The 115,343-nt window shown below is 66.9% G+C and carries 55 protein-coding genes, 1 other RNA gene and 2 pseudogenes (2 of these 58 cut by a window edge); 48 read left to right on the top strand and 10 right to left on the bottom strand.

Features of this window, described 5'->3' with window-relative positions; all coding sequences use genetic code 11:
• From POL67_RS41555 to POL67_RS41495, 12 genes and pseudogenes are all read left to right on the top strand, one after another.
• A protein-coding gene (locus POL67_RS41555; RefSeq protein ID WP_271926602.1) for a substrate-binding domain-containing protein crosses the window boundary here: on the top strand, positions 1–280 show its 3' end. Its footprint begins 1,127 nt before the window's first position; the window shows 280 of its 1,407 coding nt (coding positions 1,128–1,407); its start codon lies off the left edge, out of view; the stop codon is at positions 278–280.
• A 39-nt stretch (positions 281–319) separates the two neighbouring features.
• Positions 320–988: a YcjF family protein gene (locus tag POL67_RS41550; RefSeq protein ID WP_271926600.1), complete on the top strand. Its 669-nt coding sequence runs from the start codon at positions 320–322 to the stop codon at positions 986–988.
• Between the two features lie 50 nt (positions 989–1,038).
• Positions 1,039–2,094, top strand: a complete 1,056-nt coding sequence (locus POL67_RS41545) for a prohibitin family protein (protein WP_271926599.1) — start codon at positions 1,039–1,041, stop codon at positions 2,092–2,094.
• A 400-nt stretch (positions 2,095–2,494) separates the two neighbouring features.
• A complete protein-coding gene (locus POL67_RS41535; protein WP_271926598.1) occupies positions 2,495–2,743 on the top strand; it encodes a hypothetical protein in 249 nt (82 codons plus the stop codon).
• A gap of 356 nt (positions 2,744–3,099) precedes the next feature.
• A complete protein-coding gene (locus tag POL67_RS41530) occupies positions 3,100–3,483 on the top strand; it encodes a hypothetical protein (protein ID WP_271926597.1) in 384 nt (127 codons plus the stop codon).
• The gene (tnpB, locus tag POL67_RS41525; protein WP_271926596.1) at positions 3,480–3,857 is read left to right on the top strand and encodes an IS66 family insertion sequence element accessory protein TnpB; all 378 of its coding nucleotides are present in this window, start codon (positions 3,480–3,482) and stop codon (positions 3,855–3,857) included. Before POL67_RS41530 ends, tnpB begins: the two co-directional genes overlap by 4 nt.
• Before the next feature lie 66 nt (positions 3,858–3,923).
• Positions 3,924–5,408, top strand: coding sequence for an IS66 family transposase (tnpC, locus tag POL67_RS41520; protein WP_271926595.1), 1,485 nt, complete (start codon positions 3,924–3,926; stop codon positions 5,406–5,408).
• 229 nt (positions 5,409–5,637) lie between these two features.
• Positions 5,638–6,765 (top strand): reverse transcriptase domain-containing protein, encoded by a 1,128-nt coding sequence (locus POL67_RS41515; protein ID WP_271926593.1) that lies wholly within the window; start codon positions 5,638–5,640, stop codon positions 6,763–6,765.
• A gap of 425 nt (positions 6,766–7,190) precedes the next feature.
• Positions 7,191–7,888, top strand: a pseudogene (locus POL67_RS41510) (IS5 family transposase); the annotation flags it as partial.
• Between the two features lie 194 nt (positions 7,889–8,082).
• Positions 8,083–9,372, top strand: coding sequence for a group II intron reverse transcriptase/maturase (gene ltrA, locus POL67_RS41505; protein WP_271926591.1), 1,290 nt, complete (start codon positions 8,083–8,085; stop codon positions 9,370–9,372).
• Positions 9,344–10,336: a reverse transcriptase domain-containing protein gene (locus tag POL67_RS41500; protein ID WP_308789596.1), complete on the top strand. Its 993-nt coding sequence runs from the start codon at positions 9,344–9,346 to the stop codon at positions 10,334–10,336. Before ltrA ends, POL67_RS41500 begins: the two co-directional genes overlap by 29 nt.
• A 72-nt stretch (positions 10,337–10,408) precedes the next feature.
• Positions 10,409–11,854: a transposase gene (locus tag POL67_RS41495; protein ID WP_271926589.1), complete on the top strand. Its 1,446-nt coding sequence runs from the start codon at positions 10,409–10,411 to the stop codon at positions 11,852–11,854.
• Positions 11,855–12,225: 371 nt separating this feature from the next.
• On the opposite strand, the gene POL67_RS41490 is transcribed toward POL67_RS41495, so the two are convergent.
• The 3 genes from POL67_RS41490 to POL67_RS41480 form a co-directional block, all read right to left on the bottom strand.
• Complete coding sequence (locus tag POL67_RS41490; RefSeq protein ID WP_271926588.1) at positions 12,226–13,965, bottom strand: ABC1 kinase family protein; 1,740 nt, start codon at positions 13,963–13,965, stop codon at positions 12,226–12,228.
• Positions 13,966–14,193: 228 nt separating this feature from the next.
• Positions 14,194–14,472 (bottom strand): DUF6200 domain-containing protein, encoded by a 279-nt coding sequence (locus POL67_RS41485; RefSeq protein WP_271926587.1) that lies wholly within the window; start codon positions 14,470–14,472, stop codon positions 14,194–14,196.
• 31 nt (positions 14,473–14,503) lie between these two features.
• Complete coding sequence (locus POL67_RS41480) at positions 14,504–14,824, bottom strand: DUF6312 domain-containing protein (RefSeq protein ID WP_271926586.1); 321 nt, start codon at positions 14,822–14,824, stop codon at positions 14,504–14,506.
• 737 nt (positions 14,825–15,561) lie between these two features.
• Between POL67_RS41480 and POL67_RS41475 the strand changes: the two genes are divergently transcribed.
• Genes POL67_RS41475 through POL67_RS41460 form a run of 4 tightly spaced genes read left to right on the top strand, consistent with a single transcriptional unit; the run spans position 15,562 to position 58,955 of the window.
• Positions 15,562–23,298, top strand: coding sequence for an SDR family NAD(P)-dependent oxidoreductase (locus POL67_RS41475; protein WP_308789574.1), 7,737 nt, complete (start codon positions 15,562–15,564; stop codon positions 23,296–23,298).
• 6 nt (positions 23,299–23,304) lie between these two features.
• On the top strand, positions 23,305–26,754 hold the full coding sequence (locus POL67_RS41470) for a non-ribosomal peptide synthetase (protein ID WP_271926585.1): 3,450 nt from the start codon (positions 23,305–23,307) through the stop codon (positions 26,752–26,754).
• A 15-nt stretch (positions 26,755–26,769) separates the two neighbouring features.
• Entirely contained in the window at positions 26,770–48,384 is a 21,615-nt protein-coding gene (locus POL67_RS41465; protein WP_271926583.1) for a type I polyketide synthase, read from the top strand.
• Positions 48,381–58,955: a non-ribosomal peptide synthetase/type I polyketide synthase gene (locus tag POL67_RS41460; protein WP_271926581.1), complete on the top strand. Its 10,575-nt coding sequence runs from the start codon at positions 48,381–48,383 to the stop codon at positions 58,953–58,955. Before POL67_RS41465 ends, POL67_RS41460 begins: the two co-directional genes overlap by 4 nt.
• Before the next feature lie 23 nt (positions 58,956–58,978).
• Here POL67_RS41460 and POL67_RS41455 read toward each other — a convergent pair whose 3' ends face one another.
• Positions 58,979–59,857 carry an alpha/beta fold hydrolase gene (locus POL67_RS41455; RefSeq protein ID WP_271926580.1) on the bottom strand — a complete coding sequence of 293 codons (879 nt, stop codon included), beginning with the start codon at positions 59,855–59,857 and terminating at the stop codon, positions 58,979–58,981.
• A 633-nt stretch (positions 59,858–60,490) separates the two neighbouring features.
• Between POL67_RS41455 and POL67_RS41450 the strand changes: the two genes are divergently transcribed.
• The 23 genes from POL67_RS41450 (at position 60,491) to POL67_RS41340 (ending at position 101,689) form a co-directional block, all read left to right on the top strand.
• Entirely contained in the window at positions 60,491–60,964 is a 474-nt protein-coding gene (locus tag POL67_RS41450; protein WP_271926579.1) for a tyrosine-type recombinase/integrase, read from the top strand.
• 839 nt (positions 60,965–61,803) lie between these two features.
• Complete coding sequence (locus POL67_RS41445) at positions 61,804–62,214, top strand: hypothetical protein (RefSeq protein WP_271926578.1); 411 nt, start codon at positions 61,804–61,806, stop codon at positions 62,212–62,214.
• A gap of 862 nt (positions 62,215–63,076) precedes the next feature.
• Positions 63,077–63,697, top strand: coding sequence for a Pvc16 family protein (locus POL67_RS41440; RefSeq protein ID WP_271926577.1), 621 nt, complete (start codon positions 63,077–63,079; stop codon positions 63,695–63,697).
• Positions 63,694–64,464 (top strand): hypothetical protein, encoded by a 771-nt coding sequence (locus tag POL67_RS41435; protein WP_271926576.1) that lies wholly within the window; start codon positions 63,694–63,696, stop codon positions 64,462–64,464. The genes POL67_RS41440 and POL67_RS41435 overlap by 4 nt, the downstream gene beginning before the upstream one ends.
• Before the next feature lie 24 nt (positions 64,465–64,488).
• Complete coding sequence (locus POL67_RS53935; RefSeq protein WP_271926575.1) at positions 64,489–66,852, top strand: phage tail sheath family protein; 2,364 nt, start codon at positions 64,489–64,491, stop codon at positions 66,850–66,852.
• 20 nt (positions 66,853–66,872) lie between these two features.
• Positions 66,873–67,331 (top strand): phage tail protein, encoded by a 459-nt coding sequence (locus POL67_RS41425; RefSeq protein ID WP_271926574.1) that lies wholly within the window; start codon positions 66,873–66,875, stop codon positions 67,329–67,331.
• A gap of 77 nt (positions 67,332–67,408) precedes the next feature.
• Positions 67,409–68,947 (top strand): phage tail sheath protein, encoded by a 1,539-nt coding sequence (locus POL67_RS41420; RefSeq protein WP_271926573.1) that lies wholly within the window; start codon positions 67,409–67,411, stop codon positions 68,945–68,947.
• Positions 68,944–69,435 carry a phage tail protein gene (locus tag POL67_RS41415; RefSeq protein WP_271926572.1) on the top strand — a complete coding sequence of 164 codons (492 nt, stop codon included), beginning with the start codon at positions 68,944–68,946 and terminating at the stop codon, positions 69,433–69,435. The genes POL67_RS41420 and POL67_RS41415 overlap by 4 nt, the downstream gene beginning before the upstream one ends.
• Positions 69,432–70,772, top strand: a complete 1,341-nt coding sequence (locus POL67_RS41410) for a CIS tube protein (protein WP_271926571.1) — start codon at positions 69,432–69,434, stop codon at positions 70,770–70,772. Before POL67_RS41415 ends, POL67_RS41410 begins: the two co-directional genes overlap by 4 nt.
• 2 nt (positions 70,773–70,774) lie before the next feature.
• Positions 70,775–70,963 carry a hypothetical protein gene (locus tag POL67_RS41405; RefSeq protein ID WP_271926568.1) on the top strand — a complete coding sequence of 63 codons (189 nt, stop codon included), beginning with the start codon at positions 70,775–70,777 and terminating at the stop codon, positions 70,961–70,963.
• A 27-nt stretch (positions 70,964–70,990) separates the two neighbouring features.
• On the top strand, positions 70,991–72,076 hold the full coding sequence (locus POL67_RS41400) for a phage late control D family protein (RefSeq protein WP_271926567.1): 1,086 nt from the start codon (positions 70,991–70,993) through the stop codon (positions 72,074–72,076).
• Positions 72,076–72,771: a phage baseplate assembly protein V gene (locus POL67_RS41395; RefSeq protein ID WP_271926564.1), complete on the top strand. Its 696-nt coding sequence runs from the start codon at positions 72,076–72,078 to the stop codon at positions 72,769–72,771. The genes POL67_RS41400 and POL67_RS41395 overlap by 1 nt, the downstream gene beginning before the upstream one ends.
• On the top strand, positions 72,765–74,384 hold the full coding sequence (locus POL67_RS41390) for a hypothetical protein (protein ID WP_271926562.1): 1,620 nt from the start codon (positions 72,765–72,767) through the stop codon (positions 74,382–74,384). The genes POL67_RS41395 and POL67_RS41390 overlap by 7 nt, the downstream gene beginning before the upstream one ends.
• Entirely contained in the window at positions 74,381–74,782 is a 402-nt protein-coding gene (locus tag POL67_RS41385) for a GPW/gp25 family protein (protein ID WP_271926560.1), read from the top strand. Before POL67_RS41390 ends, POL67_RS41385 begins: the two co-directional genes overlap by 4 nt.
• Position 74,783: 1 nt before the next feature.
• The gene (locus tag POL67_RS41380; protein WP_271926558.1) at positions 74,784–77,150 is read left to right on the top strand and encodes a putative baseplate assembly protein; all 2,367 of its coding nucleotides are present in this window, start codon (positions 74,784–74,786) and stop codon (positions 77,148–77,150) included.
• A 1-nt stretch (position 77,151) separates the two neighbouring features.
• Positions 77,152–79,611 carry a phage tail protein gene (locus POL67_RS41375; protein WP_271926557.1) on the top strand — a complete coding sequence of 820 codons (2,460 nt, stop codon included), beginning with the start codon at positions 77,152–77,154 and terminating at the stop codon, positions 79,609–79,611.
• Positions 79,608–80,558, top strand: coding sequence for a hypothetical protein (locus tag POL67_RS41370; protein ID WP_271926555.1), 951 nt, complete (start codon positions 79,608–79,610; stop codon positions 80,556–80,558). Before POL67_RS41375 ends, POL67_RS41370 begins: the two co-directional genes overlap by 4 nt.
• Positions 80,559–80,579: 21 nt before the next feature.
• Complete coding sequence (locus POL67_RS41365) at positions 80,580–81,869, top strand: hypothetical protein (RefSeq protein ID WP_271926553.1); 1,290 nt, start codon at positions 80,580–80,582, stop codon at positions 81,867–81,869.
• A 49-nt stretch (positions 81,870–81,918) separates the two neighbouring features.
• Entirely contained in the window at positions 81,919–83,766 is a 1,848-nt protein-coding gene (locus POL67_RS41360; RefSeq protein ID WP_271926551.1) for a hypothetical protein, read from the top strand.
• A gap of 2,109 nt (positions 83,767–85,875) precedes the next feature.
• On the top strand, positions 85,876–88,245 hold the full coding sequence (locus POL67_RS41355; RefSeq protein ID WP_271926549.1) for a hypothetical protein: 2,370 nt from the start codon (positions 85,876–85,878) through the stop codon (positions 88,243–88,245).
• Positions 88,242–89,936: a hypothetical protein gene (locus POL67_RS41350; RefSeq protein ID WP_271926546.1), complete on the top strand. Its 1,695-nt coding sequence runs from the start codon at positions 88,242–88,244 to the stop codon at positions 89,934–89,936. Before POL67_RS41355 ends, POL67_RS41350 begins: the two co-directional genes overlap by 4 nt.
• Before the next feature lie 18 nt (positions 89,937–89,954).
• Positions 89,955–100,688 carry a hypothetical protein gene (locus POL67_RS41345; protein WP_271926544.1) on the top strand — a complete coding sequence of 3,578 codons (10,734 nt, stop codon included), beginning with the start codon at positions 89,955–89,957 and terminating at the stop codon, positions 100,686–100,688.
• Positions 100,679–101,689, top strand: coding sequence for a hypothetical protein (locus tag POL67_RS41340; RefSeq protein WP_271926543.1), 1,011 nt, complete (start codon positions 100,679–100,681; stop codon positions 101,687–101,689). Before POL67_RS41345 ends, POL67_RS41340 begins: the two co-directional genes overlap by 10 nt.
• 29 nt (positions 101,690–101,718) lie before the next feature.
• On the opposite strand, the gene POL67_RS41335 is transcribed toward POL67_RS41340, so the two are convergent.
• Positions 101,719–102,639, bottom strand: coding sequence for a pentapeptide repeat-containing protein (locus tag POL67_RS41335; RefSeq protein WP_271926542.1), 921 nt, complete (start codon positions 102,637–102,639; stop codon positions 101,719–101,721).
• Positions 102,640–102,707: 68 nt separating this feature from the next.
• Between POL67_RS41335 and POL67_RS41330 the strand changes: the two genes are divergently transcribed.
• Positions 102,708–103,664 (top strand): hypothetical protein, encoded by a 957-nt coding sequence (locus POL67_RS41330; RefSeq protein WP_271926541.1) that lies wholly within the window; start codon positions 102,708–102,710, stop codon positions 103,662–103,664.
• A 20-nt stretch (positions 103,665–103,684) separates the two neighbouring features.
• On the top strand, positions 103,685–105,703 hold the full coding sequence (locus POL67_RS41325; RefSeq protein WP_271926539.1) for an ATP-binding protein: 2,019 nt from the start codon (positions 103,685–103,687) through the stop codon (positions 105,701–105,703).
• Between the two features lie 51 nt (positions 105,704–105,754).
• Here the strand turns inward: POL67_RS41325 and POL67_RS41320 are convergent, their stop codons facing one another.
• On the bottom strand, positions 105,755–106,312 hold the full coding sequence (locus tag POL67_RS41320) for a DUF7478 domain-containing protein (protein WP_271926538.1): 558 nt from the start codon (positions 106,310–106,312) through the stop codon (positions 105,755–105,757).
• Here POL67_RS41320 and POL67_RS41315 point away from each other — a divergent pair.
• On the top strand, positions 106,281–106,508 hold the full coding sequence (locus POL67_RS41315; RefSeq protein ID WP_271926537.1) for a hypothetical protein: 228 nt from the start codon (positions 106,281–106,283) through the stop codon (positions 106,506–106,508). The two genes, POL67_RS41320 and POL67_RS41315, sit on opposite strands and share 32 nt — an antisense overlap.
• A gap of 318 nt (positions 106,509–106,826) precedes the next feature.
• Here POL67_RS41315 and POL67_RS41310 read toward each other — a convergent pair whose 3' ends face one another.
• Positions 106,827–107,168, bottom strand: a complete 342-nt coding sequence (locus POL67_RS41310) for a hypothetical protein (RefSeq protein ID WP_271926535.1) — start codon at positions 107,166–107,168, stop codon at positions 106,827–106,829.
• Between the two features lie 775 nt (positions 107,169–107,943).
• On the opposite strand from POL67_RS41310, the gene POL67_RS41305 reads away from it, so the two are divergent.
• The gene (locus POL67_RS41305; RefSeq protein WP_271926534.1) at positions 107,944–108,459 is read left to right on the top strand and encodes a transposase; all 516 of its coding nucleotides are present in this window, start codon (positions 107,944–107,946) and stop codon (positions 108,457–108,459) included.
• A gap of 51 nt (positions 108,460–108,510) precedes the next feature.
• Positions 108,511–109,515, top strand: a complete 1,005-nt coding sequence (locus POL67_RS41300) for a transposase (RefSeq protein ID WP_271926532.1) — start codon at positions 108,511–108,513, stop codon at positions 109,513–109,515.
• A gap of 7 nt (positions 109,516–109,522) precedes the next feature.
• Here POL67_RS41300 and POL67_RS41295 read toward each other — a convergent pair whose 3' ends face one another.
• Complete coding sequence (locus tag POL67_RS41295) at positions 109,523–110,656, bottom strand: IS701 family transposase (RefSeq protein WP_271926529.1); 1,134 nt, start codon at positions 110,654–110,656, stop codon at positions 109,523–109,525.
• Between the two features lie 26 nt (positions 110,657–110,682).
• On the opposite strand from POL67_RS41295, the gene POL67_RS54385 reads away from it, so the two are divergent.
• From POL67_RS54385 to POL67_RS54380, 3 genes and pseudogenes are all read left to right on the top strand, one after another.
• Positions 110,683–111,090 carry a JAB domain-containing protein gene (locus POL67_RS54385; protein WP_373372384.1) on the top strand — a complete coding sequence of 136 codons (408 nt, stop codon included), beginning with the start codon at positions 110,683–110,685 and terminating at the stop codon, positions 111,088–111,090.
• A gap of 109 nt (positions 111,091–111,199) precedes the next feature.
• On the top strand, positions 111,200–111,955 hold the full coding sequence (locus POL67_RS41290; protein ID WP_271926527.1) for a site-specific integrase: 756 nt from the start codon (positions 111,200–111,202) through the stop codon (positions 111,953–111,955).
• Positions 111,948–112,175, top strand: a pseudogene (locus POL67_RS54380) (site-specific integrase); the annotation flags it as partial. The gene POL67_RS41290 and the pseudogene POL67_RS54380, both read left to right, overlap by 8 nt.
• A 124-nt stretch (positions 112,176–112,299) precedes the next feature.
• Here POL67_RS54380 and ssrA read toward each other — a convergent pair.
• Positions 112,300–112,647, bottom strand: a transfer-messenger RNA (tmRNA) gene (gene ssrA / locus POL67_RS41285).
• Between the two features lie 270 nt (positions 112,648–112,917).
• Here ssrA and POL67_RS41280 point away from each other — a divergent pair.
• Positions 112,918–113,238, top strand: a complete 321-nt coding sequence (locus tag POL67_RS41280) for an oxidative damage protection protein (protein WP_276076120.1) — start codon at positions 112,918–112,920, stop codon at positions 113,236–113,238.
• A 21-nt stretch (positions 113,239–113,259) separates the two neighbouring features.
• Here POL67_RS41280 and POL67_RS41275 read toward each other — a convergent pair whose 3' ends face one another.
• Positions 113,260–115,343 carry the 3' portion of a DUF4215 domain-containing protein gene (locus POL67_RS41275; RefSeq protein ID WP_271926525.1) on the bottom strand. 1,135 nt of this gene lie beyond the right edge of the window, so the window shows 2,084 of its 3,219 coding nt (coding positions 1,136–3,219); its start codon lies beyond the right edge, outside the window — the gene reads right to left on this strand; its stop codon occupies positions 113,260–113,262.

Below are 115,343 nucleotides of genomic sequence, written 5' to 3'. Positions count from 1 at the left end.
CGACGATGGCCAGCTCACCGCCGAGCAGCGCACGGCTGCCGAGAAGTGGATCGACTTCCTTCGTAGCATGGAGATACAGAAGCTGGCCGTCAAGCGGGGGTTCCGGCCGGCGAACCCCGAATTGAAGCTCCGGAACATCGACGATACCGACAATCCATTTCTCAAATTTAGACGTTATGGTGTGGAGCTCGACACGACGTTCGTCGAAGCGCCGCGCCTGGACGGCAAGTTCGTTGCCGAGCTCGTTCGCACCTGGCGGGATGCGACGGGGAGACACTGAAACCTGCTCGTTTTCTCGACCTGCAAACGGAGAAGAATCATGGCGACCGAAACTACGCAATCAAAACAGTCGACAGAGAAGAAGACGGATGAGCCGAGAATCGAGGTGAAAGAGGAGGCGACGAGCGCATCCGAGGTCGAGCCGAAGGCCGAAGCCAAGGTCGAGCCGAAGGCCGAGGGAAAGTCCCCGAGCAGCGCCGCGTCGAAGTCCCCTGAGCCGATTTCACGCGTAGGCCGCGCGGATGCCATCATTCGGCGCAATGTGCTCTGGGCGCTCGGCGCCGGGCTCGTTCCCGTGCCTATCGCTGATATGGTCGCGGTCACGGGCATCCAGGTGAAAATGCTCGCCGAACTCTCGGATGTTTATGAGCTGAGTTTCCGGGAGGACATCGCCAAGAAGCTCATTGGCTCGCTTCTCTCGGGCGTCCTCGGTGTCGGCACCGGCGCCGTGATCGGTGCCAGCCTGGGGAAGCTGATTCCGTTCGTGGGCACCGCGTTCGGCATCGTCACGGTCCCCGTCATCTCGGGCGCGTTCACCCGGGCGCTGGGCAAGGTCTTTGTCATGCATTTCGAGACAGGCGGCACGCTGCTCGATTTCGATCCTCACAAGGTGCGCAGCTACTTCAAGCAGGAGTTCGAGAACGCCAAGGAGTACGTCGCAGACGTGCAGAAGTCCAAAGAGGACTCCAAGGCGACCAAGCCGTCTTGACCAGCCGACGATGAGAGCCGCCAATGAGCAAGCCGGAAGCGGATGAAGAGATGCAAAAAGGATCTTCGAGTGGCGACGCGAAGAAGCTACCCTTCCGGGAGCGGATCGCGAAGTGGCTCCGGAAGGCCCGACTCACCCTCTATACGACGCTGGTCATGCTCCTGTTTTTGGTCGGCTTTCTCTGGCCGCGGATATTCATCCGTGTGCCGTCGGGGAGCAGCGCCGTCATGTATCGCTTTTTTCTCGGCGGGACAGTGACAGAGCGTGTATGGGGCGAGGGACTCAACGTGATTCCACCCTGGGACGAGCTCACCGTCTACGAGACGCGGATGCAGCAGCAAAAGCTGAAATTCGACGTGCTCAGCGAGGAAGGGCTCAACCTCCCGGTGGAGGTCTCCGTACGATACCAGCCGAAGATGGAAATGCTCGGTTATCTGCACCAGGACATCGGCGTCGATTACTTCGAGCGGTTAATCCGGCCCGAGGTCGAGTCTCACGTCCGGCGCACCTTCGGCAACCGGACGGCGCACGAGATCTACACGAGCGTGCGTGACCTCCTCCAGGAGGTCGGCAAGGTATCGGCGCTCGGGCGCCTCGATGAAAGCGGTAATGCGCGTTCCTACGTGCAGCTCTACGAGCTCAAGCTCGTTGACATCGAGCTACCCGAGATCGTCCAGAGCGCGATCGCGGACAAGTACAAGCAAGAGCAGCTCATGCTCGAGTATCGCTTCAGGCTGGAGAAGGAAGAGAAAGAGGCCGAGCGGAGGCGCACGGAGGCGGCTGGGATCCGTGATTACAACCTGATCGCGAGTAAAGTTTCTCCGGACATGCTCAAGTGGCGCACGATCGAGGCGTCGCTAGAGCTCGCGAAGTCGCAGCTGGAGCTCGCGAGATCGCAGAACACGAAGGTGGTTGTGCTAGGCGGGGGGCCGGGGGCGCAGATGCTTTTGAACGTCGACGGAGCCACGGGCGCTCTGGCAGCAACGCCGGGAGCGGTTTCTAGCTCCGCAGATGGGAAAAAGAATCAGGAAACCGCTACATCCGCGGCTGAAGCGACGCCTGCACCAGCTGCGAGCGAACAAGGGGCACAGGGGAGCGTACAGTAAGCACCCCTCTGGCGGGCCTGCAGGCGCGCAGGGCTCCGGCTGATCAGCTGGCACGTCCCCTGGCACACGTTCGCCAGCCACCTGGTCATGCGGGGCGTGCCGCTCAAGGCACCCAGGAGCTGCTCGGTCACACGACGATCGACATGACCATGCGCTACGCCCACTTGAGTGGAGGCGCCGGGAATTGAACCGTGCAATGGAACCGGGCGAGTCTGCTGGAACTGACCGGAATCATTTGGGTGTGGTCCTTCAGGGTGGCCCAGCACTGTCTTCGGAAGTCCGCTGAATTTCGCCGGTGTTCGTGGGGTAGGGGGCACGATTTTGGGCACGGCCGAAGGGAGAGGGGAGCAGGTGGAGAAGCGCTCGAGCTGAAGCCCGTGCGCACCAGGGCAAGTCCTCATTGCAAGCTTGGCTGTACACCGCCGCGCGAAATGCGTTTCTCGCGAACCAGCGCCGGCGAGCGCGCCGCAGAGAGGAGCCCCTCGGCGATGAGTGGGACGACGAGGCGAAGAACCGGCAAAAGGCGCGCAAGAGCACGACGTCTTTGCGCAAGACGGACAAACGGGATGCGCTCGTGGAACTGCGGAGGGAGCTCGACGAGGAGGGTCAGACCATCCTCATCTTGCGCGCAGATCGAGGGTTCTCCTGAAAGGTCGCCGCACGCGTGATGCTCGGCGAGACGGGCGCCGTCGACGAGGAGGCGCTCGCCATCGCAGACTCCGCCCGCCCCGGCGCTCCCAGCCCGTACCGGAGCGCTTCATCGTTCATCGCACTCCGCTGCCCCTCCTCCTGAACGCGCTCGCAAAGCTGATCGAACAGGACCGCATTGAAGACCACCAATGTCACGAAAACCAGCCGCCCGTCGCGCCGCCGCTGGGCGCGCCTCCGAACGCTCGCTTTCACTTCATCGCGCCCCCTCGTCTGTCGATCGTAACACCTCGCCGCCCCCCGTCCTGACGCCCCGTGGCCCTCGTGCCCAGGCTCCCCGCCGGAAGGAGCCTCAACATGTGTACAGAACAACAAGCGGCAGCCATTCGTGCGGAGGTCTCGCGTATCGAGGGCCGACGCGGTCGCGGCAAGGCATATCCCCTTTCGCTTCGACGGAAGGTGGTTTCGTATTACAGCGCGAGACGCGAGCAGGGCGCATCGCAGCGTGATATCGGTCTCGAGCTCGGCATCTGCTTTCAAACATTGCAGCGCTGGGCGACGCAGCTCGACGTGACGCCGCACGTACGCGCCCAGGCGCCCACCTTCGAGCGCGTCGAAGTCATCGACCTGCCCGCATCCCCGCCTCCACGCGGTCCGTTTGTCGTCCGCGGCCCGGCCGGGCTCTTGATCGAGGGGCTCGACCTGGATTCGCTCGTCGAGCTCGTCCGGAGGCTCTCGTGATCGGGTCGACGCGGCAGGTCCGGGTGTACGTCTACCGAATGCCCGCGGATATGAGGAAGTCGTTCAATACCCTGGCGGCGCTCGTCGTCCAGGGTCTCGGTCGCGACGTCATGTCCGGCGACCTCTTCCTCTTCGTCGGCCGGACGCGAAAGCTCGCCAAGCTGATCTACTGGGACGGGACAGGTCTTTGCCTCTTCTCGAAGCGCCTCGCGAAGGGCTGCTTCGCGGCGCCCTGGGCGCAGCCTGGCGACCGCACGCTCGTGCTCACCACCAGCGAGCTCGCGATTCTGCTCGAGGGGAGCGAGCTCGCCTTGCGCGTGCCCCTCTCGCCGCCGCCGCACGCCCCCACCGAGCGTGTCCTGCGCTGGGGCTGATAACTTTTTTTTTCGATCCGTCGGTACATTCACGGGGGCTGACGACATATAGAGTCCGAGGCCCACGTGAATTTCGAGACCGAGAACGACCCCGAAATCCTCCGGCAGGCAGCGCTGCTCCTGGAGCGCGAGAACCAGCGGCTCGCGAGGGAGATCATCAAGCTCACCGCGGAGCTCATCGCGCTGAAGGGCGGGGACGCCGAGCAGATGAAGCTGCGCATCGCGACGCTCGAACAGCAGATCGCTCAGAAGAATCGCCTGCTCTTCGGCGAAAGGTCGGAGCGACGCGCGAATGGCGAAAGTGGCGAGCCGCCCGAGCCGCCGAAGCCGCCGAAGAAGGGACACGGCCCGAAGGCGCAGCTTTCGTTGGAGATCGTGGAGGTCGAGCACAAGCTGGACGACGCCGACAAGGTTTGCAAATCGTGCGGCGGCGCGCTCGAGGAGTGGGAGGGGCAATTCGAGACCTCGGAGGAGATCGACCCCGTGCCGCGCCGCTTCGTGGTGAAGAAACACAAGCGCCAGAAGTATCGCTGCCCCTGTGGCGGATGCATCGAGACGGCGCCCGGGCCCGAGAAGCTCTTCGAGGGGGCGCGGTACTCGATTGATTTCGCCGCCGAGGTGGCCGTGGACAAGTACGGCGATCACGCTCCGCTGGAGCGCCAGGTGCGCAAGATGCGACGGGAGGGTTTGCTCGTGGAATCGCAGACGCTCTGGGACCAGGCTGAGCGTGCTGCGAGGCTGCTCGCGCCGGGATACGAATCGCTTTTCCAATACGTCCTCAGCCGAGGCGTCATCGGCGCGGACGAGACGCGATGGCCGCTCCTCGGCAAGAATGAGCCTTCGCGCTGGCACGCGTGGTCGGTGGTGGCGCCCGACGCGGTGGCCTATCGAATTCTGGAGGGCCGCTCGAACGAGGACGGGAGGAAGGTGCTTGGTGGCTACAAGGGCGTCGTGATGTGCGACGGCTACGCCGTGTACAAGTCGCTCTCGAAAACAGAGGGCTTCTCGCTCGCGCATTGCTGGGCACACACGAGGCGCGAATTCATCAAGATCGAGTCCTCGTATCCCGCGGAGACGAAGCAAGTGCTCGACTTGATCCGCGGCCTGTACGCCGTCGAGGCGAAGTGCAGGCCCGGCCCCGAGGGAGATGCCGAGCGGATCGCGCTGCGACAAGCGGAATCCAGGCCGCTGCTGGAGCTCATCCAGCATTGGGCGGAGACGACGCCGGTCGTGCCCAGGAGCAGCCTCGACGACGCGATCAAGTACATGGCCGGGCACTGGAGTGGGCTCACGCGATTCCTTTCGGATCCGCGAATTCCGCTCGACAACAACTACACCGAGAGAGCCGAGCGCGGCGTCGTGGTCGGACGCAAGAATCACTATGGGTCTCGGTCGCGGCGAGGGACCGAGGTCGCAGCGATTTTCTATTCTTTCGTGGAGAGCGCGAAGCTCTGCGGGCTCGATCCGAAGGCATACCTGCGTACGGCCATCAGGGCGGCGGTACGCGGGGAGCGAATTCCGCTGCCGCACGAGATAGCTGCTCAGCGATAGAGCGAGTCGACGACGTCGCGTCCCCTCGATCGTCCGCGTCGATCACCGGCGCGAAGAGGGCGGGCGTGTGTCCCCACAAATGTACGCGTCTGACGAACGCTGCCTCGCGCGAGCGGCTGCGCAGACGTCTGCGCGGCGCTTGCTGTCGAAGCCCAATGCCGCGCGGCAGCAGGCCGAACGCGCGCACGCGCGGCGCCTGCCACGGGGGCGGGACGGCGTCCAGACGGGGGTGGGCGAGGAGATAGTGCGCCGGGAGACCGGCTGGAAGATGAGGATGAAAGAGCCTTACATCGAAGGAGTAGCGACCCACGATGACCCCGAGTCATGCGTCAGCGCCCGTAAGGGCGACGGCGAAGCGTTCGACAGGGGCACGGGCGGGCTGGGTATTGAGCCGCGAAATCAGCTAGTTCGGGGCGCCTACGCCGTTATTTCAGGCGGAAGGCAACACGAGGGGGAGCGCCAACGCGAGCTCCTCACCGGCCCCGCGCGGTCGGAGACCCCACGCACGCCCGGAATCTTTCAGCACGGGAACCGGGAGATCCTCTCGCTGCCTGGGGAACATGGCGCCCCAGGCCGCTCCAGAAAGGCCAATGGCCGCACCCTGGAGACGCACGGCGAGGGGAAGTCGGACGGGCTCGTAGTACCGAAGAAGCTGCCGAACAACGTCGCATCAGCGGCCGCGGAGGTGGTGGAGGGAAGGGGCCCGGCCAAGGGGAACACGGACCAGCAAAACGCGCCCCGGACACAGGGCCGGACAAGCGCGCCAAGTGCGCTGGATCGTGTACGTCGAGCAGCAAAGAAGGATAGGAGTGCAAGGTTTACTGCGCTATTCCACTACGTGACCGTCGATCGCCTGCGTGACGCCTTCCAGCTCCTCGAGCGAAAGGCTGCGCCAGGAATCGATGGTGTCTCGTGGAAGCAGTATGGCGTGGATCTGGAGGCTCGCCTCTGGGACCTCCACGAACGACTGCATCGCGGAGCGTACCGGGCAAGGCCCTCGCGGAGGGTGTACATCCCCAAGGCTGACGGTCGACAACGACCGCTGGGGATCGCGGCGGTGGAGGATAAAATCGTCCAGCGTACGATCGTCGAGGTGATGAACGCCATCTACGAACAGGACTTCCTCGGCTTTTCCTATGGATTCAGGCCAGGGCGCAGCCAGCATCAAGCGCTGGACGCGCTCTATGTCGGGATTCACCGGAAGAAGGTGAACTACGTGCTCGACGCAGACATCCGTGGCTTCTTCGGTGCGCCAGGCCAAGCCTGGCGCTTCCAGCGGGTGAAACTCCCGCTCCGGCAAGGGGAAGAGCCGCCCCACCGGGAATCGAGCCTTGCGCTCGTGGAGGTGACGACATGAGCGAAGCGTAGGCAGAGCGAGACGCGGGCCGTAACGTAAGTGAAGCGATTGAGCCTCGTGACAATGGTCCGGGGGCCGACAGGGTCGAAAAACCTGGAAGGCCATGGTAGGTCGACCGACAAGGCGAGGGCGACCGGAGACCCCGGCGGGGTCTGAGAGCACGGCACGCGTCGAAAAGGAGGCGCCAAGGAACCTGGGAGGCCTGCGTGAGTCTTCGTGGACGTGCCAATCCACGGAGTACGTCGGAGGAACGGCGTATACCTGACGAAGACGGACGCTCGCGCAGGAGTCGGAGGCGTGCGTAGAAGTCATCTCATAAACCGTCCAGTGGGTCCATCAGCTACAACATCCCACTTTGTAGGATCAATTTAACGAGCATCGGTCCACCCGTCGGTACATTTTGATTGCTGGCGACATATGCAGGTGTGGACCTGACAGACCCTCAGTGGGCGCTACTCGAGCCGCTTATCCCTGCTCCGCGCGTGCGCGCCGATCGCCGCGGCAGGCCGTGGAAGGATGCACGCGAGGTACTCAACGGCATCCTATGGATCATGCGCACCGGCGCTCGATGGGCCGACTTGCCCGAGAGATATCCGCCCTACCAGACGTGCCATCGGCGATTCCAGCACTGGTCGAGGGACGGCACGCTCGAACGGATCCTGTATGCCTTGGCCGGGGACTTACGCGACCGAGGGCAGATCGACTTGAGTGAGGCGTTCATCGACGGCACGTTCGTGAGCGCCAAAAAGGGGGGCGCTGCGTCGGAAAAACGAAGCGTGGCAAGGGGACCAAAATCATGGCCATTGCAGACGGCTCTGGTCTTCCTCTCGCCGTCTGCATCGAAAGTGCTTCGCCGCATGAAGTCACGCTCGTCGAACGAACCCTCGATAACTGCTTCCTTGCCCAGCCCCCCAAGCGCCTTATCGGCGACAAGGCCTACGACAGCGACGCGCTCGACGCGCGGCTCGCGGCGGAGCGGGGGATCGAGCTGATTGCGCCCAATCGATCGAATCGCAAGCGCCTTACCCAAGATCTCCGCCCTCTCCGTCGATACAAGCGCCGCTGGAAGGTAGAGCGCCTCTTCGCCTGGCTCCAAAGCTTCCGCCGCATCTTGGTACGGTACGAGCGCCACGCCGAAAATTTCCTCGGCTTCGTCCACCTCGGATGCGTCGTCCTGCTTCTCAGGAGGCTCCTGGACAGTTTATGAGATGAGTTCTAGTACTCGGAGCGCGGGAAAGCCGCGTACAGGGGGAAGGCGCGCCGCAGAGCAACACGCACGGCGGGGAGACATCCGCTGCACGCAGAGGCAGGAATCGGATGACAACAGGACTGTCGCGCATCGCGGAGAAGGCAAAGGCCGATCGGAAGGTCCGCTTCACGTCACTGGCGCATCTGCTCACGCCCGAGTTTCTGCTCGAGACGTGGAAGCAAATGAATCGACGTGGCGCGGGCGGGGTGGATGGCGAGACGATGCAGGAGTTTGAACGCGATCTGGAAGCGAGGATCGATGGGCTCCACGCGCGGCTACGGGCGGGCCAATATCGGCCGCCTCCCGTGCGACGGGTGGAGATCCCCAAGGGCGACGGCAAGACGCGACCGCTCGGGATCCCGACGGTTGAAGACCGCCTCGTTCAGCGCGCCGTGGCGCGGATCCTCAGCGCGATCTACGAGCAGGACTTTCTGGGCTGTTCGTATGGATTTCGGCCCGGGCGCAAACCGCATCAGGCGCTGCGTGCGCTGCGAAGCCACGTCGTGGCGGGAAAGGTGCGGCACGTGTACGAGGCCGACATCCGCGGGTACTTCAACCACATCAATCACGACTGGCTGCGGAAGATGGTGGCCCACCGCATTGCCGACCCCGTGATCCTTCGCCTCATCGGGCGGTGGCTCCGGGCTGGCGTGATGCTGGATGGCATCGTCGTTCGCGTGCACGAAGGCTCCCCGCAAGGGGGGCCGATCAGCCCCGTGCTCGCGAATATCTACCTGCACTACGTGCTCGACCTCTGGTTCGAGAGGAAGTTCAAAGCGTGGTGTCAGGGGGAGGCGTACCTGACGAGGTTCGCCGACGATTTCGTCGTATGCTTCCAATACAAGCGAGACGCCGAACGCCTCGACCGCATCCTGACGAAGAGGATGGGGAAATTCGGGCTGGAGCTGGCCCGTGAGAAGACCCGGATGCTGCTCTTTGGGCGGTTTGCACGCGGACAGATGGCCGAATACGGCAAGAAGCCGGAGACCTTCGAGTTCCTCGGCTTCAAGCACGTATGCGGCGTCGACCGCAATGGCAAGGCCGCCGTCGTGCGTATTCCTAGCACGAAGAGCTGTCGCAAGTTTCTGGACCGAATATACGAATGGCTTCGGAGACACATGCACTGGCGGCGGCGTGACCAGCAACGCGAGCTCGCGTCACGGTTGCGCGGCTTCTACCAGTACTTTGCGCTGTCGCACACCCTGCCGAAGCTCTTCTGGGTCCTCGGCGAGGTGAAGCGGCAGTGGCGCCGGGCGATTCGACGGTGCGGACAGCGCAGTCGTTCGCACTGGGCATACCTCGAAGCAAAATCGTGGTTCCACCTTCCGCATCCCAAGCTGCTTCACCCGGCGGTCTGATGGAGCTTCGCCGCGATCGTGCTCTGGGGAGCCCGTTGCGGGAAAACCGCACGGCGGGTTCTGCGAGGGGGACGAGCCCAAGGGAAACCAAGGGCCCGTCCCTGCCCACCATGCCATCGACCACGGATGGCTACTCAGATTCGTCGAGCACAGGATTGCGGATAGGAAAACCCTGCGGCTCGTCCGCAAATGGCTGAACGCAGGCGTGATGGAGGACGGTGCGTGGACGGAGAGCAAGGCGGGAACGCCACAGGGGGCGACAATATCGCCGCTTCTGGCGAACATCTACTTGCACTACGTCCTCGACCTCTGGATCCAGCAGTGGAGAACGCGGCATGCGACCGGTGACATGATCATCGTGCGTTATGCCGACGATTTCCTCGTGGGCTTCCAGCGTCACGCTGATGCGGTGCGATTCCTCGAGGAGCTACGCGAGCGGTTGCGGCGCTTCTCGCTGGATCTGCATCCCGACAAGACGCGATTGATCTCCTTCGGGCTATTTGCGGCCGGCAGAAGAAAAGAGCGCGGCCTCGGGGGCAAGCCGGAGACCTTCAATTTCCTCGGCTTCACGCACATCTGCGGGAGTACGAGGAATGGCAAGTTTCTCCTCATGCGGCGAACGATGCGGGAGCGGCTGCGCGCCAAGCTCAGGGAGCTCAAGGGCGAGCTGATGCGAAGGCGTCACCTACCTGTCCCGGATCAGGGAAAGTGGCTGGGCCAGGTGGTACGCGGCTATTACGCGTATCACGCGGTCCCGACCAACATCTGCGCGCTGCAATCATTCCGAACCCAGGTCGAGCGACACTGGCACTTCGCGCTCGCGCGACGCAGCCAGCGAGGCCGGCCGAACTGGGAGAGGATGCGCAAGCTGTCGCAACGATGGCTCCCCGCACCGAAGATCCTGCACCCCTGGCCCATCGAACGCTTCGACGTCCGTACCCAAGGCAGGAGCCGAGTGCGTTAGCAGCCTGTGGACTTATCCCGAAGGAGGCTCGACAGGAACTGGCGTCGATGGTAGTTTGTCCGCGTCATGTCGATGGGGCGAACACGTGAGAAGCAGGCGTCGCTCTGGGTGGCGGCGCCTTCGCTGCCGCGGTCGCCGGGGCACCGGTTCTACGAGAAGCTGAACGAGCTTCTTCGCGAGAACGGGTTTGACCGGGCCATGGAGGCGGCGTGCGCGAAGTATTTCGAGGCCGACGGGACGGCGGGGAGGCCATCGATCCCGCCTGGGCTTTACTTCCGGATGCTGCTGGTCGGCTACTTCGAGGGGATCGAGTCCGAGCGTGGGCTCGAGTGGCGCTGCTCGGACTCGCTGTCGCTGCGGGAATACCTCGGGCTGTTGCCCGGCGAAACGGTGCCCGACCATTCGACGCTTTCCAAGATGCGCAAGCGCCTCGGCAGTGAGGTCTTCGAGGGGATGTTCGCCTTCGTGCTCGGGGTCGTGAATCGCTCCGGGCTCCTCCATGGCAAAGTCATGGGCGTGGACTCGACGTATCTCCGCGCGGACGCCTCGATGAAGGCGATCGTGCGGCGCGAGACGGGCGAGGTGTACGCGGACTACATCAAGCGGCTGGCGAAGGAGGAAGGCATCGAGAATCCGACCATGGAGGATGCTCGGCGACTCGACCGCAAGCGCAAGGGAAAGAAGACGTCGAATACCGACTGGAAAAGCCCCACCGACGAAGATGCCCGCATCGCAAAGCTCAAGGATGGCCGCACGCGATTGGCCTACAAGACCGAGCATGTCGTCGACATGAGCACGGGCGTCGTGGTCGCCGCAGAGGTCTATTCAGCGAACGAGGCCGACCCAGCGACGATGGCGCAAAGCCTCGAGCAGGCGCGCACGAATGTCGAGCAGGCCAAGAGCAGCGAGGAGCGCGATTCGGACGACGATCCGCCTCCGGAGGGCGGCAGCAGCGACGCGGAGCCCGAGCGCACCGTGATCGAGGTCGTGGCGGACAAGGGGTATCACAAGGCCGAGCTGCTTCTATCGTTGAAGGTGTCCGGCTATCGCACGTACGTCCCGGAGAGGATCCAGTCCGTCCGCAGATGGGTGGACAAGGGCTGGGATATGCAGCAAGCGTTTTACGGGAACCGAAACCGCGTGCGTCGTCCGAAGGGGCGCGCTCTTCAACGCAAACGTGGAGAGCTCATCGAACGAACATTCGCCCACGCATGCGAGACGGGCGGAATGAGGAGGGTGCGAGTGAGAGGCCGGGAGAACGTGAGAAAACGCTACCTGGCGCATATCGCCGCGCTCAATTTGGGGCTCGTGCTACGTCAAATACTCGGCGCAGGGACCCCGCGGGCCCTGGCCGCGGCCCGGAAGGGCTCCGCCCTTGCAGTTTTGGTGATATGGGCAGCCATGGTGGCCCTGGTACGGGGCACGCCGAGGCGGTTGGCACGATTTTCCCGGGCCACGTGGCGCGGGATGTACCCGCATCAAATGCAGGATGTTGGGGTCGCGATCGGGGGCGCGTAGATCCACGGGCTGTTAGCAGCGCACGCTCGGATCTGCGCGGGGGGCGGCCCGAGTCGGTGGTGACATCGATGAAGGGCCGTCCCTACCGCAACCTGTCGATCGCACGGCTTCGCCCTTTTGAGGACGGCACCCCAGAGCTCCCGCGCAGTTACGAGCCCGGACAAACCAGCGCCGATGACCACGACGTCCGCGGTCCGCTACAGGTGTGCGGACGGGGAGTACCCGTGTTGTCGGCAATCCACGAGCATGCTGCCTGCGACGAGAGCCGTGCCACAAAGGAACTCCCTTCGCGTCAACGACGGCAGAGGCTTCTAAAACCTACGCACGGTATGCCTCATCCCCTCACACATGCCACGGATCGGCGACGCGTGTCACAAGAACGGGTTGCTGCCCACGCCGGTGACACCGAGGACCCTCACGAGCTTCCGCAAGTTCTGGAGCAGGTAAAGCGAGAGCAGGATGACGACGATCCACACGCCGGGGGAGACGTGTGGCATCGAGCTGAAGACATCCCGCAGCGGGAGCTGAGCGATCGCCTTCGTGCCCACATCGTGCTGCTTCGACAGGTAACGCGCGACGACGAGCACCGTCGCGATGAGGCCGATGTTCAGGGCGGTGGTGAGCAGGGCCTTTCCCACCTCGGCGGCCTTCGAGATCTGCGCCTGGAAGCTCATGGCACGCTTGCGGATGAGCTCGCCCTGGAAGATGAGGTTTTCGCCGACGCCGGCAGGCAAGCGCATCAAGTCACCGACGGTGTTGGCGAGGGCCTCGCGGCTCCGCTTCGACGTGACGAACTTCGCCCTTCGCTGGTTGAGTCGCTGGAAATGACGGCGCGTCAGCTTGAAAAAGTTGACCTCGGGGATCAAGAATTTGAGCGACGCGTCGAGCGCCGCGCTGCTCCGCATCAATCGCAGGAGCCCCCAGTTCGGCGGGACCTTGTACGTGCCGAATACCGCGGCGAGCCGAACGTTCGCGCCTGTCAGCGCCCGCTGCTCGTAGGGAATGCCTTTGACGTCGGTGAGCGCCTCCCAGCCCTCGAGCTCACGCACGACCTGCGAGCGCATCTGCTCGATATCGACGTTGGGCACCCCTGGGACCATGGTCAGGTTCACGTCGAAGAACTTCGAGAAATCACGCAGGGCCACGTACCGGATCGCGATCCTGTATTTCTCGAGGAACCCCTTGTCGAGGACGCTGACGGAGCCGAAGTCGATGAACGCGATCCGGCTGTTCTTGAGGAGCATGATGTTGCCCGGATGAAGATCGCCGTGCGCCAGGTTGTCCTCGAGCACCTGCATCAGGAAGTTGAGGAACAGGCGCTCGCCGACCTTCTTGGTCTTGACGTTGTTCTCCTTGCGCCATTGCTTGGCCCTCTTCGGTTCGTCGACGAGCGCGTGGATGTAATCCGACATGAGCACGCCGTCGATGAACTCCATAACGAGCACCCGCTTGCTGCAATAACGCGAGTAGACCCGGGGAACATAGACCTTGTCCTGCTTCAAGGTGCGTCGCATGCGGCGCATCGCGGCGGCCTCGATGCGATAGTCGACCTCGTCGGCGAGGGTCCCCTGAAGCTTCTGGAACATCTCGTCCCATCTCCCCCAAGGCATGAAGCGGATGAGCTTGAGGAAGTTCAGATACCCGGCGAAGATCGCGAGGTCTTTGCGGAAGGACTCGATGATGCCGGGTCGCTGGACCTTGATGGCCACTTTCTTTCCGGTATCCCGGAGGCGCGCCACGTGGACCTGGCCGATCGAAGCTGCGGCGAGCGGGACGACGTCGAATTCGCGGAAGACGTCCTTGATCGAGCAGTTGAGCTCCTCTTCGATGATCTTGACGGCGACGTCCCCAGGGAACCCGACCGCTCGATCGTGTAGCGCGGCGAGCTCATCACAAAATATTTTGGGAAAGATATCACGGCGCATGGCCATGATCTGCGCGGCCTTGATCCACAAGCCGCCAAGCCGCTCCGCCGATTCCCGGACGAGCTGCGCGAGTCGCACGGGCGTGTACTTGCCGCCCGGACCCGCGGGTTTCGGGATTCGCGCCATCACGAGGTGCCACACGACACGGAGGCACAGCCCGAAGATGAAGAGGAGCCGGAAGCGCACGGGGCGAGTGGCCTTTCGGGCTCCCACGCGGCTGCGGTGGAGGTCGCCTAGCTCGAGTTGTGTCGGAATGAGCTTCTTTTTCAGCATGGGACTTCGTGGTGTCGCGCGGCGCAAGAGAATCTGATAGCGGTCGCCCCGCCCGCAAGCAGCGCTGCGTTATGGGGCGACGGGAACAAGAGGGAGCCGATCACCTCTTCGATCGGCTCCCGGGCAGCAAGCCCTCAGCTATCAGCCGAGGCCCCACATCTTGCCGTACTTCGTATTCTTCTTCTCACGGACGACGATGACGACCGGCTGCGCGCCGGCCGGGATCGCCTTGGCGTCCCTCGCCTCCTGCAGGACCTCCTGGATGCGGTCCATCAGCCGGTTCGGCTTGCCACGGCGCAGCTTCTTGACGAGCTTGCGCTTCTTCTTGCCCATGTCGATGACGATCGGCTCCGCGGCCGATGCGCTGGGTGCAGCGGCCGATGCCGCCGGCTTCGTATTCGTCACGGTTTCGGTTGCCATGATGTTCTCCGTTAACTGGTCGATGCGTTCGTCAGAAGAGCGAGCTCAGCTTGAAGCTCTTGCGGCCCTTGCGGCTTGACTTGAAGACGTTCTTCGAGAGGTCCTTCAGCCAGCCGTTCTTCTTCTTGCGGTTCGAGCGATCGTGGCGGGCCAGGTACTCGTCGAAGACGGACCGATTCGATCGCGCGGCCCGTCGCGTCACTTTCTCGAGGAACTTGGAGCTCTTCGAGAGCTTCTTCCGCTTCCGCCTGCGGCCCGCCACGAGCTGCAGGGAATTCGAGGCGGCGCCGGTGGTACCGGCCTGTTGCGGGATGACGATCCGCTTGATGCCTTTGATGCGCCTGATTTCCATGATTTACCTCCAACAATGACGAGGGACGGCTCAGGTCGAAGCCCCCTCGCGAGCACGCATCGTAGTGAAGCGCATCTAGAAATGTCCACAAGATAACACACGTGCCCGGGCCCTGGCTCCACCCGAGGTGTCTCGACACGCTGCTCGGCCATACGAGTGGATCGATTGAGCCATCCCGATGCTGAGCTGACGTGTTCGCTGTGTACCAACACGTTGAATTTCAAACAGAAAAAACAGTCAGGGTACATGCCTCGTCGTGGTCTTCGACCTGATCTTCGGTCATGGCTCACTTGATCCCATTGGATCATACGATCCACGACGCCGCGGATCGTTGCGGAGTTCAGACCTCACCCCCGACGTCGATCGCGGGGTCCAGGCCTCACCCTCCCGATGGCGGATTGATGGATCGCGCGCGTGTTTCTTGCTCGTTGCGCCCACCCCCCCGCGCCGTCCGGGCGATATTTTTGCTTGCCACTCGCGTGCCATTGTTCTAGATGTGCGCTGACCATCGAGCCTGCATTCGGAGTCAGGGTCGTCGTGGTGCCAGAGTTTTTGCGGGAGCCCCGAAGGGCAGCGTTGGCGTAAATACTTTTGCTTTCAGCAGGCAATCTCATCCGTGCGGAGTGATTTCACGGCGCCCGCCGCCGCGGCTGCGCGGTATGGCGAAGCCCCATCCACGTGCTCAATGGGCGCCAGCAGGCGAGCTCGAGCTCCAGGAAACATAGGAAGGAGACACGATGGACATGGAGGACCTCCGCAGCTGGTTGATGCAACGGGTGGCGGCCAAACGGGGGGCATCGCCCGACTCGATCGACGTGCACGCGCCGTTCAGCCGCCATGGACTGGACTCGATGGATATGACCCGGATCGTGGCGGACCTCGGGCGGAAGCTCGGGCGCCCTCTCGCTCCAACACTCGCCTGGGAGTATCCGACGCTCGAGTCCCTCCTCGGTTATCTGGCCGGCGATCGGGGAAAGGAGCCCGTCGCGCCGCGGCTCGCTGCGCGTAGCGGGATGGCGGCGAAGGAGCCGATGGCGATCGTCGGGATGGCCTGCCGGTTCCCCCGCGCTCCGGATCTCGCCTCGTTTTTCGGGATGCTTTGCTCGGGCGTGGACGCGATCTCCGAAGTGCCCAGGGATCGATGGGACGTCGACGCGCTGTACGACAAAGACGTCAGCGCGCCCGGGAAGATGTCGACGAAATGGGCTGGATTCCTGGACCAGGTCGATCAGTTCGATCCCCAGTTCTTCGGCATCTCTCCGCGTGAAGCGATGATGATGGACCCGCAGCAACGGCTCGTGCTGGAGCTCGCATGGGAGGCGCTCGAGAGCGCCGGGATCCCGCCTCGCTCGCTCGAGGAGAGCCGGACGGGCGTCTTCATGGGCGCGATGTGGCACGACTACGCCGACATACCGGACGACAGGCGTGCTGCCATGACCCAGCATTCGGCGACGGGACAGGACCTCAGCATCATCCCTGCCCGCGTGTCGTACACGCTCGGTCTTCGTGGGCCCAGCATTGCCTTCAATACGGCCTGCTCCTCGTCGCTCGTCGCCGTCCATCATGCACGCCGCAGCCTGGAACTCGGCGAATGCGACCTCGCGCTCGCGGGTGGCGTGAACCTCTTGCTCTCCCCGGAGAGCACGGTCGCCATGTCGAAGTTCGGCGCTATGGCGCCCGACGGTAGATCGAAGGCGTTCGATGCCCGGGCGAACGGTTACGTTCGGGGCGAGGGCGGCGGCGTCGTCGTGATGAAGCCCCTCTCGCGCGCCATTGCCGATGGCGACAGCATCCATTGCATACTGCTCGGCAGCGCAATGAACAACGACGGCGCGAGCAATGGTTTGACGGCGCCGAGCCCGAAGGCGCAGGAACTCGTCCTTCGCGACGCGTATGCGGACGCGGGGATCGACGCGCGCGACGTTCACTTCGTCGAGACGCACGGGACGGGCACCATGCTCGGCGATCCCATCGAGGCGGGCGCGATCGGAGCCGTGCTCGGGGCGGGGCGCTCCCCGGACAGACCGCTCCGGCTCGGCGCGGTGAAGACGAACATCGGTCACCTCGAGGCGGCCGCCGGAATCGCCGGTCTCGTCAAGACGGCGCTCTCGCTGCGAAACGGCGTGGTCCCCCCGAACCTCCATTTTCAATCGCCGAACCCGCATATCGATCTCGAAGCTCTTCGCCTCGCGGTACCGACCACCGTCGAGCCGTGGCCCGAGCACGGGGGCCGGCGGCTGGCCGGCGTGAGTGGGTTCGGGTTCGGCGGAACGAATTGCCATGTCGTCCTCGAAGGCGGCATGACGACCGCGCAGAAGCTCGGCCGCGTTCGTCCCAGGGGCGCGCCAGTGTTCGTCTTCGGCGGGCAGGGCTCACAATGGCTGCGGATGGGGATGGACCTCCTCGTCGAGCCTGCATTTCGAGCCGCGATCGAGCGCTGCGACGTGGCGATGCGTCCTCATATGGAGGGCTCCCTCCTCGATGTGCTCCTCTCGCAAGACGCAGGGTGGCTCGAGGAGACGCCGAAGGTGCAACCGGCCATTTTCGCGGTGCAGGTCGCCCTCGCGTCGCTCGTGCGGTCGCTCGGCGTCGAGCCCTGCGCGGTGGTAGGACAGAGCATGGGCGAGGTCGCCGCCGCGCACGTGGCCGGTTGCCTCGACCTCGACGACGCCGCGCGCGTCATCTGTGTACGGAGCAAGCTCGTCACGCGGGCGTCGGGCAAGGGGGCGATGGCCGTCGTCGAGCTCCCGATGGTTGCCGCGAAGCGGGCGCTCGAGGGCCGCGGCGACAGCGTGTCCATTGCCGTGAGCAGCAGCCCGAGCGCGACCGTACTGTCGGGGGACGAAGCGGCGCTCGAGGCATTGGTCACGGAGCTCGAGCGGGAGGGCGTCACCTGCCGGCGAATCAAGGTCGACTACGCATCCCACAGCCGCGAGATGGATTCGCTCCTGCCTTCTCTCGCCGAGGCGCTCGAGGGGTTGTCGCCGCGCTCCGGTGCGATTCCGTTCTACTCCACGGTGACGGGGGATCGCATCGACGGCGCGGCGCTCGACGCGGCTTACTGGTGCAGGAACCTCCGCGAGCCCGTGCTGTTCGCGGAGACGACGTCGCTCCTCCTCCGGCATGGACACGAGGCCTTCCTCGACCTCGACCCGCATCCCTTGCTCGTCCGCCCGATCGAGCAATGTTTCGCGGAATTGGGTCTGTCCGGGCTTACCCTGCCGATCATGCGTCGGGACGAGCGTAGCCATGCCGTGCTCTCCGAATCGCTTGCCGCGTTGGGTCCGCGCGAACCCGAGGAGCTGCGCGACCGCGCCAGGTCCCAAATCTTGCCGCTGTCGGCGCATACCGCGTCGGCGCTCCGCGATCATGCGAGGAGGATGGGAGAGCACATCCGCAAGACGCCCGAAATCGAGCTCTCGGACATCGCATTCACGGCGAGCGTCCGGCGGAGCCACCTCACACATCGCCTCGCCATCGTGGGCAATTCGAGGGAGCAGATCGCGGAGACGCTCGAGGCCTTCGGGCGCGGGGAGGAGCCGACGGCCATCGCGCACGGTACCTCGCCGCTGTCGGCGCCGAAGGTGGTCTTCGTGTTCCCCGGTCAAGGCTCGCAGTGGGTGGGGATGGGCAGGCAGCTCCTCGCGGAGGAGCCGGTGTTTCGGGAGACGATCGAGGCCTGTGACGCCGCGCTCCGGCCCGAGTGCGGCCTTTCGGTCGTGGACGAGCTCCGCGCCGAAGAGGCGAGATCGCGGCTCGCCGAGGGCAGCGTGGTGCAACCAGTGCTGTTCGCCATCGAAGTGGCGCTCGCGGCGCTCTGGAGGTCCTGGGGCGTCGTGCCGGACGCCGTGGTGGGCCATAGCATGGGCGAAGTCGCGGCCGCCTACGTGGCCGGCGCGCTCTCGCTCGAGGATGCTGCGGCGGTCATCGGTCGTCGAAGTCGACTGATGGGCACCATGAGCGGGAAAGGCGCGGTGGCGCTGGTGGAGCTCGCGTTGCCGGACGCGGAGCGGGCGCTCGTCGGATACGAGACGCGCCTGAGCGTGGCTGGGAGCAATGGCCCGCGCTCGACGGTGATCGCCGGCGAGCCCGGAGCGCTCGCGGAGGTCCTCGCGAGGTTCGAGGAGAAAGAGGTATTTTTCCGACGCGTGAAGATGGACGTCGCGTCCCATAGTCCGCAGATGGAGCCGCTGCGAGGCGAGCTCGTCGCGGCCCTCGCCGGCCTTTCTCCGAGAAAGTCGAGCATCGCGATGCGCTCGACCGTGACCGGCGCACCGATCTCGGGCGACGAGCTGAATGCCGACTACTGGGCCGAGAACCTGCGGAAGCCCGTGCTCTTTTCCCAGGCCACACGAGAGCTCATTCGGGAGGGGTACACGGTCTTCCTGGAAATGAGCCCTCACCCGATCCTGGTTCCATCGGTGGAGGAGAACCTCCGCGAGAGCGGAACGAAAGGTGTGGCGCTGGCTTCGCTGTACAGGCAAGCCGACGAGCGGCAGAGCCTGCTTCAATCCCTGGGGAGGCTCTTCGTGCATGGCCGCGCCATCGATTGGAGGCGAACCCATCCGGAGGGCGGGCGCGTGGTGGAGCTGCCGACCTATCCGTGGCAACGCGAGCGATTCTGGATCGAGTCCGATCGGGCGCCCGCCACGCACACGCGGAGGCGCACGGGCAACGGGAAGGGCCGCTTCGAGCACCCGCTCCTCGGGTCGCGGCTTCTCGTGTCATCGGCGCAGAACGACGAGCATTGGTGGGAACAGACTCTCGGCGTTCAGATCACGCCGTATCTCCGTGATCATCGGGTGCAAGCGGCCGTCGTTTTCCCCGGGGCAGGGTACCTCGAGATGGCGCTCGCCGCGGGTCGGGAGAAGCTCGGCGCAGCCAAGCTGGTTCTGGAAGACGTGACGTTCGAACAGATGCTCGTGCTCGGGGACGACGACAGCGAACGAATCGCGCAGGTGGTGTTGACCGACACGGGCGCGGGGCGATGCTCGTTCCGGATTGCGAGCCGCGAGCCGGAGGATTCCCATTTCACGCGCCACGTACGAGGCGTGATGCGCATCGACAGCGGGAGCCCGGACTCCGCGCGACAGGTGGAGAAGCCGGAGAGCCTCGGACAGCGGCTCTCGAGCCGTCTTTCTGCAGCGGAGCATTATGAGCAGATGTCCGCGCGACGGCTCGAGTATGGTCCGGCGTTCCAAGCGCTCGTCGAGCTGCGGACGGAGGAGGGCCAGGCGCTCGGTCGTGTCGAGCTGCCCGACATCGTGGATGACCACGGGTACATTCTGCATCCGTCCTTGCTCGATGCTTGCTTGCAGAGCGCGATGAGCTTCCTCGCGACGACCGCGGATGTCGTGACGTACGTGCCCGTGGGCATTGCGCGGCTCACCGTTCACGCGCGGCCGTCACGAAAGGCATGGGTCGTCGTGACGAAGGTCGCGGGGCATTGCGATCTTTGGATTGTCGACGAGAACGGCCGCGCCCTGGTCGAGATCGAGGGACTCCGAGCGCAACCCCTCGAAGCGGCCTCGTCGTCGACGAAGGACCCACTCGAGGGATGCGTGCACGAGATCGCCTGGAGGCACGTCGAGCCTCAGCCTCCCGCGCGTTTGCCGGAGGGGGGCGCGTGGCTCCTGCTCATGGATCGAAGCGGCGTGGGAGCCTCGCTCGAAGCGGAGCTCGGCGCTGCCGGACGATCCTGCGTGCGTGTCTTCCCGGGCTCCTCGTATGCACGCATCGAGCCGGATCTCTACACGTTCGATCCGGCGAACGCGGACGACTACCGAAGATTGCTTCGAGATGCGTTCGGCGCCGAGAGAGTTTGTCTCGGCGCCGTTCACCTCGCGAGCCTCGACGCCGCGTCGCCGGACGCGACGACGCTGGAGACGCTCTCGGCGGGTCTCGCGCGCGGGAGCGTGAGCGCGATGTATTTGGCGCAGGCGCTCCTCCGGAATGGTTTTCGGTCGCCGCCGCGGCTCTTCCTGGTCACGCGCGGGGCGCAGGCCGTGCGTGCGGGTGAGCCGGTCTCGGTGGGGCAGGCGCCGCTCATCGGGCTCGCGAGGACCCTCGTCCTGGAGCACCCCGAGCTGCCCTGCACGTCGATCGATCTCGCCACGACAGCGAGCGAACGAGATGGCGAGCTCTTGCGGCGTGAGCTCATGGCCAAGGGGGGCGGGGATCAAGTCGCGTGGCGGGACGAAGAGCGGTACGTCGCGGAGCTCGTTCGGGGAACGTTCGAGCCTGGCGAGCACGCCTCCCTCGGAGCTCGCAAGGTTTCCGCGCAAAACAAACCTTTCCAGCTACGAATTCAATCACCAGGCGTGCTCGAGCGGCTCTCGCTGCACGAGGCCCGCGCGCTCGTTCCTGGTCCCGGGGAGGTGCTCGTCGAAGTGGAGGCGGCCGGCCTGAACTTCCGGGACGTCCTGCTCGCCATGGGCGTGCTGCCGGACGACGCGGCGGGGGCCGATGGGCAGGGACCGCGGCTCGGCCTCGAATGCGCGGGGCGGGTGGTCGCCGTGGGCGAAGGCGTCACGCGCTGGTCCGTCGGCCAGGAGGTTCTCGGGTTCGGCGCGCGCACATTCAGCTCCCACGTGCTCGCGCGGAGCGAGCATATCGTGGCGAAATCGACGCGGTTTTCGTGGGCGGAGGCGGCGACGCTGCCCGCCGTCTTCACGACCGCCCATTATGCGCTCGTCCGCATCGGCCGCCTGCGGCGAGGCGAGCGGGTGTTGATTCACGCAGGCGCGGGCGGGGTGGGGCTCGCGGCGATCCAGCTGGCGAAGCATGTCGGCGCGGAGGTCTTCGCGACTGCGGGGAGCGAGGAGAAACGTGCCTACCTTCGCTCGATCGGCGTGGCGCACGTGTTCGATTCACGCTCGCTCGCTTTCGTCGACGAGATCAAGCAGATCACGCGCGGGGAGGGCGTGGACGTCGTCCTGAACTCCCTCTCGGGGGAGTTCATCCCGGCGAGCCTATCCTTGCTCCGTGATTACGGGCGCTTCGTCGAGATCGGCAAGCGGGACTATTACGAAGACAAACCGCTCGGCCTCCGACCGTTCCTGCGAAGCTTGTCGTTCTCCCTCGTGGACTTGCTCGCGCTGCTGGCGCAGCAGCCAGAGGAGATTGGCGCGCTCCTTCAAGAACTCATGGAGATGTTCGAGGCGCACGCGCTTGCGCCGCTGCCAGTGCGAACGTTCCCGGCCTCGCGCGCCGCCGAGGCATTCCAGTACATGGCGCAAGCGAAGCACATCGGCAAGCTCGCGATCGCAATGAAGGACCCGGAAGCCCGGATCGTGCCGTCGTCCGCGGAGCCCGTCTCGATCCGTGGGGACCGGACGTACTTGGTTACCGGTGGTCTTGGGGGGCTCGGGCTCTCTCTGGCGCGCTGGCTCGTCGATCGAGGGGCAAGGCACGTTGCCCTGGTCGGGCGCCGAAACCCAGGCCGAGAGGCGCAGGAGGCGATCGCCGCCATGGAGACGACAGGCGCGAAGATCCTCGTCGCGTCGGCAGACGTCTCGCGCAGCGAGGAAGCGGAGCGGGTCTTCGGTCTGCTCGACGCGCAGATGCCGAAGCTCGCAGGGATCGTCCACGCCGCCGCGATCCTCGAAGACCGCACGTTGCTCGAGCAAACCGAGCAGAGCTTCCGGAACGTCTTCGCGCCGAAAGCGCTGGGGGCGTGGAATCTGCACGCGCTCTCCGAGGGCCGGGATCTCGATTTCTTCATTCTGTACTCGTCCGTCGCGGCGCTCCTCGGCTCGCCCGGACAATCCAACTATACGGCGTCCAATGCGATGCTCGACGCGCTCTCGCATGAGCGGCAGCGCCGGGGCCTCTGTGGGATGAGCATCCAGTGGGGCCCGTTTTCCGAGGTCGGCCTCGCGGCGACCGACGACAGCCGCGGCAAGCGGCTCGAATCTCGCGGGATGGCCAGCTTGACGCCCCGGGAGGGGCTGCTCGCGCTCGAGCGCCTGCTCGCGCATCCACGCGCGAACGTGAGCGTCGTCCGATTCGACGCGCGGCGATGGGTCGAGTTTTACCCGGATGCAGCCCGATCCTCGTATCTCGGCGCGTTGCTCGCGGCGGGGCCGCGCGACGAGAGCGCGCGCTCGAACAGGTCCCACGATCTGCGCGCGGCGATCGCGGGAGCGAACCACGACGAGGGGCTCGCGCTGCTCGAGGGGTTCCTGGCGCGGGAAATGGGCCATGTGCTCCGCATCGATTCGTCCAAGATCGAGCGGAACGCGTCCTTCCATCACCTCGGGCTCGACTCGTTGATGAAGCTGGAGCTCCGGAATCGCATTCGAATGGGCCTCGATTTCGAGCCCTCGATCGTGGCGCTCAGCCGATACGACGACGTCGGCTCGCTCGCAGCGTACCTGCTCCAGCAGGTCTCTCTCGCGCGCCTGCTCGAGGGCGCGCAGGCGAAGGCTTCGAATGCCGACGCGGAAGAAGAGCTCGAGACCATCACGTTCTGAGGCGACATGAGCATCCATCAACTCGTCCACGAGCTCGCGCAACTCGGCATCAAGATCTCCGCGAGCGGGGAACAACTGCAGGTCCAGGCCCCGAAAGGGACCTTGACGCCGGCGCTGCGCGAGAGAATTGCCCAGAACAAGTCGGATCTTCTGGCATTGCTTCGAGAAGGCCCCCTCGAAGCGCGAGGCGAGGAGCAGGCGACCATCGAGCCCGCGCTGGAGGACCGCTTCCTCCCATTTCCGCTCACCGACATCCAGAAGGCATACTGGCTCGGTCGCACGGGCGCTTTCGCCGTACCCACGGGCATTCACCTGTACCGCGAGTACGACTGCGTCGATCTCGACGTCGAACGCCTCCGTCACGCCTTCCGCAAGGTCGTCGAGCGGCACGACATGCTGCGGGCTCACACCCTGCCCGACATGCTCCAGATCGTCGAGCCGGACCTCCAAGGTGATATCGACGTCGAAGACTTGCGCAGCTTCAGCCCTGTCGAGCGCGAGGCGAGGCTCTCGGAGTTGCGGGCGGCAATGTCCCACCGGATCTACGACACCGAGCACGCCCCCCTTCATCACCTCGTCGCCGTGCGCTTGGACGAGCGCGTGACGCGCCTCATCGTCAGCATCGACGCCATCAACGTCGACGGTGGCAGCTTCGCCATCGTCTTCAAGGAGATGGTGTTTTTCTACGAGAACCCCGACGCGTCGCTCCCCCCGGTCGAGCTCACCTATCGCGATTACGTGCTCGCGCTGGAGTCGCGCAAGCTTCTCCCCGCGTACGAGAGATCTCTCGAGTTCTGGCAGAAGCGCGCCGCGGACATCGCGCCCGCGCCGGCATTGCCTGTCGCCCGAGATCCGTCGACCCTCGAAAAGGTCCGATTCGAGCACATGTCGGCGCACTTCGACACCGATTCATGGTCGCGGCTCCAGCGACGCGCGAGCGCGGCGAAGGTGTCGGTCTCCGTGGTCTGCTTGACGGCATACGCCGAGGTGCTCGGCCGCTTCGGATCGAGCGGGCGGCTCACGGTCAACGTGACGCTCTTCAATCGCCTGCCCGTCCATTCGGCGATCGACACCATCATCGGTGATTTCACGTCAATGCTTCTCATCACCGTCGACACGTCGACGCGACAGACCTTCGCGGAGCGAGCGCTCTCGGTGCAGCAAAACCTCTGGGAGGCGATGGAGCATCGCGAGGTGAGCGGCATCGACGTGCAGCGGGAGGTCGCGCGCGCTCGGGGCGAGCATCGAGGCGCCCTCTTCCCCGTGGTGTTCACGAGCCTGCAGAACCAGAAAATTGAGGGGCTCCACGCGCTCGACAAGATTGGCAAGATGGTCTACGGCATCACGCAGACCCCGCAGCTCGTCCTGGACCAGCAGCTATGGCAGCTCGACGGAGATGCGAGGGTCATCTGGGACGTCGTCTCGGGCGTTTTTCCGGACGGCTTCGTCCAGGAGATGTTCGACGCATACACGGGCCTCCTACGCCGCCTCGCCGATGAGGATGCGGCCTGGGACGCCTACGATTTCGATCTCTTGCCGGCAGCGCAGAAGGCGCGTCGCGAGGAAGTGAATGCGACGAGCGAAGGCCCGCCTCCGGAGGACCTGCTCCACGAGCTCTTCGAGCGGCAGGTGGATCACGCGCCGGACAAACCCGCCATCCTGACATCGAGCCGAGTGCTGACGTACGCGGAGCTCGACCGCCGCGCCAATCGACTCGCGCGGGAGCTGCGCGCCCGCGGCGTCACGCCCGACCAGCTCGTCCCGATCGTCATGGAAAAAGGTTGGGAGCAGGTCGTCGCGGTCTTCGGCGTGCTCAAGGCGGGTGGGGCGTATGTCCCCCTCGACGTGGCGGGTTCGGAGGAGCGTCTCGCGCGCATGCTCGAGGATAGTCAGGCGCGGATCGTCCTGACGCAGCCGAAGTATGCGAGCCGCGTGTGGGGAAATGGGATCGAAGTGCTCGTCGTGGACGATCGGGCGCTCGAAGAAGACGAGGACGCGCGGCGGCTCCCCTCCTCGCAGAGCCCGCGCAGCCTGGCGTATGTCCTCTATACGTCGGGGTCCACTGGGCAGCCCAAGGGGGCCATGATCGAGCACCGCTCCGTGACCAACCGAATGATCGAGGTCAAAGAGCGCTTCGGCCTCGTGCCGGAGGATCGAGCGATCGCATTGACGGCGCTGCATCACGATCTTTCGGTGTTCGACATCTTCTGTGTGCTCGGCGTGGTGGGCGGGGCGATCGTCCTGCCCGACGCGGACAAGACGCGAGACCCCGGGCATTGGGCCGAGCTCATGCAGGAGCACGGGGTCACGCTGTGGAACTCGGTTCCCGCGTTCATGCAAATGCTCGTCGAGTATGCCGAGGGGAATGCAGGTTTGCCCCTCTCCATGCTCGCCTCGCTGCGCTGGGTGATCTTTTCGGGCGATTTCATCCCGGTCGATCTGCCCGACCGGCTCCGCTCGCTGGTCCCCGGCGTCACGATCATCGGCGCCGGCGGTCCGACGGAGACCACGGTCTGGGACATCTGTTATCCGATGGGCGACATCGATCCGACGTGGAAGAGCATTCCGTACGGACGTCCCATGCGCGCCGCCACGTATCATATCCTGGACGAGCGGCTTCGCGAGCGTCCGGACTGGGTGCCGGGCGAAATGTACATCGGCGGCGTGGGGCTCGCGCGCGGCTACTGGCGCGACGAGGCAAAGACGCGCGAACGCTTCATCGTTCACCCCGTGACGGGAGAGCGCCTCTACAGGTCGGGCGATCTCGGCCGGTGGCTCCCCGATGGCAATATCGAGATCCTCGGGCGTGCGGATTTCCAGGTCAAGATTCGCGGCTATCGCGTCGAGCTCGGCGAGGTCGAGGCCGCCATCGAAGCGCATCCGGACGTGGCGGACGCGGTCGTGCTGGCGCTCGGAGAGAAGGCCGTGGACAAGCGTCTCTGCGCGTATGTCGTGCAGCGAGCAGGGGAGCGATCGGAGGGAGCGCTTTCCGAGGTCATGCGAGCCTTCCTTTCGCACCGGTTGCCCGAGTACATGATCCCTGGCGCGTTCGTCGAGCTCGACGCGATGCCGTTGACGTCCAATGGAAAGGTCGATCGCAAGGCGCTCCTCGCGCTGCAACCGGAGGCGGCGAAGCCGCGTACCGGCGAAGCCGCGGCGCCGCAAAATGCGCTCGAGGAGAGCCTCGTGAGCATCGCGCAGGAGGTCTTCGGGATTCCGGAGATCCGTGTGGATCAAAACTTCTTCGAGGCAGGGGCGACCTCCCTTCAGATCATCATCCTGGCCAAGCGCGTTCGGAAGGTCCTTGGCCGCGAGATCCCGCCCACCCTTCTGTTTCAATCGCCGAACATCGGTGCGCTCGCCGCGACCCTGGCCGTACCCGAGGCCCAGGCCGTATCCCAGAACAAGGCCCTCGAGCGCGCAGAGGCGCGTCGCAGGGCCCGCGCGCGCCGCTGAGCAGAGAGTCGAGCAATGAAAGAGAACGAGATGGACGTCCCGGAGGGGGCGATCGCGATCATTGGCATGGCGGGCCGCTTTCCCGGCGCGCCGGACCTCCATCGGTTCTGGCAGAACCTGCGCGACGGTGTGCGGGGCATATCGTTCGTGGCGGAGGACATGCGCCCGCCCGGCGCGAGTTCCTCGAACTACGTGCCGGCCGGGGGGTACCTCGAGGGCGTGGATCTCTTTGACGCGTCCTTCTTCGACATCAGCCGCCGCGAGGCGGAGCTCTTGGATCCCCAGCGCCGTATCTTCCTCGAGTGCGCCTGGGAGGCGCTCGAGAATGCCGGCATCGATCCGTTCGTCCACGAGGGGGCCATCGGCGTCTATGCGGGCGCGAGCCCCAGCTCGTATCTCTCGCTCCAGGTAGATCCGAATCATTTCGCGAGAGATTTCGAGCTGCTCATCTCCAACGACAAGGATTACGTTCCATCGTACGTCGGCTACAAGCTGAACCTGCGTGGTCCCTGCGTCGCCATCCAGACGGCGTGCTCGACGTCGCTCGTGGCGGTGCACGTGGCGTGCGCCAGCCTGCTTGCGCGTGAATGCGATGTCGCGCTGGCCGGCGGCGTGACCGTGCGGCTCCCTCAAGGCCTGGGTTATACCTACGAAGAGGGCTTCATCCTATCGCCCGACGGCCATTGCAGGACCTTCGACGCGAATGCCAAGGGGACGCTCACCGGCAACGGGGCGGGTGTCGTCGTGCTGAAGCGCCTCGAGGACGCGATCGCCGACGGAGATCACATCCGCGCCGTCATCCGCGGCAGCGCGATCAACAATGACGGCTCCTCGAAGGTCGGTTTCACGGCGCCCAGCGTGGTCGGTCAGGTGCAAGTGCTCGCCGAGGCGCTCGCCGTCGCGGACGTGGATCCGAGCACGATCCAGTACATCGAGGCCCACGGCACCGCGACGTCCCTCGGCGACGCGATCGAAGTGGCGGCGTTGAAGCAAGCATTCGGCGAGGCGGCCAAGCACACGATCGCGCTCGGCGCGCTCAAGGCGAGCGTGGGCCACACCGAGTCGGCGGCGGGGGTCGGCGGGCTGATCAAGACCGTCCTCGCGATGGAGCACGGTCGGATCCCGGCACACCCGGAGTTCGAGGTGCCAAACCCCGAGCTCGGGCTCGAGGACAGCCCATTTTATGTCCGGCGAGAAGCGCATGAATGGATCGCGGACGACGGGCCGCGCCGCGCGGGGGTGAGCTCGTTCGGCATCGGCGGCACGAATGCCCATGTCGTCCTGGAGGAGGCGCCCGCGACCCCGGAAATGGCGGAGGCGCCCGAGGCCAAGGTCGTGCTCTTGCCGCTTTCGGCGAAGAGCCCAGCCGCGCTCCAGGCCCTGGCTCGCTCATATGCCACTTTTCTCGGCGATGCCGATGCGAATCTCCACGACATCGCGTTCACGGCGGGCGCGAGGCGTCGGCACCACCCGGTACGCCTCGCCGTTACGGGCGATTCGAAGGCGTCGCTTGCGGAGGCGCTTTCGGCGTATGCGCGGGGCGATGTGCCACCGTCCGTCGTCGCGGGTGCGGCCGCCGCGGCGGCGCCCAAGGTCGTGTTCGTTTTCCCGGGGCAAGGGTCGCAATGGGTGGGGATGGGGCGGGCGTTGCTGAAGGACGAACCCGCCTTCCGCGAGGCGCTCTCGGCGTGCGACGCGGCCATCCGGCGTGAGGCCGGATTCTCGGTCCTCGCGGAGCTCGCGGCGGACGAGAGCGAATCGCGGCTCGAGGAGATAGACATCGTCCAGCCCGTCCTGTTCGCGATCGAGGTCGCTCTCGCGGCGCTCTGGCGCTCGTTTGGCGTGGAGCCTTCGGCCGTCGTGGGGCACAGCATGGGCGAGGTCGCGGCGGCTCACGTCGCGGGGGCGCTGTCGCTCCCGGATGCTGCCAGGATCATCTGCCGGCGCAGCAAGCTCCTGCGGAAGGTGAGCGGTCAGGGAGCCATGGCTCTCGTGGAGCTGCCGATGGCCGAGGCGGAGCAGGCTTTGGCGGCGCATGAGGGACGGCTCAGCGTGGCGGTGAGCAATGGTCCACGCTCCACCGTCATCGCGGGGGACCCCGCGGCGCTCGAGGAGGTCCTCGCGGAGCTGTCGGCCAGGCAGGTTTTCTGCCGGCGGGTCAAGGTGGACGTGGCGTCGCACAGCCCGCAGATGGATCCATTGCGCCCCGAATTGCTGCGCGCGCTCGGAGGGCTGCGGCCGAAAGACGCGGCGATCCCGATGCGCTCGACCGTGACCGGCGCGCCTCTTTCGGGCAACGAGCTCAACGCGGCCTACTGGGTCGACAACCTGCGCAAGCCCGTGAGGTTTTCCGATGTCACGCAATCTCTGATTGCCGAGGGACACACGGTGTTCCTCGAAATGAGCCCGCACCCGATCCTGTTGCCCGCGGTCGAGGAGAACCTGAGCGAGCGCGGTGCGCGCGGCGCCGCGATTGCGTCGCTGCGACGTCACGCAGACGAACGCGCGAGCCTCCTCGATTCGCTCGGGAAGCTCTATGTGCAGGGGTATTCCATCGACTGGAAGCGCATGGCCGCCGGCGGTGGACGCGTCGTCGAGTTGCCCGCGTATCCTTGGCAGCGGGAGCGCTTCTGGCGGGAGCCCGAGCGGTCTGGAGAAACCGCCGCGTCGACGACGGTCGCCTCGGCTCCGAGCCCGAAGGCAGCGATCCGCCCCATGCCTCGATTGTACGATATGGCGTGGCAAGACGCACCCTTGCGGAGCGCGCGCGCCGGCATGGGCTCATGGCTCCTCGTGCACGGGGGCGGAGGCGCGGGCCATCGGGTCGAGGCGCGCCTCCGGCAGGCGGGCATCACGTGCCTGACCGTCGACCTCTCGCGGGGGAGCGACGCGGTGGGATCGACGCTCGAACAAGCACGCGCCCTCACGGGGGTCGTTTGCTTGTGGAATGCCCTGCAAGCGACAGACGACGCCTCTCCGGCTGCGCAGGCCGAGAGCGCTTGCATCGAGGCGCTGCATTTCGTCCGGCGGCTTTGCCGGCGGATGGGCGAGATCCCCTCGCGCCTCCTCTGGGTGACCGAGGGCGCGAACGCCGTGTCCGTGGGCGATCACGTCTCGCCGGAGCAAGCCGCCCTCTTCGGACTCGGGCGCGCGATCATGAAGGAGCGCCCCGAGCTCGGATGCATTCTCGTCGACGTTGAGCCGGGAGCCGAGGACATCGGCGAGCGAATCTACCTCGAGCTCGAAAAGAACGACGAAGAGGATCAGGTCGCCTGGCGGAAAGGGGTTCGGCGTGTACCTCGGCTTGCGCCTGCGCGGCCCGCGGATGCGCAGGCGGCTCCCGCGCGCGTCGCGCCGGAGAGCACGGTGCTGGTCACGGGCGGCCTGGGAGCGCTCGGGCTGCGGGTGGCGCGATGGCTCTGGGACGAGCATCGGGTTTCCCATCTCGTGCTCGTGGGACGAAGTGAGCCCACCGGGGACAAACTCGAAGCTATCGAGGCCTTGCGCGCGTCCGGCGCGCGGGTGACGGTGGCGCGCGCGGACGTCGCGGACGCGGCGCACGTCGATGGGCTCCTGCGCCTCGTCCCGCCCGAGCTCCCGCTACGGGGCGTCATTCATTCCGCGGCCGTGCTGGATGATGGCCTCCTCGAGAACCAGGACGAAGGGCGATTCCGACGGGTGCTCGCACCGAAGATGCGGGGCGCGTGGAACCTGCACGAAGCGACGCGTGATCTCGCGCTGGATTTCTTCGTCCTTTTCTCTTCGGCGGGCTCGATCCTCGGCGGCAGCGGGCAGACGAATTATTGCGCTGCCAATGCATTTCTGGATGGCCTCGCGCACGCGCGCAAGGCCGCGGGGCGCCCGGCGATATCCTTGAACTGGGGCCCCTTCGAGGAGATCGGGCTCGCTGCCGCCCTCGGCGCCCAGCAGAAGACGCGCTTCCAGCGCGAAGGTTTGGGGATGCTGACGCCTCGCGACGGGCTGGCGCTGCTCGGGCAGGCGCTCGGCCGAAGCGAGGCGCAGCTCGGCGCACTCTCGATGGACCTGGACGGGCTCATCCAAGGTTTGGCCGGACGGGCGCTGCCTTCGCTCTTTCGTGCCTTCGCCGCGCCCAGCCCCGCGCGGAGCGAGAAGCAACCCGACGAGGGCTTTCGAGCGCGGCTCGCGGGCCTCTCCCCGGAGGCGCGCCGCGCAGAGATGGAGGCCGCGGTGCGGACCGACGTGGCGCGTGTCCTCTCGCTCGGCTCCGCCGAGAAGGTGCCGCTCGCTCGTCCCCTCCGGGAGCTCGGGCTCGATTCGTTGATGGCGCTCGAGCTGCGCAACAGGCTCGCGGCGCGCGTCGAATCGAGGCTATCGGCCACGATCGTATTCGATCACCCCACGGTGCAGGCGTTGTCTCGTCTCCTGCTGACCGAGGTGATGAAGCTCGGGGAGGAGGTCGCCCCGGCTCGCGCGACGACCCCCATCGCCGCGGAGGACGATCCGATCGCCATCGTCGGGATCGGTTGTCGCTTCCCGGGCGGCGTATCGGGGCCCGAGAGCTTCTGGGAGCTGCTCCTGCGAGGCGACGACGTCATCCGCGAGGTCCCCCGGGACCGATGGAACATCGACGATTACTACGATCCCGATCCGGACGCCCGCGGCAAGATGATGAGTCGTTGGGGCGGATTCATCGAGGGAGTCGATACCTTCGACCCGATTTTCTTCGAGATCTCGCCTCGCGAAGCGGAAGGAATGGATCCGCAGGCGAGGCTCCTGCTCGAAGTGAGCTTCGAGGCGCTGGAGCGTGCGGGACGGACGCAGCCGGAGCTCATGGGGAGCGACACGGGCGTCTTCGTGGGCGTATCGCTGCACGATTACGAATGGTTGGCACGGCAGGCCAACGAGCACCCCGAGACCTATGTCACGCTCGGCACGGCGCATAGCATGGCTGTCGCCCGGCTGTCGTACTGGCTCGGCCTTCGAGGGCCGAACATGCCCGTGGACACGGCGTGCTCGTCCTCGCTCGTCGCGATTCACCTCGCGTGCCAGGCGCTTCGTGCAGGTGAATGCTCGCTCGCGCTCGCCGGCGGCGTCAATCTGATGCTGACGCCCGACCATTCGATCGCCCTCAGCAGGACGCGGGCGATGTCGCCGACGGGTCGATGCAGGTCGTTCTCAGCCGACGCGGACGGGTTCGTCCGGAGCGATGGCTGCGGTGTCCTCGTGCTCGAGCGTCTCTCGGATGCGGTTCGGCGTGGCGATCGCGTGCTCGCCGTGATCCGCGGAACGGCGATCAACCAGGATGGCCGTAGCAATGGTCCGACGGCGCCGAACGGACCGGCGCAGGAGGACGTGATCCGTCGCGCGCTCGCGCAGGCTGGGCTCGCGCCCGCTGCAGTCGATTATGTCGAGGCGCATGGCACGGGGACCCTGCTAGGCGATCCGATCGAGGTGCAGGCGCTCGGCCGGGTGCTCGGCGATGGACGCGCGGAAGGCGAGCCGGTCATCCTCGGATCGGTCAAGTCGAACATCGGGCACACGGAGGCGGCCTCCGGCGTCGCCGGGCTCATCAAGGCCGTGCTCTCGCTCCAGCACGGAACGATCCCGCGCAGCATTCACTGCGACACGTTGAATCCCCACATTCCCTGGGAACGCCTGCCGGTGAAGGTCGCCACGGAATCCACTTCGTGGCCCGCGCGCGGCGCGCGCCGGATCGCAGGCGTCAGTGCGTTTGGTTTGAGCGGGACGAACGCGCATGCCGTGCTCGAGGAGGCGCCCCCGTCGCCGAAGAGCGTCATCACCGCAGCGCCGGCGAAGGTGCTCCTTCCCATTTCGTCGCACGACCCCGTGGCGCTTTCGTCTCTCGCAAGTGCATACGCGGACTTCCTCGTGGAGGGTGGCGAGGGCGCGGCTGCTCCGCTTTACGAAGTCGCGTTCACGGCGAGCTCGCGGCGGACGCACCGTGAGCATCGTATCGCGGTCGTGGGTAGCAACCGGGAGGACATCGCGGAGGGCTTGCGCGCGGCTGCCCGAGGGGAGGGCCACGCGAACGTCCATACGGGGCGCGCCGGCGCCGATTCCCTCGGTAGTCCGGTCTTCGTCTTCTCCGGGCAGGGATCACAATGGGCCGGAATGGCGCGGGCGATGTTCGACGAGCACCCCGTGTTTCGCGATTCGATACTGGCTTGTGATGCGCTCGTCCAGCGCCACGGGGGTTTTTCTCTCGTCGATGCGCTCTTCACGCCGGAGGATACCTCGCGTATCCACGAGACCGAGGTGGCACAGCCGGCGATCTTCGCGGTCGAGGTCGCGCTCACGGGGCTGCTTCGCTCGTGGGGCGTCGTTCCGAGCGCGGTGATCGGTCACAGCGTCGGCGAGCTCGCGGCGGCCCACGTCTCCGGCGCGCTCGACCTCGAGGAAGCCGTGCGGATCGTTTGCCTGCGCGGTCGAATCATGCAACGCGCCACGGGGCTCGGGAAGATGCTCGCCGTCTCGATCGGCGCGGCGGACGGGCTCGTGCTTTTGCGAGGTCATGAGGATCGCGTGGGGATCGCGGCGATCAACGACCCGGGCTCGATCGTGCTCGCGGGGGACGAGGCGACGCTCACGGAGCTCATGCACGAGCTCACAGCGCGGTCCGTACCTTCACGGTGGCTGCGCGTCAATTACGCGTTTCATTCACCGCAGATGGGGCCTCTCGCCGACGACCTGCTCGCCACGCTCGGGGCCGTGAAGACGGTGCACGGCCCCCACGCGATAGCTATGTACAGCACGGTCTCGGGCGAGCGCGTGGAAGGGGGCACGCTCGACGCCGCCTACTGGGCCGCAAACGTCCGATCGACGGTGAGCTTCGTGCGGGCCCTGGAGTCTGCGGCGGCCGCGGGCCATCGCAGCTTCGTGGAGGTCGGGCCTCATCCGGTGCTGACGCAGAATATCGAGCAGCTTCTCTCCGCTCGCAAAATCGAAGGTCGGGTCGTCCCGACGTTGCGGCGCGGGAAGGACGCGAACGAGTGCCTGCTTTCGACGGTCGCGTCTCTGTATGTCGGCGGCGACGTGAACGATCTCGGACGATTGTATCCCCATGGTGGCTCGCTTTCAGAGCTGCCGAGCTATCGATGGAATCGGAAGCGATACTGGATCGACCGAGGACAAAAGCAACTGGGCAGGCGCGGCACGCGTTCGACCGGGCATCCGCTCCTCGGCGCTCAGGTTCACGCGGCACAAGCAAAAGCCGTCTTCGAGGCCGTGCTCGCGATCGAGACGACGCCCTACTTGTCGGATCACAGGGTCTTCGGTCGTCCCGTCGTTCCCGGGACGGCGCTGCTCGAGCTGGCTCGCGCCGCGGCAGAGGAGGTGCTGGGGGAAGGCGCGTATCTGCGTATCGAGGGCCTGACGATCCAATCGCCTCTCGTATTGCCCGAGCAAGGCGCGGTGCGGGTGCAGGTGTCGATCTCGGACGCAGAGGGCGAAGCGGGAGCGGTCGCCATCCATGGTCAGCCCCTGTCGGCGCCGCCCGGCGGAGCGTGGACCGAGCACGCAAGTGGGCGCTTCACCAGGATCGCCCCTCCCGAGGCGCCGAGGCATTCGGCGTTGTCGGCCATTCGCGCGCGCTGCACGATTCCCGTCGACACGGATCGGCTCTACGAAAGCTTCGGCGCGCGAGGGGTCGACTACGGCCCCGCCTTCCGGGGGATTCGAGAGATCCATCGCGGCGAGGGAGAATCGCTCGCGCTCCTGGAGCTGCCGGAGAGCGCAGGTGACGAGGGGGAAAGCCATGCTTGTCACCCGGCATTGCTGGACGCCGCGCTCCAGACGATCGGAGCGGCGTTCTCCTTGTCGGACGACAGCGCGTACCTGCCCTTCGAGCTGGGTACGTTTTCCTTGTGGAAGCGCGTCCCGACGTCGGTTTTCGTGCACGCCACGGCGAGAACGCCCGAAACATCCCGCGGCGAGGTGCTGACCGGGGATGTCGTGCTGCTCGACGCGGGAGGGGAGCACGTCCTGACGATCGAGAGCATCAGCTTCAAGCGCGCCGACGCCGCAGCCATGCAAGCCCCGAAGCGTCACACCCGAGAGGAATGGCTGTACGAGCTCGTCTGGCCGGAAAAACCATTGCCTTCGAGCTCGGAGCACCCGGCGAGCGAGGCGCAGGCTGGCGAGTGGCTGCTGGTCGGGGCCGACAGCACGCTTTCGCGCGGGCTCGCGGGGCGCTTGCAGGCCGCAGGCGCGCAATCGCGATTCGTGGACATCGGAGGTGCGAGAGACGCGTTCGGGGCTTCGATCGACGGTACGATTGAATCGAAGCCTTCCAACGTCGTGTTCCTGTGGGATGAGCAGGAAGGAGCCCCCGGGTCGCTCTTGCCGTCGAAGCAGTCCGAAGACGCGTGCATTGCCCTGTTGAGCCTCGTGCAGTCGCTCCTCGGGGCCGACGGCGCGACGCCGCGCTTGACGCTGGTCACGGTGGGCGCGCATGCGGCGGCGCCATTCGAGTCCGTGGATATGGTCGCGACATCGCTATGGGGCCTCGGTCGCACCATCATGGAGGAGCGGCCGGAGCTCGGCTGCCGGCTCGTCGACCTCGATCCCAATGGCCGCGATCCGCTCTCCGCGTTGTGGTCGGAGCTGGCGGCGAGCGACGGCGAGACGCAGGTGCTGTGGCGCGGCGCGACACGTCATGTGGCGCGTCTCTCGCGCGTCGCGGAGCGGAAGCGATTCGAGATCCCGGATGCGCCGTCGTATCGCCTGGAGATCGCCCAGAAGGGCATGCTCGATCGACTGCACCTCGTGCCTGCCGAGCGGAGTGCGCCCGCGCCGGGTGAAATCGAGATCGAGGTGAAGGCCACCGGGCTGAATTTCCGCGACGTGATCCGGGCGCTCGGAATGGATCCAGCCGAGGGCGTCGAGATGGGCGGCGAGTGCGCCGGGATCGTCTCGGCCGTCGGGGAGGGCGTGACGGGCTTCTCGGTGGGCGACCCCGTGATGGCCATCGTGCGGGGCGCATTCCGGAGATATACGACCGTGGACGCGCGCTACGCGCATGCGCCGCCGGCGGGGTTGTCCCTCGAGCAGTCCGCGGCGATCCCGATCGTGTTCTTGACGGCGTGGTATGGCCTGCGCGAGCTCGGTCGCCTCGAGGTCGGCCAGAGCGTTCTCATCCATGCGGCCGCGGGCGGCGTCGGCATGGCGGCGGTGCAGATCGCGCAATGGATCGGCGCGCGGGTCTTCGCGACCGCGAGCCCGTCGAAATGGGATGTTGTGCGCGCGATGGGCGTCGAGCACGTGGAGAGCTCTCGCTCCCTCGCCTTCGCGGAAGCGTTCCGGGCGGTGCGTGACGGGTTCGACGTCGTGCTCGATTCCCTCGCCGGCGCGTTTGTGGACGCGGGGCTCTCGCTGACGCGGTCCGGCGGGCGATTCCTCGAGATGGGCAAGACGGACATCCGATCGGCGGACGACGTCGCTCGGCATCACCCTGGCGTAGAGTACCGCGCATTCGACCTCTTCGAGGCAGGTCCGGATCGGATCCAGGAGATGTTCCGGCTCGTGGTCGACGGGTTTGCCCGAGGGCACCTCCGACCCCTGCCGGTGCGCGTTTTTCCAATCGAACAGGCGGAGTCGGCGTTCCGGTTCATGGCGCAGGCGCGTCACGTCGGCAAGATCGTCGTGTTGCCCGCGCCGAGGCGCGATACCATTGCTTCTGGCGGTGCCGTGCTCATCAGCGGCGGCCTGGGCGCTCTTGGCCTCGCTGTGGCGCGATGGTTGTGGGAGGAGCACCGCGTGTCGCACCTCGTGCTGCTCGGCCGGAGCGCTCCGTCTGGCGAGCGATTGCAAGCCGTGGAGGCGCTGCGTGCGGCGGGCGCACGTGTGACGGTCGCGCAGGCCGACGTGGCGGACATCGAGGCGCTACGGCGTGTCCTCGATGAAATGACCCCGGAGTTCCCCTTGCGGGGTGTGATTCACGCGGCGGGTGAGGTCCACGATGCCGTAATCGCCCGACAAACCCCCGGGGCGTTCGGGCAGGTGTTCCGGGCCAAGGTGCGCGGTGCGTGGAACCTCCACGAGGTGACACGAGGCATGGGCCTCGATTTCTTCGTGCTATTCTCCTCGGGCGCTTCGCTTCTCGGCTCTGCGGGGCAAGGCAACTATGCCGCTGCGAATGCGTTTTTGGACGGGCTCGCGCATGCGCGGCGCGCCGAGGGGCTCGCGGCCCATAGCTTGAACTGGGGCCCCTGGAGCGGAGGAGGGATGGCCGACGCGCTGGGGGATATCCAGCGGGCGCGCTACCGGCGGCTCGGCGTCGGGGCGATCTCCCCGTCCGAGGGCGTTGCGCTCCTCGGCAAGGCGCTCTCGATGGCGGCGCCGCAGCTCGGTATCCTGCCTCTCGACTTGCGCGCGCTCGGAGAATCGCTGGGGCGTGAAATTCCCGCTCTCTGGCGATTGCTTTTGAAGGCGAGGTCGATCCTGCCTGCGCCTCGAGCCCTGGAGGGATGGGTGCAGAAGCTTTCGCTCCTTTCCGCGGAGGCGCGCACTTCGGAGGTGGAGGCGATGGTGCGTCGCGAGGCGACTCGCGTGCTCTCGCTCGCGTCGGAGGACGAGATCGTCGACAACCGGCCGCTCCAGGAGCTCGGGCTCGATTCTCTGATGGCGGTCGAGCTGCGAAATGCGCTCGCGAAGCGCGTCGGTCAGGCCCTCCCGGCGACGTTGCTGTTCGATCATCCCACCGTGCGCGAGCTCGCTCGGTACCTGCTCGACAAGAAGCTCGCCATCGCAGCGCCCGCCTCGACAGTCGTGACCGCGCCGCGCCCCCGTGACGCCGCCGATTCCATCGCGATTGTAGGAATGAGCTGCCGGTTCCCGGGCGCGCCTGACCCCGAGGCATTCTGGCAATTGCTCGCGGAAGAGGTCGATGCGATCCGGACCGTGCCGAGCTCGCGCTGGGACGTCGATGCTCTATACGATCCGGACCCCGACGCTGCAGGGAAGATGACGACGCGCTGGGGCGGCTTTCTCGACGATATCGATCGATTCGATCCCCTGTTCTTCGGGATCTCGCCGCGCGAGGCCGCGAGCATCGATCCCCAGCAGCGGCTCCTTCTGGAAACGACGTGGGAGGCCCTGGAAAACGCTGGGATCCTTCCGGACGAATTGTGGGGAAGCTCGACAGGTGTCTATGTCGGGATTTGCGGCAACGACTACCAGGCGATGACGCTGGCCCAAGGCGCGGAGCGGCTCGACGCGTATTCGCTGCTCGGATCGGCGCACAGCGCCAGCGTGGGTCGCTTGTCGTACTGGCTCGGGCTCAAGGGGCCGAACCTCGCCGTGGACACGGCGTGCTCGTCCGCGCTCGTGGCCGTGCACCTCGCGTGCCAGGCACTCCGCGCCGGCGAATGCACGCTCGCTGTCGCAGGTGGCGTCAATCTGATGCTGAAGCCCGATATCACGGTCTACTTCAGCCGCTTGCGAGCCATGTCGCCGACGGGTCGATGCCACGCGTTTTCGGCGGACGCCGATGGGTATGTCCGCTCCGAGGGTTGTGGCGTGGTCGTGCTGAAGCGGCTCGGCGATGCGCTGCGGGACGGCGACTCCATCCTCGCGGTGATACGTGGCTCGTCGATCAACCAGGATGGTCGGAGCCAGGGGCTGACGGCGCCCAATGGTCCGTCGCAGGAGGCGGTGATCATGCAGGCCCTCGCGCAGGCGAACGTCCGCCCGTCCTCCGTGCAGTACGTCGAGGCCCACGGCACGGGCACGCCGCTCGGTGATCCCATCGAGGTGCAGGCGCTCGGCGCCGTGCTGGCCGAGGGGCGGACGTCTTCCGAGCCGGTGATCCTCGGGTCGGTCAAGTCGAACATCGGGCACACGGAGGGGGCTGCCGGCGTCGCCAGCCTGATCAAGGTCGTGCTGTCGCTCCAGCACGAGATCATCCCGCGGTCGTTGCATTTCACGGCGCCGAACCCGCACATCCCCTGGTCCGAGCTGCCAGTCAAGGTAGCGTCGGAGGCGACGCCGTGGAAGCCCAATGGAAGGCCACGGATCGCCGGCGTGAGCTCGTTCGGGTTCAGCGGGACGAACGCACACGTCGTAATCGAGGAGGCCCCCCGACGCGAGGTTGGCCCGGTGTCGTGCGACGACGCGCCGGCGTATCTCCTCACGTTATCGGCCAAGAGCCCTGCGTCCCTCGCCATGGCGGCGCACGACCACGCCGAGCACTTGTCGCAAACGGACGCACCCCTCGCGGATATCGTCTATACTGCGTCCGCGCGGCGCGTCCATCACGAGCACCGGCTCGCGGCCGCCGGCAGGACGAAGGCTGAGCTCTCCGAGCTCCTGCGTGCATTCGTGCGTGGGGAGGCTCCCTCCAGTGTTTCGCTGGGGCGTGCGCCGAGCACCGCGTCGAAGGTCGTCTTCGTGTTCTCCGGGCAGGGCTCGCAGTGGTCCGGCATGGCCATGGACTTGCTGCAGCAATCGGCTGCATTCCGCCGGGCGCTCGAGGCGTGCGACGCCGCTCTCCGTCCCCATACGGGCTTCTCGGTGATCGACGAGCTCTCCGTGCCTCCGGCTCGTTCGCGTCTCGATCAGACGCTCGTGGCGCAACCCGCGCTCTTCGCGTACGAGGTCGCCCTCGCGGCGCTCTATTCGAGCCTGGGCGTCACGCCGGATCTGGTCATTGGCCACAGCGTCGGCGAGATCGCTGCCGCGCACGTCGCGGGGATTCTGGATCTCGAGGGGGCCGCACGTCTGGTCGCGATTCGAGGTTCGATCATGCAGCGCGCCACCGATCGAGGTCGAATGGTCGCGGTCGCGCTCTCCGAGGTTGACGCTCGCGCGGCGCTCGCCGGTCATGAAGATCGGGTCGGGATCGCGGCCGTCAACGATCCGGAGCAGGTGGTCCTCTCCGGAGATGCGGAGCTCCTCGAGCAAATCGTCGCGTCGCTTTCGGCGCGCGCGGTGAAATGCCGTGATTTGCGCGTGAAATACGCGTTCCATAGCCCGCTCATGGCCGACCTCGAGGTCGAGCTGGAAGAGGCGCTCGACGCCCTGTCATGCCGCAAAGCAGCGATCGGGATGATCAGCACCGTGACGGGCGCCGCGGTGGACGGGGAGGAACTCACTGCCGCCTATTGGCGCAGAAACATGCGGCAGACGGTCCGATTCGCCGAAGCCATATCGGCTGCGTCGGCGGGAGGGCACGACCTCTTCCTGGAGGTGGGCGCTCACCCCGTCCTCTCGTCGAACGTGGCGCGCTCCCTGGCGGAGAATACGAAAGCCCAAGCGATCGCGGCCGTGCGCAAGGACGATGAGCATTTGCGTCACGTGCTCTCGGCGGTGGGTGCGCTCCATGCAGCGGGAGCCCATATCGACTGGAAGCGGATGTATACGCAGGGCGGCCGGCTCGTCGTATTGCCCAAGTACACCTGGCAGCGGGAAAGGTACTGGCTCGACACCGCAGCCGACGCCCACGCGCTCACGCGGCTCGACGCGGCTCAAACCGGCCATCCATGGCTCGGCGCGCAACTGTCCCTCGCGGGCGATCAAACCGTGTTTCAGGGCGAGGTGAGCCTCTCCGCCGCCCCGTATCTCGGAGATCACAGGGTCCTCGGCGAGGTTCTGCTTCCCGGTACCGCGCTCGTCGAGCTCGCGCGCGCGGCGGCTGCGCAGCATTTGCGAACGCAGCGCGTCCGGATCACGGATCTCGTCCTGGAGGCACCGATCCACCTCGCGCCGAGCAAGGCTCGACCAATTCAGGTCACATTGGCGGAACGTGCGGGGCTCCTCGAGGTGGCCATCCATGGCCGATCGAGCGCCTCCGCGCAGTCCGGTGCGTGGACAACGCACGCGAAGGGAGTCGCACGCCCGCTCGACGAGGCCGAAGAAGTGCCTTTCGTGGATCTGGACGCCGTGCGCGCTCGCTGCCGCGAGGTCATCGCGCCGGAGGAGGCTTATGAGGCCCTCGCGCGGGTGGGCCTCGCATATGGCCCGGCGTTCCGTGCCATGAGGGAGCTTCACCGAGGTCCTCGGGAGGCATTCTCGCACGTCGTTCTCGACGCGGCGATGGTGCCCCCCGGAGACGCGTACGGTTTGCATCCCGTCTTGCTCGACGCGGCTCTCCATACGCTGTTCGGCATCCTGGAGATCTCGGCCGTCGATACACACGTGCCGTTCGCGTTCGGAGAAATCGACCTGTTCGGGACCGGGGCGACGGAGGCCTACGTACACGTCCAGGCGACGCGTGGTCCCGAGACGAGCGGCGCGAGTCTGGAAGCCACGGTGACGCTGATGGACCGCGAAGGTCGCGTATTCGCCGTCCTCTCGCGCCTGAGGCTGCGGCAGGTGACGCATGCTGCGCTGCAGGCAGCCATCGGGGAGCAATCGCCCGAAGACAGCATGTTCGTCGTGCGCTGGTCCCCTCGGCCCATCCAGCCATCCGCAAAAGAAATCGCGGGGACGTGGCTCGCGATCGGGCAGAACCCGTCGGTCGTCGACGAGATTGCTTCGCGCATTCGTGCGTCGGGGGCGACCTGCCTTGCCAAGACCGTGGACGAGCTCACCCGCGGCAACGGCGACGCGCGTGAAGCCTTGACCAACGTGCCGATCGACGGCGTCGTGTGCTGCTGGGGAGGGGCTTCCGCGCGAGACGACGCGAGGTCCGCGGCGGAGCGGGCGCAGAGCGATACGATCGACGCGCTGCACATTTTGCAGACGCTGCTGCGACGCGAGCAGACGCCGCGACGCCTGATCTGGGTGACGGAGAGGGCGCAGTCGACCGCAGCCGGTGATCCCATTTCGATCGTGCATGCGCCACTGTGGGGCCTCGTCCGCGTATTCGCAAAGGAGTACCCGGACGTTCATTGCACGCTCGTCGACCTGGAGGCGGCGACCGTCGGCGAGGTCGACGCGATGCTGGGAGAGATTCGCAGCACGGATCGCGAGTCGGAGGTCGCATATCGAGGAGGTCAGCGTCTCGCTGCGCGGATCGTCCGTGCGCAGGTGACGCGCGGGCAAGGCAGCTCCGAGATCGGCTGGAAGGAGGGGACCATCCTCATTACCGGCGGTCTCGGAGCGCTGGGGCTCTGGGTCGCTCGCTGGTCGTGGGAGGTGCACGGCGCAGCACACGTCCTGCTCGTGGGCCGGAGCGAGCCGACGACCGCACAACGCGAGGAGATCGAGCGTCTTCGTGCCGAGGGCGCGCATGTCACGGTGGTTCGCGCGGATGTCTCGGAGGGGCCCTCCATTCAGGCGCTCGTCGATTCCATACCCGCGGCGTGGCCGCTGCGAGGCATCGTGCATGCTGCGGGCGTGCTCGACGATGCGCCGCTCCTCGACCAGACCGCCGCGCGTGTGGAGAAGGTCATGGCACCGAAAGTCCTCGGCGCCTGGAACCTGCACGAGGCGACCCGGGGCCACAAGCTCGATTTCTTCGTGTCGTTCTCGTCCGCGACGTCGCTCTTCGGCACGCCGGGGCAGGGAAACTATGCGGCAGCCAACGCGTTCGTCGACGCGCTCGCGCACCACCGTCGCGCCGAGGGGCTCTCCGCCCAGACGTATCACTGGGGTCCGTTCGCCGATCGCGGCATGGCGGCGAACCTGCCCGAAGCGCAGAAAACAAGGCTCGCGCGCATGGGCATACGAATGCTGGAATCGGAGGAGGGGCTCGCGATGTTCGGGCGCGCGCTCGCACACCCCGAGGCGGAGCTCCTGTTGATGCCGATCGACGTCACGGCGCTGGGGGCGTACTGGGGAGCCGAGGTGGAGAAGCCCTGGAGCGACTTGCTCGCGACGACCGTGAGGCAGGCGTCGCGGCGCAACGGGCCTGCGCCGGTCGAGCGGACTTCGACGCTCGATTCGACGGTCCCCGCCCAGGAGGATATCGAGGCGATGGTGCGCGCAGCCGTCGCGAGAGTTATGTCGCTGGGACAGGCATCCATTGCCGTCGATCGACCCCTCCAGGAGTTCGGGCTCAACTCGCTCATGGCCGTGGAGCTGCGAAACGCGCTGTCGAAGCGGATCGGCAAGCCATTGCCTGCGACGCTCGTCTTCGATTACCCGACCGTGGGGGCGCTCGCGCGTCATTTGCTCGAAATGACGCGCGGCCCGGCTGTTCGGGCCGCGGCCGCGCCGCCGCCGAAGGCCGCCGCCCGGCCGGAAGAACCCATCGCCATCATCGGGTTCGGGTGCAGGTACCCTGGCGGCGTCCACGACGGCGAAACGTTCTGGCGATTGCTGTCCGATGGCGTCGATGCAATCGGCGAGGTGCCGAAGGAGCGCTGGGACATCGACGAGTATTTTGATCCCGATCCGTCCGTGCCCGGGAAGATCGTGACACGCATGGGTGGTTTCTTGCGGGAAATCGATCAGTTCGACCCGCAATTCTTCGGCATCTCGCCGCGAGAAGCGGAGCGGATGGATCCCCAGCAGCGATTGCTACTTGAGACGAGCTTCGAGGCACTAGAGAATGCAGGAATCGCCCCGGAGACGTTGATGGGGCGGGACGCAGGCGTATTCGTGGGGCTCATGTACCACGACTATGCAACCATGACCGGCGGCGCGCCCGAGGAGCTCGACGGCTACATGGGGACCGGAAACGCCGGCAGCATCGCATCCGGACGTCTCTCGTATTTGCTCGGCCTCCGCGGACCGAGCCTGACGCTCGATACGGCATGCTCCTCCTCGCTCGTGGCCATTCACCTCGCGTGCCGCAGCCTCCGTTCCGGGGAATCCAGCATGGCGCTCGCGGGCGGCGTCGCCGTGATGTTAACGCCTTCGACGTTTATCGAGTTCAGCCGTCTCGGAGGCCTCGCGCGGGACGGGCGCTGCAAGAGCTTCTCCTCCTCCGCCGACGGCGTCGCGTGGAGCGAGGGCTGCGGAATGCTCGTGCTCAAGCGATTGTCCGACGCGGAGCGCGACGGCGACCCGATCCTCGCGGTCATTCGCGGGTCGGCGGTGAACCAGGACGGAAAGAGCCAAGGGCTGACGGCGCCGAATGGCCCCTCGCAGGAGCAAGTCATCCGGCGCGCCTTCGCCGACGCAGGCATCGACCCCGGCGCCGTAGATTACGTCGAGACGCACGGGACCGGCACGACCCTCGGCGATCCCATCGAGGCGAGCGCACTCGGCGCGGTGCTCCGTGATGTCAGGACGCACGATGACCCGGTGATCATCGGCTCGCTCAAGTCCAACATCGGGCACACGCAGTCGGCGGCCGGCGTGGGCGGCGTCATCAAGACGCTGCTCGCCATGCGCCACGGCGAGATCCCGAGGAGCCTGCACTTCTCGGCGCCGAGCCCGCACATCGCCTGGTCGGATCTGCCATTGAAGGTAGCATCGGAGGCAATCCCCTGGAAGCCCGGCCGGAAGAAGCGGATTGCCGGCGTGAGCTCGTTCGGCTTCAGCGGCACGAACGCCCACGTCGTCCTCGAGGAGGCGCCGCCCCGCGAGGCGCCGCCGCCGTCGAGCGGCGCACCGCGGGCCTATCTCCTGCCGCTGTCGGCGAAGAGCAGCGCGGCGCTCACGACGACCGCGCACATGTACGGCGATTACCTCGCGAGAGCCGAGGAGGACCTGGAGGAGATCGCTTACACCGCGAGCACGCGGCGCTCCCAGCACGAGCATCGGCTCGCCGTGGTGGGCGAGACGAAGCAGGAGATCGCAGCGATCCTCGGCGCCTTCATTCGCGGAGATAGCCCGGCGGGGCTCTGCCAGGGCCGTGCGAGCGGCACGCCGCCCAAGGTGGTCTTCGTTTTTCCGGGCCAGGGATCGCAATGGCTGGGGATGGGGCGAGAGCTCCTCGAAAAGGAGCCCGCATTTCGCGAGGCCCTGTCGACCTGGGACGCGGCGATCCGGCATGAAGCGGGATTTTCCGTCATCGACGAGCTCCTGCGGGACGAGGCGACCTCGCGACTGGGTGAAATCGACGTGCTGCAGCCGGTGCTCGTCGCCGTCGAGGTCGCGCTCGCGTCTCTGTGGAGATCGTGGGGCATCGAGCCCTCCGCGGTCGTGGGTCATAGCATGGGCGAGGTCGCGGCGGCGTTCGTCGCGGGGATGCTGTCTCTCGAAGACGCGGCCGCGGTGATTTGCCGTCGGAGCCGACTCATGCGGAAGCTGAGCGGAACCGGCGCGATGGCGCTCGTGGAGCTCGCGCTCGAAGACGTGGAGAACGCGCTCGAAGGCTTCGAAGACGCATTGAGCGTCGCAGCGAGCAACGGGCCGCGCTCGACGGTGATCTCCGGCGAGCAGGGGGCTCTCGCAGAGCTCCTCGCGCAGCTCGATCGGCGAGGTGTATTCCACCGCAAGGTCAAGGTCGACGTTGCGTCCCACAGCCCGCAGATGGATCAACTGCGGGACGAGCTCCTGGCCCAGCTCGCGGGGGTCCGTCCGAGGGCGGGTCGTGTACCGATGTTGTCGACGGTCAGCCGCGCGCCTTTGCAGGGCGGGGAGCTCGTGGCTGCGTACTGGGCGGACAACCTGCGCAAGCCGGTGCTCTTCTCGCAGGTGATCTCGCATTGGATCGCGGAAGCACACACGACGTTCCTCGAAATGAGCCCGCATCCGATCTTGCTCGCCTCCGTCGAGGAGAATCTGCGTGCCTCCAAGACGAGCGGGCAAACCCTTGCGTCGCTGCGCCGTGGTCAAGACGAACGGAAGAGCCTGCTCGCGTCGCTCGGCGCGCTCCATGCGCAAGGGGTGTCGATCGCATGGAGGCAATTCCATCCGAGAGAGGGACGCGTCGCGGCGCTTCCCACGTATCCGTGGCAACACGCGCGATACTGGATGAAGGCGCCGGACGCGACACCGCGGCGAGGTCGGCAGAAGCCGGGGCGCGAGCACGAGCTCCTGGGCAAAGCCAAGAGCATCGCGGGATTGCCCCGACTGCGCATCTTCGAGAGCGCGATGCGACTCGATACGGCTCCCGGTTATCTCGAGGATCACCGGGTCGGCGACGATGTCGTCTTCCCGGCGGCTGGATACGTGGAAATGATCTTCGCGGCGGCGCATGCGTCGTATGGGGAATCGCCCATCTCCATCGAGGGGCTATCGATCGATCAGATGCTCGCGCTGCCGCCGGATACGGAGACGTCCCTGCAGGTCACGCTCGATCAGGAGAGCAGCGGGGCCTCGTTCCTCGTCGCGAGCCGCGTGGACGCCGACACCGACTGGCGAACCCACGCGACGGGTCGATTGGTCGTGACCGCGGCGCCGGACGAAGCTCCGCGCCTCGAGGAGCGGCCAGCTTCCCTTCGGGCACGGCTCGACCGGGCTTGCTCGTCGGAAGAGCATTACGAGTGGCTGGCCGGTCTTGGCCTTCCCTATGGGCCGGCCTTCCAGGGAGTCGTCGATATCGCGAGGGGTGACGGCCTCGCGCTCGGCCACGTGCGGCTGCCGGCTGACCTGTCGACCGGCGCGTATCGGGTCCACCCGGCCCTGCTCGACGCCTGCCTCCAGGTATCCGCGGGGCTCTTCGATTCTCGGTCCACCACTCCTACCGCGTCGCGATCGCTTCATGTGCCCGTGGGGGCGTCGTCGATCCGGCTTCACGCGCGGCCGACGCGGGAGGTGTGGGTGCTGGCGCAGCCGTCCGGGGAGCAAGATCCGGAGACGCGCGAGCGCGCCGTCGATCTGCGAATCTTCGACGACGAGGGCCGCGTCTTGCTGGACATCCGCGAGCTCCGGCTTCGCCCGCTCGATGTGCGCCACCGCGTGCGACACGAGAGTGACGAATGGATGCTCGACATCGCATGGCTTCGAGCGGAACCACCCGCGGACCCGGCCTTCTCTTCGAGTGGCACGTGGCTCGTCCTCGGGGACGGCGGGGGAATGGCTGCACGGCTCGCCGAGGCGCTTGCTGCGAAAGGACAGCGCTGCGTGCGGGTCGTGTCGGGGGATCGCTTCGACAAGATCGACGAGGACGTTTACAGCATCGATGTTTCGAGTCGAAACGATCACGAGAAGATTATCGTGGACGTCCTCGGCAACGGAAAGGATTGTCGCGGAGTCCTGCACCTCTTCGGCCTCGACGCGGCGCCGTTCGAGCTCGCCACGCCGGAGAGCCTCGTCACCGACCTCGACCATGGGCCCACGAGCGTCGTCCATCTTGCTCGAGCGTTGCTGGCAATGGGGTATCGTGACATGCCGCGTCTCTGCCTCGTCACACGCGGCGCGCAAGGCGTGGGCGACGACCCGGCACCCATCTCCGTGTCCCAGGCGCCGATATGGGGTCTCGGGCGGACCCTCGCGCTCGAGCACGGCGAGCTGAGGTGCAAGATGATCGATCTCCCGGTCGAAGGAAGCGAGGACGAGGCCGCCATCCTCCTTCGCGAGGCGGCGACGCACGATCACGAGAATCAGGTCGCCCTGCGACGCGAGGGTCGATACGTGGCTCGGGTCGCGCGAGCCCGGCGAGATACCGCGGGGGCTTCACCCATCGTCCTCACGAGCGAGGGAGATTATGTGATCACGGGCGGCCTCGGCGGGCTCGGTCTCTCGCTTGCGCAGTGGATGGTGGACAAGGGCGCGCGGCACATCGTCCTCGTGGGGCGGCGCGGCCCCGACGAGCGTGCTGCGGCGGCCATCGAAGCGATGAACAAAACGGGAGCGAACATCCGCACCGTCGCCGCCGATGTATCGCGGCGGGAAGAGGTCGAGCGATTGCTCGAGACGACCGCGCGCGAGGGGCGGCCGCTGAAGGGGATCGTCCATGCCGCGGCAGTGCTCGACGATCACACGATCCTCGAGCTCTCGAGCGAGAACTTCCGCCGCGTCTTCGGCCCCAAGGCGCTCGGTGCATTCCACTTGCACCACGCGACGAGGCACACGCCGCTGGATTTCTTCATTCTGTACTCGTCTGCGGCGTCGCTCTTCGGCTCGCCGGGGCAAGGGAACTATACCGCGGCCAATGCGTTCCTCGACGCGCTTGCCCACCACAGGATGCGAAATGGCCTCACGGCGCTCGACATCCAGTGGGGCGCTTTCGCGGAAGTCGGGCTGGCCGCGGCAGAAGGCATTCGAGGGGCTCGCCTGTCGGCGCGCGGCTCACAGAGCCTCACGCTCGCAGAGGGTTTTACGGCGCTCGAGAGGCTCTTCGAGTGCCCGTCGGGTGTCATCGGCGTGGTGAAATTCGATATCCGTCAATGGCTCGAGTTTTACCCGCGCGCCGCGGGGATGCCTTTCTTCGACGCACTGCGCGACGAGCGGGGCAGGGAACCGGGGCCGCGGATGGCCGCGGGGGCGCTGCGCAGGCGCCTGCAAGAGGCAGCCGCCACCGAGAGGGCTCCGCTCCTCGTCGAGTATCTACGGAGCGAGCTGTCGAGCGTGCTTCGCGTCGACGCGTCCACCCTCGACCCTACGGCGCCGATGCAATCAATGGGCGTCGATTCCCTCACGAGCCTCGAACTCCGGAACCGCATCGAGGCTGGCCTCGAGGTGCGGCTCTCCGCGACGATCTTCTTCACGTACCCGACCGTGCTCGCGCTCGCGGACCACCTGCTCGGCGCAGCGTTCAGCCAGACCGAGGTGGCGCCGGCGGGCGCAGGAGCTTCGGCGCCGATCGACGAACCGGCGCACGTGGAGCGAGCGAGCATAGGACGGTTGAGCGAGCAGGAGACGGAAGCGGCGATCGAGGCGGAGCTCGCTGCGCTCGAGGATGTCGATCTATGAGCACGGATCGCAGAATGGACGACAAGGCTGGCGATGGCGAAGAATTGTCCCCCCTGCAGCGCGCGCTCCTCGGCTTGAGGAAAGCGCGGGCGAAGATCGACGCGCTCGAGCGCTCGAGATCGGAGCCGATCGCCGTCATTGGTATGGCGTGCCGCTTCCCCGGCGGAGCAAACACCCCCGAGGCGTTTTTCGACCTGCTCGACGCGGGGGTCGATGCCGTCGGCGAAGTCCCCGCAGGGCGCTTCCGCGTCGATTCGAGCGAGGATGGTGCAGAGGATGCCGCCGCGCGGGCGATGCGGTGGGGCGCGTTCCTGGGGGACGACGTCAGCCTCTTCGATGCATCGTTTTTCAACATCTCCCCGCGCGAAGCGCAGGCCCTGGATCCGCAGCAGCGTCTGCTCCTGGAGCTCGCGTGGGAGGCGCTCGAGAACGCGGCACAGGTGCCGGAACACCTCGGCGGGAGCAGGACCGGGGTGTTTCTCGGCATGATGAATACCGATTATGCCTCGCTCTGCATGCAGCTCCCTCCGGACGCGCAGGACATGTACGTGGCGACGGGCAATGGGCATTGCTTCCCCGCTGGCCGGCTCTCGTTCGCGCTGGGTCTCGTCGGGCCGAGCTTCGTTGTCGATACGGCGTGCTCCTCGTCGCTCGTCGGGCTGCACCTCGCCGTCCGGAGCTTGCGCAGCGGCGAGTGCTCGCTCGCGCTCGCGGGCGGAGTGAACCTCATGCTCACGCCGTTCGCCTCGCGTGCGTCCGCCAAGCTCGGCGCGCTCTCCCCGGACGGGAAGTGCCGCAGCTTCGACGCGAGCGCGAACGGCTTCGTGCGAGGCGAAGGGGGTGCCATCGTCGTATTGAAGCGGCTATCGGATGCCGAGCGAGATCGCGACCCGATTCTCGCCGTGATTCGCGGTTCGGCCGTGAATCAGGACGGCCGGTCGACCGGATTGACCACGCCGAACGTGCTCTCGCAAGAGGCCCTGATCAGGCAGGCGCTCGAAGATGCTCGTATCGCCCCGGAGCGGATAGGGTACGTCGAGACCCATGGCACGGGGACGCCTCTCGGAGATCCCATCGAGTTCGAGGCCTTGCGCGCGGTGTACGGCCAACCTCGTGAGGACGGCTCCACGCTCGTCCTCGGCGCGGTGAAGACCAACATCGGACATCTCGAGGCCGGCGCGGGCGTGGCTGGGCTCGTCAAGGCCATCCTCTGCCTCGGGCGGGGGACCATCCCGAAAAACCTCCATTTCGAGACGCTGAACCCTCGCATATCGATCCAGGGGACGCCGTTCGTCCTGCCACGCACCGCCGTCCCGTGGAAGGCAGAGAACGGCTTGCGCGTCGCAGCGGTGAGCTCGTTCGGGATGAGCGGGACGAACGCGCACGTCATCCTCGAGGAGGCGCCGCGCAAGGAAGGTGCCGTGGCCGCCCCACAGGCGCGCTCCTGCTTCGTCCTTCCCATATCGGGCAAGAGTCCGGAAGCTCTGTCGATTCTCGCGGGAGCGCATGCCGAGCACCTCGCGAGGACAAGCGCTGACATTGCCGACGTCATGTACAGCGCGAGCGCACGACGGGGCCACCACGAGGAGAGGATCGCCGTGGTGGGCTGCAACAAGGAGGAAATGGCGGTTGCGCTCGCGTCCTTCTCTCGCGGCGACATGCCCGAGAGAGCTTGGCGTGGAAAGGCGCCGAGCGTTCCGCCCAAGGTCGCGTTCGTCTTTCCAGGTCAAGGATCGCAATGGGCCGGCATGGGACGCAAGCTCCTGCAGGAGGAGCCTGTCTTCCGGCGGGCGATGGAGGAGTGCAACGAACTCTTCCGGCAGGAGATGGGGCTCTCCGTGATCGAGGAGATCTCGCGCCCTGCGGAGGCCTCGCGCCTCGGCGATACGCTGGTGACGCAGCCGGCTCTCTTCGCGGTCGAAATGGCGCTCGCGTCCCTGCTCGAATCGTGGGGGATCACGCCCGACATCGTGATCGGGCACAGCGTGGGCGAGCTCGTCGCGGCCCGTGTCGCCGGGATCCTCGACTTGAACGAGGCGACACGGCTCTGCGCACGGCGCGCGCACGTGATGCAAAGCGCAACGGGGCACGGAAAAATGGTGCTCTGCGCGATGACGGTGGCCGAGGCGGAGGAGGCCATCGCGGGGCTTTCCGATCGGGTTGGCATTGCTGCGATCAACCACTCGAAATCCGTGGTGCTTTCGGGGGACGTCGCGGCCATGGGCGAGGTGACGACGCGGCTCGAGGCGCGCGGAATCCATTGCCGACCTCTGAGGGCTGACGTGGCATTTCACAGCCCGCAGATGGAGCCCCTTCGTGCCGAGCTGCTTCGTGAGCTGGGGCAGGTCGCAGTGCGGCGCGGCGTGATTCCGATGATCAGCACCGTGAAGGGTGAAGTCACACCGGGAGAGCGCATGGATGCAGCCTACTGGGGTGACAATCTGCGCAATACGGTCCAGTTTGCGCCGGCCATAGCCGCGGCGCTCGCAGCTCACGCCCGCCTGTTCGTGGAGGTAGGTCCCCACCCGACCTTGTCCCTGGACATAACGCAGATCCTCGAGTCCTCGAAGATGGGCGGGGCCTCCGTTCCTACGTTGAGGCGTGGCGAGGACGATCACGAGCGCATGCTCTCCGCGTTGGCGTCGTTGTACACGCAGGGTTGCAGGGTCTCCTGGGCGCAGGTGTGTTCCGCGGGGGGGAGCGTCGTGTCCCTACCGAATCACCCCTTCAAGCGTGCTCGCCATTGGCTACCGGCGACGCTGGATGGTAGTGCGCCCACGAAACGCAGCGGACATCCGCTCGTCGGTGAGCCTATTGCATCGGCCGCCCACCCCGAGGAGCTCGTGTTCGAGACGCGTGTCGATGTCGGGTCCACGCCGTGGCTCGCCGATCACCGCGTCATGGGCGATATCGTATTTCCGGCGGCGGGTTATGTCGAGATGGCGCTTGCCGGAGGGGCCGCGCGCGACCAGAAAGACGCCTGCACCATCGAGCGTCTCGCGATCGAGGCGCCGCTCGTGCTGACCGAAGGGGAAGGTTGCACATTGCAGCTCGTTCTGACCAGCGAAGGACCCTCCGAACGGTCCTTCCTGATCGCGAGCCGCGCTCGCGAAGGAGCCGCGTGGCTCGTTCACGCCAGAGGCAAGCTTCGCCGTGTGACGGAGCGCCAGCAAGCCAGGCCCTCGGGAGAAGCGATCGCCCGGAGGCTCGGTCTTTCGGGGGGCGTCTCGCCCGAGGAGCACTACAGTCGCGTCGCGGCGGCGGGCATTCAATATGGCCCGGCCTTCCAGGGCTTGAAGGAAATCGTCACGGCCGAGGGGGAGGTTCTCGGGCGCGTGAAGTTGCCCGAGGGTATGCTCGACGCGCGGTACCGCGTCCACCCCGCGCTCCTCGACGCCTGTTTTCAGGTCCTCGGGGGTTTGTTCAGCGAGGCGGCGGGCGAGCAGGTCTACTTGCCCGTCGGCATCGAGCGAGTCGAGCTCGAAGGCCGCCCGGGCCGGGAGGTATGGGTATCCGGCAGGCTGCGCGGCGCGGCCCGCGCGGACGACGAAGAACGCGTGGTCGATCTGTCGATCGAGAGTTCCGACGGGCGGAAGATCGCCGACATCGTGGGCTTTCGTGTGCGGAGAATGCCGGGCACGGAGCGGCATGATGAGCTCGAGCAGTGCTTGATGGACGTCGCGTGGCGCCCCTCCGAGATGGATGACGAGCCGAGTTCGCCGACGGGAACCTGGATGGTGTTCGCGGACGACGGCGGCACGGCGGATGCGGTTCTCCGTGTCCTTTCGACGACGGCGGAGCGGTGCATTCGCATCGGGAAGGGACTCGCATACGAATCGAGGGGCGCAGACTCGTACCGGATCAACCCGGAAAGCGAGGATGACTACCGTCGTGTCATTCATGACGCGCTGGGCGATCGCGGGCAGTGCCATGGCGTCCTCCACCTGTTCTCCCTCGACGAGGAGCAGCCGATCGATATGGCGGCGGACCTCACGCTTGCCCTGTCGCGCGCGAGCGTGCGTGCGACGAACGTCGTGAAGGCGCTCGCGCATCGAAGCGCGGAGCACGCGCCGCGGCTCTTCCTGGTCACGCGCGGCGCGCAGGCGGTCCTCGAAGGAGAGCACGTTTCCCTGTCACAGGCGCCCTTGTGGGGCGTCGGGCGCACCATTGCCCTCGAGCATCCGGACCTCCGCTGCACCTGCATCGATCTGGACGTGGCGCGTCGAGACGACGACGCGACCAACCTCTCGCGCGCGCTCGCGCAATGCGGCCAGGAGCACCAGGTGGCGATGCGCGGCGCTTTGCGTCACGTCGCCAGGATCGTTCACGGCCGATTCGATGCATCCGGCGACCTGCCGTCCGGTCAGGCCCGGGTGCTCGCGAACGGCCGCCCATTTCAGCTGGAGTCGGCGAAGCCCGGCTACCTGGAGAACATCGCGCTTCATGCTTCGCGGCGCAGGCCGCCCGGTCATGGCGAGGTGGAGATCGAGGTGGAGGCGGCGGCCCTCAACTTCATCGACATCCTCAAGGCCATGGGCACGTATCCGGGGCTCGGTCCAGGCCGGGTCGCGCTCGGCGGCGAATGCTCGGGGCGCGTGGTGTCTCTCGGCGAGGGGGTCTCGGGCTTGGAAATCGGGCAGGAGGTGATCGCGCTGGCGCCTGCGGCCTGCGCGTCGCACGTCACGACCTACGCGCGTTACGTGGCACCAAAACCGTCCGCCATGAGCTTCGCCGAGGCTGCGGCCGTGCCTCTGGTGTTCATGACCGCGTGGTACGCGATTCACGATCTTGGCAGGGCGCGAAAGGGTGAGAGCATTTTGATCCACTCCGCGACCGGCGGCACCGGGCTCGCGGCCATTCAGGTGTCGCGGCTGCTCGGGCTGAGGATCTTCGCGACGGCGGGGAGCGAATCGAAACGAAGCCACCTGCGGTCCATGGGTATCGAGCACGTCATGGATTCCCGTTCGCTCTCGTTCGCGGAGGAGATCCTTCGCGTCACCGAGGGACGAGGCGTCGATCTGGTGCTCAACTCGCTCACGGGCGATGCGCTCGTCAAGAGCCTCGAAGTTCTGGCATCCTATGGACGCTTCCTGGAGATCGGGAAGCGCGACATCTACGAGAATCGCAAGATCGGGCTTCTTCCGTTCCGAAAGGCAATCTCGTACAGCGCGGTGGATCTCGCGGGTATGTCGGCGGAGCGGCCCGATCTGTTCGCGTCTCTCCTGGAAGACGTGATGGGGCACTTCGTGGAAGGACGGTTCGAGCCGCTGCCCGTCACGTCGTTCGACGCGTCCGACGCGGAGAGCGCGTTCCGTCTCATGGCGCAGGCGAAGCACACGGGAAAGATCGTGCTTTCGATGAAGGATGCGCAGGCGCGCGTCCTCCTCCCCGGGTCGTTGCGGCCCATTTCGGTTGGAGCGGACGGCACGTACTTGATCACCGGCGGACTCGGTGGACTCGGGTTGTCGCTCGCGCGGTGGCTCGTCGAGAAGGGAGCGAGGCACCTCGTGCTCGTCGGGCGCAAAGGGCCTTCCGGGGATGCGGTCGAAGCCATCCACGCCATGGAGCAAGCGGGAGCCCGGGTCGAGTATGCTCGAGCGGACGTGTCGCGCCGGGAGGATGTCGACCGCGTGTTCGCGACGATCGACGCTCGATTCCCGTCGCTGCGCGGCGTCGTGCATGCGGCAGCGGTGCTCGACGATCATTCCTTGCTCGAGCTCGGCGAGGCCAAGTTCCGCGGCGTCTTCGACCCCAAGGCTTGCGGGGCGTATCATCTGCACACGGCGACGCTGGAGCGCGATCTCGACTTCTTCGTGATGTATTCCTCCGCGGCGTCGCTCTTCGGCTCCGCGGGGCAGGCGAACTATGCAGCGGCCAACGCATTCCTGGACGCGCTTGCTCACGAGCGGTCCCGCATGGGGCTGCCAGCGATGAGCATTCAATGGGGCGCGTTCTCGGAGGTCGGAATGGCGGCGGCGACGGAGCGGCGCAAGGACCACCTCGCCGCCCTCGGCGCGATGACGCTGTCGCCCGCCGAAGGCCTCTCGTTGATGGAGAAGCTCTTCGCGCATCCGAGGTCGGTCGTGGGCGTGGTGCGGATGGATGTCGAGCGCATTTCCCAGGCGAACCATCCGGCGCTCGCATCAGGCTATTTCGCTGCATTCCAGGGCGGCGCGCGGAGCGAGACAGGCGCGCCCGGCGCCGGCGGGGGTTTGCGTGAGCGCGTCCGGGCGGTGCGAGGAGACGAGCGCAGGCGCCTCGTCAAGGAATACGTCGTCCAACAACTCTCCCGCGTGCTCCGCCTCGATCCTTCGCGCTTCGACGAGCACGCGCCATTGAAGGAGCTCGGCGTCGACTCGCTGATGAGCCTCGAGCTGCGCAATCGAGTGAACGCAGGTCTTGGGCTTGACCTCGGGGCCACGATCCTGCTCACGCATCCCGACATTGCGGCCGTCTGCGAGACCATCCTCGGTAAGCTCGGCGCCGATGCCGCCGGAGATGCGAGCACGGCGCTCGCCGAAGTGCCGTCGAGGACCGAACCCGCGGGGGAGGCGCGGTCGCCCCTTTCCCACAACCAGCGCGCCTTATGGTTCCTTCATCGTGCGGCGCCCGGGAGCACGGTCTACAACGTCGGCGCTGCGCTGCGCGTTCGGGGCCCTCTCGACGTGAGCGCGCTGAAGAATGCACTCCACCAGGTCCTCATGCGGCATCCGGTGCTGCGTTCGACCTACGCGATGCATGACGGCGACGTGGTTCGTCACGTCGATCCGCGGGGCGCAGTCCGGTTCGAGGAGATCGATGCTGCGTCGTGGACCGAGGAAGAGCTCTCCGCTCGGCTTCGAGCGGCGACGCAAAGTCCTATCGATCTCGAGTTTGGACCGACGTTCACCGTGACCATTTTCCGCCGCTGCGCCGATGAGTCCGTGCTGTTCGTCGATTCACATCACATCGGGCTCGATCTCTGGTCGTTCGCCATCGTTCACGAGGAACTCTGGTCGCTCTACACGGCGAGCGTCACCGGAAAGAAGGCGGCTCTTCCCCTCGTCACCCATGATTACGACGATTTCGTGCGCTGGCAGTCGAAGATGATCGAGAGCGCGGAAGGGGAGAGGCATTTCGCCTACTGGAGAGACGAGCTCCGCGGTGATATCGAGCCTCTCCGGCTGCCTGCGGATCGGCCTCGTCCTCCCGTGCTGTCCTATCGTGGCTCGTCCCATGCGTTCACCTTCCCGAAGGAGGTCGAGGATCGGCTCCGTGCGCTGGCACGCGCCGAAGGAACGACGCTGTTCGCCGTTCTCCTGGCGGCGTTTCAGGTATTCCTTCACCGCTGGTCCGGGCAAAACGACATCCTCGTCGGCTCTCCCGCGGCCGGTCGAAGCCTCGCGCAGTGGAGCTCGGTGGTTGGATACTTCGTCAATCCGATCGTGCTGCGCGCGAGCTTCAGCGACGATCCGAGCTTCCGCGCGGCGCTCGGCCAAATCCATCGAACGGTGCTCTTCGCGCTCGAGCATCAGGACTATCCGTTCTCGCACCTCGTCGAACGACTCGCTGTGCCGCGGGATCCTGCATATTCGCCCGTGTTTCAGGCGATGTTCGGACTCGAGCAGTCGCACCGCGGAGGCGACGAGGCCGCGCTGGTGCTCGGGGAAGGTGGCGCGCGTGTCACGCTCGGACCGCTCGAGGGGGAATCGATCGCGCTCGAAGATCGCGGGGCGCCCGTCGACCTCGCGCTGCTCGTGGCAGACACGGGCCATGGCCTGTCGGCGTCACTTCGGTACAACACGGACATCTTCGAGCGGGGTACGATTGCCCGCTTCGCAATGGGCATCTCGACGTTGTTCGCCGCCATCGTCGAGGAGCCGGGGCGCAGGGTGTCCGAATACCCGCTTCTGTCGCCGGACGAGCAGAGAAAGCTCCTCGTGGACTGGAACGACACGGACGCATGCTTCGCGAGGGGTGCCTGCCTGCACCAGGTCTTCGAGGAGCATGCGAAGGCCCATCCCGAGGTCCTCGCGATCGTCTCCGGGGAAGAGCAGCTTTCCTATCACGAGGTGAACAGGAGGGCGAATCGCCTCGCACATCGGCTGCGCAGAATGGGCGTCGGGCGCGATTCGACGGTCGGGCTTTGCCTGCCTCGATCGAGCGCTCTGCTCGTCTCCATCATCGCGGTGCTCAAGGCCGGCGGGGCGTATCTGCCCCTGGATCCGTCGCTCCCGCGCGAGCGACTCACGTTCATGATCGAGGACGCATCGGTACGGGCTTTGGTGACCGCGTCCACGCACGTGCAGGCGCTCTCCGGCAGCTCCGTGCCTGCGGTGCTGCTCGATACCGATGCCGGATCGCTCGACACGGAAAGCGACGCCGATCCGGAGAACCTCACCGAGCCGGATCGCGCAGCCTACGTGATCTATACCTCCGGGTCTACGGGCAGGCCGAAGGGCGTCCTTTGCCATCACGTCGGCATTACGAACCTCATCGCTCACTTTCAGCGCAAAGCGACGCTCGCACCCGGCGATGCCCATTCCTTCTGGAGCAGCCTGAGCTTCGACGCGTCGGTATTCGAGATCTTCTCGGCGTTCCTGAGCGCGGGGACGATCCACATTCCACCCGAGGAGGTTCGCCTCGTCCCGGAGGCATTCATGGATTGGCTTCGCGCGCGAGACGTCCGCGGCGCGTACATCCCACCGTTCATGATCGACGAGACGCTCGCCGCCTTGGAGTCCGGTCGCGGGCCTACGTCCCTTCGCCGCCTGATGGTCGGGGTGGAGCCCATCCCCGAGCGGACACTCGCGCGCATCGTGGAAAAGACGCCGGGGCTCTGCATCGTGAACTCGTATGGCCCCACGGAGGCGGCGGTCATTGCTTGCACCTACGACATCGAACCTTCCATCGCCCCGGATCGACCTGCGCCGATCGGGCGACCCATCCAGAACATGCGCGCCTACGTCCTCGACCGGCGAATGCAGCCCGTCCCCATCGGCGTGCCAGGCGAGCTACATGTCGCTGGTGTTGGAGTGGCGCACGGATACGTGAATCGACCGGACCTGTCGGCCGAGCGCTTCCTCGCCGATCCGTTCTCGCCCCATGGCACGGAGCGAATGTACCGGAGCGGAGACATGGCGCGGTGGCGCGCCGATGGCAATCTCGAGTTCCTGGGTCGAGCGGACCATCAGGTGAAGGTGCGCGGCCACAGGATCGAGCTTGGCGAGATCGAGAGCGCTCTCGCCCGACACCCATCGGTCCACGAAGTCGCCGTCGTCGTGCGGGCGGAGCAAGCCGGAGAAAAGCGCATCGTGGCGTACACCGTTTCGCGGGAGGGCGCGCCCCCGATCCCGGCGAGCGATCTCCGGACGTACCTTGCGAGGACGCTGCCCGATTACATGGTGCCATCGCTCTTCGTCTCGCTCGATGCCATGCCGCGGACGGCGAGTGACAAGATCGATCGCGGCGCACTTCGCGAGGTGGATCCTAGAGGCGCCGAGCCGCACGGCACGCACGTCGGGCCTCGGGACGCCGTCGAGCTCGACCTGGTCCAGGTATGGGAGGAGGTCTTGTCGGTCCCGCGTGTCGGCGTCCACGACGACTTCTTCACGCTCGGGGGACATTCACTCCTGGCGGTTTCGCTCATGACGGCGGTGGAGCGTCGTTTCGGTCTCAAATTGCCCATTGCAGCGCTCCTCCAGGCGCCGACGCCTGCGGCGCTGGCTCGGCGCATCCGCGATGGTTCCGCGCCAGGGCCCTGGTCGCCGGCCGTGGCCATTCAACCCAGCGGTCGTGGGCGCCCGTTCTTCTGCGTCCATCCCATCGTGGGCACGGTCATGGTGTACGTGCCGCTCGCACGTCTTCTCGGAACGGACAGACCATTTCATGGTCTCCAGGCGCCAGGTCTCCTCGACGATCTCACGCCATCGAGAAGCGTCGAGGCGCTGGCAGAGCGTTACGTCCAGGCGATCCGGGCGATCCAGCCGGAGGGCCCTTATCTGCTCGGTGGCTGGTCGTTCGGCGGGCTGGTCGCCATTGAGATGGCGGCGCAGCTCGTGGAGCAAGGGCAGGAAGTGTCCTTTCTCGCGGTGCTAGATACCGCCTCGCCGGATAACCTGCAGGAGGAGGCGCCGATGGATTCCCTCGATACGCTGCTGAGGATGGCCGAGGGGCTCGGCGCTCCGATCTCGAGCGCGGAACTCGACAAGATCGACCCTGAGCAACGGGTCGCTTTCGTATTCGAGCGCATTCGCGCTCTGGAGCTCTTCCCATCGGAGCTCGGAGTCGAGAGGCTCGTCGCCCACATCGATGCACATCTCTTCGCAGGATTGAGGTACCGGCCGCGGCCTCCCTGCCGAATGGACTTGTTCCGCGCGACGGAGAGTGCGGGGGGCGGCAGTCAGCCCACCCCGCATTTCGGTGATGCGTGGCGGGCGTATTCGTCTCGTCCGGTGGAGTGCCACGACGTGCCCGGGACGCACTACACGCTCGTGCGTGAGCCTCATGTGACGGTCCTTGCGGAGCGCTTGCGAGGATGTCTGAACGCGGTGGATCCGCCGCAGGTCGGGGAGGGGGACGCCAGGAGTTGAATCAACGGGTCGGGCTGATCTTCTCAGGCCCGTGCCGGAACAGGGAAGAGCTCGTCCAGGATTTCTGGGACATGCTCGATGCTGGCGAGGTGACCACCGCCGGACCAGACAATGAGGCGCCCCCCAGGCACGGCGCGCGCCATTTTCTGCGCGAGCGAGTAGGGGGCGTTATGATCCTGGTCTCCGTGCCAGAAGATGACGGGAACACGAACGTCCTCCAGAAGAAACTGCCATGGCAGGACGACGAGGAGCTGCTCCGTGGCGAATCCGCGGGGGCCTTGACGGAAGGATTCGCGGATCTCTTCCTTCAAGAATTCCATGAAGGGGCCATCCGCAAGTATCTTCGCGTCGCCGGGCGGCATCGTCGCAGCCATGCGATGGAAAAATGAGTCTGCCAGTCGCGTGGTGTAAACGAGCTCCGAGACCACGGCAAGCGCGTAGCTGACGACGTGCGAGCTGTGCAAGATCCGAAGCGGCAAGCGATTGGCGGGTATCATCTCGGCGAACGCCGATACATTCGACAGCTCACCGATACCACTCGCGATTCCGGCCCGGATTACGCGGTCTGGAAGGTTGTGCGCCACTGCGGCAGCATAGGGCCCACCGCCGGAGATCCCGAGGACCGTGAAGCGCTTCCAGCCGAGATGGTCGGCGAGCGCCGCAATGTCCTTCGGATAATCGACGATGCGCCTCCTCGGCTGGTAATCCGAGAGTCCGACGCCGGGCCGCTCCGGACAGACGACAGCCACGCGTCTTTCGACCGCGACGTCGTGAAATGGGACGCCAATCTTCCGGCAGCTTGGCAGTCCGTGAAAAATAAATAATGGGGCGCCCGCAGGATCGCCATAGATGTCGAATGCTTGCTTGCGTCCATCCGCGAGTGTCATGGTCTCGTCGAGCATGGAGTCTCCAGAATCAGCCTCGCAGGGTAGCCAGGAGCGTTGAACCTTTCGCCGGAGGACATATGAATGTAGCAAGAGCCGTTCCTCTCCACTCCTGGCTGTTGCTTCGTAGGGCGTGGACAAATTTCACGCGGCGATCCCCGAAGAACGGCGCAAACTTCGAGTGCCGTGCGCGCGGCTTACACAGGTGCGAAAAAGTCGCTCGATGATGATCGGACGCAGGGCACTCCCTCGCTTCGGAGAGAGTTGTCTCGCCATCGCCACGGATGCAGTCGACTTACCAGCGTGACATTTGCGCCTGCCCCCGCGCTGGACGGCCATGGGATAGCACTGGGTCCGTCCTAACGATAGTAGAAGTCATCCCACAACCTGGCAGTAGGACCTTCGTCGGCGTCGTGCGCCTTGGATGCCTCGTCCTGTTCTTCCGGGCGCTCCTGAGCGGTGCGAACGTGGCTCGCAGGTCAGCACCAGCAGGCGCGCCCATCGAGGAAAACACAATGAGCGTGCGAAAACGGAATGACGGACGATGACAGGTAAGCTTCTATTACATGCGCGACGGCGAGCGCGCGCGACACCGCGAGGCCGCCATGGGCTGCCGAGCTCGCGCACAAGAGGAGCAACAATCAGCTCACGGTGCTGGGCAAGCTGTTCAATGTGGCGAAGGAATGGCGCAAGGTCGCGTCCGTTTCTTGCATTGGCTTTCTCCCGACGGCGGAGCCGGAGTTCGTTTTCCTCGATTTCGAGGAGGCCACGCGCCTCGTCGAGGCCGCGGAGGCGGACTTCCACCCGATGATTCTGCTCGGCCTCCGGACCGGGCTGCGTCAGGGAGAGTTGCTCGAGCTCCGGTGGACCGACGTGAATCTCGTGAAGGGCCTGCTCCGGGTTCGGCGATCGATTCGGAAAGGAAAGAGCTCGACCCCGAAGGATGGCAAGGGCCGCGACGTGCCGGTCTCCGACGAGGCGCGCACGGCGCTCCGGGCGCTTCCTTCACGTTTTGCCGGAGGGCTCGTTTTTCCCGGAGCTCGACGGCCCGGTCCGAGAGGATCGGTCCGGGCAAGATTTGGACACGATCGGAGTGAGAACAGCGAAGTAGCGCGGCAAATTTGAGTGGAGGCGCCGGGAATCGAACCCTGGCAGGATCTCGGGCGAGTCTGCTGGAACTTATCGGAATCATTTGGGTTTGTTCCTGCGGGGTGGCCCGGCGTCGTCCCTCTGAAGTCCGCTGAATTTCGCCGGCGTTCGTGATGTCTGGGCACGATTTGGGGCACGGTCGGGGGACCCTGAGCGGGGGTGTTGGCGTAGATGAAGTGTAGGTGCGTGTGTGGGGGATCAACACGGCTAACGGGTTGCCCCGACCTGTAGGACGCTTGATCACACCGTCGAGCGCAGGGCCCACAGTGTTGGGGCGCTCGCTTTGAGCCAGCCCGCTGTCCTGCTCGTCGGCTTCCCGACGCTACAGTGGCGTCTCGATGAATGACGACGACAAGACGCTGACCATCACGCGCACGAGTCGTGACACCATCCTCGTTCCCTCCGTGGAGATCGTCGTCGTGACCTCGGCCGACGATCGCGCTGTCGCGGCGCGGCCGTTGACCCTCCTTCTCGTGGTGATCGGTAGGCGTGTCACGGACCGGCCAATCGGATCCGGCTCGGGTCGGCAGACCGGATCCGTGAGATGTGGTCGCACCTACGCCCATCGAGCGTGCCGCCGTGCTCGGAGGCGGCAAGGGTTCCTGCGCGAAACCTGAAGCAGGTCGAGCCCTTGCCCCCTCCTGCGCGCGGCGCCAGAGGGGCGGTTGCGAGGCGCGGATGTGATGTGTCATACCCACGAGGTTCGGATCCGCTTGGCCGACCCGCTTGGGATCCGATTGGGCGGTCTTTGAGACGCGCCTTCGAGCCTCGGGAAGCCACTCGCTCCGATACGCCTCGGTCCCGGCGACCTTCGCGTGCGCGAGGCGCTCGACGAGCTTCCTCGTGGGCTTGACCTGCGCCCGTCCGCGCGGGGCGACGACGGGCTTGAGGCCCTCGGGGAGCAGCGCGCCTGCGATCCGGCCCCGCCGCCCGCCGTCCGCGATCTCCGCGGCGCGGGCCGACGAGCGGAGCGTCTGATCCACACGATGCTCGGCGAATCGCATCCGGGCCCGCGCCCGGAGCATCGGGGCGCGCAAGGCGAGGCGCTCGCGGTGCTGCGCGGCGAGCTCGTCGTTGAGCGCCTGGAAGCCGTCGGCGACCGGGGCGGTCTCGGGGCAATGGCGAAGGCCGGCCACGAGCTCGACGCCATACTCGAAACGAACGGTCGACGAGACATCGATACGATACTTGCGCATGGGAGGCTCCCTGGGCCGAAGGCCCGGTGATGGTCCGATTCCGTGCCCGCAGCGCAGGCAGCGCCGTCGGGGGCGCGTTGAACGCAGGAATGGCGGCCCGGATTCACGAGGAGCAGGAAAGTTACGCTCGGGTCGTCCGGCGGGAGGTCGAGAGGGCGCGAAATCGTGACGGGTGGCCTGATTCCGGAGGCGCAGGGCGCACGGGACGCGGACGGGTCCCTCGCGCCTCGGGGATCGGGGGACGCGAGGCCCTACCCGTCCGCCGGTTCATAACCGGAAGGAATGCCCCGCAGCGGACATGAGGACGAGATGAGGTGCGTAGAGGAGCGCGCGGCGCGCAAGACGAATTCCAGGAACATGGCGTGCCCGCCGAGGCTTACAAGAGGAGACAGAGGTTCGGGCGCTGGTCAGCCACGTCAATGGCAAAAAGAGTGCCGCCCGCCCGCGCCGCGCCGTTCGGGAGACGCGTCATCCAGCAGGGCGTCCTTTTCGGTTCGCATTGGAAGATATGCGAAGCAGCCACCCATGGCGCGCGCCCATATAAGGAGAAGTGCTGGCGTACTCGTGTTCGCACTTTCGACGTTTGAAAGATAAGTGTTGACATCGAATCCCAAATCCATGATAAGGTGCCCGGGCGTCCGGGGACTCCTTGAGTATTCTTAGAACGGTCGAACCCCGGCGTTGACGCCGGGAGATGTCTGCGCGCCCCGTGAGCGCGACGTCGAGCATGGCAGGCAGTCGAGAAGCGCCGCGAGCGCCCTGGATCCAGGGAGGCGGACGCAGGAATACTCCGGTATTCCGCGGACGACGACCGACGATCCAGGGCGCGCAGCACGTTCATCGACAGCATGCTGGTGCAATCGAAGGTACCCGTGCCGGAGGAATGCGGTTCGTGGCGAGCTTTTATGCCATTCATTCCGTCGCCGATTCGCTGGCGTCGTACCTGAGGTACGCGTATCAGGCGGATCAGGCGAAGCCCGAGCACTCGTCGCTCCTGCGGAGCTGCGATTTCGCCGTCCTGTCGAGCGGTGAAATGGGCGATGTGGGCGAAGGCGAAGACGCGCCGGTCAAGCCGCGGGTGTCGCTCTACATGTACCGAGCGACGGTCAACGAGCACCTCAGAAATCAGCCGCTCGGAGCGAGGCCCTCCGACGCGCCGCCCCCGCTCGCGCTCGATCTGCATTTCTTGCTCACGGTGTGGTCAGACAAGGTCGAGGACGAGCTCAGGATCATGGGGTGGACGATGTTGAAGCTGCACACCCACCAGATCCTCGGCGCCTCCGATCTCACGGAGGAAGGCAAATTCGGGCCGGACGAGGTCATCCACGTGATCCCCGCCGAGCTCTCGAACGAAGATCTGATGCGCATCTGGGACGCGATCCGGCGCCCCTACTGCCTCAGCGCCTCGTACATCGCGCGCGTCGTGCGCCTCGAGGATCTCGGAACGTACGATCCGGCCAAACCCGTCCTCGCGCGGCGCTTCGAGGTCCAGGGCAAGGGAGGTGGCTCGTGATCGTCGAGCTCGTCGACGACCGCGTGCTCGGCGCGATCCGCTTCCTCGATGCGGAGACGGGATTGCCGATCCTGAGTCCTCTCTCCGTCGCCGGGGAGGGAATACGCTTCGTCGCGAATCGCTCGGGCATGTTCGTGATCACCCGCGCGCGCACGGGCGCCGCGAGCGTCGATGCCGAGCTCGCGGCGTTCACGGGCTCCTTTCAAGCGCCGCCCGGCGCGCCGGCGCATGGATCCGTCGCGCTCGAGTTCACGGTCGCCGATCCCGGCGGGCGGTATCTCTCGCGTGTCGGCACCGTGCACCTGCCGCGCAGCCAATCGAATGCCGCGTTTTTGCCCGTCGAGTACCTCCTTTATCCATCCCCCATCGCGCGCCCCGTCGCGGTGACGACGAGCGTGCGGCTGTCGATCTCGTACGACGACGGGGAGAAGGTCGCGGGCGCGATCGTGGAGGTCTCCGTGCCCGTCGACGAAAACGTCACGCGTGTCGGCCGCGGCTTGTCCGACGCGCGCGGCGAGGCGATCGTCTTCGTGCCGCGTATCCCCGTCGTCCGATGGGGAGAGGACACGAGCGGGGCCGTCGCGACAGCTCCTTTCGAGGGAGAGGCGCGCGTCTACCTCGCGAAGGCGGGCTACGCGCCGCTTTATCCCGACGAGCGCGACGAGAACAACGCGACGCTCGCTTGGCAAGGGGCCATCGAGCTCGTCTCGGGTCGAGAGCACCGGCTAGATCCCATTACCATTCCGACGAACCCACCTACACCTTGATCCATCCTCGAAGGAGGGGCCCTCGTGCCTGAATACCTCGCGCCTGCAGTATACGTGGAAGAGACGAGCTTCCGCTCCAAATCCATCGAAGGGGTGAGCACCAGCACCACTGGCTTCGCTGGGCCCGCGCGCAAGGGCCCGGTCGGCGAGCCCGAGCTCGTCACGAGCTTCGCCGATTTCGCGCGGCTCTTCGGCGGGCTCGCCGATCTCGATCTCGGCCAGGGCGTCGATCCCCTGAATTACCTCGCGCACGCCGTGCGCGCCTATTTCAACGAGGGAGGCGGTAGGCTCTACGTCGCCCGTGTCTTCGGCGGTGATCCGGAGACGGACGGGATCGCGAGCCTCACCTTCGCGGTGGGGGGTCACAACGTGACGCTCGCGGCCCGCTTCCCCGGCAGCACGGGCAATGGCAAGTTCGTCTTCCGCGGCGTGAGGACGCCGGCCGCCGATGCGGCGCTCGCCGGCGCCTCCGAGGGGACGATCGCGGTCGTCACCGCGAACGCGTCGCCCGCGGCCGCGAAGGCCGACACGGCGCTCGGACCGACGTTCGACTTGAAGAACCTCACCACCCTCGCGCTCATCGCCGAGGCGAACAACGTCGCCACGCCGAAGACCATCACGTTCAAGGGCAAATCGGCCGAGGTCACGTCGGATACGGTGGGCACGCCCGGGAACGTGACGATCGCCAATGGTGAGGCGCTCGTCGTCGAGATCGGCGATCTTGAGCAGACGATCCCCCTCACGACCGGCACCTCGCTCGAGGCGATCGCCATCGAGATCAACAAGAGCCTGCGCGGCGGGTATGCGTTCGTGTCCGGCGCGACGCTCGTCCTCGGCACGGACGCGGCGGGTACGGGCGCTCGGATCGAGGTGAAATCGTCTCCCGCGACGATCGCGTTCACCACGCCGCTCAAGGACAATGCGAACGACACGGCGAACAACAACGTCCCCGACATCCATGCGGTCGGGGTGAGCGACATCCAGGCCCGCATCAATGCGGAGAACCTCGCCGTCAAGGTGTTCATCGACAAGGACGGCAAACTCACGTTCGCCACGACGGCGACCGGCTCGAAGGCAAAGATCACGGTGGAGGGGACGGGGACCGCGAACGCCGCGCTCGGCTTCGACACCCAGGCCAACACGGTGGGCGAGGGCGACGGCAGCGCGACCGATCTGTTCTTCAAGAAGCTCGCGAATGGAAACTGGGCGGACGCGGACGGCAATACGAGCACGGCCGCGCAGCTGCTCGCGCAGGGGGATGTGTCCCTCTTGTCGCTCTCGCTCACGACGATCGACGCCGACGGCGACGAGACGACGTACGAAAACCTCGCGGTCGACAAGGCGCACCCGCGCTTCATCGGCAACGTCCTCCCACCGGACGCGAAGAGCCGCGCGGATCACCTCGGGCGCCTCTTCTCGGTGACGGTCTCGACGAACGTCGATACGTTCGATCTCTTGACGGCGCTGCTCGCGAACAGCGGCGTACGGCAGCTCGCGGGCGGAGACGACGGCGGCGAGCCCGTCACGGCGAGCTACGCGAAGGGCTTCGCGGCGCTCGGCGGCGTCGAGGACATCTCGATCATCGCGGCCCCTGGCTCGTCGGCGTACACGGACGCGCACGGCATTCGGACCGAGCTCATCGCCGCGGCGGAGACGAGGCGCGCCTACCGGATCGCGGTCGTCGATCCGCCGAAGGGCCTCACGATTTCGGAGGTCCAGACGCTCCGCGCGAAGCACGACTCGACGCGCGCGGCGCTTTATTACCCCTGGGTCGTCGTGCCGAACCCGCTCGCGAGGCCCGGCAGCACGGACCCGCGCGAGCTCGTGCTCCCCCCGTCCGGCTTCGTTTGCGGCATCTATGCCCGCAGCGACGTCGAGCGAGGCGTGTGGAAGGCGCCCGCGAACGAGGTCGTCCGGAGCGCGCTCCGCTTCGACACCGACGTGAACTTCGCGGAGCAGGAGGTCTTGAACCCGATCGGGATCAATTGCCTGCGTTACCTCTCCGGCCGCGGATACCGCGTCTGGGGCGCGCGCACGATGAGCTCGGATCCCGAGTGGAAATACGTCAACGTGCGCCGCTACTTCAACTACATCGAGCGCTCGATCGACGTCGGGACGCAATGGGCCGTCTTCGAGCCGAACGGCGAGCGGCTCTGGGCGAACGTACGCGAGACGATCGGCAGCTTCCTCTACAACGAGTGGCGCTCGGGCGCGCTGCTCGGCGCGGACGCGAAGCAGGCCTATTTCGTCCGCTGCGATCGCAGCACGATGACGCAGAACGACCTCGACAATGGCAGGCTCATCTGCCTCGTCGGCGTGGCCGTCGTCAAGCCCGCCGAGTTCGTCATCTTCCGGATCGGCCAGAAGACCGCCGACGCGGGCAACTGACGAGGAGAACGTAGATCGCCATGAGCACGAGCAAGCGACCGCCCTACGGGGCATTCAATTTCACGGTCTCAATCGACGGGAGCGACGCGTTCGGCGGGTTCTCGGACGTCTCCGGGCTCAACACTGAGTTCACGATGGCCGAGTACCGCGAGGGCAGCGACCCGGACAACCACGTCCGCAAGGTGCCCGGCATCTACAAGACGGGCGACGTCACGCTCAAGCGCGGCATCGTCGATTCCAGGGCGTTCTGGGACTGGATCGCCGACATCCGCAAGCGCGGGCCGCTCGGCCGCAAGGAGGTGCTCATCACGCTGCTCGACGAGGCGCGCAAGCCCGTCCAGGCGTGGAAGCTCCTCAACGTGACCCCCATGAAATACACGGGGCCGACGCTCGCGGCGAAGGGCGGCGGCGACGTGGCCATGGAGGAGATCGTCCTCTCGGCCGAGGACATTCAAATGGGCTTCCCTGACGTCACCTGATCGACGGGGCTACGCGCGTGATGAACCGGCTCGTCTTCGATAGCGCCCCTCGGGCTCCCGCGAGGGGCAGCGCGCGAATGGATGTGGCCCTCTTCGTGGGGTTCGCCGAGCGCCGCGCCGATGTGCCCGTCGCGGCCTCGATCAAGCGTTGGCTCGAGGAGGCCGGTTGGACGCGCGGGCCTTACAAGCGAGACGACGAGGAGAATCCCACGCTCGTCGACGTGCCGGTGCCGATCGATCGATGGGAGACCTTCGATCGGCATTTCGCGTGGGATCGTCGCGACGGACTCTCGGCGCCGCGTGCCGGGACGTACCTCGGCGCCGCCGTCCGCTCGTTCTTCGCGCAAGGGGGGCGGGCGTGTTACGTCGTCGCGCTCGCCCCACCGAAATGGTCCGAGGGGAGCCAGAGTGACCGTTTGACGCACCTCGCGGAGCTGCTCCCCGGCGTGGGCGTGTCATTCGACGCGTCTCCCGTCGATCGGGCGCTCTGGAGGGGCGCGGCGCACGTGCTCGGTTTGCCCGACGTCTCGCTGCTCTGCTTGCCCGACCTCGCGGCGCTCTGCGCGGCCGACGTCGCTCCCCCGGCGCCGCCGGTGGTGCCTTCGGGCGCGCCCGAGGTCTTCGTGGAATGCTCGACGCCGTCGACGTCTTCGACCTTCACCATGTCGCCGCCCGCCGCGGGCGTGCCTCGCTGCAATGCATTGGGGTACGACGCGTGGGCCACGTTCGTCGCGCGCGCGGGGGCGATGCTGGCGCGCCACGCGCGCGAGGTCGAGTTCGTCGCGGCGCTGCCCATTCCGCTCCGCGACGAGGATACCGCGCTCGCCGAGGAGGACCTGCACGCGTTTTTGCTCACGTCCGGCGGCGAGGGCGGCGCGTGGTCGCTCCTTCCTCGGCTCGAGAGCTCGTTCGTTCAAATCGTGTATCCGTGGGTGAAGACGCCGGCGTCGGCGCTCTTGCCCGGCGGCGTCGAGAGCCCCGACGCCGTGCTCGCGGGCGTGCTCGCGCGGAATGCCATCGCGCGCGGCACGTTCCGCAGCGCGATGGGCGCGGAGCTCGCCGACGTATTCCAAATTTTCCCATTGCTCGAGCGCAGCGCGATCGCGTCGCGGCCGCGGGCTTCGATGCTCGGGCCGGTGACGAAGGGCGGGCACACGAAGCGCGCGCTCGACGTGCCGCTCGTCGACCGCATTTCGCTCCTCGGCACGACGCCTTCGGGCCTGCGGCTGCTCTCGGACGTCACGACCTCGCCGGACGAGGCATATCGTCAGGGCGGGCTGCAGAGGCTCGTCTCGGTGCTCACGCGCGCCTTGCGCGACGTCGGTGCCGCCATCGTGTTCGAGCCGGCCAATACGCAGACACACGCGCGCATCGTGCGGCGCATCGAGGGGATCGTCACGCGGCTCTGGGAGCTCGGCGCGCTCCGCGGCGCGGCGCCGGAGGAGGCGTTTTCCGTGCGCTGCGACGATACCACGACGACGCAGGCCGACGTCGACGCGGGGCGCCTCGTGGCCGAGATCGAGTTTTTGCCGGCGCACGCGATCGAGCGCATTCGCGTGACATTGACGCTGCGCGAGGACGGCGCCGCGTCGCTCGGGAGGAGGGAGGCGCCGTGACGACGAAAGCGCCGTTCTTGCGACCGCCGATGTACGCGTTCCGGTTCGAGCTCGCGTTCGATCCGGAGCCGTTCAAGCGGCCGAAAGGCGAGACCGTCGGCTCGTTCGCGGAGTGCACCGGGCTCGAGGCCACGATGGAGCCGAAGGTGATCAAGGCGGGCGGGAACAATTATGGCGGAAAGCAGCTCGCCGGCCCCGTCACGTTCGCCACGGTGGTGCTCCGGCGCGGCATCTCGCGCGGCGGGCAGCTCTTCAAATGGTTTCACCGCGTGGCGAGCGGCGATTACGGTCATCGGTGCGGCGTGACGATCACCGTCTTCCCGCCCGACGGGGACAGCGAGCCGCTCCTCTGGAAGCTCTCGCGCGCCATGCCGGTGAAATTCAAGGCCGCCGATCTGAATGCGAGGGCCACCGAGGTGGGCATCGAGGAGCTGCACCTCGTCCACGAGGGGCTCACGCTCGAGCTCGGCAAGGGAGGCAGCAAGTGAGCGATCCGAAGCGAGCCCAGTTCGTGGTCAAGCGAGCTGGCGGCAAGAAGCAGACGATCGACGTCGATTTCAATCCGGCGTCGCTCCAGCTCACGATGGAGACCAAGCTCGCCCAGAGCAAGGACAAGAAGCTCGGCAAGCAGCAGGTCGTCAACGAGAGCACCTCGAAGCTCTCGATGGAGCTCGTGTTCGACACGACGGTCACGGGGGCGAACGTCTGCGACAAGACCGAGCAGGTCGCGCGCATGCTCGGCGACACGAAGGGCAGCCCCCCGCCCGAGGTCCTGTTTTCCTGGGGCGCATTCGCGTTCACGGGCCTCGTGGATTCGTACAAGGAGACGATCGAGTTTTTCTCGGCCGACGGCGTCCCGCTCCGCTCGACGGTCGCGCTCGGGATGACGAGCAAGAAGGACGTCTTCAATCGCGGCCCGGACGGACTCAAGGCGGGCAAATGGGCCGGATCCTCGTCGATGGAGAAGGGCGCGACGGAGACGCCGCGCGCGCCGGGGCAATCGACGACGGACGCGGGCACGGAGGGCGGCGATCCGAACGCCGGCCGGGCGATCGCGGAGCAAAATAGCGAAGAAAACATGCGTTTTCCCGAGTCGGACACGCTCACCGTGGACGACGCGGCCCCGCTCGCGCCGCCCGTCCCGTTCGCCGAGGGGGGATCCGGCGCGGGGTTCGGTGCGTCGGCGGAGCTCGGATTCGGGATATCGGCCGAGTTCGGGTTCTCGGCCGAGTTTGGTATTGGTGTCTCGGCCGATTTCGGCGTGTCGGCCGAGTTCGGCCTCGGCGTGTCGGCCGATTTGGGGATCTCTTCCGATTTCGGCGGAGGAGGAGGTTCGTCCGGGATCGGGGGCTCCTCGGGCGGCGGCGTGTCCGGAGGTCTTGGTTCGTCGGCGGGGGGCACGAGCCGCCCCAGCGGTGCGTCTGCGGGACCCTCGCGTTCGTCCGGGGGCAGGACGCTCGGCGCCGTCGGGGCCGCGGGACCGCGCGCGAGGCTCTCCGGCGGCGCTACCGCCGGCGCGACGCGGGGGACGCGAAGTGGACTGCCCGGCCAAACCTCCGCCGCCGCAGGCGGTCCGGCCCGCGGGAGCCGCGCGTCGGCGGGCGTCCCGGCGACCCAGGGCGCTTTTGATGGCATTCACACGCCTTCCCCCGGGCAGGGGGCCGCGCGGAGGCCGCGGCTCGATCCTTCGCGGCTGCTCCCGTCGTCCGAGCCGGGAACGGAGCGCGTCGACGAGGACGCGGTGTTCGAGATCGGGGGCAAGCTCGTGGCCGGCGCGCCGCGGCTCGGCGGCGCGAAGAGGCGCGTTCGATTCGACGAGGAATGAGCATGCGCATATCGATCGACAAGGTGGTGGGCAGCGTCGCCCAGGGCCCCGGCGATGGCTCCGGCGGCGAGCTATCGAGCCCGCGCGACGCCGCGCCCGAGGAGGGCGCGCTGGTCGAGGAGCGCATCGACGAGATCGAGCGCGAGCTCCGCATCCGCGCCGCGCGGCGAGCGCGTCGCTGTGCCGATTGAAAGGTCCCCGGGCGAGCACGAACGACCATGGCCGAGACGAACCTCACCGAAGAAGACATCAACCGCGTGCGGCCGACCGTGCGGGTCTCCGGCAAGGCCTCCGACGGGGTGACGAGGCTCTTGTCGAGCATGCGCATGGAGGAATCCGAGGGCGGGATGTCGTCGCTCGAGCTGCGCCTGCTCAATGCCGCGCGCTTCGAGGACGGTGAGGTCGAGCTCGCCTTCGAGGACGAGGCCACGATCCGGCACGGCGTCGAGATCGCGGTTTATGCGGGTGACGAGCTGGGCCCGCAGGAGATCTTCCGCGGCCTCGTCACGGGGCTCGAGGGGACGTTCGAGGTCGGTGTGGCGCCGGAGCTCTTCGTGCTCGCGGAGGACGCGCTCCAGCGGGCGCGCTTGTCGAGGCGAACCCGCGTGATCGAGGACGCGCGCATCGATTCGATCGCGAAGGAGCTCGCCTCGCGCATCGGCCTCGATCCCGTCGTGAAAGGTTTCACGGAGTCGCTCGGCACGCAGGTGCAGCTCGACGAGACGGACCTCGCATTCCTGCGGCGCATGCTCGCCGCGCGTGACGGCGACGTGCAGGTGGTGGGCAAAGAGCTGCACGTCTCGCCGCGCAAGGACGTCCGCCGCGGCGTGCTCGAGCTCATGCTCGGCCGCGCGCTGCGCCGCGCGCGCGTCACGGCCGATCTGGCGCATCAGGTCACCGAGGTGACCGTGGGCGGCTGGGACGCGGTCGCGGGCCGGAGGGTCGAGGGCAGCGGCACAGGGACGAACCTCGGGCCCGGCGCGGGGCGGCGCGGATCGGCGCTGCTCGAGGCCGCCGTGGGCGCGCGAATCGAGCACCTGCGCGACGTGCCTGCGACGACCGACGACGAGGCGCGCGCGATTGCGGAGGCGAGCTTCGATCGCCGGGCGCGCCGGTTCGTCTGCGTCGACGCGACGGCCGAGGGCAACCCTGCGCTGCGCGTGGGCACGCACGTCCGCCTCATCGGCCTCGGCCCGCGGTTCGACAATACGTACGTCGTCGTGCGGGCCCAGCACCGCTTCGACGTCGAGCGCGGGTACGAGATCGATTTCGAGGCCGAATGCGCCTTCCTGGGAGGACCGTGATGCAAGCCCCCGAAGCCCCTCGAACCCCGAGCCTCGGCGCGCTCCACGGGACCTATCTCGGCCGCGTCGTCGACGTCGCCGACCCGGAAAACCTCGCGCGGGTAAAGGTTCGGCTCACGACGACGTCGCCGGGCGTCGGTGATACCGACGCCGCGGTGTGGGCCCGCGTCGCGGTCCCGTTCGCCGGGGGCGGTCGGGGCGCGTTTTTCCTGCCAGACGTCGACGACGAGGTCGCGGTCGTGTTCGTCAATGGGGATCCGCGCCAGCCGCTCGTCGTGGGTGCGCTCTGGAGCGGCTCGGCGAAGGCGCCGGACGAACTCGGCGGCAATCGCGTCGATCGGTGGACGATCACCGGAAAGCGGGGCAGCCGCGTCGCGATCGTCGAGGCGGCGGACGGGCAGGCGACGGTGACGATCAGCACGCCCGGCGGCGAATCGATCACCGTCGAGCAGACGAGCGGCGGCCGTATCGTCGTCGAGGCGGCGAACAACAAGATCACCCTCGACACGAAGGGCGTGACGGTCGACGCGGCCCAGAAGGTGACGGTCAACGGCGCCCAGGTCGAGGTCAATGCGGCCGACGTCAAGGTCAACGCCGTGATGTCGACGTTCTCGGGCATCGTGAAATGCGACGTCCTCCAGGCGGTGACCGTCGTCGCCAATACCTACACGCCGGGAGCTGGGAACGTATGGTAGCGCATCCGGTTTCATTGCGCGGGCTCGGGTTCGACGGGCGGACGGGGGATCCGCTCCCCGCCGAAGGGGGCCGTCCGGTGCTCGTCGAGCGAACGGACGACGATTTCGTCGTGGCTCTCCTCGCGGAGCTCGCGACCGCCGAGGGGCGCAAGGCGATCGCGAAGGCGACGCGGAGCGCGGGCGAGCCCGTCACGTCCCTCTCGCTGCTTCAGCCCGTTCACCGCTCGTTTTACCTCGCGGTGTTCGAGGTCGTCTGCGAGGTGTTCGGCGAACCTCGCCTCGATCCGAAGCAGATCGACAGCGCGGGCCTCGTGCTGCGGCGCGTGAACAAATCGGGCGCGCGCGAGGGGTGGATGCGCAAGAATGGGCAGGCGATCGGCTGGGTCGAGCTCGGCCCGGAGGAGCTCGATCGGGATCCGGATCCCGCGCGCCGGAAATCGCCCCACGCGGCCGGCAATGCCGAGATCGAGGCTCGGCTCGCCTCGACCCTCGGCGCGCCCGATCCGCTCGAGGAGGCGACGACCCTGCTCTTCGTCGCGCCGCCGAACGTCTGCGCCGCGGTGGGAAAAACCATTCTTTATGGGCTCGTGCCCCTCGCCAGCAGCGAGTTCGCGAGGACGAACCTGGCCCCGCCGAATTACGACGAGGGCGAGATCCGCGACATGCTCTCGCCTTATTTCGTCGTCTCGCCCTCCGCGCCGAGTTTGCGCGGGCTCGCGGGTAAAACATTCACGCGCAAATGGCGCGAGGAGCTCGCGGAGGACAAGACGTTCCTCGCCGAGGCGGGGGGCGACAAGGCGCTCGCCGAGACGCTCAGGAACACCGCCGTCGCGACGCTCGAGCGATTCGTGATCATGCTGCGCGGCCTCTCCGCCGTGTTCGACGCGTTCGAGAATCCGAGCATGAAGAAAGCGCTCGACGGCGTGCTCCTGCCGTACAAGGGCGAGGCCAAAGGGCGCCCCGCGGGCAAGACGCTCGCGGACGCCGCGGAAGTGTTCGTTCATGACAAGCGCAACCAATCGTTCGTGATGCCCGCGTCGTGGCCGGCGATCACGCAGGCGCAGGCGGCGACGATCGCGGCCGCTGCGTCGCTAGCGTCGCAGAAGCGCGTCGCCGCGATCGCGCCGCGGCGGGGGCGCTTCGACGACATCGACGCGACGTACGAGATCCAGGCGTTCGTCCGGGTGAAGCGCGACGACGGGTGCCCGCCGAAGCTTTCGTTTTGCGCCGCGCCGAGCCGCGCCTTCCGCGTGGCGCCCTGGTACGAGAATGGCAACCTGCCGCCGATCCAGGTCGCGCTGCCGCCCATCGACAAGGATAACATCAAGAAGTTTTTGCCGAACGTGGCCTTCCGCGTCCCGAAGAACATCTTCGACATGCTCGCGAAGAACAAGCCCGAGGATTTCCTCGACGGGAAGGCGAAGGAGGGCGCCGGCGGGATCGACTGGATCTGCGGGTTCAACATCCCGATCATCACGCTCTGCGCGTTCCTCGTGCTGAACATCTTCATCGGGCTCTTCAACATCGTCTTCTTCTGGATTGCATTCATCAAGATATGCATCCCGGTGCCGAAGAGCCTCACCCAGGGCCTGCCGAAAGGGATGACGTCATGACCAGCCGCGCCTCGCCCCCGCGCCCGCCGGTGGGTTTTCCCTTGCTCGCCGTGCCCGACGACGTGGGCGAACTGCATTTCCCCACGCTCGAGGAGAGCGTGCGCCAGGCGATTCAGATCATCCTGCGCACGCGCCCGGGCGAGCAGCTCATGCGCCCGGCGTTCGGCGCGGGGCTCGAGAGCTTCGTGGGCGAGCCGAGCACGCTCGCCACGCGGCGCCGCATCCGCGACACCATCGCCGATGCGCTCGCCCGCTGGGAAGACCGCATCGACGTCGAGCGCATCGACGTCGTCGACGTGGACAGCGCGCCCGCGGAGGTCCGCGTGGAGATCGTCTACCGCCTGCGCCGCACGGGTCTCGTGCAATCGCTCGGGCTGACCATGGATCTCGGAGGATAGGATGCCGATCGTCCCTCCCCGCCTCGATGACCGCAGTTTTGAAGATCTCGTCGACGAGCTCGTCGCGCGCATCCCGGGGCATACCCCGGAATGGACGCACCCGCGGGTCGGAGATCCCGGGCGGACGCTGCTCGAGCTCTTCGCCTGGCTCGCGGATACGATTCTTTATCGCGCGAACCTGATCCCGGAGCGGCAGCGGCTCGCCTTCTTGCGCCTGCTCGGCATCCGGATGCGGCCCGCCGCCGCCGCGACGGGGCTCGTCGCCGTGCGATACCCGGAGAGCGAGCGAAAGCTCCAGCCGACCGTGGTCCTGCGCCCGCTCGCGACGGTGAAGGGGCCGGCCACGTTCGAGACGCGCGCCGAGCTCACCGTGCCCCACGTCTTCGGCGAGGTGTATTGCAAACGCCCGCTCACCGACGACGAGCGCACCGGAATGGCGAAGCTCCTGCCGGGGCTCAGGCGCGTGTATGGCCTCGACGCGAACGAGACGGCGTCGTTTTACAAGACGACCCCGGTTTTTCCGGGCGGCGCCGCCGAGCCGGCGGGGTTCAATCTCGCCACGCGCGCGGTGGATCGATGCCTCTGGATCGCGCTCCTCGCGCCGAAGGTGGATCCGGTGCCGCCCCAGACGTCGGCCGCAGCCGCGGCGGCCGCGGTGACAGCGCTGCGCGAGGATCTCGAGGGCAAGACGACCGGAGCGCCGCGCGTCCTCTCCGTGGGCATTGCTCCGGCGATCGTGGTCCCGGAGCTCTTCGAAGACATCGGCCCCCGCGCCCGCGTCCCGCACACGTGGGAAATCATCGTGCAATCGCCGGCTGGAGCCGAGCCGACGTATCAGAGGCTCGCTGTCGCGCGCGACACGACGATGGGTTTCACCCGCACGGGCGTCGTAGAGCTCGTCATGCCCGGGGGCGGGATCGACGTGCCTGCCGACGACGTGCGAAGAGATCTACATGCGGGCGTCGGCGACAGGCCGCCGCGGCTCGACGATCCGGACAGGGCCTCGCGGCTCGTCGCGTGGATTCGGCTCCGGCCGACCGCGCGCGTCGAATCGCTCGCGCTCGCGTGGGCCTCCGTGCACGCTGTCGAAATCGAGCACCGCACGACCGCGACGGGCGTCGTGATCGGAGAGAGCAACGGCACGGCCGACCAAGAAATGCGTTTACCTGCACGAACCGTCGAGGAAGATTCGCTCGAAATCGAGGTCGAGGAGCCCGGGCTCGGATACCGGGTTTGGCAGAGGATCGACGATCTCGTCTTCGCGGGCCGCGACGACGCTGTTTTCGAGCTCGACGCCGAGGCGGGCACCATTCGATTCGGCGACGGCGCGTGCGGCCGTATCCCGGGCTCCGGGATGCGTGTGCGCGTCGCGCGGGCGAGGGCCGGCGGCGGGAGCGCGGGCAACCTGCCGCCCGGCACGTTGAAGGAGGTCGACGCATTCACGTTGACGGGCGTGCGTCCAGGCAAACTCGAGGTACTGCAGCGGCTGGCGACGACGGGCGGGAAAAACGCCGAGACCCTGGCCGAGGCCGAGCGGCGCATCCCCGCGACGTTGCGCCACGGCGAGCGCGCGGTGACGGCCGACGATTATCGCAGGCTCGCGGCGGAGACCCCGGGCGTGACGCTCGGCCGCGTCGAGGTGCTGCCGCGATTCAAGCCTCACCAGCGCCGCGAGGACGTGCCGGGCGTCGTCTCCGTGATGGCGTTGCCCTTCTCGGGCTCGTTACGCGCGCCGAACCCGCGGGCCGATCGGCCCATGCTCGAGGCCGTGCACGCGCACCTCGACGCGCGCCGCCCGCTTGCGGGCGAGCTTTACGTGATCGGATGCGAATACGTCCCCGTGGGGGTCGGCGTCGGCATCACGATACGCGAGGGGTTCGGTCGCGAGGCGGTCATCAATGCGGTGCGCGAGATCCTCGGTCGTTTCTTGTGGCCGCTCCAGCCGGGAGGGCCCAATGGCGCGGGCTGGCCCATTGCGCGGTCGGTGCGGGATCGTGAAATCGAGGTCGTCGTCGCGCAGGTCCCGGGCGTCGAGACGATCCTCGGCGTGCGCCTCTTCAGCGCCGGGGCGCTCGTGAAGCTCCCGCCGCGCGGCGACGGATCGATGGGCGCTGCCCGTTACGAGCGCGTATTGACGCCGAGAGGCAGCGCCGCGCAGAGCTCCGCGTCCGCCGAGGCGCAGCGCTTCGTCGCGCTCGAGGGCGGGAGCGCGCCGGTCGAGCTCGTCCTCCAGCCCTGGCAGCTGCCCGAATTGCTCGGCGTCGTCGTCGACGCGGACGGCGCGGTGCCGACGGATCTGCATGCGAGCCCCGATCCTTTTGCGGGCGAGCGTGGGATCGCGGTGCCGGTCGTGCCGGAGGTGTGCTGACATGGATGCGAACAAGCAGCGCTTCTGGATGCTCGCGGAGCGCGCTCGCTTTTCGCCCGCGACCCAGCAAGACGAGCATCGGATCCGTTTCGAGGACGAGCGTCGCGCCTTGCGCCTGCAGAGCGTGCTCGCGGATCCGCCGTGGCGGGATGCCAATCAAATCGTTGCTCCGGGCATCATCCTTCCGTACCTGACGAACGTGCCGGCTTCGATCGATCGATTCGGCACGTGGGCGTATTTCGACGGCGTCAACGTCGTCGCGGCCGGCGCGGGGCCCGAGCCGCACGTGATTCTGGATTCGGCGGCGCTCCTTCCGTACGGCAACGTCACCGACGTGGCGATCGGCTACGACGACATCCTTTATGTCGCGGCCGGCGGAAAAGTCATATTGCTGGACCTACGCCGCCGGTTCGCCCCGGTGCTGCTCTCGACCCCGGGTTTTTCGGCGTGGCGGCTCGCGGCGCACCCGGCGGGCGGCTGCGTCGCCCTCTCGGGGCCGATCGCGCCGGGGCAGCTTCAACCGACGCAGTTTCCCTCGCCGATGAGCGCCCGCTTCGCGCGGGTCGTGGGGCGCCCCCTGCCTTTCGTGCCCCCGGAGGCTCCGCCGGGGGTCTTCGAGCCGAGCGAGAGAAACCCGAATCCGCCCGAGATTTCGATGCAATCGCTGGGGCTCTTCCAGGGGATACACCCGGCCGCGGTCGCCGTGAGCCCGGGCGGGCGAGTCGCCGTCGTCTGCTGGCGACAGCCGGCGCAGGATGGGACGATCGCTCCCGCGGAGCTGCGGTTCGTCGGGGAAAACGGTCTCGGCGACGCGATCCCGCTCCAGGGGCTCTCCCGCCCGACGAGCTTCACGTGGCTCGGGGAGGATACAATCGCCGTGATCTTCCGCGTCTCCGAGGGCACGATGCTCGGCGGCAAGGCCGTCGCGCTCGCCTATTCGATCGGAAAAGATGGTGAGCCCGCGGTGCCGCTCGGCGATTATTATCCACTGTCGCCGAAGACGGCTCATTTTTTGCACTCGGTGTCCTCGCCGCCTCATTGCGATCCCGGTGCAGGCGAGCCTCCGGCGCCCTTCCACCAGGTCTCGTTTCCCTCCTATGCGACGAGCGGCGAGATGGTGAACGCCATGGGCGACGGCGTCCCGCCGATCGACGCGGGGGAGCCGGGCGCGACGTGGCACCGCATCTACCTCGAGGCCTGCTTGCCCGTGCGCACGGGCGTCCGCGTCTTTCTAGCCGCGACGAATACGCTCGAGCGCCCGTCTCGGGAGGACGCGGGCGCGTGGTACGAGCACCTTTTCGGCGACGTCGAGCCTCGATCGAATGCGCCCGACGTGCCGCGGGGCGCGTGGGTGCCCGCGGCCTCCGAGCTGCCCTTCCACGAGGGCCTCTTGTCGGGCGACATCGAGCCGGAGCGGAGGGGGCTCTTCACCGCGCTCGTCCAGCGCAGCAACAGGCGCGTGCGCTCGCTCCGGGGCCGTTACCTCTGGGTGCGCATCGAGCTCGTCGGCGACGGCCGCGCGACGCCCGAGGTCGCCGCGTTGAGGATGTATGGCCCCCGTTTTTCCTACTTGAACCAATACCTGCCCGAGCTCTATCGGGAGGAGATCTTCGGCGAGGAGGCCGACGCGTCTCCGGCGCGCGCGACGCCCGCGGATTTTTTGGAGCGTTTTCTCGGGAACGTCGAGGGCGTGCTCACCCCGATCGAGGATCGCGTGGCGAGCGCTTTCATGCTCACCGATCCACGCAAAGCGCCGGACGAATCGCTCGAATGGCTCGCGAGCTTCATCGGCCTGAGCTTCGATCCGCTCGTCCCGGAGGAGCGGCGCCGGCGCCTGCTCGCGGCGGCGCCTCGCATTCGGCCCTGGCGCGGGACGCTCCGGGGTTTGTCGCTCGCGCTCGATGCGGTCACGGACGGCGCCGTCTCCCGGGGAGCGCTCGTCATCGTCGAAGATTTCAGGCTCCGGCGTACGTTCTCGACGATCCTCGGGGCGAACCTCGACACGGAGGACGACCCGCTCCTGCCGGGGCTCGTCGAGAGCGGTAATTCCTATGTGGGGGATACGCTGTTTCTGGGCGCCGAGGGGCAAAAGGAGTTCCTCGCGCTCTTCGGCGAGGGAATCGAGCGGACGGCCGCGGAGCACGAGGCCGTGGAGGCCTTTTTCGAGAGGCTCGCGCATCGCGTGACGATCCTCGTCCACGAGGCGCTCCCCCCGGCCGACATCGCGCTCGTGCGGCGCTTGGCCGAGCTCGAGGCGCCTGCGCACGTGCGTGTCTCCGTCGCGAGGGCGAGCCACCCGTTCATGGTCGGCATTGCCTCGCTCGTGGGCGTCGACAGCTTCCTCGGCGCGCCGGTTTTACCGGGCTCGGTGCGCGTCGGTCGGAGCGCGCTCGGGGTGCGCGACGTCCTCGCCCGTTTGCCCAGCCTGGATCCGAGATTGGAAGGAGGAGATTCGCAATGAGCACGCCGAAGGATCCCCTGCTCGAGGCGGAGGCGCCCGATCGCGTCCATTACGCGACGGGCGTGTTGCTCGATGCCGCAGATTTCGTAGCCGAGCAGTCGTACCATCGCGGCCGGCTCGCGCGGGCGCTCGCGTATCTGCACGGATTTGGGACGGTGGCGGGCCTCTTGGTGCACCACAAGCCGCCCGTGAACGGCAGCGCGGAGGAGCTCGAGGTGAAACCCGGGATCGCACTCGATCCCCTCGGGCGGCTCGTCGAGGTGCCCCGAGCCGCGTGCGTGCGCGTGAAGCGCTGGTACGAGGGGCACGACGAGGATGTCTTCAATGGATCGGTCGTGCGTACGGACGGCAATTACGGCATCGGGCCGGCGACGGGAGAGCCGAACCTCGCGCGCGGCGTCGTGGCCGACGTCTTCCTCCGCTTCTCGAGCCAGCCGCGCGGAAAAACCCCGGCGCTCGCGGCGGGCCCGTTCGACGCGACAGACGCCGTCCAGCCGGCGCGAATGAGGGACGGATACGAGCTCCGGTGGGTGCTGCGCACCGAAAACACCGTGCCGCCCGTCCCCGTGGCGCCGTGGCCTCTGCCCGAGGGCGGCGTGCCATTCACCAATCCGGCAGATCCGAGCGATCTCGTGCAGCGCCGCAGGAACGTGCGAGACACGATCCTCTCGTCCTGGCATGACAACCGCGAGGCGCAGCTCGAGGCGATCCGGAAGGACACGTTCCTGCCCGAATCGATGCGCAAGGATCCGGATACGGTGGACGGAGATCCCGACCCGGCGTGGATCCTGCTCGCTCGGGTCGTCATCGGTATCACGGCAGGGCAAACCGAGACGGCCGACGATGGTACGTCGCGGCCGCTCCGGAATGGCACGGTCTTCGTGGACAAAGAGCACAGGCCTTTCTCGTTGTCCGCGGCGGCACTCTCTTGGTGGTTGGGATTCTGAGGAGCGACCGAGGAGATGGCGATGTCCTTCGATCCGACGAATGTCCCCGCGCGGGGCACCCTTTCGAGCGAGGATGCGGGAGCGCTGCTCGCGAAGGGCGCGCTCGTTGCCGACGACAGGCGCGTGCGCTCGACCTATTTCGACGGCCGGTTCCTGACCGCCAAGGATCTCACGCGCGACCAGGTCCATTTCCTCACGCGCCAGGCCGATCTCGGGCGCGCCATCGGCGGCGGCGTCGTGAGCGGCCTCGTCGTCGACATGGGCACGGTCCGCGGCCGCTCGGATGGAACGATCAAGATTTCGCGCGGGCACGGGCTCACGCTGGGAGGCGAGATCGTCGTGCTCGGCAAGGACGTGACCCTGCGCGTCGACGGAATCCCCGAAATGCAGCAGATCGACGCGGCGCTCGGGCTCGCGCGCATCCCGAATGCGCCGACGCGCACGCGCACGGGCCTCTACGTCCTCGCGCTCCGGCCGGTCGAATACACGACGAACCCCGTCGCGTCGTATCCGACGTCGCTCGACGGCGGGCGGTCGACGCACGACGCGGACATCGTCGAGGCCGTCGCGATCACGCTCTTGCCCTATCCCGAGCGCATCGCGACGGGCACGCTCGACGAGCGCCGGAGCCGCGCGGCCCACGCGATCTTCGTGGAGCGCACGCGCCCGGGCACGCGCGAGGATGCGCTCGCGCTCGCGCTCGTCGCGCTCGATCACGGGGCCCTGCAATGGATCGATTCGTTCCTCGTCCGCCGCGAGGTCGCCCAGGAGCAAGGCAACATCCTCGGCGTCAGCGGCCCGTCGCGACCGCTGCGAGAGGCGCACCTGCTCCAATACGACGCGCACCTCTCCGACGTCCTCGAGGCGCGCGCGCTCATGGGTCGCGGGCAGTCTTTCCCGGCGATCGACCATTTCCTCGCGTTGCCCCCGGCGGGGCGCTTGCCGCTCGCGGCGGTCGACGTCACTGCCGGTAAGCAGTGGTTTTTCCCGCCCGAGGTCGAGGTGTCGCTATCGGTCGTGCCGGACGACGAGCTCGGCGCGGTGCTCGACGAGGCCGCGCACTTGCCGCCCATCGATTTGAGGCTGCAGGGCGTGGCGCTCGAGGGCGCGAGCGTGATCGTGCTCATCCCGGTGCCGCGCGCGCAGATGGACGAAATGACCGCGACGCTTGGGCCCGCGGATCTCGCCACGACGCCGCAGAACCAGGCCGCGTGGGCGGCCGCGGTCGCGCAGACGTCCGGCGGATCGTTGTGGTTCGTCCGTCGAAAGAATTTCACGCCCAAGGGAGTGCTGCATTTACCCTACAGTTGAACCGAACGCGCGAGCCCCGTTTCGAGCTTCAGGAGCCTAGGAAATGGCGATGTCCTCCAATCCGACGACGGTCCCGGCGCGATACAACATCCCGAGCGCACTCGCGCGCACCCTCGCGAAAGACGGCGCGCTCGTCGCGGACGATCGGCGCGTGCGCTCGTCCTATTTCGACGGACGCTTCCTCACTGCGAAAGATCTCACCCGCGATCAGGCGCATTTTGCGACCCGGCAGGCCGATCTCGCGCGGGGCGTCGGAGGCGGCGTCGTCCGGGGGCTGCGCGTCTACCCAGGGATCACCTCGCACGTGCCCGATGGGACGATCAAGATCGACCGCGGGCACGGCATCACGCCGGGCGGCGAAATCGTGGTCCTCGGCGAGGACCTCACGCTCCGGCTCGACGCCGTGCCCGATATCGAGAGGCTCGACGCAGCGTTCGGGATCTCGCGCATCCCGAGTGCGCCGGCCCGCCACCGCACCGGGCTTTATGTCCTCGCGCTCCGCCCGGTCGAATACACGGCGAATCCCGTGGCGCAATACCCCGCGTCGCTCGAGGAGGGGCGCGTCGCGTACGACGCCGATGTCGTCGAGGCGGTCGCGATCACGCTCATCCCGTTCCCGGAGCGCGCCGCGAGCGGATCGCTCGAGGAGCGCAGGCACCGCGCCGTGCACGCGATCTTCGTGAGGGGAGCCTCGCCCGGGGCCCGTGAGGACGTCCTGCCCATCGCGATGGTGGCGCTCGATCACGGCGTCTTGCAATGGATCGATCCCTACCTCGTGCGCCGCGAGGTGGTCGTCGAACGGACGCACGTGCTCGGGGCCGGGAGGCCTTCGCGGTCGCAGTGCGAGGCGCACCTGCTGCAATACGACGCGCACATCTCCGAAGTCTTCGGCGCCAGCGTCGATCAGGCCCAGAGCGGGCCGATAGCCGCGACCAAGCATTTCCTGGCATTGCCGCCGGTCGGGCGCATCCCGAAGGCGTCGATCGACATCACGGGAGGCAAGCAACACTTCTTTCCGCCGGAGATCGAGGTGTCGATCGGCGGCGTACCGGAGGACGAGCTCCCGGCGGTGCTCGACGAATGCATGCTGACGCCGCCGATCGATCTGACGCAAGGGAGCGAGTCGCTCGAGGGGACGAGCGTGATCATCCTCGTGCCGGTGCCCCGCGAGGCGATGATCTTCACCGGCGCGTATTCGCTCAGGGACCTGGCGTCTGCGAGCGCCGACGCGGCGATCTGGCTCTCGGTGATCCAGTCTGCCCCCTCCGAGACGGTTTGGTACGTGCGGCGGAAGAATTTCCTCTCGGCCTCGGCGCTCGGTAAGCTCGAACTGCCGTTGTACAACCCCGATGCCATCCCGCCACCACCGCCGGATCCGGTCGGGCCCGCGTGGGCGTTCATCTCGACCTACCTCTCCGATCTGCAGCTCTTGGAGAATTACGAGATAAAAATCGTGAACCTCCAGAACGGCGAGCTCGACGAGGATCTCGTGCTCGCCGTCGCCGCCTTGCTCCAGCTCCACGCGAACGCCACGCACGTCTTGCGCTGGGGGCTCGTGGGCGAGCTGTTCGCACCTGCAGGGACATTCGCAGACCCGGCCGTGGTCGGGCCGAGGTTCGACACGCTCGACGCGGGGGCGCTGTCCGATATCGAAAGCGCCGTCGAGGGGTCGACGCTCGGGGTCACGGACGAATCGGCCAAGGGCTTTGCCACGAGCCTGTGCGTCCCCGAAATCGTGCGCCACGTGGAGGGCGATAGCCAGGGGGACGGTCTCACGAGGATCGGGCAGTTCCTCGACGGCACCTCGACCGGGGACCAGATCGCGGTCCTCCTGCAAACCTACTTCAATCCGAACACACTCCGGATCACCGGGCCGTCGGGGAGCACCCGGCGCTGAGACCTGAAGGGTAAACCTGCACCATGCGCGTCCGACCCATCGCAGAGCCGTTCGACGGCGAGCACGCCGTCGCAGTGGAACCCCAAATGGCGCCCGCCGTGGAAGCAGGGTGGCGCGCGCGATCGAATCTATATACCGGACGAACCCTGACCCACACCACGCTCGCGGGCGATCAAACCGCGCGCGAGGGGCGGCTCGCCATCGCCGGTCAATGGGTCACGCCCGGCGTCGTCGCGGGGCTCGACGTGCGTTTTTCGCTCGTCGTCGAGAAGAAAATGGTCAACGGCACCGAGACCACCGTCATGGTCTCGTACGTCGAGGTGAGCCCGGGCCGAGGCTTCACCGCGAGGGGCGAGGACGTCGTCGTGCCCCGCAGGCTGCGCGTGAAGTCGACCGACGTGATCCAGCGCAGCCAGGCGTTCTTCCAGCCGCCCACATCCGATGGATGGCCCGCCGGGAGCTTTCATGCAGGTGTGCTCGTATTGCGATCGGTCGTCTGGGAGCGCAAGGATCCGGTCCCCTTCGATCTGGACCCGGAGGATTACGCATTCGAGGATCTACGCATCGTCGAGGGCTGCGAGCTGCTCCTGCACCCGTGGCCGTGGGTGCCCGCGGCGTCGACGCGCAACGAGATCGCCTGGCAGGTCTTCGAGAAGGAACGCGCGCTCGCGCCGGGCGAGGTGTTGCCGTGGGAGATCGAAGGCGTGCCAATCGGGCTCGTCTCCTTGCTCCCCGGATCGGAGACCGGCCACCCTCTCTTTTTCGATCGGCACTCGGTGGTTCGCCGCGGCGGCGCCCCGCGGGCTCGCACCCGGCTCTTCGGCGGAGGAAGCGCGCGGCTCTGGCAGGCGCGCTTCGAGCAGTTCGGCGACGAGATCGCGTCGCTCGATCCCTCGAGATTCGAGGACAAAACGGCCATTCACGATTTCCGGTGGCTGCCCCCCGTCGGTGTTTTGCCCAGGGCCGCGATAGACTTCATTCAGTTGAATACCGAGGGCGCCCCGTGGTTGCTGCAATGGCAAAAGCGGTTCTTTTTCGGCAACTTCTACGTTGAGGTCGCTCCGGTGCCCATCGAGCAGCTCGACGGGATCCTCGCCGCGTGCGCGTCGCTGGCGCCTCTCGATACGCAGGAGGCCACTCGCGTCCGCTTGCTCGTACCCGTGACCGAGCGTGATTACGAGCCAGGGTTGCTCCAGCCCGAGTTCGTGTCGCCGGCGTTCGGAGAGGCCATCTCGAATGGGCTCACCCGCCTCTCGGAGTGGCTGTGGCGCAGGGACTACGTGCGCGAGCGGCAGACGGTCCTGCTCGACTCGCTTGAGGGTAAAAAGACCGATCGGTTCCCATCGGTCGACGCGGGCGCCATCGCGGACGAGCCCGAGCCCTCGCCTCCCGAAGCGTATCCCGAGAAGGCATACGGCACCGACGGCGACCTGATCCCCGCCCTCGAAGAGGCGCTCGCAGCGCGATGGCTCGACGGCACGTGGGAAGATCCTCGGACCCTCAAGGAAAAGATCAACGACGTCGCCGATATCTCGCTCGCGCGCGCCGCGGACGGGGCGCTCGAGGGGCTCGTCGCCAGCGAGATCGGCGCGCATTGGATTCGCCGCGACTCCATAGGCTATCGGGTGACGACCTTGCCCTTCGGATCGAACGAATCGATGTCGCGCGCGGCCGCCGTGAATACGGGGGGCCCGCACGTAGATCTGTTCGGTATCGTGGTTTTTAATGGGCAGCAAGGCCAGCTCCGCCGCTGGCGCTGGTCGAGCACGCTCGGGCGATACGAGATGAGCACGGTCTACACCGGGTTCAATCCCACGGCCTCGCTCGCGGCCGTATCCCTCGGCAATGGGTACGCTGCCGTCTTCGTCGTGAGCGGCAACGATCTCCATTGTATCGTCCAGAGCCTGTCCAGCAACCTGAACGTGATCGTCGCGTCGCGGCAGCTGCCCACCCCGCAGGTGTTCACCGGCTCCGTCTCGGCGATCTTCCACGGGGGAAAGGCCTACGTCTTCGCGAGCGTCTACGATGGCAACACGAAGCTCACCTGGTATTCGGCAACCATCAGCACCTCCCATCCATCCTCCATCCATCGCGTGGTCGGCGCAGGCCGTGAACGCCGCCGTCAAGCCGGCGACGACGAAGAGCATCGGCCTCGTCGCCACCAATTCGTCGAGGATCGACGTCGTCGTGAACCAGGACGACGAGCCCATGATGCGCGGATGGCTCGAAAACAATGTTTTCCAGGGTATCGAGCAGGTGACCGGTGACGACTCCATCGGCTCGTTCGCGGTCACGCAGCGGCGCGAGGGGTTCCTCGATCTCGTTTATCACGATAACTCGAACAACAGGGTCGTTCATCGGTTGCTCGGCGGGGCGAATTCGCGCGTGATCGCCGCGTGGGACTACCGTGGTACGATCGTCCTCGACGCGGTGCGCACGCCCGAAGGCGGGTTCGAGGTGATCGACGCCCTCCAGCCGCCGGCCGGCGGTGGGTACTCCCTCCATCATTACGTGAAGAAAGCGGACGACGCGCGCCAGATGATCGCGCAGAAGGGCCTCCAGGGGCTCGTCGCGGAGATCGATCAGAAGAGGCAAAAGGTCGAGGATTTCATCGAGAGCGGGTTCCTCCGCGTCCAGAGCGAGGTGCAGCGCGCGAGGCAGCTCATGATCACGGGGACGACCGAGGCGAGCCGGCTCGCGGTGTCGCCGGTCCTCGGCGTCGCCATGGGGCAGAGCCCGGCCGCCACGCGATACGATCTCGAAGGTCTCTTTCGCCGCACGCGATCGCGCAGCGAGCGCCGAAAGCTCAGCCTGCCCGACGCGGTGGAGGCGCTCTCGGACGCGGCCAACACCAAGGCCGACATCCTCGGCAGCGTCGCGTGGCTCGTCCGCGAATACGATCTCGACACGACGAAGCTCGTCATCCGAGGCCTCGCGTACCTCGAGGGGGAGCAAGTGGTGTTGGCCCAGAAAAACGGCGAACCGACGAAGGTCGTCCTGCGCGAGGACATACCCCTCGAGCTCATGTATTGGTCGAACAGCGCAGTCCAGGCAGTGATGACCCGGATCAAGGCCGAGGTGGAGCGCATCCCGGCCACGCTCGTCCATAACATGCTCTCGTGGGCCGAAGGCGATTACTTTCGGGCTGCGGTGGAGCTCCACGAGCATTCGCTCGCGCTCCTGCGCGATCTCGAGCGGGTGGCGGGGGGGCTCGTCGACGTTGCCGAGTATTACGAGAAGGTCAAAGCCAAGATCGGGGAGTTCGTGAAGGAGGCCGGCGTGCGCCTCCAGGAAATCGAAGGCGAGGTGGCCGAGGCGCGGGTCGACATCACCGCCGCGCGCGCGCTGCTCGCCGAGGAAACGATTCGCGTCGACGGGGTCAATGCGCGGCGCCTGGACGTCTTGCAGAATCGAGTGCCGTATTTCGTGTACCACCGGCCCCGCGGCATCGACCCCGCGGCAGAGATGCCCGCGGTCGATCTCATCCCCGGATCACTCGGGGCCATCCTGCCCGCGGCCTTCGCGACGACGGTCGAGCCGCCGGACGATCTGCGCGAGCTTCTCGATCTCTTGCGCGACGCGCCGCTCGGCTGGTTCACGCAGGGTCCGGTGATCCTGCGGGATTTGGACAAACTCGACATCCTCCGGCGCGCGCTGCTCATGGCGCGGGCGCGCGCAGGCGTGGCGCCCGAGCGGGTGTTCGTCGCGGTGAGCCCCGCCGCCGTGAAGCTCACGGGGATGTGGAACGCGTGGTCGGGGGCGGTCAAAAACAAACGCGTCGCGTCGGCGGGTTACGTCATTCGTCCGAAAGAGGAGCAGAGCCTGAGGGATCTGCGGCGCGCCGCGGAGGAGATCGTTTCGCTCGGCGATCTGGCCTCGGGAGAGCACGGCGGGCCTCGCGTGGCCCGGCGCGCGGCCGAGGAGCTCGAGCACATCGCACGCGTCGCGACGAGCGTTTATCTGCGCTTCGGCAAGGTGCCGGCGACCTTGCGGCTCGCGTGGTCGGAGGTCATGGGGCCCTACGATCCGGCCGTGGGCCTGCGGAGCCTCGCTGCATTGCCGCGATGGGACGAGGTCGACGTCGTCCTGCGGCTCCACTTGCAGGCGCTCGTCGATTGGCTCTTCTCGCGCGTGAATGCGGCCGAGCCCGAGGCGATGGGCCTGATGAACGACATCGTGCGCGCGGCGCTCCTGCTCGCGAGCCACGTGCCCGTGGATCGGCTCGTGTCGGGCCCGGTGGCGAAGGACGTGCTCGCGAAAGTCGGCGGGCTCTTCGAGGTGACCGTGGACGCGGAGCGGTTGCGCGCGGGGATGCACGCCATCGTCGCGGTCGAGTCGAATACGGTGCAAGGGGTCGTGGAGGATCTCGGCCCGAATGCGGCATTCGTGCGCGTCATTCGCGCGACCGCTTCGGCCGTGCAGATCCCGAAGGGCGCGACGGTCACGTTCTCCGAGCCGTCCTCGGGGGCGAACACGTGACGGTGGAGGCGCTGCGGCGTGTGGGGACCTTGCGCCTCCAGGCGAGGCGCGAGGAGCTCGTGCGCCGCGGCGCGCTTTTGTTCGAGGACGCGCTCCGGACGGCTTCATTACCGGGGGCAGGGCCGGGGCGGGTGCTCCTCTTGCGTTGGCTCGATATCGGTGTGATACGCGCCGACATGCCGCCCGCGAGCGTGGCGCTCGCGCTCGAGCAGCGGGTGCGCGCACTCGTGTCGTCGGCGGTGCACGGCGAAGAGCCCGGTGCCGAGCGCGCGGAGGTGGTGTTTTTTCGCGACGAAATCGAGCCCTTCGTGGCGCTCGCGCGGCGCTTGGGCCGGGGCGGGCGCGCGGACGCGTGGTTTTGGCCGCACGCGGCACCGGGGTTCGTCCCGGGGATGGGTCGCGAAGAAGCGCTGCGATTTGCGCTGCGGGGCGTGATGGAGACCGGCGCGGGGCCACTCGCGGCGGCGGCGCTCGTCGAGGCACTTTTTTCGACGCGCGGGGCGCTCGAGCCGCTGCTGTTCGTTTTGCGATGGCAGGAGGGATCGGCGCTCGTACGGTCGCTCGGAGGGATGACGGCCGAGGCGCGTATGGTTGTCCAGACAGACTCGATGAGTGCGGCAGCGCCTTCGATACGCACGAAATCGTTTCGCGAGAACATCGCTCGGTTCGCCGCGAGCTGGGGGCCGAGCGACGCGCGATCGGTATGGCTCACGGCGATGTTTTTGTTGATCGAGGAGCCCGGTCGAATCGCGGATCCGCGCCTTGCAGAGCGCGCGGCGGCGGTCGCGACGGCGATCGTCGCTACAAACGGAGACCCGCAGGCGCGAGGGCAAACCACGACGAAGGACGAGGCCGTGGCAGAGCCGCCACTCGCAGCGCCGGCGCCCGCGGGCGAGTTTGTCGAAACGAACTCGGCGGGCGGGCGTGTCGAATTCAAAGGGAAACCCGCGCGAGACGCCGGCGAGGAGACGGACGGAGCGAGCGTGGGCGTCGCGGGCGAACCCCGCCCGGAAAAACCCCTCCCGGGCGGATCTCGTGAAGGGGGTGGGTTGTCCGAAGCTTCGCCGAGGGTCGTTTCCGACGAACCCGCCGTGGCCGCGCGGATCGCGGGCCTTTCGGGACTCGCGAACGGAGCGCGTGTCGGGAAAGTTTCACCCGACGCGGCGGACGAAGAGCCCTGGACGCCGGGGGGCTGGGGCGACGGAATTCTGCGGCCCACGGTGGTCGGCGGCTTGTTTTTCTTGATTCCGGTGCTCGAGCAAATCGGGATTTCGGCGCGGCTCGAGGCCGATCCGCGCCTCTTCGACGTCGGGCTCGCGGCGCGCTTCTTCGCCAGCGTCGCTCGTCGTTTCGGCGCGCCTGCCGAAGATGCCGCGTTGCTCGCGCTCGGCGGCGATCGCGTGGACGCGAGCTTCGAAGACCCGGCGCTCGGGGAGGAGGTCGAGAGGCTCGTGCGCGAGCTCCTGCTTGAGGCGCGGAGGTATTTCCGGAGAAACCTTCGGCTCGGGCTACGCGACGTGGTCTGCCGCCCGGGCCGCATTGGGTCGACGCGCACGCACATCGACGTCGTCTTCGATCTGGAAGCGGCCGACATCCGCGTGAGGCGAGCGGGGCTCGATCTGGACCCGGGATGGGTGCCTTGGCTCGGCCGGGTGGTGAGGTATCATTATCTGCACGGCGCAGACGCGTGAAGGGGAGCCCGGGAAGACATGCCGCCCCAATTCGCACAGAGCCCGACGACGACCGAAAAGAGCGCCGCGGCTTCCCCGCGCAGCAAGTCCGCCGAGCCCTCCGGCAAGGCCGGCCTGCCGGCGTATTTGAACAAGCACGTCGAGGACCCCGCGAAGCAAAAGGAGCGCGAGCGGCTCGAGGAGCTCGACGCTGCCGTCACCTCGGCGGAGTGGAGGGCGTGCGCGGGTGATCTCATGGTCTGGGACGCGGATCAGCTGCCGCCCGGGCCGAGTCCGAAGGATTTTCGGAGCGCCGCGTATAATCTGAAATGGAAGGGCGTGACCGGCGACGCCCCGCTCGCCGCCTTCCTCGAGGCATTGCCGCCGGAGCGTGCGTCCCACAAGGAGGCGCTCGCCGCGGCGACGAAGGATCACGCGGCCGACATCAAATACGTGATGACGCTCGATCAAGCCATCGCGCAGTTCACGTCCGGCGGCTCCGCGGCGAATGCGTCCTCCGCGTTCCTCGGCGCCTATCTGCCGATCAGCCCCGACGGCAGGCGGAACATGCAGGCCGACCCCTCGCGGCTCAACGCGCTCCGCAGCTTCACGCCCAAAGCGACGCGGAGCGAGACGGCGGACATCCGCGAGGCCGCGCGCGTCGCAATGCTGCAAAAGCTCGAGGCGCCCGTCGCCCCGGCGAACGGCGCGCCGGAGAGCGAAAGAAAGGAACGCGAGGAGATCGAGGCGGCGTACAACGAGCTGCGCAAGAAGATCGACGCCGCGCTCGGGAAGGCGCCGCCGTCGAAGAAGCGCGCGGAGCGGAAGCTCGAGGAGAAGCAGCTCGCCACGATCAAAGAGCTCATCCAGAGAGCGAAGCCGAAGGTGCGTGATCGCCTCTATGCCGACGCGTCACTGATGGCGAAGCTCAGGCAATACACGAGCGCCACGCAGATGGACGGCCTCGTCGCGGAGCTCGATCAGACGAGCGCCGTCATCGATCGGATAATGCAGGCTCGGATGGCCACGGCGGGATCGCCCGACAAGGCCGTGATCGACGCGCTCGCGTCGTATTGCACCGAGCATTCGGGGGAGACGGGCCGGGCCGCGCGCGATCGGCTGATGCGCGATCAGCGCTTTCACGCGGCCTTGCGCCCGCCGATCTCGACGCCCGCCCGCCGGAGGGCGCTGCGCCTCGTCGAGAGCGGAATCGACGAGCCCACACCGCTCGACGGCGTCCATGCGGCGGTCGCCGCGAGCAACTCTGTCGATCTCGGCGCGGCGCTCGCGAAGCTCCTTTCGGATCGCGAGACGCTCCTCGAGCTCCGGTTCGATCTCAAATTCCACCATGCGATGCTCTCGTTTGAGGGCACGGTCACGGTGGATGGCCTCGCGGCTCGTCCGTACGACCTCTGCCTGCAGGCCTGGGGTTTGTCCGGGTCATTCAAGTTGCCCGGTTCGCCCGACGCGCAGGTGCAGGAGAACGTCAGCGACAACGCGGACCCGCCTTCGCAGAAGGAGCTCGACGAGCTCTACGAGAAGGTGTTTTACCCGAAGATCGACGAGCTCTACGCCCAGCTCGATACGTGGACGTACGTATCCGACAGCAACGTGCTCGGCATCCTGCACGGGTTTCAGGCCGAGGTCGCGAAGGAGCCTCACGTCACGATCGTACGGCGCGGAAAGATCGCGTCGGGGCCGAAGTTCCTGGAGCTCTACGAGCAGAAGCACGGCGCGGGGCTGCGCGCGAAGATCAACGCGGGGATCGACGCGGGGGCGAACCTCGCCGAATGCGAGCGCGTGCTCGGGATCCGGTCCGATTCGGCGGCGACCGACGCCGCGCAATCCAAGGACGAGCTCCCAGGGCCACGAAAGACCGCCGGCCTCGAGCAGGCGCTGCGCGAGGTGCTCGCGGACGACAGGCCGGTCACGTTTTGGATCCACAAGTGCGCGCAGAAGATCTACGACGAGGTCAACGAGTTCTCGTACGCCGACCTCAGCGATATCCAGGCCGCATTCGACGAGCTGAAATCCCACGTCACGGAGGCGAAGCTCAAAGAGGTCGGTGACCTGACGGGCAAGGGGCCGCCCAATTTGTACGTGCTCCACGAGGCGGCCTATCAGGAGCTCGGCGGGTCGCTGACCGTCGATCTCACGAAGAGGACCACGCTCGAGGAGAGGGCCGGCGCGCTCGCCGCCGTCGGCATGAACCAGGAGGCCATCGACCAGCGCAAATACGGCGACGACACGACCGCGCAGCGCCGCGCGATGCTCGAGGCGGCACGGAAGAAGGCCGCGGGCGAGCTCTTCTCGTTGCTCGTGCGGTCGAACGGTTACAACTTGCCGGCCATCGGGCAGAAATACGCCGAGGCGAGGGCGCCGAAGCCTGAAAACCTGCCCCCGAACAAGGAGGGAGACGCGGACCCCGACGCTGCGGCGGAGCTCGAGAAGTTTTACCGCGCGGAGTATGGGATTACGGTCGCGCACCATTTCGTGCTGACTGCCGAGCGCGTCGCGAACGACCCTTACCTGTCGCAAGGCAAGAAGAAGGAGCAGATCCTCACCGAAATGGGCGGGCCCGTCGAGGGCGCGCCGATCGAGGTCGCCGCCGACGAACTCGCGATCAAGGACAGGTTCTCGGTCTCCCCGGAGTTCAGCGAGGAGACGGCGGAGCAGATCGCCTCGGAGATCCAGGCCGAGCTCAAGCAACCCTTCCCGCGAGCCCAGATCATCGGCGACAAACTCGCGGGGTACCTGCCCGAGGAGCAGCGCCTCATCCAGGCCCATTTCCGCAAGGTAAGCGGAGGGCTGGACATACGATTCTTCGTGCAATCCCACCAGGCGAAGCGGGTGCCGCAGGGCCAGGGAGGGCTGCAAGGCAGCCGCGCCGAGGTGGAGCGATTGCTCGATCTGACCGAGAAGGGCAAGAGCTCGTTCGCCGTCAAGCTACGCATCTTCGCCGAGGCGGGCGACGTGGACGCGATTTTCCGCACGATCGAGAGCGCCAAGCCAGAGGACAGGAGCGCCGCGCTCGCCGACGGGCGGACGATGGCGGCGCTGCGGGGCGCCGGCCGTGATGTCGAGTGGAATCGAATCTACAAGGGCTTGAAGAATCAGGCCGACATCGTCGACATCATGGAGTCGCGCGCCCACGGCAAGGGCGGCGTCTCGGGGCTCTTCAGCTTCACGCACGAAGAGGGGATGCGCAACGACATCCGCGCCTACATGCGCCGGCGAAAAGCCGCGCTCGTGAAGGAGGTCGAAGCGGACGAGGCGTTCCAGAAGAGATCGAAGGAGGAAAAAGGCGCGGAGATCATGCGGCGCATGCGCGAGGAGTGCCTGCGCACGTTCGCGGATTCGAACCTGCGAGCGATCATCGACGGGGAGCTCTCGGGCGCCGAGATGTCCGAGATCCAATCGATGATCCTGCACGGCGGCGAGGCGGCGCCCGAAGATCTCGTGCTCACGGGGAGCGATTGGAGCGACGCGGACGGGGCCATTTTGCCGAAGCTCCGCACGCTGTCCGACGCGGATCGGGCGCGATTGCGCAAGGACCCCGAGTTTTTGACGAAGCTCGGGGACATGCTCGACGATCCGAGCGAGATGCGGCAGGCGATGAACATCCTCTATGGCACGACTGCCGAAAACCCGGCGGAGGGCGGGGAGGATCACCTGTCGGCGCTCGAGGCGAAATCGCGCCCCTATCCGACGTATTACGCCGGCCAGGGAGGCAAACCCGCAGGGAAAACCTCGCCGGACGCCCGAGGAGCACCCCGGCGCGCGGACGCGCAGGAGATCCTCGATCACCTGGTGCAGCTGTCTCCGGAGCAACTCCGGGCCTTGCTCGTCGACGCGTCGCTCGTCGAGCAGGTGCGCAAGGCTTGCGGCCACGACGCAGCTCGGCTCGAGATGATCGAGCGGATCCTCGATTTCGACATCGAATCGACCGGCGCGCCGGACCCGATCGCGGGCGCGAACGACGCGATGGCGAAGGCCAAGGCGCGGCTGCGCGTGATCGAGCACCAAGCAAAGACGGGGCTTGCCGCGGCGTCGATGATGTCCTGGAATGCGACGCTCCGGCAAGCGCAGGCCGTTTACCGGACGGAGTGCAAGATCGAGCAAAAGGATGGGAAGAAGCCGGCGGGCGAGCAGAAGACGGAGGAAACAACCCCCGCCGCGCCCTCGACGAAGACGGACGGCAAGAAAAAGGAGAAGACGTACGGGGACGACGATCTCTTCGCGAAGGTAGGCACGACGTCCAAAGAGGAGAATACCGCGGCGCGCAAGGGGGTATGGCAGGACGTCGAGGTCGATGTGAGGGCAAACCTCGCGAAATCGGGCAGAGGTACGCCGTCCGACGTGAACGCGGGCGACCTGATTGGCAGGGCGGTGCTCGGAGAGGAGGATCCCACCGACGCGTACTTCAAGGAGCAGCTGGGGATCGACGACGACGAGGAGGGAATGCTGGCCGCGGTGCGCGGTGCCTCGAGCGAGCACTTGATCCACGAATGGACCTCGGTCACCCGCGCGAAGCCGCCGCCCGGCGGGAGCGCGGAGGATACGCTCCAGGCGAAATACGACGCGTGGGTCGCGGCGCGAAAGGAGGAGGAGACGGCCGAGGAAAAGGAGGCCGAGAAAAACAAACCCAAAGGGCCCGAGGCGAGCACGCCGCCGACGAGCGACGAGGTTCGACAGCCGAACGATACGAGCGCGGCCGCCAAGGCGGCCGAAGGGCCCAAAGGCCCCGACGGGAATGCCGCGCCGCAGCCCGCACCGGCCGAGAGCGTGCCCGCGGTGAACGAAAAGGCGGCGCCCGAGCCGGAGCCGAAAAAGCCGCTGGAGCCCTACCACACGCGCACCCTCGTGGCGCGCGCGGTCTTCGCGGGTCACGTCATCGACGTCTCGAAGAGCTTCGACGATCTCGTCCTGAAACATACCGGCGGCGCCTTCGCGGACGACGCCGACTACACGGCCGAGGACAGGAAGAAGCGGCGCGCGCGAGACAACAAAGAATACACCGACCTACGCAAGCTCGTGCGGGACCGCATCCCGGGGCTGCCGGCCGCGATCATCGCGTCGGCGATCGGCGCGCCGCAGGGCGCGAACGACGCAGAGCAAAGCGCGGAGCTCGCGCTCATCCAGGGGCCGACGCGCGCCGCGACGACGCAGTTCGAGTTTTTCCAGGACGATTACAAGCTCCAGCGGACCCGCGACGGCACGAGCGACGCGGGCTTCGATCTCCAGGCGTCTTTCGGCGTGAGCGGCGGCTCGCTCGACATCGCGAACGAGGAGTACCGGGCCGCGCTGCGCAAGGCGCGCGTCACGCAAAAAGAGAAAGGCGAGCTCTACGGCGACGTCACCGAGACGGAGGCCGAGGAGGAGATCGCGCCGGCCGCGGAGCGCGCCAAAGAGGCGCTGCAGGAGTTCCGGCAAGCGAAGGCGAAGGTCGCGAACATCGCCGCGACCGTCGTGAGCACGCTCGTGGCCGCGGTCGTGACGGTATTGACCGCGGGCGCGGCAGGCCCGCTCATGGTGGCGCTCGCGGGCGCGCTCATCGGCGCGAGCTCGGCGGCGGCGGGCGCGCTCGTGCACGAGGCGATCGAGGGCAGCGATTACGAGCTCGGAAACGAGGGGCTCAAATCGATCGCGACGGACGCGGTGATGGGCGCGGTGACGGCGCTCGGCGGATACTGGGCGCGGAGCGCGATCGCGAGGATCGCCGAGACGCGCAAGATGGCAGGGGCCCTCTCGGCAATCCAGAAATCCATCAAGGAGATGCCGCCAGCGACGCGGTTCTTGATCGAAGCTGCGGAGCAGGGCGTTTACGGAGCCGCCGATACAGCGCTCAATGGACTCACAGGGAGCGCGGCGGCGCTCTTGAACCCGTTTGATCTGGTCAAACACGGGCTCAACGAGGGATGGCAGCGGAACATGAAGGCGGCGAAGGAGCGCTTGGCCTCGGTGCCCGGCGAGGCCTGGCACGCGTTCGTCACGGGCGCGCTCCAGCATTCGCTCTCGCAGGGCGCAGGTAAGCTCGGGGAGAGGGCGCGGAAGAAGCTCAAGCTGCCGGAGAAGGCTCACCCGCCGCCGGCGCCCGTGCCCGCGGGCAAACCTGGCGACGTGAATCGGTTCGTCGCCGCAGCGTCGCCGAAAGGGAAGGCCGCGCGCGCGCAGGCGATCGCGATGATGCGCGGCAACGTGGAGCAGGCGCCGCTCCAGGCGCTCGTCGAGCTGATGACGAGCGAGGAGACCTACAGGAGCAGCGGGAACATCGGCGACAGGTACCTCGAGCACCTCGGCGGTGGTTTGTCGCAAGGGATCAAAGATACGTGGATGTTCCACCACCGCGAGCGGCTCCTCGCGACGCGGAGGGTGAAGCGCGCGGACGAATTGCTCACGAAGCGCGGCCTGAAGCCCGAAGAGGGCAAGGGCGATACGGGTAGTCCATATCGCACGAACCCGAAAGACGACGCGGGCGGCCCGAGGATGACCCCGGCCGAGCACGAGTCGTACATGATGCACGCGCTGCGCGGCCAGCGCAACGCGGAGGCATTGCCAGGTCGCGCCGAGGACCTCGCGGTCGCGGATCCGGAGATCTGGCTGCGGCAGCACCGGGCCGACGTCGCCGAGCGCCACGAGGGCGTGATCGCGAGGGCGAGGGAGTCGTACGAGAAAGCGCGCGAGGAGGGCCGGAAGGAGACGGTGGAGGAGCACCTCGACGCGCTCGCCGTTCAAGAATACCAGGCGCTCGTCCAGGCGAGACACGGCGAGCCCGGCGTCTCGTTCGAGGATTTCGCCGACGCGATTCACGACGCCTACCGGCGGCAGAAGCAGGACCGCGGGGAAGAGCGGGTGCGCGACGCGGAGAAGAGGCTCGAAAATCATCCAGACCTGATGACGGACGCCGAGCGAGTGGCCTATCTCGAGCACGTCCGGCGCGACGAAGACCTCGACTTCGCGCACTGGAGCGGGAACGCTGCGGTGCCCAAGCCGGAGGCCTGGCTGCGCAAGCACCAGAAGGAGGTCATCGATCGCGTCGACAAGGCGATCGCCGAGGCGGAGGCGCGCGCGAAGAAGGCCCGCGACGAGGGCCAAATCGAGCAGACGTCACTCGAGCGAATGGCGCTCGAAGTTTACAGAGCGCTGGCCCACGCAAATCACGGCGTGGCCGGGGTCGATCCAGCTTCGCTTCTGGCCTACATGAAGGCGCGTGGGGCGCGGCACGCAACACGCAACGAGCATGAGCGGAGGCTCGCGCACGGGCTCGCGCCGGGCTCCGTCGAGGCGCTCGTGAAGATGGGCGCGGACGCCCTCGTGGCCGCAGGGATCAAAGGAACCGTCGAGATTTACGTGACGGGCGCCGGGGCCGTGAAGCCGGGCAAACCACCGCCGATCCAGGAGCTCACGTTCGAGCACGGAGACACGCTCGAGGTCGTGATCGTGGTCAAGCCGGACCCCTCGGCGCCCAAACCCACGCCCGAGCAAATGGCGTTCGTCGCGCAGGCGATGAGCGCGGTCGAGGTCCAGGGGCGCAAGCACGTCGAGAAACCCCAGGACATTCGACCCGGCGACAGGTTCACGAAGACCGCCGTGAAGGCACGGGCCGTCGCGGAGCCCGAGTTTTACGCGGAGACGACGAAGAAGGGCGCGCCGAACGAGCCGCTCGCGCTGGGCGAAAAGGGCGCGCCGCGGGCCCCCTTCCGGATCGATGGCGTATCGCCGCAATATCGGCCCCCGCTTGCGAGCGCGAAGGGCCATGGAGAGCTCACGCCGCGCGAGATTTACGACAAACACGGGCCTCTACGCACGCCCGAGCAGGCCTTGAAGGCCATGAAGGAGGTCAAGAACTGGGCGGACCTGAAGGCGGCCTTCAAGAACGATCCGGCGAGCGCGCAGGCCATCGTCGACGCGCGAGAGATGTGGGTCGACGCGACCCTGAAGGCCCTCGCCAAGAAATACGGCGTCGAGCTGCGCGCCGTGGGGAGCACGACGCTCGTCTCCGATTACGATCTGCAGCTCTTCGCGAAGCACCTCGTCGCCGAGGCGGCGGACGCGGGCAAACAGCACAACGTCGCGAAGGTGGTCGAGGAGTGGAACAACGAGGCGCGCAAGGTCTTCGGCGCCGAGTCGGGCACCGCGCTCGACACGAACGTCTACGATTACGGCGAGACGATGCACCGCGCGGCAGGCTACGCGCCCGATTTCAGCAGCAACGACACGCAGGTCCGCCACGAGAACGACCGGCTGCAGGACATCATGTCCCTCGCGAAGGTCCGCCGGTACATCGGGTCGGACGTGCAAGAGAAGGGGCTCTCCCGGAAGGAGGCGCAAAAACGAGCCGAAGAGGCGTGGAACGAATACACCAAAAAAGAGCTCGAACTCGCGCCGCCGGAGATGCGGAGCGAGATCGCAGCACGGATGAAGGAGGCGCAGAAGCGGTTCCTGGACGCCGAAGCCAAGATCGACGCGCGCGCGGCGAAGATCGAGGCGGATGCGAAGGCGGACGGGTCGGAACACGCGGGGGCGGCGGACGTCCGGCTGCGCGCGGCGAACGAGCTCTACGCCGAGGCGCTGGGCAAAGTCGACGCGTGGCGAAGGGAGCGCGACGCCGCGCTCGAAGCGCTGGCGAAGGACCCGAACAACGACGAGCTGCGGAGGGCCGTCGACAAGTTGACCCTTCGAATCCGCACGCAAATGGCCGTGGCGGCGCTCTACGCCAACGAGGTATACAACAGCGAAGGCGCGGTTTTGCACGTCGTCGGGGGGCAGGCCGGCGAGGGCAAGACGCTCAGCGATGCGCACATGATCCAATCGATGCGCGAGCAGTTCGGCGACGCGCTGAAGGACCTCTCGCCCGACCATTACGGATCGGAGCCCGACCGCGCAGCGGTGCAGACATCGAAATACCTCGGCCGCTACCTCGAAAGCCTCCGCCACCTTGAGATCCCCAAGCTGCTCGACGGTGCGGCGGGCACGCTCGGGCCGGGGCGCGTCGCGGAGCTCAAGGCGATCATCGCTGCATTGGAGGCCATCCACGGACTCAAGTCGATGCGCTCCGATCCCACGACGTTCGACGAGGCCGCGATCGAGGCGGCGCTCCGCAAGCAGCCCATGAAAGAGCTCGTCGGTCCCGACGGGAAGCTCGACGTCGCGGCGCTGCGCCGCGTTTTGATCGACCTCACGCAGGCGGCGACGGCATTGGCGCGAGGAAAAGCCGCGCAGAAGGCTCCGCCGACAGGCATGGAAAACGAGGGCACGGGCGGCACGTACGGGAAGGACGTCTACGAGGGCAAGGGGAGCGTCAACAACGACAAGCTCACGGATTGGGCCAAAAAGACCGCGCAATCGGGGCGCGAGCTCGTGCACAAGAGCCAGATCGTCGATGCGCCGGACGGACTGAAGCTCGCCGTGCCCCACCCGGACGATTCCTCGAAGACCATTCTCGTCGAGGTGACGCTTGAGGCGGTCGCCGTGCTGCCGCCCGGGCCTCACGAAGAGAATGGCGTCGACGAATCGGGCCCCGGACGCGTCATCGTGAAATACGAAGGCGGAAAGTGGACCGCGCACGTCCTCGTGCGACGCCGCCTCCACCCCAACCAGGAAGTCCCGCACGTGCTCGTGCACGAGCTGTCCGAGGTCGCCGACATCGTGTACAAGCACCCGGAGGCGTCCAAGGAGACCATTCGGAAGGAACAGCAAGCGAAGGTGTGGAAGAAAGGCAGCACGGAGACCGACATGACCGCGCACGATCGCGCGGCCGTCGAGGAGCTCGTGTCGTTGCACGACGGGATACCGAAGAAGGAGCAGAACATCGAGACGATCCGCGGCAGCCTGGATGCGAACGAGCAGCTCCTCGCCGCTGACCGCGTCGAGCTCGACAGGTTGAAAAAGACGCCAGGAGCCGACACCGCCAAGATCCAGGAGCTCGAAAATAAGATTCAATCGAGAGAGAAGGGCATCGCCTCGCAGAAAAATACTCTCAAAGAGAAAGAGGACGAGCTCCGTCCCCTGGTCGCTCGGCGTGGCCGGATGCTCGAGGCCATGGGGCTACGCGACCCGGCCGACCTGCCGAAGAAGCTCGAGCTCTTGCGAAAGGCGGGGGTGCCCGACGAGCTCGTGGAGCGAATCCACGACGACCTGGCGCTGCCCGTCCAGCAGAGGGAGGCGGAGGCCGCATACCGGCGTTACGAGGCGGGGCCGCGGTCGCAGGCAGGGACGGTCTCCTTGGATGCGCACGTCATGCAGCACCTGATGTACCCCAGGGACCTCCACAAGACCGAGGAATTGTGGACGGAGCGCGGGCTCTCGGGAGGACACGACGACAAACGGGTCAAAGAATGGCTCGCGCACCGGCCCGAGATCGAACTGGTCCATATCAAGAGCAAAACACTCCCGGACGGCACCGGCGTGCATCTGTACGAGCAATATCGCTGGAAGGGCCCGGGCGAGGTGCCGACGAAACCGGACGAGCGGCCGGGCGGCTCGATGTGCGACATGTCCAAATGGATGAAGGCCGACCAACCCAAGACGACCGCAGACGATCCGGCCGCCGTCCTGCGCCTCGCCGAGGATGCGCTGGTGGCATGGCATGCGAGCGTGAAGCCCAAAGACGACAACGATCGATTCGGGCGCGACAAGGACGGCAAAGGCACGGCTGCGACGAAAGACGGCGTCGAGCTCGGCGGGTACTACGAGGCGGTGCCCCCGAATGCGCCGGCGACGGCCTACCAGTTCGTCCTGATCACCGTATACTTGGACGCACGATGGTTCTGAAAGACGACCTGACGCTGGACGTGGATGGCTTGCGGCTCCGCTTGAAGCAGACCGAGGCAGGGCCGCTGCTCGCCACGGACCATCCACGCGACGACCCGCGCTCGACGCTGGCGTACGTCGTGAACACGGCGCTCACGGGAGGCTGGTCCGACCTCGAAGAATCGATCGTGCAGCGCCGGGGCACGAACGTCCCCCAGGCGATGGGCGCCACGCCCGTGCGGCCCGAGGACGTCGCGTACGCGGACCGGTTGAACTGGCGCAACCTCGGCGGGAGGACGCTCGACGATACGGATGCATTCACCATCGGGACGACGTTCACCAGCGCCGACATGATCCTGCCGGGCAAGACCCTTCTCCGGATCCTGCGCAAGCTCGGTGAGCTCCGAGGACAGCGGCCGCCGTCGGGAGAAGCCGAGCCCGAGGCGCCCGACACCCTCACGAAGCCGCCGTTTTCCCTGCTCACGGGCAGCACGGCGATCGAGCTCGACGAGCGGGCTGCGGAGCTCGACATGGTGGCGCGCAAGACCCCGAAGACGCCCCGGGACCAGGGGGCGGAGCTGGGCGGGCGGACGTGCTTGCTCATCGAAATGGATGCCGCGGGCCTGTTCGAGGAGGGCGGCGAAGAGGAAAAACGTCAATGGCTCGTCGAGGCTCGATTGACGGCGCTCCTCGGGTATTACGACGCCGGGGTGGCGCTCCTTCGCTACCTGCGGGATCCGGCGCGCAGGAGGTACATTCCGGACGCGCCCGAAGGCGAGGGGGTGCTCGACGCGTGGGTGTCGATCGATTGGCTTCGCCTGGGCATACCGACGCCGCCCTCGATGAAACCCGTGAATTGGCTCGGCTTCTGCGAGCGCACGTTGCGGGAGGCCGAACCCGATCCGAGCGAGGACGAGGGGGAGGTCTACACGACGATCGGGAGCGAGAGATACCATATCGAATGGCGCAGGGACGTCCGCAGGCCTGCCGTCCTCCGCGCTTCCGTGATGGTGCGATCTTGACCGCGCCGGCGCGCCGCCGATCCTCGTCGTCACCTCCCGGTGACGTCCTCGAAGACGGGCGGCTCGCCGCCGAGGGCGTCGAGGTGGGCGCCTTCGAGCTTCGCGCGCCGGAACGTGACGGCGCGCATCGTGGCGTTCGTGAATCGAGCGCCGCGGAGGTTGGTCTCGAGGAACTCGACGCTCTCGAGCGTGGCGCCCGTGAAATCGGCTTCCGGAAGCGCGGCGAGAATGGGGTCGATCTGGCTCCACGAAGAGCCGCGGAACGAGGCGCCTCGACCGGCGATGCGCTGGAGCCCCGAGCCCACGATCTTCGTCCGCTCGAACGTCGCGGCGTCGACGAGCGCGTCGTCCATGTCGATGCGGAGGAGCTCGGAGCCCGTGAAATCGGCGCCCGTGAGGCGAGCCTTCGTGAAATTGGCGTAGCGGATGACGGTGCCCGTGCAGCGCACCCTTTCGAGGTTCGCGCCCGAGAGCCCCACATCATCGAGGTTCGCCCCCGAGAGATCGGCGTCCGAGAGCCTGGCCTCGCCGAGCTCCATCTCGTGCAGGTCGGCCCCGGCGAGGTTCGCGCCCGAGAGATCGGCGAGGACGAAGTGCAAGATCTCGGGGCGGCGGCGATTGAAAGCATCGATGTCGTCCCAGAGGAGGCGGAGGAGCTCGACGCGCTCGAGCTGGCCCGGATCGTCGTCAGCCGCCCGGAGGCCCGTGAGATCGGCGCCCTCGAGCCTCGACATCGTGAGCAACATGGCGCGCACGCGCGCGCCGGCGAGCCGCGCTCCCGTCAGATCCACCCCGGAAAGGCGAGCGGCTGCGAGATCGCGCCCCGCGAGATCCGCGCCCCGAAGATTGATGCGTACTCCGGGCGCGAGCGCATCCCGCTGCGCGTTGAACGCGGCGACGTCACGCAGCAAGAGATCGAGCCACGCATCGCGATCCTCCGGAGAGAGCATGTAGCTCCTCTATCACCGCCACGGGCAGGCGCCCAGACGTGGAATGAATGGGCCTCGGAAATCTCCACATGTCCCCGTCGAACATGACCTCCGTCGAGCGAACCGGCGAGCGCGCGGCCCGCTTCTCTCTCGCTGCGACGAGCCTCGGGCTCGATGTGCGGCCGATCGTGCCCGCAGTTGTCGCGCTCGCGCCCGAGCTCGAGCGCTGCTTCGCCGTACGCGTCGCGTCCGGGCTCGCGTCGATCGCCCTCGTCACGCGCGGCGATCCCGCGGACGGGAGCGGGCTCGGCGAGCGGCTCGGCGATCTCTTCGCGGCGATCGGGGCCGGCGGTGATGTTTCGCCGCCCGCGACGAGCGGGCTCGAAGAGCACGGCGGACCCGTCGCGATCACGATCGGGCTCGACGACGAGGGGGGTTCGCTCGCGATCGAAAGAAGGAGCGCGCCGGGGGGATTCAGCCTCGCGACCGCGCTCGGCATGCTGCTCGGCAGCGGCAGTGCGGGTTTGTCCACGGGTGCGGCCTCCTCGCTGCTCGATCTCGGCGCCCATTGGAAGACGAGCGCAGACGCCGTGTCCGATGAAATGGATCCCCGGGGTCGCCGTGGCCGGATGGCGTTCGTCCTGCGCGCCGATCGGCCGCTCGACGACGGCGCGAGGCGTGTCGAGGGCGTGATGCGCGCCCTCGGCGTCACCGAGCCGCAGCGGAGGTGGTTCGTCAAGACGTACGGCGCGCTCGCGGCGCCCGGGAGGGCCATTTCCGCGCGGCTCGTGGCGAGCCCGGAGGGGCTCTCGCGCGAGGTCGGCGTCGAGTACCGTGCGGTCCCGATCGAGGACGTGGTCAAGGTGTGGACGACGTTCGACCCTCTGCCCGCGCTCGGCACGCGCCTCGGCGCGCTCGCCGGAGCGCTGAACGTCGAGCGCGCGGCCGCCTTCGAGATTCATTTTCGTTCGACGGAGCCACCCGGCCTCTCGGTCACGTTCGACATCGGCGCCGAGCCCTCGGGCCTCGCAAACATCACGCCCTGACGAACCCCACGAGATCTGCGATGAGCAAACCCACCACCTCGGACCCACTCCTCGTTTCCCAGCCGGCGGCGACGACGAGCGCTCCCCAGCCGACGGTCTCGACAACCTCGGGTTTGTCACTCCGAACGTTCGCGCTCGCGGCCCTGGCGCGGACGACGCTCTCGGGCAACGTGAACTCGGGAGCCGAGGCCACGATCTTGCGGAATCACCTCACGGCGGCCGTCGCGCCGACGGGCTCGTGGAGGACTTCGCTCGCCGCGTACCTCGAAGCACCGGCGCCGGCCGATCGACCGCTGCTCGATCTCTCGCGAGCGCTCGGTTCGTCGCTAGTCGAGGCGCTCACGATCGCGCTCGCTGCCGCGGTCGACGAGGATCCGCTGGTGGGGCGGCTCGTCGCGCACGTGCTCGGGCGCGCGGACACGGCGAGGCCGACGCTCGGGCTCGTCGCAGAGGCGTTCGCCGAGGCGACGAGCGAGGGCGCGCGCGCGATGGACATCGTCCTCACGGGCGCGGCGCTCTCGAGTGGGCTGCTCGAGCTGCGCGACGAGGCCGCGCCGCTGCCGGAGCGGGCGCTCGTGGTGCCTCTGCCGCTCGTCCTCGCGCTCGCGGGGCGAGATCAGGTTTTTCCGGGAACGGCGATCGGTCTCGGCCGGTTGTCCGCCGTCCCGCTGCATCCGTCGCTGCATGAGGAGGCGCGGTCACACGCGCGGGCGCTCGCGGCGGCAGGGCCGGCGCGGCGCGCGCTCGTCCTTCGCGCGTCGCCGGGCGCGGAGGGGCGCACGATCGCGACCGTGATCGCCGCGGAGCTCGGGGGCCGCGCGGCGTTCGTCGAGACAGACCGGACCGCGGGGCTCGGGCCGTGGCTCTTTTCGAGGCGGCTCTTGCCCGTGTTCTGCTTCGATCTCGCGCCCGGCGAGCGCAAGCAGATACCGGCGATCGCCCATTACGGAGGCCCGGTCCTCGTCCTCTGCGGGTCCGACGGCCATATCGACGGGCGCGAACTCTCGCCGCTCGAATTCACGCCGGCGCGGCCCTCGCGGGCCGAGCGCGAGCCGCTCTGGAGGGATGCGATCGGCGGGGAAGAGCTCGCGCAGAAGCTCGCGATCACGCACCGCCACCGGGCCGGGCGCATCGCCGAGATAGGCCGCATCGCCCGCCACCACGCGACGCTGTGCGGTCGGGAAAAACCACTCGAAGAGGACGTGCTCGCGGCGAGCCGGACGAGCGAAGGCGGCGGACTCGGCGCGCTGGCGCAGCCGATCGCGGACTCCATCGGCGACGACGCGCTCGTGCTCGGGGAGGCATTACGCACGGAGCTGCGCATCCTCTTGCTTCGATGCCGCAGCCGCGACGAGCTCGCCGAGGGGCTCGGTCCTTCGGCGCGCGCGCGTTACCACGCGGGCCTGCGGGCGCTCTTCGTCGGGCCGTCCGGCACGGGAAAGACGCTGGCGGCGGCCTGGATCGCCACGCGGCTCGCGTTGCCGCTGTTCCGCGTCGATCTCGCGTCCGTGACGAGCAAATACATCGGCGAGACCGAGAAGAACCTCGCGCAGCTCTTCGCGCGCGCGGAGGAGACGGAGGTGGTTTTGCTGTTCGACGAGGCCGACGCCCTCTTCGGCAAACGCACCGACGTCCGCGACGCGAACGACAAGTTCGCCAATGCGCAGACGAATTACCTCCTGCAGCGCATCGAGTCGTTCGACGGGATCGCCATCCTCACGAGCAATGCAAAGAGCCGGCTCGACGCGGCGTTCGCGCGCCGGCTCGACGCGATCATCGAGTTCCCGCTGCCGGGGCCGGAGGAGCGGCGCGCGCTCTGGCTCGCGCACCTCGGCGGGGCGCACCGGATCGCGCCGCGGGACCTGAATCGCCTGGCGGCCGCGGTGGATCTATCGGGCGGGCACATCCGCAACGTGGTGCTGACGGCGGCCGTGCTGGCGCGCGAGGAGAAAAGGCCCATCGAGATGGCGGACGTCGTTTGCGGCCTCGCGGGCGAATATCGCAAGCTCGGCCGCTCCGTGCCGGCGGAGTTCCGGTAGGTCACGGCGGGCGCGGCCCGGCGCGCCTCCCGCGACGAACGACCGAGGGCGTCACCGGCACACGAACGGAATCGGATCCCCAGTCGCGTTGCACTCCAGATCCGCGTTGCACCCCGTGGGCTTGCACAGGCCGTTCGTGCAGACGAAGTTGTCTTCGTCGCGCGTCGGCGGCGCGCCCAGGGTCACGCAATCGGCTGCGACGCTGCACTTGCGTACGCAAATCTTCAAGAGGTGGTCGGCGAACTTCGCGCACACCAGGTCGGGCTCGCCGAGGGCATTGATGCATTCCCGGTCGGAGCCACAACCCACGTCCCGGCACATCCCATCGATGCAGGCGAAGTTGTCGGCGTCCTTGGTCGCAGGGGCGCCCGGATGGAAACAATCGTTCACCGAGGTGCACGGCATGTAGCAGCGGTTGCCGGGGAACGGGTCTGGGCTCGGCGCGCACACCGACGTGACTTTGTATTGATCGGTGCATTCTTGCGACGTGTTGCATCCCTTGTACTGGCATGCGCCCGCGACGCATTCGTAGTTGTCCGCGCCGTACGTCGGGAGTTTGCTCTTCGAGCAGTTGGCCGTGGTGCTGCATGTCTTGCGGCACGATTTCAACAGCGTGTTGTTGGCGCCGCCCGAGCCGCCGCTGATGCTGCCGCCGCTCGGGCCGGATCCACCGGCGTCGGTCGAGCTGGATCCACCGGCGCCGCTCGACGCCGCGCTGCTGCTGCTCGAGCTGAATCCGCCGACCCCGCCGCTCGACGCCGAGGTGCTGCTGCTGCCTGACGGAGTCGCCCTCGGCCCGCGGTGAAGCGGGCGTAGTCATCAGGATGAGCGACTGCTTCAGCGCTCTGTCGAAATACTCGGCGTTGTAGGCGTCGAACGCCTCGTAGAGCGCCCGTCAGCTCGCCTTCACCTCGCCTGGAATCAGCCACGATCCTTTGGATGGTCTGGCGCGGTAATCCGGAGCGGAGACATCGTACGATTGCTCTGGGTCTGTCCTGGGCGCAAGAAAAGCCCCTTCGTCGTGCTCCACTCAATCCACATAAAGCGCCACCGCTGAATCACCTCGGGCGATGAAACCGCCCCGGCACCACTCACCCCAAGTACGCGATGACGGATTCGAAACTCATACCGAGCGTGTCTTCGCCCCTGCCTGCTGCTTCCTCGCAATGCGCGCGAGAGCGACGACATCGGAGCCCAGCCTGTAGATCTCCTCGGCGATGCATGCCGCGAGGTCCGAATCGACGGGGACCCCACGAAACACCTTTCTCCCCGAAACCCCGATGAGCTTATCGTCCCCGACGTAAATGAGCCCATCGCAGCCGATGGCGTAGGGGGCGTAGCGCTGCTGGATCTTGGGGCGCGCGTTGAATTCAGCCGCTTCCCGAGGCCAAAGCGCGTAGCGCGTGATCGGGACCCGGCGCGCTCCGAACGAGTCATCGACGAAGGACTCCTCGACGTAGTACACGCCATCGCTCCCGCGCGCGTATGCCGTCGGCAATCGCAGCTCCGGTTCCTGGCGGCTTCGTGCACTCACGGCTGCACCAGCATTTTCACACGGTGGAACCGCCACGCCGAGCCTCCGCTACCCTGCACGTCGTCTGGCTCGGAGACAAGCTCGACGAAGCCGCCGTCCCGGAGCCGAATCAGCGCCGGCAGAACCATCTTGTCGAAGGATTGGTCGCAGAGGATGTCTCGGAGACGCGAAAGCGGGACGGTACCGTCGGTCTCGGGTGCGATCCGCGATGCCGCGAAATGCACCAGGCCGTCCGCATACGCGTTGCCACCTTGATTACGAAGGAACTGCCCCTTCGCGCGACGGCTATTACGGCCGATTGGTACTCGCGTGGGGCTCGCAGGGGCTCGAGCAGGAGGTATTCGAAGCGTTCATTCCGCGACACCAGGCCCACCGAAACCCTCGTCGACTCGGGGGGCAAGCGCCTTGGGACAGGTGGCAAGCTTTTGGAGAGGCGCGGAGCCTGCCTCTTGGCGAGCACCCATGCGCGGGCCCGCCAAGGTAGGCTCGCGAGCCAGGCGAAAAATCGCGCATGCCACGAGGGAGGATCGAAGATCGTATCGCGTGGGGGCACCTCGGAGAGGGGCCGCCGGCCTTGGGTGGCGGCGCCGGGCGCAGTGCTCGCCCAGAGAGCAATCCCGGTGCCGCCACCTAACAGCCCGTGGACTTATCCCGAAGGAGGATCGACAGGAACTGGCGACGATGGTAGTTTGTCCGCGTCATGTCGATGGGTCGAAGACAGGAGAAGCAGGCGCCGCTCTGGGTGGCAGCGCCTTCGCTGCCGCGGTCGCCGGGGCACCGGTTTTACGAGAAGCTGAACGATCTTCTGCGTGAGAACGGGTTTGACCGGGCCATGGAGGCGGCGTGCGCGAAGTACTTCGAGGCCGACGGGACGGCGGGCAGGCCGTCGATCGCGCTGGGGCTCTACTTTCGGATGCTGCTGGTCGGTTATTTCGAGGGGATTGAGTCCGAGCGCGGGCTCGAGTGGCGATGCTCGGACTCGCTGGCCCTGCGGGAGTTTCTCGGGTTGTTGCCGGGCGAAACGGTGCCCGATCATTCGACACTGTCCAAGATGCGCAAGCGCCTCGGCAGTGAGGTCTTCGAGGCGATGTTCGCGTTCGTGCTCGGGGTGGTCAATCGCTCCGGGCTTCTCCAGGGCAAAGTCATGGGCGTGGACTCGGCGTATCTGCGCTCGGATGCCTCGATGAAGGCGATCGTGCGGCGTGAAACGGGCGAGGTGTAAGCGGACTTCATCAAGCGGCTGGCGAAAGAGGAAGGCATCGAGAATCTGACCGTGGAGGATGCCCGTCGGCTCGACCGGAAGCGCAAGGGCAAGAAGACGTCGAACAAGGATTGGAAAAGCGCCACGGACGAAGATGCCCGCATCACGAAACTCAAGGATGGCCGCACGCGACTGGCTTACAAGACCGAACATGTCGTCGATATGAGCACGGGCGTCGTGGTCGCAGCAGAGGTCTATTCAGCGGACCACGCTGACCCGGCGACGATGGTGCAAAGCCTGGAGCAGGCGCGCGCGAACGTCGAGCAGGCGAAGGACAGCGAGGAGCGTGATTCGGACGATGTACCACCGCCGGGAGGCGGCAGCGGCGACGTGCAGCTCGAGCGGGCCGTGATCGAGGTCGTGGCGGACAAGGGGTATCACAAGGCCAAGCTGCTCCTCTCGTTGAAGGAGTCCGGCTACCGCACCTATGTCCCAGAGAGGAGCCAGTCCGTCCGCAAGTGGGGAGACAAGGGCTGGGACATGCAGCAAGCGTTTTACGGAAATCGATACCGCGTGCGTCGTCCGAAAGGTCGCGCACTTCAACGTAAACGCGGAGAACTCATCGAGCGAACATTCGCGCATGCATGCGAGACGGGCGGAATGAGAAGGGGCCGAGTCAGGGGCCGGGAGAACGTGCGAAAACGCTACCTGGCCCATGTCGCTGCGCTCAACTTGGGGTTCGTACTCCGCAAAATCCTCGGCGCAGGGACCCCGCGAGGCCTGGCCGCGGCCCGGAAGGGCTTCGCCCTTGCCGTTTTGGTGATATGGGCAGCCATGGCGACTGTGGCGCGAGGCATGTCGAGGCAATTGGCACGATTCTCCCGGGATGCGCCCGAGTCAGGTGCGCTATGTCGGGATCGCGATTGTTGTCGCATAGATCCACGGGCTGCTAGCACTACTCTGCCACCACCAACCACACCTTCATATCGGCACGAGCGCCCGCACCGTCGCTCCGCACCGCGCGCATCTCATGGGCGCAGCGAGCCTTTGAATCAGTCGCCGCCGGATCTCCGGTAGCGACGGTTCAGGCGGTGGGCCGCTGTGCCCAAGCGTTTTTTTCGGCGTTGCGTAGGTGCTGAAGGAAGGCGAAGGCCATCATCGTCAGGAGCGCGTGATGATGCAGCGCGTGCCAGGAGCGGCACTCGACATGGTCGAGTCCGAGCTCCTCTTTCATCTGCTGATGTGCTTGCTCGCAAGCCCAGCGCGCCTTGATCACCGAGGCGAGCGTTCCGAGTTCGGTGTCGGGCGGGTAGTTCGAAAGGTAATATTTCCGCACGCCGTTCGCGCGCTTTTCGCAGACGAGCCAGGCTTCTTCGCCTGGCCCACGATTGTGTCCGATGACCTTCGGCCCATCAGCCACACGCACGCGGATGGCGGCAAACGACGCGGAGAGCGGGCCTTTCGTCCCGTCACGCCATTGTACCTCCTTGAAGCCGTTCTTTGCGCGCGTCGAGAATACCTCCTGCGCCTTCCTCGGAGCAGCCGACACCTTCCCACGCTTTGGCGGACGCCCGCCTGGTCGTGTTCGCTCGGGCGCGGCCACACGAACGGACTTCGGATAGACGAGCTGGTTCGGATTCACGCCCACTGCCCACTTCAGCTTCAACTCCGAAAGCCCACGCCGGAACGCGGCGCACGCGCCGTACCCCGCGTCCGCCAAGACATCGCCGAACTCGATGCCGCTGCGCATGATGCGCTCGATCTCGGCGAGCGCGATCTGCCACTTCGTCCGGAATACCACGTCCTCGGGTACCTTCGCGCGTCGCCGTCGCTCTGGATCGCGCGCCCATTCCTTCGGGAGGTAAAGCCGGAGCGCGACCGGGACGGGCACCTCGTCACGCGCAAGCGTGATGGAGACGAGAGCCTGGCAGTTGGCGTTCTTGCCGAGTTGCCCGCAGTACTGATGCGCGACGCCGACCGAGTGCGTTCCCTTCTTTGGAATTGCGGTGTCGTCAATGATGAGGTGGGCGTTCTTGCCGCCGACGAGCGCTCCAGCCTTCTCGAGGAGCACGCGCTCGTGCCCGGCCGTGTCCCAGCGAGAGGTCGAGATGAAGGGGTGAAGCTGCTGCGTCTCACCTGGGCAAACTCGCGCGGCCATCGGCTCGATGCTCTTGCGGTCGCCTGGCCCGAGCAGCCCACGTAGGTAGACCGGCCCCACTTCTGCTGGGACGGGTAGCCGAACTCGTGCAGGAACGGTGCAAACCAGTGCTCGAACTCGCGCTCCCAGTGTTCCTCAGGAAGTTCGTCACTCTCGAATGTGGGTTTGACGGCGGTCACGCGGGCAAACCAGCGCAAGGGAAGACGCTGGGCCAAATTTTTCGCCACGGCAGACCACGAAGGGCCGTAGATCAAGCTCGGCACGCGTCAGGTCGCGGGCAGGGTCGGTCAGGATGGCAGAGTAGTGCTAGCTTCGATGACTTGATTCTGACGATCCTCGCGTACAACGCGGGCGAGGTATTGCGGGTTCCGCTTTCGGACCACGTCATCGTGGCCGCGGGGCGCAGCTACTTCTCGTTCCGTGACAGTGGCTTGCTACCGGTTGAACCGGTCGACCCGAAGCTTTGGATTCCCTACCTCCGGAGGGCCGCATAGCCATGCCGCGACGGAGAACGGGAACCGCGGTTCGCCATGGCGACCATTGGACGTCCGCATCACGCTGCCCGATGGCAAGCGCTCGAATCGGATATGCATGCCCCCGGGGATGTCCGAGGCCATGGCGCGCGAAAAGGCCATGGTGTTGACCGAGCGTGCAGCGAAGGAAAACGCGACGCGTGCGCCCGCGGGAACCGCGAAAGCGGCATCGGGGGGCGAGACGTTGTCCGCGTACGTCGAGCGCTGGTGCGCGGTGCGGAAAGCGTGCGGCATCGTCACGGCCGAAGAGGCGAGCGGCATTCTCGCCAAATGGCTCGACCCTCACGTGCTCGAAAAGCCCTTGGCGGACGTGACGCGAGACGACCTCGAAGCGTTCGTCGAGACGCTCGACGGAGCCGTGCTGGAAGAGCGAATCACGTGGAAAACGGCCGTCAACGTATGGGGGCTCGTGGCCAAGCTTTTCCGGGACGCGTGCTCCTCGAAGGTGCGCGCATTGCTGGTGCGCGACACGAACCCGGCGCACGGCGTACCAGGGCCGGAGCGCGGGGTCAAAAAGGCGAAAACGTATCTCTTCCCGGCGGAGTTCCTGACCCTCGTATCATGCGAGGGTATCTCGCTCGCCTGGCGGCGCTCGATTGCCGTCGCCATCTTCCTCTACATCCGGGCGAGCGAGCTTCGGGCGCTCCGATGGGAGGACATCGACCTCGACCGATGGGTGATGCACGTGCACCGCGGGACGGGACCGCGAAGGGCAGGCGAGCACGACGAAGAGCGAGACGGCGCGCCGGTTCTCGGTCGAGCCGCACGTCCGCCCGCTCCTCGAAGCGCTGCACGCAGAATCCGGAGGGCAGGGCGAAGTGATTGACATCCCGGACGATCGTCACCTCGCCCGGTCGCTCCGCGCCCTGCTGAAAAAGGCGAAGGTCGAGCGCCCCGACCTCTTCGTGCGCGACCGCACGCGGAAGAACCTGACATGGCACGACCTTCGGGCGACCGCGGCAACGTGGCTCGCCATCCGAGGCGAGAACCCGTTGACCATCATGCAACGGCTCGGACACACGGAGTTCCGGACCACGCAGATCTACATCCGTGAGGCGGAAGCCGTGCGAGACGGGTTCGGGAACGTCTTCCCGCCTCTACCGGATGCGCTGCTCGGAAGCGGCGTTTCGTCCCGGAAACGTCCGCGGGTGCCGCAAGTATGCGAAAAGATTGTGGAGGCGCCGGGAATCGAACCCGGGTCCGCAAGGCCTACAGTTCACCTTCGTTCACGTGCGTAGTCGCCGTATCCCCTGCGACTGGGTCCGCGGATTCGGCCGCGACCTATCCCTCGCTGATCTCGACCGCGCTATCGAGGGCGTCCTCGCTTGGTCCAGCCCTTGTAGTTGACACCCTTCGGATACCAGGACGATCTCTCCGTCGGACGGCTATCGTCGGTTTTTAGGCCGCGAGAGCGTATGCGTTGTCGTTCGCACGTATAACGTCCCGCTTGGTAGGCGGAGCAGGAGCCGCCAGCACGCAGATGAACCTTCGGTCCCCACGTCGAAGCCGATCGCCCCCTCGTGGTGACCTCGGACCTTCGTCAGGCCCGAGCCCCGAAAGCATAGGACACCAGCCTTTGGCGTCAACCCCTCGTTCGGGCGCTTCGGACGTTGCGAGCGGACGAGCTCGGCTCGCGCCCCTCCTCCGTACCCTCAGCTCCTGGGGCGAGGCTTCCGTGATGCTTGGAGCTTGTGTTTGGGACCGTCAACGTTTGCGCGTCTTCGGCGCGCCCCTCGACGACCTTTCGAGCCTCGACTAGACGGAGAGGGACCCCCAGGGTGGCGCCGGATGGGCGCCCCCAGCCGGGTGAAGGCTCTTCCCAGCGAGGTCGACATGGCGAGGATGGTGCAGTGCGTGAAGCTCGGTCAGGAGGCGGAAGGGATGGAGAAGCCGCCCTTCAAGGGGCCCCTCGGCCAGCGCGTGTTCGATGGTGTCTCCAAGCAGGCGTGGAAGATGTGGCTCGAGCACTCGAAGATGCTCATCAACGAGTTCCGCCTCGACCTCATGAGCGAGCACGGTCAGCGCATCTGGATGACCGAGTGCGAGAAGTACTTCTTCGGCGAGGGCGCCGCGCTCCCGCCCGACTTCAAGCCCGAGGAGAGCAAGTAGCCGGGCGGGCGGCGGCGCGGATCACTGGATCTTCCAGACCGCGCCGCTCGTGGCCGTCAACGTTTCCACGAAGTAGAGCGTCTTCGTCGCTCGGTCGAACGTCATCGCGTAGTCCGTCGTGTCGCCGAGCGTCGAGATGCTCGGGATGTGCGTGAACGCAGCGCCCGCCGGATCCACGACCGCGTGGATGAATCCGCCATAGGAGCGCACGTAGAGGTGCTGCGGGGCGACGAGGTCGTCGAGCTCGATGTTCGTCGGGCCCGCGCTGTCCGTGTTGACCGTCGCGAGCCTCGTCGCTGCGCTCGTGATGGCGGCGCGTGGGATGCGGAGGACGCCTTCGCTCGACGTGCTCACCTCGCGCCCCGCGACGTAGAGGAACTGTGTGTCGGCCGCGAGGCCCACCACCGAGTCCACGCTCGTGTTCGTCCCGAGGTGCACCGCCGCGCTCGGCGCCGTCGTCGGGAACGCGTAGAAGTCGACCTTCCCCGCCGTATTTCGTGTCGCGAGCAAGACGTTCGTCCCGTCGAACGCGACCGTGTAGGAGCCCGAGGTCGCGGGATAGGACGGCGTGAGATCCCAGGTCGTCGGGCCCCAGGTCGTGCCGTTCAGGATGCGGAAGAGGCGGTTCGCGCTCGCCGTCGTGGTGCTGTCGACGCTGAAGAGCTGGCCGTCTGCGAACGTGAGATCGTAGCCGAGGTGCGTCGTCGTCAGGCCGTCGGCCGTGCCTCGTTCGACGGCTTGCGCGCCGCCCGCGATCGGGAACTGGAAGACCTTGCTCAGGCCGCCGAGGAAGATCTCCGTGCCGCTCACGGCCATGCCGTACGTCGTCGAGGCCGACGAGGGGAACGTGACGCCGAGCGGAACGAGCGTCTTCACGCCGTTGTAGAGGATGTCCGAGACCGCGAGCGACGTGATGGTGCCGCCCACGGGCACCGCGAGGTAGAACTTCGTGCCCGGCGGGTAGGCGCCTCCGAGGCTCGCGAGGGGGCTCCCCGGGCCGCAGAAGATCTGCTGGTTGCCTTCGCCGAAGAGCGCGAGCGTGCCCGTGGGGGGGTTCGATTGCAGCGAGACGCCGCCGTTTTGCACCGTGTAGACGTACCAGTGCACGTTCACGCCGGCGGGGAAGCAGCTCGGCACGTCGAGGCGCATCGTCGACGTCGGGGTGATGGGGACTGTGCCAGCCGTGAGGGGCTCCGCCGTTCCCCAGCTCTCGCCGAGGCCGGGGTTGATCTCGCGGATCTTCACGGTCGCGCCGTTGAAGTCCTGGCTCGTCGCCTCGGTGCTCACCCAGACGTAGAGCGGGCCCTGGGGCGCTGGCAACGAGAGGTTGTGCGCGTCGGCGTTCGCGCGGCAGTTGTACGAGACCTTCGTCGGTGATTCGGGATCACACTCGTTCAGGACCTCGACGTTGAGCGCGCTTTGCGTGAGGACCGGATCGAGGTTCTGCACCTCGACTTGCAGGATGCTCGTGGGCGAGGCCTTGTCGTACTCGATGACCGCGTCCACGCCGTGGATGTCGCCGTAGGTGGTGTGGTTGTCGCAGGAGATCGAGCCCGGCTCGCCCCAGGTCGCGGCCATGTCGAACGCGTTCACCGTGTCCGGGAGCGCCCATACGTGCGGGTCCTCGGGCTGCGCAGGCGGCGTGTAATTCGCGCTCGCCGTCGTGTACGGCGCGAAGCAGCCCTCGCCTTCCGCGGCCGCGGGATCGATCTCCTCGATCGTCACTGCGACGGGCGGGAAGGGCGCGCCGGGCGCATTCTTTGCAACCCAAACGAAATAGGTCCCGGGCGGGCCGTCGACGTTCGCGCCCCACATCTGCTTGTACCAGAGGCATTTCTCCGAGACGGCGAGCGTGGGGTCGCACGTGCCGCTCATGATCTCGATGTCGAGCAGGGCGCTCGCGGCGGTCTGCGAGGTGCGGGCCTCGACGTGCAGGAGCTTGCCGCCATTCGCGAGGTCCGGCGAGGTCTTCACGTACTTGATGACCGCGTCCGGGCCGGTGCCGTTGGGGTCGCAGGCGAACGCGCCGTTGGCCGTCGCGACGCTTGCTTCGGCGAGGTTCCATCGATGGACGTTGCCGATGACGAGCGCATTTTTCTGCGTGA

Source organism: Polyangium mundeleinium (assembly GCF_028369105.1).
In the GTDB taxonomy this organism is placed as follows: Bacteria; Myxococcota_A; Polyangia; order Polyangiales; family Polyangiaceae; genus Polyangium; species Polyangium mundeleinium.
The sequence above is the reverse complement of the archived record's forward strand: the minus strand, read 5'-3'. Positions and strand labels throughout refer to the sequence as shown.

Coding starts and splice junctions, on each gene's coding strand:
- POL67_RS41530 (WP_271926597.1), top strand. CDS start 3,100: ATGTGTACAGAACAACAAGCGGCAGCCATTCGTGCGGAGGTCTCGCGT.
- POL67_RS41305 (WP_271926534.1), top strand. CDS start 107,944: ATGGGTCGAAGACAGGAGAAGCAGGCGCCGCTCTGGGTGGCAGCGCCT.
- POL67_RS41375 (WP_271926557.1), top strand. CDS start 77,152: ATGGATGCGAACAAGCAGCGCTTCTGGATGCTCGCGGAGCGCGCTCGC.
- ltrA (WP_271926591.1), top strand. CDS start 8,083: ATGACAACAGGACTGTCGCGCATCGCGGAGAAGGCAAAGGCCGATCGG.
- POL67_RS41470 (WP_271926585.1), top strand. CDS start 23,305: ATGAGCATCCATCAACTCGTCCACGAGCTCGCGCAACTCGGCATCAAG.
- POL67_RS41475 (WP_308789574.1), top strand. CDS start 15,562: ATGGACATGGAGGACCTCCGCAGCTGGTTGATGCAACGGGTGGCGGCC.
- POL67_RS41330 (WP_271926541.1), top strand. CDS start 102,708: ATGTCCCCGTCGAACATGACCTCCGTCGAGCGAACCGGCGAGCGCGCG.
- POL67_RS41550 (WP_271926600.1), top strand. CDS start 320: ATGGCGACCGAAACTACGCAATCAAAACAGTCGACAGAGAAGAAGACG.
- POL67_RS41495 (WP_271926589.1), top strand. CDS start 10,409: ATGGGGCGAACACGTGAGAAGCAGGCGTCGCTCTGGGTGGCGGCGCCT.
- POL67_RS41340 (WP_271926543.1), top strand. CDS start 100,679: ATGGTTCTGAAAGACGACCTGACGCTGGACGTGGATGGCTTGCGGCTC.
- POL67_RS41465 (WP_271926583.1), top strand. CDS start 26,770: ATGAAAGAGAACGAGATGGACGTCCCGGAGGGGGCGATCGCGATCATT.
- POL67_RS41480 (WP_271926586.1), bottom strand. CDS start 14,824: ATGGAAATCAGGCGCATCAAAGGCATCAAGCGGATCGTCATCCCGCAA.
- POL67_RS41405 (WP_271926568.1), top strand. CDS start 70,775: ATGCGCATATCGATCGACAAGGTGGTGGGCAGCGTCGCCCAGGGCCCC.
- POL67_RS41390 (WP_271926562.1), top strand. CDS start 72,765: ATGGTAGCGCATCCGGTTTCATTGCGCGGGCTCGGGTTCGACGGGCGG.
- POL67_RS41365 (WP_271926553.1), top strand. CDS start 80,580: ATGTCCTTCGATCCGACGAATGTCCCCGCGCGGGGCACCCTTTCGAGC.
- POL67_RS41425 (WP_271926574.1), top strand. CDS start 66,873: ATGAGCACGAGCAAGCGACCGCCCTACGGGGCATTCAATTTCACGGTC.
- POL67_RS41360 (WP_271926551.1), top strand. CDS start 81,919: ATGTCCTCCAATCCGACGACGGTCCCGGCGCGATACAACATCCCGAGC.
- POL67_RS41545 (WP_271926599.1), top strand. CDS start 1,039: ATGCAAAAAGGATCTTCGAGTGGCGACGCGAAGAAGCTACCCTTCCGG.
- POL67_RS41370 (WP_271926555.1), top strand. CDS start 79,608: ATGAGCACGCCGAAGGATCCCCTGCTCGAGGCGGAGGCGCCCGATCGC.
- POL67_RS41460 (WP_271926581.1), top strand. CDS start 48,381: ATGAGCACGGATCGCAGAATGGACGACAAGGCTGGCGATGGCGAAGAA.
- POL67_RS41280 (WP_276076120.1), top strand. CDS start 112,918: ATGGGCGCCCCCAGCCGGGTGAAGGCTCTTCCCAGCGAGGTCGACATG.
- POL67_RS41485 (WP_271926587.1), bottom strand. CDS start 14,472: ATGGCAACCGAAACCGTGACGAATACGAAGCCGGCGGCATCGGCCGCT.
- POL67_RS41385 (WP_271926560.1), top strand. CDS start 74,381: ATGACCAGCCGCGCCTCGCCCCCGCGCCCGCCGGTGGGTTTTCCCTTG.
- POL67_RS41420 (WP_271926573.1), top strand. CDS start 67,409: ATGGATGTGGCCCTCTTCGTGGGGTTCGCCGAGCGCCGCGCCGATGTG.
- POL67_RS41395 (WP_271926564.1), top strand. CDS start 72,076: ATGCAAGCCCCCGAAGCCCCTCGAACCCCGAGCCTCGGCGCGCTCCAC.
- POL67_RS41325 (WP_271926539.1), top strand. CDS start 103,685: ATGAGCAAACCCACCACCTCGGACCCACTCCTCGTTTCCCAGCCGGCG.
- POL67_RS41345 (WP_271926544.1), top strand. CDS start 89,955: ATGCCGCCCCAATTCGCACAGAGCCCGACGACGACCGAAAAGAGCGCC.
- POL67_RS41380 (WP_271926558.1), top strand. CDS start 74,784: ATGCCGATCGTCCCTCCCCGCCTCGATGACCGCAGTTTTGAAGATCTC.
- POL67_RS41400 (WP_271926567.1), top strand. CDS start 70,991: ATGGCCGAGACGAACCTCACCGAAGAAGACATCAACCGCGTGCGGCCG.
- POL67_RS41335 (WP_271926542.1), bottom strand. CDS start 102,639: ATGCTCTCTCCGGAGGATCGCGATGCGTGGCTCGATCTCTTGCTGCGT.
- POL67_RS41455 (WP_271926580.1), bottom strand. CDS start 59,857: ATGCTCGACGAGACCATGACACTCGCGGATGGACGCAAGCAAGCATTC.
- POL67_RS41290 (WP_271926527.1), top strand. CDS start 111,200: ATGTCCGAGGCCATGGCGCGCGAAAAGGCCATGGTGTTGACCGAGCGT.